We start from the raw sequence: 85,770 nt of genomic DNA, 5'->3' as shown, positions 1-85,770 counted from the left end.
TGTCGACCAAAGAGGGTTAATCGGGCATTTTTATGGTTGTTCACTCGGGCACCTCGGATGATTGGTTTGGTTGGCGCCTCCAATTCTGCGGGAATGCCCCGAGTGAACAACCTACAGAGAGATCACAGCTAGGCTCCCAGGGCCCCCCTCGCCAGTTGCAGCGCCAATCCGAGCATGATGAGACCGACCAGGGCGTCGATCACCCGCTGCACCCGCCCCCGGGCCAGCCAGGGGGAGAGCGCCGCCGCCCCCAACGCCAGGCCGTAGAACCAGACCAGGGAGGCCAGCATGGCCCCCGCGGCGAAGGCGGGACGCAGGGGTTCGGCAAACTGGCTGCCGAGGGAACCCAACAGCATCAGGGTATCCAGATAGACGTGGGGGTTGAGCAGAGTCACCCCCAGCGTCATGGCCAGCACGCTCTTGACCCCCATCAGCCGGGGAGAGTCCGCCAGGGCCGCCCCCTGGCCGCGCCAGGCACTGCCCAGGGAGCGCACCCCGAACCAGATGAGAAACAACACGCCGCCCCAGGTCAGCAGCGCCAGCCCCAGCGGGCTCGCCGCCAGCAGGTTGGCACCGCCGAACACCCCAATCCCGATCAGCACGAGATCGCACAGGCAGCAGAGGGTCGCCGTCAGCAGGTGGTGGTTGCGATGGATGCCCCGGCTCAGCACGAAGGCATTTTGGGCTCCGATTGGAATTATCATGGCAAGGCCCAACAAGAAGCCTTGTAAACTGGTCGCCATCATGGTGCGAGTTCCTCACAGAAGATGGCGGCAGTATGGGGAAGGCGAGAGATTAAGAGAAATTCATTAATTTTCTTGTTGATTCGAAAATTTAATAATTTGGGCGAACAAGGGTGACAGGGGGTCTTATGGCGCCGTCAATGGGCGACAGGGATGCGCCTGCTGCCACCTGTCCCGACGGATCTCGAGAGCGGCCTATGGGAAGGACGTCATTGCAGCTGGCGCGGGAAATTGGTGACCACCACCTCCTCCAGGTTAGGCAGCAGGATGCCGCTGCTCACCCCCTTGGCGATGGCCTGATAGCGGTTGATGGAGTCTGTCTTGCGGGTCACCTGATTGAGGTGGTAGTTCACCGTGCGTTCCGTGATCCCGAGGATGCTGGCGATCTCGCTCGAGGTCTTGCCCTCGCTGGCCCAGGAGAGGCACTCGGTCTCGCGCATCGTCAACACCTCCTGTGCCCCCTCCCGCGCGCCGATCCGCACCGTGCGCAGGGCGGCATCGAAGATATAGGTCGACATCCAGGAGAGCACGGGGGAGGACTCCAGCAGCAGGTCGCTGGAGGCCCGCTCCCGGGTGATGAAGGAGAGAATGCCGCTCTCGCCGGTCGGCCCGTGCAGGGGGAAGGAGACGCCGTTGCGCAGGCCGAATTCCGCCGCCAGCCCCATCACGTCCAGGCTGCCCGCTTGCAGGAAGCGCGCCTTCTCGTCGAGCCGGTTCCAGTAGATGGGCAGGGTCTGCTGGCGGGCGAGTTGTATGATGGGGTCCCGAGCCAGCATGTGCTGCGCCGTGTAGGCCTGCACCCAGGAGTCGGGACACTGGTTGAACAGCACCACCTTGGGGTGCTGCATCGACCTTGGCAGGATCAGGGCGAAGCGAAAGTAGTCGTATCCCATGGCGATGGCGAAGCGCCCGATCAGCCTGGACAATTGGTCCCCGTCCGTGGCCGTGGTAAACAGTTCGAGGTATTCGAGCAACTGAGTCTGTTTCATCTTGATCCCCTTCCCGAGGCCGAAATTATAGCGCCCTTCCTGACTCTGGAGTGATCCGTATGCGCATTTTCAAGGGAAAACTGAGGAAACACTGGGACAAAGGCATGGAAAATTCGCTTTATACGTTCAGAAACCGGATTTTCTTTGAAAGATTACGGTGGGATGTGGGATCAAGCCAGGGGGTGGAGCGGGACCACTTCGATGGCCCCGACACCCACTGGATCCTGATCGAGGATGATGCCGGCCTGTGTGGCTGCATCCGGCTGCTCAGCTGCGCCGCCGATTACATGCTGCCCACCTGCTTCCCCGCCGCCCTCGCCGGCGAGTCACCGCCCCGTCGCCAGGATGTCTGGGAGCTGACCCGGCTCGCCATCGACGCCGCACGCGCCCCCCGACTCGACAACGGGTTGAGCGAGCTCACCTGCGTCATCTTTCGCGAGGTCTACACCTTCGCCCGCGAACACTATATCCGCGAGATGGTCGCCGTGGTCAGCCTGCCGGTGGAGCGCATCTTTCGCCGCCTCGACCTGCCCATCGAGCGGCTCGGCCATCGTCAGGCGGTGGATCTGGGGGCCGTGCGCGGGGTCGGGATCCGCTTCGTGCTGGACGAGCGTTTCGCCGCCGCCGTGCAGCGCCCCCTGCGCGGCGAGTACCGGGCAGCGACCATAAAAAATCCCGGGAAGATCCCGGGATAAAACACTCATGCCATGTCCGATCCCACCCCACGCAGGAACGAGCGCAAAAGAGTATCACTACTAAACGCATGGCTGGCTACTGCCACTTCTGACAGGCGCTGCGCTCCGGCGCCCCTGTGGCGAGCCGCCCTTGTGCCGGATCGGCGCCAGCAGTAGAGTCGCTGCTTGAGTTGCATTGTTCATAAGGAAAGATGATGAAGGCCCTGGACTACAAGCTGCTGCTGGCGCTGGATGCCGTGATGCAGGAGCAGAACTTCGAGCGCGCCGCCCAGCGCCTGCACCTCACCCAGTCCGCCATCTCCCAGCGCATCAAGCAGCTGGAGCAGCAGTTTGCCGAGCCCCTCATCATCCGCGGCCAGCCGTTGCAGGCCACCGCCCTCGGCCAGAAGCTGCTGGCCCACTATCGTCAAGTGCGCCAGCTGGAGCTGGAGCTGGCCAACGAGCTGGCACCGGAAAGCCCTGAGGCGCCAATCCGGATCAGCATCGCCGTCAACGCCGACAGCCTGGCCACCTGGTTCCTGCCCGCCCTGGCGCCCTTGCTGGAGCGCCATCCCATAGAGCTCAATCTGCTGGTGGATGACGAGAGCCGCACCCTGGACAAGGTACGCGAAGGCCAGGCGTTCGGTGCCATCAGCCTGCATCCCCAGGCCCTGCCCGGCTGCCGCGTCGATGAGCTGGGCACCATGTGCTATGTGCTGGCCGCCAGCCCCGCCTTCATCGCCCGTCACTTCCCCCATGGCCTGACGCCCCAGGCCATGGCCAAGGCCCCCGGGGTGGCATTCGATCCCCGTGATGACATGCACATCCGCTTCCTGCGCCGCGAGTTCGGCCTCGAGCCCGGCGGCTACCCCTGCCACACGGTGCACTCCTCCGAGGCCTTCGTCGCCATGGCGGAGCAGGGACTCGCCTACTGCCTGATCCCGGAATTGCAGATCAGGCCCCAGCTCGAGGATGGGCGCCTGCGGGATCTCTGCCCGGACAGACACCTGATAGAGACCCTTTACTGGCATCGCTGGCTGCTGGAGCGGGGGCTGCACAAACAGATATCCCAGCGCCTGATCGAGCAGGGCCGCCGGGCACTGCAACCCCGCTGACGGGGCCATTCACCTTGGCTTTGGAGGGGTAAAAACGTATAGTGCTGGGCGATCCTTCATCAGGTCTCCACCCAGGTTTTCCACTTCAGGTTCCTCACTTATGTTCCAAGACAATCCGCTGCTGGCTCAGCTCAAGCAACAAATCCGCGAAAACATCCCCAAGAAAGAGGGGGTGATCCGCGCCTCCGATCGGGGCTTCGGCTTCCTGGAGGTGGATGAGAAGACCAGCTACTTCGTGCCGCCCCCCTACATGAAGAAGGTGATGCACGGCGACCGGGTGAGTGCCCTGATCCGCACCGAGAAAGAGAAGGAAGTGGCCGAGCCGGACGCCCTGCTGGAGCAGGCGGTGACCCGCTTCGTCGGCCGCGTCAAGATGTTCCGCGACCGCCTCAACGTGGTGCCCGACCACCCGCTGATCAAGGACGCCATCAAGGCTCGCGCCAAGAAGGGGTTGGACGAGAAATCCTTCAAGGAAGGGGACTGGGTGGTGGCGACCCTCAAGCGCCACGCCCTGGCGGACGGCAACTTCTCCGCCGAAATCATCGAACTCATCGCCGACAAGGACGATCACAACGTGCCCTGGTGGGTGGTGCTGGCGCGCCACAACCTGGCTCAAATCGAGCCGGCCGATCTGCCGGAGTGGAAGGTGATCGAGGAGGAGGAGCTGCCCCGCACCGACCTGACCAGCACCCCCTTCTTCACCATAGACGGCGCCAAGACCAAGGACATGGATGACGCCCTGGCCATCCGCAAGCTGGACAACGGCTGGGAGCTGCTGGTAGCCATCGCCGATCCGACCGCCTATGTGGCCGAGGGCAGCGAGCTGGACCAGGAGGCCGCCAAGCGCGCCTTCACCGTCTACATGCCGGGGCGCAACGTGCCCATGATACCGCGCACCCTCTCCGACGAGCTCTGCTCCCTGAAAGAGGGGGAGGAGCGCAACACCCTGTGCGCCCGATTGCTGATCGCCGAGGATGGCCTGCTGCTGGAAGAGACCGAGTTCTTCGCCGCCCGCATCGTCTCCCATGCCCGCCTGAACTATGACGATGTCTCCGACTGGGCCGAGCACGGCAAGGCGCTGGACATAGACGCCGGCGTCCTGGCCCAGCTGCCCCTGATGAAGGCGATGACCGAGGCGCGCATCGCGTGGCGCACCGAGCACGCCCTGGTGTTCCCCGACCGTCCCGACTACGACTTCGAGCTGGGGGAGAACGGCGCCGTGCTGGCCATCCATGTGGAGCCGCGCCGCATCGCCAACCGCATGGTGGAAGAGTCGATGATCGCCGCCAACATCTGCGCCGGCCGCGTGCTGGGCAAGCAGGTGGGCTATGGCATCTTCAACGTCCACACAGGTTTCGATGAAGAGTCCCTGGACGGTGCCATCGATCTGCTGAAGACCGCAGAAGCGCCGTTCGAGAAAGAAGAAATCGCCAGCCTGTCCGGCTTCTGCGCCCTGCGCCGCTGGATAGACAGCCTGGATACCCGCTGGCTGGACGGCAAGATCCGCCGCTTCCAGAGCTATGCGCTGATGTCTGCCGAGCCGGGTGCCCACTACGGCCTGGGGCTGGATGCCTACGCCACCTGGACCTCTCCCATCCGCAAGTACGGCGACATGGTCAACCATCGTCTGCTCAAGGCCGTCATCGCCGGCAAGACCCCGGGTGAGCGCCCAAGCCAGGAGCTGACCGAGCACCTGACGGAATGCCGTCGCCTGCACCGCAGGGTCGAGCGCGACATCGGCGACTGGCTCTATGTCCGTTACCTCCAGGCCGCCGCCGGTACCGATCAGGTGTTCAACGCCGAGATCATCGACGTGATGCGCGCCGGCCTCAAGCTGCGCCTGCAGGAGAACGGTGCAGTAGTCTTCATGCCCGCCCGCCACATCCTGGACAACAAGGACAGGCTGGAGTGCAACTGGGACAACGGCCGCGTCTATCTGGACAAGACAGAGGTGGTCTATGAGCTTGGCCAGGTCATCGAGGTGATGCTGAGCGAGGCGGTGGAAGAGACCCGCTCCCTCATCGCCAAGCCCGCCGTCGCCCTGATGCCGGGCCCGGCGCCTGAGGCGCCTGCTGCCGAGAAAGCAGAGACTGGCAGCACAGAGGCGGCGGCCAACGCGGCCCCCAAGGCGGAATAAGCCAAGCCTCCCCTGCCGATGCCAAAAGCCCGCAATCTTGCGGGCTTTTTTGATCGCGGAAAGAGCGAGTCGGTCGAGCCTGCGAGCGGAAGGATCTGCCCGCAGAGGTGGCAGGCATCTGGGGATGACAACCTGAAAGTGGGTTACAAAATCAGCCAACCTTTACTGATTCATTGGCGATTAATCACAGAAGTTTGCATATCCATCGTTGAAAGCTCGAGATCGTGACCTCCATGGCTTGTCCCATTTGAATACAAATCATGACTCTGTGATCACAATCACGTTGACACGGCGTTTGCGCAAACCATGAAAGGTGATTCAAATCACATAAAAACGCGGGGCACGATGAAAAATGGCGAAATGTAGCCGAGCTACAGCCAATGAATGTGATCTACATCACGACGAAGGGAGGGGGGTAGCCTGGGTATTTGAGAGCTGGCTCACAAGATACCCCGTTTTCAGCCCAATTCGATGGCGAACTGGTAGATTGAAGTTGCTTAGACGACAGGGATGAGGGTTCGGCAAAACCCGTTATCCCGACTACCACTTTCAATCAAACAGGCTCAAAACGGGGTGCCGTCATGTTATCACCGGATACCAAAGTCAAGATACAGAATTTTGGACGCTTCCTGTCCAATATGGTCATGCCCAACATAGGGGCATTCATCGCCTGGGGCTTCATCACAGCCCTCTTCATTCCCACCGGCTGGCTGCCCAATGAAACCCTGGCCAAGCTGGTCGGCCCCATGATCACCTATCTGCTGCCGCTGCTGATTGGCTACACAGGCGGCAAGCTGATGGGGGGTGAGCGGGGCGCCGTGGTCGGTGCCATCACCACCATGGGCGTGATCGTCGGGACCGACATCCCCATGTTCATGGGCGCCATGATGGTGGGCCCCCTGGGTGGCTGGGCCATCAAGCGCTTCGACAAGGCGATGGAGGGTCGGGTCAAGAGCGGCTTCGAGATGCTGGTCAACAACTTCTCCGCCGGCATCATCGGCATGTTGTTGGCCATCCTCGCCTTCTTCGTGATTGGTCCCTTCGTCAAGGTGCTCTCCGGCGTGCTGGCGGCCGGTGTCGGCTTCCTGGTGGACAACCACATGCTGCCGCTGACCTCCATCTTCGTCGAACCGGCCAAGATCCTGTTCCTCAACAACGCCATCAACCACGGCATCTTCTCGCCGCTCGGCATCCAGCAGGCGACCGAGCATGGCAAGTCCATCTTCTTCCTGATCGAGGCCAACCCGGGTCCGGGTCTGGGTGTGCTGCTGGCCTACATGGTGTTCGGCCGCGGCGCCGCCAAGCAATCCGCCGCCGGTGCCTCCATCATCCACTTCTTCGGTGGCATCCACGAGATCTACTTCCCCTACGTGTTGATGAACCCGCGCCTCATCCTGGCGGTGATCGCCGGCGGCATGACAGGTGTCTTCACCCTGACCCTGTTCAACGCGGGTCTGGTCTCCCCCGCCTCGCCGGGCTCCATCTTCGCCGTGCTCTTGATGACGCCCAAAGCCTCCCTCATCGGGGTATTGCTCTCCATCGTCGCCTCCGCCACCGTCTCCTTCCTGGTCGCCGCCGTGTTCGTCCGTGCCCAGCAGCCGGAAGCCGACGAGGCCGATGCCCTGGGTGAAGCCACTCGCAAGATGAAGGCCATGAAGGGTGCCAAACCCGAGACCGCGGCGGCCAAGAAACCGGGCACCGAGCTCAAGGCAATACGCAATATCGTGGTCGCCTGCGACGCTGGCATGGGCTCCAGCGCCATGGGCGCCGGCATGCTGCGCAAGCGGGTGCAGGCCGCCGGGCTCGACATCAGCGTCACCAACCGCGCCATCGATCAGCTCGACGATCAGGTGGATTGGGTCATCACCCACCAGGACCTGACCGAACGGGCCCGTCGCCATGCGCCTCACGCCCACCATATTTCGCTGACCAACTTCCTCGACAACGGCCTCTATCAGGCGCTGGTGCAGGAGCTGAGCCAGACCCGGGCCGCCAACGACGACGTGGCCCACCCCCAGCTGCTGGTGGCCGCCAACGATGACAGCTACGAGCAGCAGGAACCGGAAGTGTTCACCCTGAGCCATCATGACATTCAGCTCGGCCTCAAGGCCGACAGCAAGGAGGCCGCCATCCGTACCGCGGGCCGGCTGCTGGCGGAACGTGGCTACGTGGAACCCGACTACGTCAATGCCATGCTGGAGCGCGAGCAGCTGGTCTCCACCTACCTCGGTGAATCCATTGCCGTGCCCCACGGCACCATAGCCGCCAAGGAGAAGGTGATCCGTACCGGCATCGTCATCTGCCAGTATCCGGCCGGCGTGGCCTTTGGCGAGGCCGCCGACGAGGTGGCGCGCCTGGTGATCGGCATCGCCGCCCGCAACGACGAACACATGCAGGTGATAACCCGCCTGACCAATGCCCTGGATGAACCGGGGATCATAGACCAGCTGGCCAGCACCCTGGATCCCCAGGCATTCCTGGACCTGCTGGGCGGCGAACAGGCCGCCTGAACACTCGGCTCATCATTGGTTAAAGAGGTTGATATCATGAAAACATTGCATTTTGGCGCCGGCAACATAGGCCGTGGCTTCATCGGAAAACTGCTGGCAGACGCCGAGCACCAGGTCACCTTCGCCGACGTGAACGAGACCCTGATCGACCAGCTCAACCATCGTCAGGAGTACAAGGTGCACGTGGTGGGGGCGGATCAGAAGCTGGACGTGGTGCGCAACGTGGCCGCCGTCAGCTCCGCCGGGCACGAGGTGATCGCCCGTCTCATCACCGCCGATCTGGTGACCACGGCGGTGGGCCCCAACATACTGGACAAGATTGCCAGCACCCTGGCCAAGGGGCTGCAGGCCCGCTTCGATGCCGGCAACCTGACGCCGCTCAACGTCATCGCCTGTGAGAACATGGTGCGCGGCACCAGCCACCTCAAGCAGGAGGTACTCAAGTACCTGCCGGTCGCGTATCATGCCACCCTCGAATCCTGCGTCGGCTTCGTCGATTCGGCGGTGGATCGCATCGTGCCCCCCGCCGCGGCTAACGACGATCCCCTGGAGGTGACGGTGGAGAGCTTCAGCGAGTGGATCGTCGACCAGACCCAGTTCAAGGGGGCGCTGCCCCAGGTGGCGGGCATGGAGCCCACCGACAACCTGATGGCCTTCGTCGAGCGCAAGCTGTTTACCCTCAACACGGGACACAGCATCACCGCCTACCTCGGCAAGCTGATGGGCTATCGCACCATCCGCGAGGCGATCGAGGATCCGGTGATCCGCAGCAAGGTGCGCCGCGCCATGGAGGAGAGCGGGGCCGTGCTGGTGAAACGCTATGGCTTCGACCCGCGTCTGCACGCCGCCTATATCGAGAAGATCCTGGCCCGTTTCGCCAACCCCTATCTGGTGGACGAGGTGGACAGGGTCGGCCGCCAGCCCCTGCGCAAGCTGGGCCCTCAGGATCGCCTGATCAAGCCCCTGCTCGGCACCCTGGAATACGGGCTGCCAAACGAGGGCTTGCAGGAGGGCATCGCCGCCGCCCTGCGCTACCAGGATGACCAGGATCCCCAGGCCCGGGAGCTGCAGGCGGCCATCGAGGCCGACGGCGTGGCCGCGACCCTGGCCAGGGTATCGGGACTGGACCCGGCCCACCCCCTGGTCGCCGCCATCGCCGCCCGCTACCAGGCACTCTAACCGGACTCACAGGGAGGGCCTTGCCCTCCCTGCTCACGACTAGCTGGACCCTATCGATTTATGACCACACACCAGGAAGATGAGGTACTGGAACGGCTCAACGAGCAGGATGGCCCGCGCGGCTTCTTTCTCGAGGTCGTCACCCTCCTGGAAGAGGCGGTAGACTCCCTGATGCGACGCGCCTTCCGCCAGGAGGAGTACGCCGTCAAATACGCCATCGAACCCCTGCTCAACCAGAGCGGCCCCCTCGGCCAGATAGAGGTGCGCCTCAAGCTCATCTTCGCCCTCGGCCTGGTCTCTCTCGAGCTCTATCAGGACATAGAAGCCTACCTCAAGGCCCGGGATGCCCTGGTGCGCGACCCCAAGGATTACCGCTTCAGCGACAAACCGGTGCGCGACCTGCTCGAGCGGCTGCACGGCATCAACCGAACCGGCCTCCAGGAGCTGACCCCCCCGGCCACGGAAGAGGATTGGGCCTTCTATCAGATGCAGCTCGCCCGCCAGGATCAGATGGTGCGATCCTCTCTGATGCTCGCCGTCGCCCACTGCGTCGGCGAGCTTCACAAGGAGAGTCCCATCTGACCCGATTGCGCCGGATACTGCCGTATCATGGCGCCCCCCACCTCAGGCCCTTGTCTCATTCGAGTTAGAGTGTCAGGCTGACATCGATTCACCCTGGCATGCCCTTTCCACTCCCTTGACGAGGTACTCATGACCGCACTCTCTCTGGCGGGGATCGCACTGATCTCTCTGCTGGCCCAATGGCTGGCCTGGGCCTTGCGGGTTCCCGCCATCCTGTTCCTGCTGCTCACCGGCCTGACCCTGGGCCCCGTGACTGGCGTGCTCGACCCGGATCGGCTGCTCGGCGACCTGCTGTTCCCCCTGGTCTCGCTGTCGGTGGCCATCATTCTGTTTGAGGGGGCCCTGACCCTGCACCTGACCGAGCTCAAGGGGATCGGCAAGGTGGTGCGCAATCTCTGCTCCATCGGCATGCTGACCAGCTTCGCCGTCATCGCCGCCGCCAGCTACTGGCTGCTGGGGCTGGACTGGCGGGTCGCCATGGTGCTCGGCGCCGTGCTGGTGGTGACCGGGCCGACCGTGGTGGCCCCCATGCTCAACGTCATCCGTCCCACCCGGGAGGTGGACAAGATACTGCGCTGGGAGGGGATCGTCATCGACCCCATCGGCGCCCTGTTTGCGGTATTGGTGTTCGAGGCGGTGCGCCTCGGCAGCCAGGGCAACCTGATCAGCCACACCCTGCTGGCCCTGGCCAAGACGGTGGGGGTGGGCACCCTGATCGGGGTGGCGGCAGGCTGGATCACCACCTTGCTCATTCGCAAGGACTGGCTGCCGGTCAGCCTGCACAAGTTCGGGGTGCTGGCCCTGGTGCTGGTCACCTTCAGTCTCTCCAACTGGCTCAGCCACGAGTCCGGCCTGCTGGCGGTCACCGTGTTCGGCATCTGGCTCGCCAACCAGGACGGGCTGGATCTGGAGGAGGTGCTGGCCTTCAAGGAGGATCTCGCCGTCATCCTCATCTCCTCTCTCTTCATCCTGCTGGCGGCCCGCCTGGATCTGGCCCAGCTGTGGCAGCTCGGCCCCATGGTGCTGCTGTTGCTGTGCGTGGTGCAGTTCGTGGCGCGCCCGCTCTGCATCCTGGTCTCGACCTGGGGCTCGGATCTCTCCTGGCAGGCCCGCGCCCTGCTCGGCTGGATAGCGCCGCGAGGCATAGTGGCGGCGGCGGTCAGCGCCTCCTTCGCCATCAGCCTGGGGGAAGCCGGGATCCCGGATGCGGGCAAGCTGGTCCCCCTGGTGTTCGCCGTCATCATCTCCACCGTGGTGCTGCAGAGCCTCACCTCGGCTCCGTTGGCGGGCTTGCTGCGCATGCGCCAGCCCACCCCCAACACCTGGCTGCTGATCGGCGCCAACTCGGTGGCCCGGGCCGTCGGCAAGGCCCTGGCGGATCAGGGGGTCCCCGTCTATCTGTCGGATCCGGCCTGGGAAAACTGCAAGCTGGCCCGCATGAGCAACCTGCCCTGCTATTTCGGCAATCCGCAATCGGAACATGCCGAGCTGCACCTGCCCCTCACCAGCATCAGTACCGTGCTCGCCCTCTCCCCGAGCCGCCACAACAACGCCCTCGGGGTGCTCCATTTCGCCCACCTGTACGGGGAGGAGAAGGTCTACTCCCTGCGCTCGAGCGATCAGCACGGCAAGGCGAACCGGGAGAGCGCCACCTTCCGCGCCCGCCAGCTGCTGTTTGGCGGTGACGTCAACTTCGCCCGCCTGAGCGGCCTGCTGGCCCGCGGGGGCCAGATCAAGGCGACCCGCCTCTCGGAGACCTTCGACTGGTCGGCCTACCAGGCAGCCAACCCGGGGGCCATCCCCCTGTTCGTGCTGGATGCGAGGCAACAACCCAGGGTGGTCACCGGCCCCATCCAGCCGGGGGCGGGGGAGCTGGTCGTGGCACTGCAACCGGCCAGGGAGAGCGCACACCGGGGCGAGCCTGGCCCGGGCAAGGACTAGACTTGTCATTGAACCGCTTCGCCAGAGGAGGCAACCATGACAGTCAACGAGCTACGCCAGCTCTATCGCCAGCAGGGCATACACGAGGCAGAAATCATCCATGATGCCGTGTTGCCGGGCTGGATCGTCGAGTTTCGCGGGGAGGGGGGACGCCTGTTCGAGCTGACCGACAGCTTCGGCCTGCCCCTCAGCTTCGGCACGGTGGAAGAGGCGCGCGAGCACATCCACAAGGTGGCCGACTGCCCGATCCAGGTCGAGCACCTCTACCACTTCTTCGAACGCTGATCCCCAGCAAGCAAGACCCCGCCGAGGCGGGGTCTTTTTTTGGCCCATGCAGGCCGCCTTACTCCGGCTGGCTCGGCACCTGGGGAGGCGATTCCAGTCGGCGCACCGGTTTTTGCAGGATCAGGTTGGCCGGGTAGGTGACCAGGTCGCCGTTGTCGTCCCGCACCCTCAGATAGAAGAGGCCAATCTCGGTGATGACCCCGGTGACGGAATCATCCTTGTCGAGGATGCGGATCCGGTCGCCTATCCGGTAGGGGAAGGCGAAGAAGATGGTGATGCTGGCGGTGATGTTGGAGAGGATCGACCACTGGGCCACCATGGCGACCCCGAGCACGGCGAAGAAGGAGGAGGCGAGCACCACCAGCCGGGAGAAGTCGAGGCCCCACACCCCCGCCAGGATCAGCAGGGTGGCGCTGCCGAGCAGGAAATGGAACACATGCTCCACATAGAGCACCCGATTCTCGCTCACCTGCTTGTGGCGCCCCAGGGCCAGCAGGCTGCGCCTGATGATCCGCCTGATGATGCCATGGCCCAGCAGCACCAGCAGGGTCAGCCCGAACGATTGCCATAAAGTCATGGTCACCACCAGCGTCTGTGTTTGAGCCAGAGGGCCAGCGCCAGCGCCAGGCCACCCAGGCTGGCGCAGAACACCCAGAAGGCGACGGGGCTCTGTGCCCCTGGCATGCCCCCCAGGTTGATGCCAAACAGGCCGGTCAGGAAGCTGGCTGGCAGGAACAGCAGCGCCATCACCGACATCTGGTAGGCGCGGCGGTTGGTCGCCTCGGCCACCATGTTGTTGATCTCGTCCGCCAGCACGGCGGTGCGCGCCACGCCGGCATCCAGATCGTCCAGCCAGCGGCGCAGCCGGTCGGCGATGTCCAGCAGGCGGCGCCTGTCATCCTCGTCAAACCAGCCGATCTTCTCGCTGGCGAGGCGGGCGATGAGATCCCGCTGGGGGGAGAGGTAGCGGCGGATCATGATGAGCTGCTTGCGAATGCGCGCCAGGCGGCCCATGGTCGGCAGCTCCCGCTCCAGCACCTGCTCCTCTATGGTCAGGATCTGATCGTGCAGCTCCTCCACGAACTCCCCCGCCCTGTCGGTGAGGGCGTCGCAGATCTCCACCAGCCAGTCCGCCGGGTTGTCGGGCCCGGCCTCCAGCCGCAGCTGCTCATAGACATCTTTCTCCGACAGCAGGGGGCGACGACGACTGCTGATGATGAGATCCGGGGTGATGAAGATGCGCAGGGCCACCATCTCTTCGGGCCTGTGATCCTGGTTGTGATTGATGCCCCGCAGGATCAGCAGCACCGTCTCCCCCATGCGCACCAGCTTGGGGCGATTGCTCTGGCCGAGCAGGGCCTCCCGGGCCGCCTCCCCCAGCAGGGGGGTCTGCAACAGCCAGCGGGCCGCCTCGGGGTTGCCGTAATCCAGGTGCAGCCAGCTCGGCTGGCTCGCGGGCAGCTGCGCATCGGCCGCCAGGGGTTGCATGCCCCCCTTGCCGTCCAGACTCAGACCATAGATAAGCTCACTGGGTACCCGATCCACGCCACCTCCTTGATTGATGAGATGCCTCGGCGGGGCCGGGGCAGCAGTGGCCCAGCTTACACCAAAGCCGGGACCGTCTCAGCCCTGGCCGTGGTAAGATGCGCCCTCATCACAGCCTGGAGATACCACCATGCCCATCTGGGTCGATGCCGATGCCTGCCCCCTTCCGGTCAAGGAGATCCTCTACCGTGCCGCCCACCGCGCCCGGGTCGTCACCACGCTAGTGGCCAATCAGGGGCTGAAGGTGCCCCCCTCCCCCTTCATCAAGACCCAGCAGGTGGCGAAGGGATTCGACGTGGCGGATCACGTCATCGCCCAGCAGGTTACACCGGGCGATCTGGTGATCACCGGGGACATTCCCCTCGCCTCCTGGGTCATAGACGCCGGCGGCGAGGCCCTCAATCCCCGCGGCGAGATCTACACCCGGGAAACCATCCAGGCCAGGCTCGGCATGCGCAACTTCATGGAGGAGCTGCGCTCGGCCGGGGTGCAAACCGGCGGCCCGCCCCCCTTCAACGCCGCCGACAAGCAGCGCTTCGCCAACGCCCTCGACAAATGGTTGCTCAAGGGCAAGTTGAGCTGACCCCGAGGCTTCACGCTTCCTTGCGTCCTGACGCCTGGCCCTGCCGCCCTTCAGGGAAGCGAACAGGATGGAGGAGGCCCAGGAGATCCTCGCCACTGCCCTGAGGGGTTTACACCGCTAGCGGCTAACACCGGGCCCTGGTGATCCTGAGGCACAGGCTCATCCGCCGCGATCGGCTGCGCGCCATGGTGCGGGGTAACACGGGGGTTCATGGGGATAGAGGCGGCAGATCCCAGCCGCGAATGACAGGGTCGGCCCGATTTTTGCTGCAATGGCCCGCGACACTGGTAAGATGCGCCGCCATTTCCCCATGCCGTAACCACCATGACCGCCCAAGGGCATCTGCTGTTTGCTGTGACCTGCGCCCTGCTGGCTCACAAGCTGCCACTCACCCCAGCCCTGGCCGATGCCAATCTCGGCCAGACCGTGCTGGCCGCCCTGGCCACCTCCCTGCTGCCGGACCTCGACCATCCCAAATCGGTGCTGGGACAGAGGGTGCGCTGGATCTCTGTGCCCCTCTCCCGCCTGTTCGGCCACAGGGGGTTCACCCACAGCCTGCTGGCCGTCGCGCTCTGTGCCTGGGGGCTGGGCAGCGACGCCATGGCCGGCCTGATGCCCGCCGCGGTCAAGGATGCCCTGATCCTGGGCTACCTGAGTCACCTGCTGGGGGACTGGCTCACCCCCGCTGGCATTCCCTTGTTCTGGCCCATGAAGCGACGTTTTCGCCTGCCCGGCTGGCCCCTGCCCAGTGGCGGAGCCATGGAGACAGGTTTTTGCACCCTGAGCCTGCTGATCGCGGGTTACTGGGCCCGCTGAGAGTCAAACAAATCACTCCTCGTAACTTGACCCACCCAACCCATATCCCTTGAGCCCAATACGGCGTTGAAACGCCATCTGCATGAATAAGCAGCAGCCCGGAGCTCGTCACGAGTCGAGGCCCTCACACCTAGCATGACGATGATGAGGGGAACGGCTATTGACTTCAACACCAGTAGCAGAGCATCTCAAAAACTCTAATTTTAATTTTATCAGTAACGGTTTGAATTATGTGAAGCCCTCACCTAAACATATAAAACACATTAATGTTAGAAATATTAATATTGGTGTGATTACCAATGGCTTTCCATTTCATGATTGTCGTAGGTATGAAAAATCTTGCAAATAATAAGGTTTCATTGAGATAAACACTCACCAAAATATATATCCATATGTTTTATAAGGGGCAATAAAAAAACAACCTTCATATAAATCAGATAACTATCTGACCGCCTTTCATTACACCCTAGATGACTTAGACATATTTCAGGTCGGTGCACGTGCGCACCCAAAATTCATCAGCATGAGTTATGGCTGGCAAGGAGAAAACACCATGAGCAGGATGCTTCATATCTTACTCCCATTGCTTTTCACGCTTACCTTATATGCCTGCGGCGGCGGTGGAGGAGGAGGGGGCGACGATGCCAGCACCCCGAGCCCAGGCTCAGCCAAGACATTGAGCAGCCTCCAGATCACCGCCAGTGACACCGGAGCCAAGGCCCGTGGCGAGGTAGCCCCGGTCGTGCCCATTGGCATAGACAGCCAGTATCAAGCGATTGGTACCTACAGTGACGGTACCACAGAGGATCTCTCCACTGAGGTGAGCTGGGCCAGTTCAGACCCCTCCATCGTGACGGTCGATGAGGCGGGGCTGGCCAAGACCAAAAACGTGGGACAAGCGGTCATCTCCGCCAGCTACCAAGGCATGACGAGTAATGATTCCATGTTCAAGGTAACAGAGGCCATCGCCACCAGGATCCAGATAAGCACCTCCCCTTCCACCCTGGCCAAGGGACTCAAGCAGCAGTTCACCGCCAGGGCCACCTTCTCAGACGGCAGCGTCAAGGATGTCTCGTCCCAGGCCAGCTGGACCAGCAACAAGCCCGAGGTGCTCACGGTCGACAACAAGGGAGAGGCGACGGGCAAGGCCGTCGGTGTCGCCACCGTCACCGCCAGATTGCAGGAGGTGACCGGGCAGATCAGCATCTCGGTCACCAATGCCACCATCAGCAAGATCCAGATCCTCCCCTCGTCCCTGACCCTGGCCAAGGGCATGAATGGCCAGCTGGTCGCCATTGCCCAGCTCAGCGATCAGACCACCCAGGATGTTTCCAACCAGGTCGCCTGGCTCAGCAGCGCCACCAGCGTTGCCACCATCAATAATTTGGGGCTCGTCAGTGCGCTGACCCCCGGAGCCAGCACCCTCTCGGCCAACCTGCTGGGGGTCACGGGCAGCATCAGCCTGACCGTCACCAATGCCACCCTCAATGGCGGCGGCCTGACCATTACCACCCCTCCCCTGGCCCTGGCCGCCGGCCTGACGGCCCAGCTCGCCGCCACGGGCAACTACAGCGATGGCAGCACGGTCGACGTCACCGCCAGCGTCAGCTGGACCAGCAGTGATCACCTCGTTGCCAGCGTGAGCTTGACCGGTCTGGTCAGCGCCGTCGCCCCGGGCACCGCCACCATTACGGGCACCCTGGACGGTGAGAGCACCAGCCTCCAGGTCACAGTCACCAATGCCACCCTCAATGCGGGCGGGCTCACCATCACTGTCCCCCCGCTGATCCTGGCCGTCGGTCTGACCGGACAGCTCAGCGCCAACGGCAGCTACAGCGACGGCAGCAGCCGGGATGTCAGCGCCGACGTCAGCTGGAGCAGCGACGATCCGTCCGTCGCCACTGTCAGCGCCACCGGCCTGGTGACCGCCGTCGCCCAGGGCTCTGCCATCATCACGGGCACCCTGGGCACCGAGAGCACGACCCTGCAGGTCACCGTCACCAACGCCACCCTCAATGCGGGGAGCCTGGCCATCACCACCCCGCCCCTGACCCTGGCCACCGGCCTGACCGGGCAATTGGCGGCCACCGGCAGCTACAGCGATGGCAGCACGGTCAACGTCACTGCCAGTGTCAGCTGGTCCAGCAGCAATACCGCCGTGGCTACAGTGAGTCCCACCGGCCTGATCACTGCCGTCACCCCCGGCACCGCCACCATCACGGGCACCCTGGATGGCCAGACGGCGACCATCTTGGTCACGGTCACCAGCGCCATCCTCAACGGGGGCGGCTTGACCATTACCACCCCGCCCCTGACCCTGGCCGCCGGCCTGACGGCCCAACTCGCGGCCAGAGGCAGCTACAGTGATGGCAGCAGCCGTGATGTCACCACCAACGTCAGCTGGACCAGCAGCAATGGTGCCGTTGCCACCGTCGGCTTGCACACCGGCCTGGTCAGCGCCGTCGCCCCGGGCACCGTCACCATCACGGGGACCCTCGGCGGACAAACCGCCACCATACTGGTCACCGTCACCAATGCCACCCTGGTCAACGATGGCCTGGAACTGAGCACGACAGCCCTACTCAACACCCTGCCCGTCGGCACGACCACCCAGCTGACCGTCAGCGCTACCTTCAGCGATGGCAGCAGCCAGAACGTGACCGCCCTGTCGGCCCCCAACAGCAGCAATACGGGGGTCGCCACCGTCTCCCCCAGCGGGCTCATCACCGCCGTGGCGCCGGGAAGCGCGAGCATCACCGCCAACTACGCAGGGCAGTCTAAGGCACTGACCATCGCGGTCACGTCCACCGTGCTGACCGGTATCCAGCTCACCCCGCCCGTCATCAGCCTGATTGAAGATCTGACCCAGCCCCTGGTGGCCGTCGGTCTGTTCGATAACGGCACCACCTCGGACATCACGGATCTGGTGGCCTGGACGGTCGCCCCGGTCGATGCCGCCCTGGTGAGTGCCGACGGTCTGCTGACGGCCCTGCTGCCCACTGTGGGGGGCACGGTCAAGGCCACCCTGAACGGTATCGACAGCAACCTGGCACAGCTGGATATCGCCTCAGCCACCCTGGATCACCTCGATATCCTGGATGTCCCCGTCAACCTGGTCGCCGGGCTGCTCTCCCAGCTCAGGGTCAATGCCGTCTATAACAACGGTCTGGTGGTGGATGTCACCAGTCAGGCGAACTGGAGCAGCAGCAATCCGCTGGTGGCGACCGTGGTCAATGGTCTGGTCACCAGCCTGTTGCCCGGCTCCGTGACCCTGACGGCCGAAGTAGGGGGGATCAGCAACACTGTCACCCTCAACGTCGGCAATCCCAGCCTGGACAGCCTGACGGTACAGGGGGATCTCAGTGACCTGCCCTTCGGGATCCAGCGTCAGCTGAGGGCCTTCGCCAAATACTCCAACTCGGCGACGCCGGTCGATGTCACCGATCAGGCCCAGTGGAGCAGCAGCCACCCGAGCGTGATCGCCGTTGGCAACCTGTCGAACAAGGGGCGGATAGAGGCCAAGGCCAGCAGCGGCACGGCCACCATCAGCGCCAGCCTCAATGGCATCAACAGCCTGCCGACGGCCCCCATCACGGCGGCCCCCTCTGTGGTCAACACGATGGCCATTGCGGGCGGCAGCTCGGGCACACTGATCGTCGGCACCAGCGTGCAACTCTCCGCCCAGGCCGGCCTGAGCGGCGTGGTCACCCCGCAGGACGTGACCAACCTCACCAGCTGGGTCAGCAGCAACAGCAGCGTATTGACCGTGACCCAGCAAGGCCTGGTCACCGCCGTCGGCCCGGGCGCGGCCACCATCACGGGCACCTACTCCGGCGTCAGTGGCAGCCAGGCATTTACGGTGTCTGCCGCCTCGCTGAGCAGCCTGACGGTGACCTGCACCAAGGGGCTGGTGGTCGAGTTGCTGGGGATCCCGGTCGCCAACCTGATCAGCCTGCAGGCCACGGGTCTGTACAACAACGGCTCGAGCCAGGATCTCACCAACGTGGCGAGCTGGACCCAGGACGGCGCCCCCATCAGCGTCAACCTCGGCTCGACCAGAACCGTGCTGTTGAGCGATACCGTCACCTATGGCGCCAGCAAGGATGGCTTGAGCGGCACCGTGACCGCCCTCGCCGATTGCCTCTAGAGACGCCTAACTCCCCACTCGAAGGGCTCCGCAACGGAGCCCTTTTTCATGGCGCTGGCGCCAAAGCCGTGCCCCATTCCTCTCTTCGGTGCAAGCGTTCAAAAATCCACCGCATCCCGCACCGGGTTCTGGTACAATGCGCGCCCTTAGCGCATGACGCATCCCCGTTTTCTCCGTAAATAGAGTCCTTTTGTGAACAACAGCGAATTTAGCAGCCTCAATCTCTCCCCTGCCCTGCAAGAGAACCTCACCAGCCTGGGTTACCTGCAGATGACCCCGATCCAGGCCCAGAGCCTGCCCCTGGTACTCGAGGGCAAAGACCTGATCGCCAAAGCAAAAACCGGCAGCGGCAAGACCGCCGCCTTTGCCTTGGGTCTGCTCTCCCGCCTCAACGTCAACCGTGTCGACGTGCAGGCCCTGGTGCTCTGCCCGACTCGCGAGCTGGCGGATCAGGTGGCCCAGGAGATCCGTCGTCTGGCCCGCGCCCTGCCGAACGTCAAGCTGGTGACCCTGTGTGGCGGCACCCCGACCGCGCCGCAATCCGCCACCCTGAGCTTCGGTGCCCACATCGCCGTCGGCACCCCGGGTCGCATTCTCAAGCATCTGGAGCAGGGTACCCTGGAGCTCTCCAGCCTGGAGGCGCTAGTGCTGGATGAAGCGGATCGCATGCTGGACATGGGCTTTGGCGAAGACATCAACCGCGTCATCAGCCATGCCCCCGAGCGCCGTCAGACCCTGCTGTTCTCCGCCACCTACCCGGAAGGGATAGCCCAGATGAGCCGCGGTGTGCAGCGCAATCCGGTCGAGGTGAGCGTGGAGTCCCTGCACGAGGGCAGTGCCATCGAACAGAAGCTGTATGAAGTGCCGGCCGGTCAGCGCCTCGACGCCCTCACCTGGCTGCTGAGCCACCATCAGCCGAGCTCCTGCGTGGTGTTCTGCAACACCAAGCGCGCCTGCAACGACGTGGCCGATCACCTGGCCGCCAAGGGTTTCTCGGCCCTGGCGCTGAACGGCGATCTGGAGCAGCGGGAGCGGGATCAGGTGCTGGTGCGCTTCGCCAACGGCAGCGCCACCATACTGGTCGCGACCGACGTGGCCGCCCGGGGCCTCGACATCAAGGAACTGGGCGCCGTCATCAACTACGAGCTGACCTATGACCCTGAAGTGCATGTGCACCGCATCGGCCGTACCGGTCGTGCCGGCCAGCAGGGCCTGGCCCTGAGCCTCTATCAGCCCAACGAAGCCCAACGGGTCAACCTGATCGAGGAGTACCAGCAGGCGCCGATGCCGCTGGGGGATCTCGACACCATAGGCCGTGACATCAAGCCGATCGCACCGCAGATGGTGACCCTCTCCATCGATGCGGGTCGCAAGACCAAGGTGCGGGCCGGTGACATCCTGGGGGCCCTGACCGGCGAAGGTGGCATTGCTGGCGCCGATGTGGGCAAGATCCAGATCTCCGAGCAGTACTCCTACGTGGCGGTCAAGCGTCAGGTGGCGAGCGCCGCCCTCAAGCGGCTGCAAGAAGGCAAAATCAAGGGGCGCAGCTACCGCGCCCGCAAACTGGGCTAAGGTGCTTCACAAGCCCTTAGCCAGACCACAGGCGCCTGACAGGCGCCTGTTTCATATATTTCGATGCCGCCATGCGGCAAGACAGGCACCATGACCCAAGCAATCCAAACCGACGTGAGCTGCCAGAACTGCGAAGCCTGCTGCTGCCGCCTCGAGGTGATGCTCTTTACCGACACCGGCGTGCCGGATCGCTATGTGCTCGACCGGGAAGGGGAGATCCCCGTGATGCGCCGGCTCGACGATGGCTGGTGTGCGGCGCTCGACCGCAACACCATGATGTGCCGCATCTACGAGATGCGACCGCTGATCTGCCGTGAGTTCGAGATGGGCGAGCCAGATTGCGTCGACGAGCGGGACAAGTGGTTTATCAAGCTGGCGTGAGGCCCAGATGCCGCCATCGGCTCACCCCGTGAGGTGCGGCCACTGCATCTGCCGTGAATGCGAGATGGGCGAGCCCGATTGCGTCGACGAGCGGGACAAGTGGTTTATCAAGCTGGCGTGAGGCCCAGATGCCGCCATCGGCTCACCCCGTGAGGTGCGGCCACTGCATCTGCCGTGCATGCGAGATGGGCGAGCCCGACAGCCTCGACGAGCGGGACAAGTGGTTTATCAAGCTGGCGTGAGGCCCAGATGCCGCCATCGGCTCACCTCGTGAGGTGCGGCCACTCATCTGTCGTGAGTGCGAGATGGGTGAACCAGATTGTGTCGACGAGCGGGACAAGTGGTTTATCAAGCTGGGGTGAGGCCGCTCGACTCAGCCCCCAGCTGTTGCTCCAGCCAGCGTAATGCCTCATCGGCCCTTTGCGTGTAATGGATGGCCTTGAACGGCAAGGCACCACACACCTGCTCGGCCAGATAGCGCTTGAAATGACCCGATAGCACCACGGCCAGGTATGCGCAGCCATGGGCGGCGCACCAGGCAAACTGGTTACGAAAATGCGCCAGCACCTCGGGCCCTGCCCCCTCGAAATCGGTGGCATCTTCGAGCACGGCCCAGGCAGCACTGCCCAACCCCTGCACCCTGGCCTGAAAATCGGCCTCATAGGATCTGGCTCCGGCTAGATTGAAGGGCCCCTTCGGCCGACATATCAATATCCGCCCCACCTGTTCCATCTCGAACTGACCATGCACCTGCACCCTGCATCCCTCTCGCGGCTTGTTTCGGTCGCCATTCTGATGATTTTGACACCAAGATGCCAGCCGTGCGGTGCCCGCGCCTTTCTCATCCATCAGCGGCCCTGGCTGCCGCGCTTTGTAACATTGCAGTTAACAAAACCCTGCTGCTATGATGCGCACGCCAAACCTTCCACCAGCCATAAGGTTCATCCTCTTCCCCAGGAGTGTCGTGTGAATAATAAGGATATCAGTCGTTATCAGAGAATATGGCGTTGGCACTTCTATGCCGGTCTGTTCGTGGCCCCCTTCCTGATCCTGCTCTCCCTGACCGGGATCATCTATCTGTTTCAGCCCCAGCTCGATCGCCTCATGTATGCCGAGCTGCAGACCGTCACCCCTGGCCAGCAGCGCATGGATGCCGACTTCCTGGTCAACAAGGCTCACGGCTCCCTGCCCGGCAGCGAGATAGTGAAATACATCCCCGCCCCGGCGCCGGATCGCAGCGATCAGCTGGTGGTGCGCCATCAGGGCCAGGAGTTGACCCTCTTCATCGACCCCATCCGCGGCACCCTGCTCGGCAGCCAGGACAATCGCTACAACCTGCAGGCCATGGCGCGCGCCCTGCACGCCGACCTCATGCTGGGCACCACAGGGGATCGACTGATCGAGCTCGCCGCCGGCTGGGGCCTGGTGCTGGTCGGCACGGGTCTCTATCTGTGGTGGCCCCGCAAGGGGCCCGGCATGCAGGGGCTGCGCTGGCCGAGGCGGGATCAGAAGGGCCGCCTCTGGTGGCGCGACATGCACGCCGTGGTCGGCTTCTGGGGCGCCGGCTTCCTCATACTGCTGCTGCTGACCGGCATGACCTGGACCGGTTTTTGGGGGGACAAGTTCGCCGGGGTCTGGAACCGCTTCCCGGCCCAGATGTGGAACCAGGTCCCCACCTCCACCCCGCTCACCCGCACCCTGAATCACGCCCATGAACAGACGGTGCCCTGGGCGGTGGAAACCCTGCCCATGCCGGAATCCGCGACCCATGACCACAGTGCCATGGGCCATGCCGCCGCCCCGGCCGAACCCGGCCGCATCAGCTGGCAACAGGTGGTGGCAACCGCCTCCGGTCGCCAGGTGCAACCCGGTTACAGCATCACGCCGCCAGCGGGATCCAGAGGGGTATTCACCCTCTCTGTCTTTGCCGACGACCCGCGCAACGATGCCACCCTGCACCTGGATCAATACAGCGGCAAGGTGCTGGCCGATGTGCGCTGGCAGGATTACGGCCCGGTCGCCAAGGCGGTCGAGACCGGCGTCATGCTGCACATGGGCAAGATGTACGGCTGGCCCCATCAGCTCGCCATGCTGCTCATCTGCCTGATGATCTTGCTGAGCTCGGTCAGCGGCCTCTGGATCTGGTGGCGTCGTCGTCCGGCGGGTCGCCTCGGGGTGCCTCCCCTGCCCAGTCCGCTGCCCTCCCTGCGCGGCGCCCTGGTGCTGCTGATCCTGCTTGGCCTCGCCTTCCCCCTGGTCGGCGCTTCCATGCTGGGGATCTGGCTGCTCGACAGCCTGCTGCTCACCCGCCTGGGCGCGCCCCTGGCGCGGCTGAGGTAAACCGGCTGCCATCAAAAAGGGCCCCATTGGGGCCCTTTTTCTGTTCACAGCAAGGCTCGGCTACTCCAGCCGCAGCAGGCGCCCGGTGAGGGGCGGCAGATCTACCGTCAAGCTGCTGCCCCCCATGGCCAGGCGCTCGCCGCTCTGCAGATCCACCAAGACACTGCCGCTGCGCAGCTTGGCCAGAGGCAGGCTGTAGCTCTGGGGCGTGGTGGAGACGTTGAGCAGGTAGACGATTTGCTCGCCCGCCGTCTGCTTGATGTCGCCATAGACGCTGCCCTCGGCCACCAGCTTGACTCGCTCCCCCTGATAGAGAGCCGGGTGCTTGGCGCGCAGGGCCAGCAAGTCGCTCAGCCACTGCCTGAGTTCGGCCTGCTCGCTGCTCGGCACGAAGCCGGTGACACCGGGCACCTTGCCATCGCTGCGGGCCACGTGATCGTCGCACAGACCCTGGGCCGCACAGTCGCCGCTCACCTGGGCAGCAAAGCCCGGCACCTCGTCGCCAAACTCCTCGCCGTAGTAGAGGGTGATGGGGCCGGAGCGGGCCGCCAGGAAGCTGAAGGCCGCCTTGTGGCGCTGCCAGTAGTCCGCGGGATTGAAGTTGCCGCGCTCCAGCAGATCGCCGAAGCGCACCAGGTCGTGATTGCCCAGCATCAGGTTGGGCATGGCGTGATTGGGGTAGTTCTCCAGCTTGTTCCAGCTGGCGTCGAGCACGCCGGCCCCCTGGCCGCCCTTGCCGGACTCCTCCACCGCCAGCGCCTGCACCAGGCCATAGCGCAGCGGGAAGTCGAACGCCGAGGCGAGCGCCGGGTTGTCGCTGCTGCCATAGGCCTGGGCGCGGATCTCGTCGGCCCCCTTCCACACCTCGCCAACCAGGTAGCCGAGGGTGCCCCACTGCTGGCCGGCGGCCTTGCGCGCCGCGCTGGCCTGCTCCACCTCGGTGCGGATGGCGCGCCAGTCATCCAGCCCCAGCTGATAAGCCTGATCGAGGCGCCAGCCGTCGATGCCGACCTGCTCTATCCAGTAGCGGGCCACCTCCTTGAAGTAGGCCAGGCTCTCGGGCTGGTCGTAATCCACCAGCTGGCCCGGGTAGCCGGCGCCGCCGCTCTTGAGGGCAGGCAGCCGGCCCTCGGGGGAGGGCTTGCTCACTCCCACCCTGTTGACGTGGCCGAACACGCCGTCGAGGAAGACGTAGAGGCCGCGCTGGTGGGCCGCGTCCACCAGCTGTTTGAGCCGGGCGTTGCTGCCGAAGTGGGGGTCCACGTTGAAAAAATCGCAGGCGAAGTAGCCGGTGGCATCCAGCCTGTCGTCCCCGCCTTGCCCCGCGCAGGAGTCGAACACCGGGGTGAGCCAGATGGCATTGACGTTGAGGCTCTTGATGTGATCCAGGCTGTCGATGATCCCTTGCAGATCGCCGTTGTGCCGGGAGGGGCCGTAGCCGACGCCGTAGTCGGCGCTGCCGTCGCCATCGACGAAGGACTCCACCATCACCTGATAGGTGCGCAGGTTGCAGGCGGGCTGGTCATCGCCATGGCAGGCGCGGCTGGCGGTGGTCGGCAACGGGTTGGTGACGGGGGGCTGGGGCTCGCCGCCGGATCCCCCGCCGCCACACGCCGACAGTAACAGGGCGGCCCCGATCAGGCCGCCACGACGCAACGTTCCATGTTTCATTGTTATCTTCCCGCTGTGGTGAGATTGGCGCAAAATGCGCCACCCTGGGGCCATGATAGCGGCCTCGCCAGAGCGGGTCTGTGACTGAAAACGTTACCTGACTCAAGGCGTTAGCCTGCTACACTCAGCCTGGACTGCGATCGGGGAAGGCCTCGCGCTCGTCGATGGGCTTGATCAGGTGGTAGACCTCATGGGCCGACAGGGTGCAGCCAGAGGGCCACTCCAGCTGGTGACGGCGATTGATGAAGACCCGGGCACAGCGCCGATCCGTATCCAGCGCCGCGAACAGGGGCTGGCTGCGCCAGTGGGTGAGATCCAGCACCCCGGTGGTGCCGTCTGACAGCACCACGAACAGGCGCCCGCCCTGCACGTACTCCACATCGATGAAGACCGGCATCCTTCGGCTCCGATTGAGAAAATTCGGCGCCATTATAGGCAGGCCCCCCTCCTCGCTGTACAGGCGGGATCACAGTTTTCCCAGTCGTTTATGCTGCCCGCCATCCCTGGCCGCCAGGCGCGACAAACCGATGCTCAGGGCAAAAGATCCATTTAAATGACAAGGACACGCAACCTTTCCCCTTTCCCCATGTCTTACCAACGACAATAAAATAATGCCTGAGGAAACAGGCATATACAGACTCATATCAGGAATCCAAATGAACCAGCTCAAACGATGGCTCGGCCCTTTCTGGCCGTTTGCCTGTTTTTCCTTGCTCGCCCTCTGTCTGTTCAGTCTCTCCCGCCTCGGCCTTGCCCTCTGGCAGGCGGATCGCGTCAGCGCGGTCGATGGTTGGGGCACCATAGTGCTGCAGGGGCTCAGGGTCGACTTCGCCACCCTCTGCTGGGTGTGGGGCATTCCCGCCATGTTCACCATGCTGCTGGCCGGCCCCCACGGCGCGGGCCGGGCCTGGCTCTCCCTGATGCGAGTCTGGCTGACCCTGAGCCTCTGGCTCATGGTGTTTCTGGAGATCTCCACCCCGGCTTTCATCACCGAATACGGGGTCAGGCCCAACCGTCTCTACATCGAATACCTCATCTATCCGAAGGAGGTGCTCTCCATGCTGTGGACGGGCCGCAAGGGCGAACTGCTGCTGGCGGTCCTGGTCAGCCTGTTGACCCTCTGGGGTGGCTGGCGTCTGTCGGGGCGCCTGCTCCGCGGGCTGTCGCTGCCGCGCTGGACGCTGCGCCCGGCGTTTGCCCTCTTGATCCTGGCCATCGGTTTTCTCGGCGCCCGCTCCAGTCTGGGGCACAGGGCCCTCAACCCCGCCATGGTCGCCTTCGCCGACGATCCCCTGGTCAATGCCCTGACGGTGAACTCCTCCTACTCCCTGTTCTTTGCCATCAAGCAGCTCGGCAACGAGGAAGATGCCGCCAGCATGTATGGCACCCTGCCGGATGAGCGGGTCATCGAGATAGTCCGGGCCGAGAGCGGTCGTCCCGCGGCCGCCTTCGACTCGGTCAGCCTGCCGAGCCAGAGCTTCAACCCCGCCAGCCATCAGGGCAAGCCGAAAAATCTGGTGATCCTGCTGCAAGAGAGCCTGGGGGCCCAGTTCGTCGGCTCCCTCGGCGGCCTGCCCCTCACCCCCAACATAGATGCCCTGTCCCGGCAGGGCTGGGCGTTCGAGCGGCTCTATGCCACCGGCACCCGCTCGGTGCGCGGCATAGAGGCGGTCGTCACCGGCTTTACCCCGACCCCGGCCCAGGCCGTGGTCAAGCTTGGCAAGAGCCAGACCAACTTCTTCACCCTGGCGGACCTGCTCAAGCAGCGCGGCTACAGCACCAGCTTCATCTATGGCGGCGAGAGTCACTTCGACAACATGCGCAGCTTCTTCCTCGGCAACGGCTTCAGTCAGATAGTCGAGCAGAAGGACTTCAAGGATCCGGTGTTCGAGGGATCCTGGGGCGCCTCCGACGAGGATCTGATGGCCAAGGCCAACGACACCTTCGAGGCGCTGCACAAGGAGGGCAAACCCTTCTTCAGCCTGGTGTTCAGCTCCAGCAACCATGATCCGTTCGAGTTCCCGGATGATCGCATCGAACTGTACGAGCAGCCCAAGGCGACCCGCAACAACGCCGCCAAGTATGCCGACTATGCCATCGGCGAGTTCTTCAGGCAGGCCAAGCAATCCGAATACTGGCAAGACACCCTCTTTCTGGTCATCGCCGATCACGACAGCCGGGTCGGGGGCGCCAGCCTGGTGCCCATCCCCCGCTTCCATATCCCCGGGGTCATAGTGGGGGACGGCATAGCGCCGAAACAGGACAGGCGCATCGTCAGCCAGATCGACATGACGCCGACCCTGCTCTCCCTGATGGGCATAAGCGCCAGCTACCCCATGCTGGGCCAGGATCTGACCCGCACACCGGACGACTGGCCCGGACGCGCCATCATGCAGTACGACAAGAACTTCGCCCTGATGCGGGGCAAGGATGTGGTGATACTGCAACCCGAGCAGGCGGCCGAAGGCTTCGTCTATGACGCGACCGCCCAGACCCTGCGGCCGGCCCCCCAGTCAGATGCCATGAAGGAGCAGGCGCTGGGGCTGGCGCTGTGGGGGAGCATGGCCTACCAGCAGGGGCTCTATCGCACCGCCGACCCCGCCGATGCCGCCGCCAACCAGCAGGGGGGCCATAGCACCGCCGACCCCGCCGAGACAGCAACCAACCAGCAGGGGAATCATCGCACCGCCGACACCACAGAGACCGCCGCCAACCAGCAGGGGGGCCATCGCTCCCCAGAAGACGCCGATACCGCCGTCAGATAGTGCCCGCCATGCACCATGAAAAAACCCGCCAACAGGCGGGTTTTTTCATGGTCTTCGGGGCGGTCAGGTGGTCAGAAAACAGGGCAGGGATCGGCTGAATCTGTGCTCGAACACCAGGGAGGTCTCGAGGTGCACCACCTCCTCCCGGGAGGTGAAGTGATCGAACACGAAATTGCGCAGATGCTCGGTGTCGGCGACGCACAGATGCACCAGGAAATCATCCTTGCCCCCCATGTGGAACAGGCTGATCACCTCGGGCAGCAGCAGGATGGCATCGCGAAACTCGTCGATGATCTGGCGGCTGTGGCGCGCCAGTTGCAGCGAGACCATGGCCTGGATATGACCGCCGAGGGCCTGGTGATCGACCTCGCAGTGGGCCCCCTTGAGCACCCCATCCTGCTGCAGCTTGCGCACCCGCTCCAGGCAGGTGGAGGGCGCCACCCCGACCAGGGCCGCCAAGTCCTTGTTGGTCATCCCTGCATCACGAAACAGGTGCGCCAGGATATCCAGATCCAGCTGATCCAGGTTTCTCATCTCTACTCCTTGAACCGATCAAATTGTCCCAACTCTGCCCGACAAGCGCCGCAAACACAACGCGCAAGACGCCAGGGGCCGCGACCTGACGCCGCTGCGAGCCGGGCTGGCCGGCATCATGGCGATTGTTGTCAATAAATGTTTGCTTTTTGCCCAGGTTGCCGCCATAGTGTGCGCCGGCTAGTCAATCAACCCTGTTTATGTTTACCCTGCAATGCTTCACCTCACGATGAATCCTGTCAGTATCCGCATAACCTTCTTCTGATTTACTCGCCTTGAGAACCGTCAGGCTGTCTGCCTGCGTTGCCCGGCTCTCACGGTGCAGACCCGATCTGCCCACCCAAATTCACTATGCAACCGCATAGTCCTTGGCGCATTCCTTGAAACAGTGCAGACGCCCCTGACAGGGCTGGGTATTCCTGCGTGGATCTGACCACGCCCATTGACCTGACATTTGCAAATACAAGGAGCAAACACTTAATTTATATAGAGAAATACCATGATGAAAGCCATACAGACACACAAACCCCTGCGTCGCAGCAAACCCATCAACCTGCCCCCGCAAGAGCAGGATTCCGATGCGTTCCTGATCCAGTTCAGCACCCGCTTCAGCGGTGGCTTTGCCATCTCCTGTGATGGTATCGCCGGCGAGTTCTCCATCGAAGACCTCAACTGATCCCGCCTGCCCTTCGGCAGCGCACGATGCACAAGGGCCGCAACTCACGGCGGCCCTCCTTGTCCAACCACTCGCCTTCTACCCGCAGCCTGCCAGTGCAGCCTGTCGCCATCTGGCTCAGACCAGACTGGTTTCAGCTCCGCCAGCCTCCAGCAGCAGACACTCGTCCCCATCCTCGCTCAATTTCACCAGACGACTCTGTACCAGCCCCAGCTTGGCCAGCAGCGCCAGCGAGCGGGCATTGCCCGGGGTGACGATGGCGATGACCCGGGCGATCCCGAGCCGCTCCCGACCATCCCGCAGCGCCGCCTGCGCCGCCTCGATGGCATACCCCTGACCTCGCCAGGCGGGCAGGAAGGCGTAGCCAATGTCTTCGCAGGGCAGGCTGTCGCGCCTGATCAGGCCGCAGATCCCCAGCTTGGCGCCGTCACTGCGGCGGGCGACCAGATAGAGACCGTGGCCGTGATGGGCATAGCTGACGGCGGGCCCCTGCTGTATGTAATGCTCGGCATCGGCCAGGGTGCGCACCCCGCGATCGCCGATGTAGCGGTGGAAGTCGGCGTCGCTCAGCAGGGCGAGGATGAAGGGGGCATCGGCGCAGGTCAGCTCGCGCAGGATCAGGCGATCGGTAACAATCATGGGGTCTCTCACAGCAGGCCATGGATGGGGCCACTCCAGACTGCCCCCGGAAGGGGTCGATGGCAAGGGCCCGCACTCGGATCGGACGCTTCCCCTTGGGCAGGCTATACTGGTCGCCCTTTTCTGAGATAGCCCGAGATGATCCCATGAACGACATTCCCCATGACGATGCCAACGACACCGAATTTTTCGACGAGAAGACCCTGCTGGAGATGGTCGACAACCAGCTGCTCGACGGCCACCCGCTCCAGGTCAAGGCGACCCTGATGCGGCTGGTGATGAAGGGCACCCCGCGGGAGGAGGCGCTGCAGTACATCGCCTGCGCCCTGGGCGCCGAGCTGATGGCCATGGAGGCGGATCAGGGCCCCTTCAACGTCGAGCGTTACGCGCAATTCCTCGACACCCTGCCCGAGATGCCCTGGGCCGAGTGAACCGGGACGCCACCTCATTCAGGTAGGATCCCGCCACAACCGTTATCATTAACCCCCACCGGATTGAGGAGTATCGAACATGCGTTGGCAAAACCGTCGTGAGAGCAACAATGTCGAGGATCGCCGTCAGCAGGGCGGTGGCGGCGGGGGCCTGCCCCTGGGCGGCAAGGGGCGCCTGATCCTGCTGGTGGTGGTCATGGTCGCCGGTTACTACGGTGTGGATCTCGGCCCCCTGCTCAATGGCTCGGATCCGGGTCAGTCCATGTCGCAGCAACCGGCAGGCCAGCCGGGCAAGTCCGCCGCGGATGACGAGCTGGCGCGTTTCACCTCAGTGATGCTGGCCTCGACCGAAGACACCTGGGGCGCCATCTTCCAGAGTGCCGGCAGCCGTTACCAGCCTCCCAAGCTGGTGCTCTACCGCGGCGCGACCCGCACCGGCTGCGGCCAGGGGCAGGCAGTGATGGGTCCCTTCTACTGTCCCGCCGACCGCTCCGTCTACATAGACCTCTCCTTCTACCAGGACATGAAGACCAAGCTCAGGGCCGATGGCGACTTCGCCCAGGGTTACGTGGTCGCCCACGAGGTGGGCCATCATGTCCAGAACCTGCTCGGCATCTCCACCAAGGTGCGCCAACAGCAGCAGGGACTGAGCCAGGCGCGCCAGAACCAGCTGTCGGTCAAACTCGAATTGCAGGCGGACTGCTTCGCCGGGGTCTGGGGACACCAGATGGAACGGGAGCAGGTGCTGGAGCGCGGCGATCTGGAGGAGGCCCTCAACGCCGCCCAGGCCATCGGCGACGACCGCTTGCAACAGCAGAGCCAGGGGCGCGTGGTGCCGGACAGCTTCACCCACGGCAGCTCGGCCCAGCGCCTGGAGTGGTTCAAGCGGGGCTTTGACAGCGGGGATCCCGCCCGCTGCGACACCTTCGCCGCCCGCTGACCCCAGACAAAGGGGCCGGATCCTGGCAGGATCCGGCCCCTTTCGTCACAGTTTCCCCTCGGCGCCGAGGGATCCTCATCCGATCGCCCTCGTCAGGCGGGCGCGCAGGCCGCCCCCTCCTCCGGGTCTGCCGGCAGCAGATCGGTAAACAGGAAGTCATCCCGCAGCACGCTCTCCCCCACCCGTATCGCCAGCGGCCGCCGGAACATGGGGCCATCAAAGGCCAGGGTGTGGAATTCGCCGTTTTCACCGCAGGGATCCACGCCCGCGGGCAGGGCCGCCAGCAAGGCGTCATCGAAGGCATGACCCCCCAGGGTGGCCGGCAGCTTGCGGGGATCCAGGCAGCTGATGCGGGCCCTGAGCCCGGCGGCCATCATCTCCCGGGCGAGTTGCGCGGTATCGCTGCCCCAGAGCGGGAACAGGGGGCTGATGCCCGTCCCTTCGAGCTGTTTCTCTCGATAGGCGCGCACGTCCTCGAGGAAGAGATCGCCAAATGCCATATGGCGGACTCCACTGGCCACCACGCCCGCGATGAAGTCCCTCATGATCCGGCCATACTCCTCGTTGCTGCAGGGCCAGGGCAGATCGATGCAGTGCAGTGGCAGCCCCACGCACTCGGCCTGCTCCGTCAGCAACTGCTTGCGTACCCCGTGCATGGCCACCCGCTCGAACGCCTGGTTGAGGGTGGTAAATAGGCCCACCACCTCGATGTCCGGATCCTGGCGCAGGCGATGCAAGGCCCAGGCGCTGTCTTTGCCGCTGCTCCAGGAGAGCAGGACCCGTGTGGGGGCCACATCCCGTTGTTTCATTCGTTTCTCTCCTCATGGCACCACAGGATTGCAAGACTGTGTTGCACATTGTGCGATTTACACCCAGGGACACAAAAGCATACTCTCGAGGGTGAGCGTACCCCGGTACAAGGGGGAACAATAACGAAAAAATAATGGGGAAACATAAGGATATGACAACAGCCGCCCAATCAGATGGCCATGCCCGCCCACTCAACCGGCAGGATTACAAGACCCTGAGCCTGGCCGCCCTCGGCGGTGCCCTCGAGTTCTACGACTTCATCATCTTCGTCTTCTTCGCCGTGGTGATAGGCGAACTCTTCTTCCCCGCCGACATTCCCGAGTGGCTGCGCCAGTTCCAGACCTTCGGCATCTTCGCCGCCGGCTACCTGGCCCGCCCCCTGGGGGGCATCATCATGGCCCACTTCGGCGATCTCATCGGTCGCAAGCGCATGTTCACCCTCAGCATCATCATGATGGCGCTGCCCACCCTGCTGATCGGCCTGCTGCCCACCTATGCCGCCCTCGGCATAGCGGCGCCCCTGTTGCTGCTGCTGCTGCGGATCCTGCAAGGGGCCGCCATCGGCGGCGAAGTGCCGGGCGCCTGGGTCTTCGTGGCCGAACACGTGCCCGCCCGCCGCATCGGGGTCGCCTGCGGCACTCTCACCGCCGGGCTGACCGCCGGCATACTGCTCGGCTCCCTGGTGGCCACCGCCATCAACCGCGGCATGAGCCCGCTGGAGGTGAGCGAGTGGGGTTGGCGCCTGGCCTTCATCCTCGGCGGCGTGTTCGGCATCGTCGCCATGTACTTGCGCCGCTGGCTGCACGAGACCCCGGTGTTTGCCGAGATGCAGGCCAACAAGACCCTGGCCGAGGAGCTGCCCCTCAAGACGGTGCTGCGCGAGCACAAGGGCAGCGTCATCGTCTCCATGCTGCTGACCTGGCTGCTCTCCGCCGGCATAGTGGTGGTGATCCTGATGACCCCCACCTATCTGCAGAAGCTGCACGGGGTCAGCCCGGCCGATGCCCTGACCGCCAACTCCCTGGCCATCCTGGCCCTCACCCTGGGCTGCATCGTCTACGGCCGCCTCATCGATGCCCTTGGCAGCGGTCCCACCTTCACGCTGGGCTCACTGCTGCTGGCCGGTGCCTGTTACGCCTTCTACCACGGGCTGCAGGCCGGCACCGAGCAGCTGGTCCCCCTCTATACCCTGGCGGGTTTCGCGGTGGGGATCGTCGGCGCCGTGCCCTATGTGATGGTCAATGCCTTCCCGGCCGTGGTGCGCTTCTCCGGGTTGTCGTTCTCCTACAACGTGGCCTACGCCATCTTCGGTGGCCTCACCCCCATGCTGGTCACGCTCTGGATGAAGCACGACGTGCTGGCGCCCTCCCACTATGTGATGGCCCTGTCGGCCCTCGGCTTCCTGCTCGGCCTCTTCCTCTGGTCCCGGCAGCGCAGCCAGCGGCAGGTCGTGCCCCAGGCGGCCTGACGCACCCAGGCATGGCCCGCTGGCTGGGGCAGTGCCGGCCTCAATCCGTCCGATGACGCGCCCCGACTCCGGTCGGGGCGCGGCTATATGGCCTGTGTTCAGCATGGCCGACATAAGCTAGCCTTCCCCTGAGCCAGGCGCTGCCGGGCTGGTCCCCATTCAACTCATTCGAGGCTCAAGATGTTCTTTCAGGTCGTATTTCTCGCCTTGCTGGCGCTGCTGCCCATGGTCAACCCGCCCACCACGGCCACCCTGCTGCTGGGGCTGAGCAAGGGGATGTCCCGCGAACACCTGCGCCGCCAGATCAACCTGGCCGCCCTCTATCTGTTCGCCACCCTCTGCGTCAGCTTCTTCATCGGCTCCTCGATCCTGGATCTGTTCGGGATCTCCATCCCTGGCCTGCGCCTGGCCGGTGGTCTCATCATCGCCTTCATCGGCTTTCGCATGCTGTTCCCCGCCCCGACCCAGGGGGGAGACGCCGACATCAACCAGAGCATCGCCTTCGTGCCCCTCACCATGCCCAGCATGTGCGGCCCGGGTACCATGGCCCTGGTGATCAGCGGCGCCGCCCAGATCGCCGAGCTGCCCGCCGACGACAACCGCGTCGTCATCTACGGCGCCGTGGTCACGGCGTTCGCCCTGATGAGTCTGATCAGCTGGGGCGTGCTCAAGCTGGCGGATCCGGTCTGCAAGCTGCTCGGTGCCACCGGCATCGACGCCATGACCCGCATCATGGGTTTCCTGCTGGTGTGCATGGGCATGCAGTTCTGCATCAACGGGGTCAAGGAGGTGGCACAGGATCCCGTGTTCCACGGCGCAGCCATGACCCAGGTGGCCCCTTCTCTGCCCCAGGTTGCCGGGGCTCTCGAACAGCGGCAAGAAGCCCGCCACCCCTGACTGAAGACGGTGTCATGTCACCCCGGCAGCCATCGCCACGGGTGCGCCCGATCACATCATGGGCACGCCGCTCACTCGGCTCATTTTTCATACAGTGGCGGTTCAGGGAGCGGCTGTTAGCGTTGCACCCAGACCCCAGTCACTCCAGGAGAGAGATAAATGGAAAAGACGCTGACCGAGATTGGCAGTTACAGCCTGTTTCATGAATATCTGAATGTGGTCGGTGCTGCCAGTCCTGCCCTGACCCGGATCCAGACCAGATGGGAGTACAAGCGATCCAACCGTCTGCTGGCCCAGATCAGGGTCGATCCCCAAGGCAAGGCGCGGTTCTACATAGATGCCAAGGCCATCTCGGCCAACTAACCCGCCGTCACCCCGGCTCGTCCACCCCGGTCAACTGACCGGGTTTTTTGTTGGCTCGGCGCCGGGCAGATAGGACAACCCCGGCACCGGCCGGGGTTTGACTGCAACTGACCTTGTCGGATTCCGCTACGCGGCTGACCCAGGCTACTGGGTGCCACCCACGGTCAATTGATCCAGCTTGAGGGTGGGCTGGCCGACCCCGACCGGCACGCTCTGCCCCTCCTTGCCGCAGACCCCGACCCCGCGATCCAGGGCAAGGTCGTGACCCACCATGGAGACCTGGCTCATGGCCTCGGGCCCGTTGCCGATCAGGGTCGCCCCCTTGATGGGCGCGGTGATCCTGCCGTCTTCGATGAGGTAGGCCTCGGAGGCGGAGAAGACGAACTTGCCTGAGGTGATGTCCACCTGGCCGCCGCCGAAGTTGGGGGCATAGATCCCCTTCTTCACCGAGGCGATGATCTCCGCCGGATCGTACTGACCCGCCAGCATGTAGGTATTGGTCATGCGCGGCATCGGCAGGGCGGCGTAGGATTCGCGCCGGCCGTTGCCGGTGAGCGGCACCCCCATCAGGCGGGCGTTCTGCTTGTCCTGCAGGTAGCCCTTGAGGATGCCGTTCTCGATGAGCACGTTGTAGCCCCCCGGCGTCCCCTCGTCATCGATGGAGACGGAGCCGCGACGCCCCGGCAGGGTGCCGTCATCGACTATGGTGCAGTGTTTGGAGGCGACCTGCTCGCCGATGCGCCCCGAGAAGGCGGACGAGCCTTTGCGGTTGAAGTCCCCCTCCAGGCCGTGGCCCACCGCCTCGTGCAGCAGCACGCCGGGCCAGCCGGCGCCGAGCACCACCGGCATGGTGCCGGCCGGGGCATCGATGGCATCGAGGTTGACCAAGGCCTGGCGCACCGCTTCACGCACATAGCCAAAGGCCCGGCTCTCCAGGCCATCCAGCTCCAGGAACCAGTCGTAGCCAAAGCGGCCACCGCCACCGGCGCTGCCCCGCTCCCGCCGCCCGTCCCGCTCCGCCAGCACGGTGACCGAGAGCCGCACCAGGGGGCGCACGTCGGCGGCCAGGGTACCGTCGGTGGCGGCCACCAGTATCTCCTCGTAGACGCCATTGATGGAGGCCATCACCTGGCTCACCGCCGGGTCCAGGCTGCGGGCGAACTTGTCCATCTGCTCGAGCAGGGCGATCTTCTGGCGCTTGTCCAGGGTCTGCAGGGGATCCAGGGCCGGGTAGAGCAGGTTTGCCGAAGTTCTGGCCCACGCCTTCACCTTGCCCTCCCCCCCTGCGGCGGCGATGCCGCGGGCGGCGGTGACGGACTGGATCAGGGCCCGCAGGCTCAACTCGTCCGAGTAGGCGAAGCCGGTCTTCTCGCCGCTGACGGCGCGCACCCCCACGCCCTGATCGATGTTGTAGCTGCCATCCTTGACGATGCCGTCCTCCAGCATCCAGGACTCGTGCCAGCTGCGCTGGAAATAGAGATCACCAAACTCCACCTGATGGCTCATCAGGCTGCCGAGCAGCTGTTGCAGCCGCCCTTCGTCGAGGTCGTTCGGGGCCAACAGGGAGGCACTCACCTGGCTCAATAGACTCAATCTTCTTCTCCACTCTCGTAACGAGCTGTTTTAATCGTCTTGCCGACGGGTTGGCAACAAGCCGCACCATCACAACAAACGGGCATGGGTCAGCACCGGCATGGTGCGATGCAATTCGTCGATAAGCCCGGGCTCCATCTTCGCCAGCACCAGGCCGCAGCCGGTCGGCTGGCAAGCGAGCACCCGGCCCCAGGGGTCGATCACCATGCTGTGGCCCCAGGTCTGGCGCCCCGTCTCGTGGGTGCCCCCCTGGTTGGCGGCCACCACGTAGCACTGGTTTTCGATGGCGCGGGCCCGCAGCAGCGGCTCCCAATGGGCCTCTCCGGTCACGGCGGTGAAGGCGGCGGGTACCAGCAGCACCCGGGCACCGGCCCGGGCCAGCTGGCGATAGAGCTCGGGAAAGCGCAGATCATAACAGATAGAGAGGCCGAGGGGACCAAAGGGGGAGTCCACCAGCACAGGCGCATCCCCCGGGCTGAAGGTCTCCGACTCCCGGTAGCGACCGTGATTGTCCGCCACGTCCACGTCGAACAGGTGGATCTTGTGGTAGTGGCCCCTGAGCGCGCCATCGGGGTCGAACACCAGGGAACTGGTGTGGATATGACCAGCCCCCGGGATGCGGGTGGGCATGGCTCCGGCCAGCAGCCAGATCCCGTACTCTCGCGCCCAGGCGGCCAGTTGGGTCTGGATCGGGCCCTCCCCCAGGGCCTCTGCACCGTCCAGATAACCCTGGCGCTCGCCAAAGAGGGCGAAGTTTTCCGGCAGCAACACCAGCAAGGGTCGCTCGGGGGGCAGGGCCGCCAGCTGTTCGGCGATCCGGGCCCGGTTATCGGCCCAGCCCCTGCCAGAGACCAGCTGCATCGCACATAACCACATGACACACTCCTTGTTCGTTACCAGGATGGGGTCTCAGCGTTGGGACGGGCCATCATGCTTGGGGTTGAGCAGGAAGGGGCTCACCTCCTGACTCTCGGGCGCCAGGGTCGGCGCCACGGCGTCCACCGCCTGCTTCTGCTCCTGATTGAGCTTGATCATGGCCCGGTTGCGGCCCGCCTCGATCAGTCTTGGGGAATCGATGGGGCCAGAGACCCGAAAATCGATGCGGGTGATCACGTCCACCACGGGCTCGAGCAGCTTGGAGAGCGCCAGCACATAGAGTCCGGTGATGGGGGTCAGGGAGAAGGCCGCCACCACCGGCAGCGTGCCTCCCAGATTGGGGGAGAAGCTGAGGTCGTAATCCACATGCCAGCGCACGAAATCCAGAACCCCCTCTCCCCTGAGATTACCCGCGGCGCCCTTCATGTAGAAGTCATTGTTGCGGGCCACCCCCTGGCTGATGTCGGCGCTGGCGGACATGGACTCGAAGTAGAAGCCCTTGTCGAACACGTCGCGAAAATCGAGGCGCAGCTTGCGCAGCAAGGAGTCCAGGCTCAGCAGGGAGAGCAGGCGCGCCCCCTTGTCGTTGACCTCCCGCAGTGTGCCCCCCTCCAGCTGATAGTCGACCTTGCCGGCCAGGCTTCCGAGTTGGGGACGGTAGGGCACATCCTGCCAGCTGAGGCTCGCCTTGGCCTTGCCCGGCGCGTCGCCGATGGGGGAGGTGTAGCCGAGCCGCTTGAGCAGCAGCTCGCTGTTCTTGCTGCTCGCCTCCAGCCGCACCCGGGTCTCCATGCCGGCGGCCGTGGCGAGCCAGTCGGCGCTGCCGCCGAGGCGGCTGTTGGCCAGCGCCATCTCGAACCCCTTGAGGCTCACCTTGCCGGCGGAGGGCACCAGCTCCCCCTTGATCGCGCCCAGGGGCAGCTCGCCGAAGCGGCAATCCACGCAATTGAAGGTGAGCCAGGGCACGGCGGCCATGATGGCCCTGTCCTGGCTCGCGTCGGCCCTGGGCCGCAGATCCTGGCTGCTGCCGGACCAGTGGATGCGGGCGAACCTGGCATCCACCGGCTGCCCGTCCGCCAGGGGGATGCGCACCACCCCCATCACGTCCGGGCTGTCTATCATCACCTCGGTGGCCCCGGCCACGGGGCCGACCGTGAACTGCACCGCCTTGAGCAGGGCGCTGCCCAGCCGCGCCTGGGCGATCTGGCCATCCACCCACCACTCCTGGGGCAGGAAGGAGGGCCCCACCAGGGCGGCGGCGCCATCGGCTCGCGTCGGCAGCCAGCGACCGAGGGCGGCGAGCCAGCCCGCCACATCGGCGCCGGGCTGATTGATGGCGATCACCATGGGCTTGTCCCGCAGCACCCTATTGCCCGCCCGCCCCACGTCCAGCCGCAGCCGCCGCAGGTAGGGGCTCGCCTCGCCATAGACCAGGCTGCTCTGCAGCGTCACGTCCGACCCGAGGGCGCCGTGGATCTCGGCCACCCCCTCCTGACCGCGCACACTCACCTTGAGGGGCTGACGCGTCCCCGCCGCCTTGGCGAGGGGGGGGGGCAGGGTGAGGGCCATGCCCTGCAAGTTGCTGTCGAGGCCGAGCTGGAAGTTGAACGGCTTGCCCTCCGGCAGGTTCAGCACCAGCTTGCCATGCCAGTCGCTGCGCCCCTGCAAGATGGCAAGGTTGCGGATCTGCGCCGGCTGACGGGTGCTGTCCCAGCTTCCCTTGAGGCCGAGATCGACTCTATACCCCCCAGGCGTCTGCTTGCCCAGATAGTCCAGGGTCAGGGGCTGATCCCACAGGCTGGCCTTGAGGCCGCGAAAACGGGTCTGCTCGTTGTCATAGTCGAGCCGGCCCTGCACCCGCGTCAGGGGCAGATCCAGGGCCGCCACCCGCACCCGGTTGTTGTTGAAGTCGGCGTGGCCCTCGGCCTTCACCTCCCCCTCACCATCCAGCGGAATATCGAGCTTGATGGTCCCCTTGAGCGGACCGCGCACCTCCAGCGCGCTCAGGGCCTGTCCCACGGTTCCCTTCAGGGGAGACGCCTGCAGATAGTCGCTGATGGCCTTGCCCTCCCCGGCCACCCTGGCGTCGATCAGGAGGTGGGCCCCGGGGTAGAGATCCGGGATCCAGGCATGGACATCGTCGGAACTCGCCTTGCCAAGCCGGGTGGCACGGCTGCGCATGTCGAGGCTGGCGTTCTGGAACAGGAGGTCAATCTGCAGATCGGTGAGGGGCTGCCAGCCGGGATCGAACTGGAAACGTGCGCCCTCGAGGGGCACGGCCACCTGAAAGATGCCCTCTCCCTTGGCATAAGGGAAATCCTTGAATTCACCGTACCAGAGCAGATCCGCCCCCTTGGCCTGCCCCCCCTGGATGGCGCCGCTCAGGTAGTCCACCAGGCTCTTGTCCATCACCTGCAACGGGAAGTAGCCGTCGGCATGGGCGGCATTCTTGACGTCGATGCGCCCGGTCAGGGCGAGGAAGGGGTGCTCGAACAAGTCGAGTCGAAAGCGGCTGGCGAGGGTCAGGTCCGGGTTGTCCAGGGCGATGTCCCGGCCATAGAGCACCCAGCCCCGTGGCGCCTGCCACCAGTCGAGCCGCGCCGAGAAGTCGTCGATGGGAATGACCCGCTTGAAGTGGCGGGCCGGATCCAGCTTGTCCTTGTGCATCGCCAGCCGGGCGCTGCCGCCGCCGGGGGTGAGCCAGAACTCGCCGTTCAGATCCCTCACCCCCGGCACGTCCTGCCAGGCGGTGACCTTGAGGTGGGAGAGTTGACCGTTCAGGGAGAGCCCCTGCCAGTCCCCATCGGCCTGGAGGATGAGATCCTGCAGCTGTCCCTCGGGTCGGGTCTGCTTGAGGGTCTCGGTCAGGCGAGGATAGAGGCCGGAGACCAGCTGGCTCAGGTTGGCGATCTGCGCGAGATCCACCGAGGGCACATAGCCCTGGATCCGGTTGCCTGTCCGCTCCAGTTGCAACCGGCTGCGCAACCAGGGCCTGCCATCGAGCCTGAAGGTCATCTCGTGGCTGGCGAGCTGCCAGTCATCCCCGTCCCGGCGCAGTTGCACCTTGCCATCCTTGAGGTCGAGGCGATGGGCCCCGTCCTTGGGGTCCTGCCAGATGAGGTAGTTATCGCCAAACGCCAGCAGGGAGTCCCCCACCCGGCCGTCGGCGAACCTGCTCCACAGCTGGAAGTCGAGCTGGCCCTCCACCCTGGGTTCGCCCCGGTGAATGCGGGCCAGCAAGGGCCCCAGATTGAGCCGGTTTGCCCCCAGATAGATCTGCCCCTCCAGCCGATCGAGCCGGTGGGAGGGGGTGGTCACGTCGACGATAAGGTCCAGGGTGCTCTCCCCCACCCCCTCCACCAGGTAGGCCTTGCCCACCCCCTGATGACGACTGCCGCCGTTTTGCCAGCGCAGACTCGCCACATTGAGGGCGCGCACCGCCCCCAGCGCCGTGGTGACGCTGACGCGGGTGTCGTGCACATCGAAGGTGTCGAGCTGGGTCAGCAGGAAGCGCAGCAAAGCCCGTTGTTGATCGTCTGGCCGATCGGTGCTGGCACCGGCCGGCTGGCTCAGATCGAGGTGAATGTCCCCGTCACCGAGCTGCAACTCCCCAAACACAGGCCTGAGTCGTTGCAGGGATTGCCAGGCATCGAGGTGGGCCCACACCTTGCCGAAACGCACCGAGAAGCGCCCCGAATCCCGGGCCAGGGTGAAATCGCTCAGGGTCAGCGCCGGTCCGCGCCGGGTCCAGTCCAGCCCGACCGCGGCCACGCTGGCCTCGAGCTGGGTATCCATCAGCAGCTGATCGAGCAGGGCCTGACGATGCTGGTTGAGCAAAGGCCCCCCTACCCGCACCAGGCTGACCAGGATGGCCAGCAGTACGAAGAAGATGCCCAGGGCCAGCCAGCCCCGACTCAACCAGCGATAGATCACTACATCATCACCACATCGAATTGTTCCTGGCCGCAGAGGGGTTCACTGATGACCCGCACCTGCTTGCCGATGAAGACTTCCAGCTCCGCCAGGCTGTGGGACTCCTCGCCGCGCAGATAGTCGGACACCGCCGGGGCGGCGTAGACGGTGAACTGATCCGCGTCGTAGGCGCGGTTGACCCGGATGATCTCCCGCAGGATCTCGAAACAGACCGACTCCACCGTCTTGACCCGGCCGCGGCCCTTGCACTCGGGACACTCGGAACAGAGCACGTGCTCCAGGCTCTCCCGGGTGCGCTTGCGGGTCATCTCCACCAGGCCGAGCTGGGAGAAGCCGTTGACGTTGGTCTTGGCCCTGTCTTTGGCCAGTGCCAGTTCCAGGCTGTGGAGCACCCGGCGGCGGTGATCCTCGGACTGCATGTCGATGAAATCGATGATGATGATGCCGCCGAGGTTGCGCAGGCGCAGGTGGCGGGCGATGGCCGCCGTCGCCTCGACGTTGGTGTTGAAGATGGTCTCTTCCAGGTTGCGATGGCCGACGAAGGCGCCGGTGTTGATGTCCACCGTGGTCATGGCTTCGGTCTGGTCGATGATGAGGTAGCCGCCGGATTTCAGCTCCACCTTGCGCTCCAGGGCACGCTGGATCTCGTTCTCCACGTCGTAGAGATCGAAGATGGGGGACTCGCCCGCGTAGTAGTCCAGCTTGCCGGCGAGCTCGGGCACGTACTCCTCGGTGAAGCGCTTGAGCGCCTCGAAGCTCTGGCGTGAATCCACCCGGATCTTGTCGAGCTCGGCGCCGACGAAGTCCCGCACAACCCGAAACGCCAGGCTGGGATCCTCGTAGAGGATCTTGCAGGGGGGATACTTCTGCTTGCGCTCGAGGATCTTGCGCCACAGCCGCTTCAAGAAGGCGGCGTCCTGCTCCAGCTCCTGCTCCCCCACCCCTTCGGCGGCGGTGCGGATGATGTAGCCACCGAGATCGTCCACATAGCCGGCCACGGTGCGCTTGAGCCGCTCGCGCTCCGCCTCGGACTCGATGCGCTGGGAGACGCCGACGTGGGCGCTGCCCGGCATGAACACCAGATAGCGGGAAGGCAGGGTGATATCGGTGGTGAGGCGGGCCCCTTTGGTACCGAGCGGGTCTTTGACCACCTGCACCATGATGTCCTGGCCCTGGCGCACCAGCTCGGCGATGTTGCCCGCCTGGAACTGCTCCTTCTCCTTCACCGCCACGCACTCGGTGTGGGGCACTATGTCGGAGGCGTGCAGGAAGGCGGCCTTGTCCATGCCGATGTCGACGAAGGCGGCCTGCATGCCGGGCAGCACCCGGCTGATCTTGCCCTTGTAGATGTTGCCCACTATGCCGCGCTTGGCCTGGCGCTCCACATGCACTTCCTGCAGCAGGCCGTTTTCGACCAGGGCGACCCGGGTCTCTGAGGGGGTGACGTTCACCAGCAGTTCTACCGACATAAGTTACCTTGTCTGTTCTAGTTTGAATTCTGGGCAGCCATCCGGCGCAGGGCGGAGGAGGTAACGGGGTAGAACGCGAGGAGACTCAGCCCGCCTGTTCCAGATGTCCCTTGATCAACAGATCCGTCTCCAGCAGGGGCAGGCCGACCACGGCGCTGTAGCTCCCCTCGATGCGGCTGACGAACTTGCCCGCTATCCCTTGAATGCCATAGGCCCCGGCCTTGTCACAGGGCTCGCCGGTGCGCCAATAGGCCTCGATCTCGGCCTCGTCCAGCTTGCGAAACGCCACGTTGGTGGTGACCAGCCGCACGTCGCAGCGCTCCGGGGTGGCCAGGGCCACCGCCGTCATCACCTGATGCACCTTGCCTGAGAGTGCCTCCAGCATATCCTTGGCGTCGAATAAATCCGAGGGTTTCTCCAGCACCCGATCGCCGAGCACCACTATGGTGTCGGCACCCAGCACCGGCAGCGCGCTCGGCGCGACGGCCAGACCGGCCATCGCCTTGTCGCGGGCGAGGCGGCAGACGTAGTCCTGAGGTTTCTCCCCTTCGAGGCGCTGTTCCGGCACATCCAGCCTGAGCACCTCGAAGCGATATCCCAGCTGGGTCAGCAGCTCACGACGACGGGGCGAGCCGGAGGCGAGATAGAGTTGCAGTTCGTTGTGTTTGCTCATAATCACTTGATATTGAAGCGGCGGCGCACCTTGCGCAGCACCAGAAACACCCAGGGCCATATTAACATCGTGGAGAGGGTGGACCAAAAATAGGCAAAATTGAGGCTGGCACGACCGAACAGATGCTCGGCCCAGAAGATGGTGAGCTTACCCACCAGGGAGAGCAGCCCTATGATGAAGGCCTGCTGCCAGAGGGAGAAGTTGCGGATCTTCTGGAACTGGAAGGCGGCCAGATAGGTGGTGATGGCCATGGCCATGGCCCGCACGCCGAGGGTGCTGCCGAGCAGCACGTCCAGCAGCAGGCCCGCCACCCAGGCGGTGCCGACATTGGCCCTGTGGGGCAGCGCCAGGGCCCAGTAGATCAGCACCATGGCGAGCCAGTCCGGGCGAAACGGCTCGAATTGATGGGGCAGCGGCATGATGGAGAGGCTCAGGGCCAGCATGACCGAGAGCCAGATCCAGAACCGCCCGCTCGCGGGTTGCAGCATCAGGGGGTCGCCCCCGCGGCCGGGGCGACAGCCGTGGTCGGGGCACTCGCCTCTTCGTCATGGACCTCAGGGGTCTTGTCGGTCCACAGCAGCAGCAGGTAGCGCAGCCTGTCCAGCGCCACCAGGGGCCTGGCCTCGACCTGGGCGAAGGGCTTGCCCTCCACGTAGTCGGAGCGGGTCACGGTCGCCACCGGGTAGCCTTCCGGGAAGCGGCCGCCGAGACCCGAGGTGACCAGCAGATCGCCGACCTGAACGTCGGTGTTGCGCGGCAGGTTGCGCAGCTCCAGCTTGTCCAGCTCGCCGCTGCCGGAGGCGATGGCGCGCAAGTCGTTGCGCAGCACCCGCACCGGAATGCCGTGGCTGGCGTCGGTGATGAGCAGCACCCGGCTGGTGGTGGAGCCCACATGGAGCACCTGACCGACCACCCCCTGATCGTTGATCACCGGCTGGCCGTTGTAGACGCCGTCCAGCGCCCCCTTGTTGATCAGCACCTGATGGCTGAAGGGATCGGAATCCACCGACAGCAGCTCGGCCACCATCTTGCGGGACTCGTTATGGACGGGAGAACCGAGCAGTTCCCGCAGCCGCTGGTTCTCGTGTTCCAGATGATCCATCTTGAGCAGACGGGAGCGCAGGGTAAACAGCTGCTGCTCCTGCTGCTTGGTCTGTTCGATGAGGTCGGCACGGGTCTGCACCTGGGTCGACATGGTGTCGAGCAGGGTGCCGGGGGCGTTGGCCATGTATTGCAGCGGGCTGACCAGGGAGCTCAGATAAACGCGGACGTGGCTGAACACACCGAAGCGGGAATCCGCGACGATGGCAGCAACCGAGATGATGACGGCGAGAAACAACCGTAACTGAAGCGAAGGGCCTCTACCAAAAATGGGTTTCATGAGTCGTCAAAAAAGAGCCGGCGCTCGGCCGGCTTTGGGTCTTATTCGTAGTGGAACAGATCGCCACCGTGCATGTCGATCAGCTCCAGCGCCTTGCCGCCGCCGCGGGCGACGCAGGTGAGGGGATCCTCGGCCACGACGACCGGGATGCCGGTCTCTTCCATCAGCAGACGGTCGATGTCTTTGAGCAGGGCGCCACCACCGGTCAGCACCATGCCGCGCTCGGAGATGTCGGAGGCCAGCTCGGGCGGGGACTGCTCCAGGGCCACCATGACGGCGGAGACGATGCCGGACAGCGGCTCTTGCAGCGCTTCCAGGATCTCGTTGGAGTTCAGGGTGAAGCTGCGGGGCACGCCCTCGGCCAGGTTGCGACCACGCACTTCGATCTCGCGCACCTCTTCGCCCGGGTAGGCGGAGCCGATCTCGTGCTTGATGCGCTCGGCGGTGGCTTCCCCGATCAGGCTGCCGTAGTTGCGACGCACATAGCTGATGATGGCCTCGTCAAACTTGTCGCCACCGATGCGCACGGACTGGGAGTAGACCACGCCGTTCAGGGAGATGATGGCAACTTCCGTGGTACCGCCACCGATGTCCACCACCATGGAGCCGGTCGCTTCGGACACCGGCAGGCCGGCACCGATGGCGGCAGCCATGGGTTCATCGATGAGATAGACCTCGCGGGCGCCGGCGCCCAGGGCGGATTCCTTGATGGCGCGACGTTCCACCTGGGTGGAGCCACACGGCACGCACACCAGCACACGGGGGCTGGGGCGGAAATAGTTGTTGTCGTGAACCTGCTTGATGAAGTGCTGCAGCATCTTCTCGGTCACGTAGAAGTCGGCGATGACGCCGTCCTTCATCGGACGAATGGCGGAGATGTTGCCCGGGGTTCGACCCAGCATCTGCTTGGCGGCATGACCGACAGCCGCGACGGATTTGGCATTCCCGCGCTCTTGGCGAATGGCGACAACTGAGGGTTCGTTAAGGACGATCCCTTGATCTTTTACGTAGATCAGGGTGTTGGCAGTTCCCAAATCGATCGACAGATCGTTGGAAAAGACGCCTCTGAGCTTTTTGAACATGGCTACGGGAAATCCTAAGAATTTGGGGGAGCAGAAAACCGGCTAACTTTACCAATGCCTATCCCAATGAGCAAGGGCGCAAGGGGATGGCAAGCCCCCCTGCGCGACAATAAATGCGAGTCATCACTCACTGTTTGGCGCCGTTCCCGTCTTATCTTCCTGACCACAAAGGAGTTAGCCCCCCGGCGAGCCCGGCCTAGCGAAAGTATTCTCGCCGGTAGATGAGGCGATCGTTACCGCGGCTGTTGCCGAAGATGGCAACCCCCTCGAGTGTGTCAGGATCCGACAGCCAGAGCGGCTCGTCCGGTTGCTGCCACAGCGCCACCTTGTAGGGCACCCGCAACACCTGGTTGGGCGCCCCCAGCTGCAGATACGTCAGCCCCCCCTCGACCCTGGCGGTGCGCGATCCCGATGCCGTCTGCCCCAGACCAATGTTGATGCTGCCGCCGTTGAAGCTCAGGGCCTGGCTGGCCGCCTGATAGTCCTGACCCGGATCGGTAAACTCATAGCCGCTCAGATCCAGCTCGGTGCAGCTGTCATCCTGATTGCGCCGCCACCCCCCCTGGTAGAATTCGACCTCCTGCCTGAGGGCCAGGGGCTCGCTGCTCGCCCCCTGCTCGGTCGCCACCTTGAGCCTGCCGTAGCGCAGCTCATCCTGCCCCAGCAGCCGGGCATCGCAGTTGCCCTGTTCCCGGCAATCCCCTCGCCAGGCCGGATTCATGTCCAGGTCCGCCAGCGCCGAGACACCGCCGTCCCGATCGTCGATACGCACCCCGAACGCCAGCTCGAGCAGCGGATCTTCCGGCCCCTCGCCCCGATCGAAGCGGGTATTGAGCAGCAGCTGCTGCTCCCCTCGCTCGACCTGGTAGAGACCGGAGGCCCACTGTCCGTCCGGGCTCAGGGTCAGCCGATCGGAACGATCCACCCCATCCCTCTGGTTGGCTGCCACCAGCGAGATCTCGCCCCTGGCAAACTCATCCCGGTAGTTGTAGGTCACCCCGCCCACCTTGTTGCGAGCCGAGAGGATGAAGGCGCTGTTGAACGGCTGGCTCATGTAGATGAAGCCGGCGCACATTGGGGTGATCTCGGGCTCATTCAACGCGAAGTCCCACGGCACTATGCGCCCGACGGGGTCGCTGCGGGCAGGGGGAATGGGATAGCCAAAGTAGGCCTCCTGGGGGGTCGCGGTCAGGCGAAACACCCCCACATCATCCAGTGACTGCACCAGATCGTTGCGGCTGTCCGACGCCCGCTGGTGTTGGTAGACGGGAGTCTGCACATCGGCATTGACACCGCCGCTCGGCGCCACCACCTCGCTGTCCAGCGCGATATTGGCCATCTCGAAGTTGGGGGTGGTGCCATTGCCGTTGCAGATGTCCGCATCCTCCTCCTTCTCCCACGCCATCGCTCGCAGGGTCATGGGAAAGCTCTCCCCCGCCTTGCGAAAGAGGGGACAACTCACGTCACCGGCCTCGCACCGCCCTTGCTCGGTCGTGATGCAGAGGCCCACCGGCCGGGTAACGAATATGCCCCCCCCTCCTGACTCTCCATCTCCAGTCCGGATTCGACGCCCGTGCCCTCATAGCGGGCCGAGACCTGCATCTGGCCGGCATCGGGATAGCGCACCCTGAGGGGCGCCTCCCCCTGGTCATCAAACGCCAGGGCCAGGGTCACAGGTGCGGTCCCCACGGCTTCATCGTTGATGATGACCTGATGGCCATAGGGGTTGTCCTGGGGCGCCACATAGTGGCTCGACAACGCCACCGGCTTGGTCACATTGGCGAACCCAGGTACGCAGCGCTGGGAGACGTCGTCTTTCTTCACCGCCTTGAGCAGGCCATTGAGCGGCTCGTTGGCATAGCCGTCGGGGATGGCCACCACGAAGCCGCTGTCGGCGAAGGTCAGGGTGCAGGCATCGGCGCTCGGCTCGCCGCTCCCGGCTCGGCACAGGGTTTCGCTGTAGGGTTTGGTGGCCGGCTCCGAGCTCGCCACGCCCATGGTAAGGTCACCCGGCTTGTTGCCGCGCAGCTCGACCGTGACGCTGCCCCCGCTGAAGGTGACATCGGCCCCGCCCACCCATTGACCGGCACCGCCGTTGTCTTCCAGGCTCAGGTGGACGGTGACCGGCTCGGTGATGAGCTCGCTGCAAGCCGGGTTGGCACACGCCCTTATGGTCACCTGCTCCGGGTTACAGGTCAGCCCCTGGCCGCTGTGCACCAGCTCGAAATGATCCACCAGGGTGCCCACCGGTTCGGATGCCAGCGCACACACCTCGATATTGTCGACCTCGTGAATGTTGGTTTTATCGCCAGTCGAGCCAGTCAGGGAGAGGATGAACTGCTCCGGCAGCGGCGCCTGACCCGTCTGGCTCAGCACATCGATGGGCTCAACCAGAGTCACCATGCCATTACCCGTGTCCCGTCTGACCGAGACCAGCGCCTGGGAGGGGTCACGCGAGTCATAAGTAATCTCGTAGAGATGATTAACACTCCCATTACCATCCACGGCAGGAGATAGGCACGTTTTATCCTTAGTCGCATCGTTACATGTACCGGTCAGGTAACGGTAACCCTCCTGCTCCTTGCCGGAGCCACGCAGGGCCACCGATTGCTTGAGCTGATTACCCTGGCTGTAAGAGCCACCCTCTTTGGAGAACTTGCCGTACTCATCCAGGCCTATCCCTAGCCAGCCGCCGGCAAAACCATTGAGCTTGCTCTTCTTGTCAAAACCGTAGCCGAGGGGACCGCCGAAGGCGCCGGGAACCGGGGATATGGCGGCATCAGACAAAACGAGGGCCATACCATCAGCCCCGGTTGAGGTGCCCCCGTAGGCATAGTGGTTAAAAGTGATGGTGATCAGGTTCTCTGCCGCCGGAAAGTGCCAGAGATAGGTGCTGGAGGTGGCCTGTTTTTTAACATCCTCCGTCAGGCGCAGGCGTCCGTTGACAATCGCGGGAGTAAAGCTGCCGTTACTGACCTTGCTCACCCAGTTTTCGCTGAGGGCGCCGGAAAAATCGTCCCGATAACAGGTCAGTTCCGGCTCGGGTTCGGGTTCCGGCTCGGGATCCGGGCCACCGGTCCAGGAGGAGTCCACCTCATAAATGATCTTGCTGCCCGCCTTGAGGTTGAGGTTTCGCGCACTAATGCGACCTCGTAATATGGTCTTGTTTTCAAAGTTGGCATCCCCCTCGACATAATAGGAGCCGGCGATCTCTACCGCCGTGGTGACCGTCAGGTTGCCGCCGACATAAATATCGAGCCGCTCGCCCCCCGAAATGGTCGCCCCGCCATGCATGGAGAAGTTCCCACCGAAAAAGATCTTGATCGGTTCATCACCGATAATATTTATAGCGGCATAGGATGGGCTGTTGAAATTGCCTATATAGTAGGTCTTCCCTGCCTTGAAATTAACAACGGCATCACCTTGCAGATCCATATTCCCGATCACATAAACATCATAATCATCGGAAAAATTAACCTCACCGAACACACTCAGATTACCTATGTCCCAGCGAGTATTATCGACCTCCTTGCCATAACCGCTCTGCGTGCCCACCACCAGCTTGGGCACGGTCCAGTCGGCGATGGTGTGCTGCTGGCTGTCGGTGGTTGACAAGATATCGGGTTTGGCCAGCGGCAGGCTGGGAACACCGGTGATTTCACATTTCCCCTCGACACAGGCCTCTTCACTCATCTCCCACTGATAGCCGTTCACCTCCTTGAAACAGACCTCTCGAGCGCTATAGCCTTCAATGCGTGACTCGCCCTGCATATAGAGGGTGCCTGCCCCGTCGGGACTCTGGGCCGGCCCCGGAAAGACATAATTACAATCTATGGCCGATGCAGAGGCGGTAAAAAGCCATAGCAATAAAGAGAGAAAGATATTTTTTCGCATTCGTCAGCTATTTCCATCCAAGGCGTCGATATCCACTCGAGATGGATATCACAAAGTCCGGACAGGCCGCCATTGACCAACAATGACAACCTGTCCGTTGAAATCAGACTCCTTCCTTGGAATTCGTAGCCGTAATAGACCGCGATGCCGACTCATCCCATGGATGAATATCATGAGGCACCACTCTCTGACTCCGTGAGAAAAACGAACCGTATGAGAATATATGTATCCCTCATCTCGCCACAGGCAAAGGCCGAGATGAGGCTGTTTAACGGCGCAGTGCTATCTCCAGCCCCTCCTATTTCCGGCCCCTGGGAAAAGCGCCACCACCTTATTCAAAAAATTCGCGGCGATAGATGATGCGATCGTTGCCGCGGCTATTGCCGAAGATGCCGATCCCGTCGAGCGTGCCAGGATCCGACAGCCAGAGCGGTTGATCCGGTTGCTGCGACAAATCGACCCGATAGGGCACCCGCAATACCTGATTAGGCGCCCCCAGCTGCAGATACGTCAGCCCCCCCTCGACCCTGGCGCGGGTCGAACCCGGCGCCATCGGCCCCAGGCCAATGTCTATGCTGCCGCCGTCAAAGGTCAGGGTCTGGCCGGCCCCCTGATAGGCCTGGTTCGGGTCGGTAAACTCATAGCCCCTCAGGTCGAGGAGGGTGCAATCATCCAGCTCATTGATCCGCCATTCCCCCTGGTAGAACTCGACCTCCTGCTTGAGGGCCAGGGGGGCGCTGCTCGCCCCCTGCTCGGCCGCCACCTTGAGACGACCATAGCGCAGATCCTGCACGCCGAGCTGACGCGCATCGCAGTTGGACTGTGCAGCACAATCCCCGGCAATGCCCGCATTCATATCCGGCGCGGCGATGAGGGTATTGCCCCCGTCCAGATCATCGACCCTCACCCCGAAGGCCAGCCGAGAGAGGGGATTTTCCGGCGCATCACCGCGCTCGAAGCGAGTGTTGGGTTGCTCTTCATCGAGCAACGCCACCCCGGCAGCCCACTCGGGAGAGAGCAGCGAGGAGATCCGCGCCGAGCGGTCCACCCCATCCTGATCGTTGGCCGCCACCATGACCACCTGACCCTTGGCAAACTCGTCACGGTAGTTGAGGGTGGTCTTCTGCTGGTGGTTGCGGGCCGACAACGTATAACCGGCGGTGAAGGGCTGTCCCATATAGGTGAAGCTGTATCCCGTGTGGGTGACGGCGTAGCACGCAGGCGTGATGACCCCATTGCTCAAGGCAAAGTCCACCGGCACGAAGCGACCGATGGGCAAGCTCCTGGCCGGAGGAATGGTGTAACCGAAATAGCCAAGTGCGGGCGGTGTCGCCGTCATCTGGAACACCCCGACCTCGTCCAGCGACTGGCTGACGAGGTTGAGGTTGTCATTGTTGTCGGCCGAGTTGCTATGGTCATAGCCGGTCGTGCCGACGGCGGCCTCCACACCGGGCTTGGGCGCCACCAGTTCGCTGCCCAGCGCAATGTCGGCCAGGACGAAGTTGGGGGTCGCCAGGTTGCCACTGCACAGATCCTCGTCATCGTCGGCCTGCCAGGCCACCCCCTGGATATGCAACGGGAAGCCTTCGCCGGTCTTTTTGAATACCGGGCAGCTGGCGTAGTCAGCATTGGTGGCATTGGCGTCGCGCACGCACTCACCCTGCGGCGCCTTGATGCAGAGCCCCGCCGGGCGGGAGACAAACTGATCCGCCCCCGTCATCACCAACCCGGCGCTATCGCCGCTGCCCTCGTGGCGGGCGTTGAGCTGCATCTTGCCCGCATCCGGGTAGTTGACCGTCAGGGTCACCTCCCCCTGGGCATCGAAGGCCAGTTCAGTGGTGGCTGCCGCCGCCTGGCTAGTGGCGACGGCACTGCCATTGACCGTCACCTTGCTACCAAATGTATTGCCATTCGGGTCTATGTAGTCGCTCCAGAAGCTGACGGGCTTGCTCACATCGGCAAAGCCCGGCACGCACTGCTGGCTGGCGTCATCTTTCTTGACCGCCTTCATCAGCACCTGCTGCGGCTTGTTGGCATAGGTATCTTGCACATCGAACAGGAAGCCGCTGTCGGCAAAGTCCAGGGTGCAGTCATCGGCACTCGGCTCGCCGCCAGCGGCCCGACACAGGGTTTCATGCAAAAATGCGGGGGTCGAGCTGGAGACACCGATAGTCACGGCGCCCGCCGTGTTGTTGCGCAGTTGCGCCGAGGTCGAGCCGTCGCTGAAAGTCACCTGATTGCCGTCGCTCCAGCCATTACTGCCGGTGCTGGGAGAGACACTCAAGGTCGCGGTGACCTGCTCGGTGACGAGCTGGGAGCAGCTCTCATCGGCACAGGCCTTGATCATCACCGTTTCCGGGTTGCACGTGAGCGCCTGACCGGAGTGACTGAGCTCGAAGTGATCGACCTTGGTCCCCTCCACCTCCTCCCCACAGGTGGTTCCGCCGAGATCCACCTTGTCAACGGCATCCTGATCGAAGTAGTAGTCACCGTTCCCGCTGATATCGATGTTGCCTCCCGTCGCCAGCGCCCCTTCGAGCGTGGCGTTACCGGCCACCCTGATGTTGCCCGCCACATAGAGGACGGCATTGATCTCGTTCTGCCCTGTGATGGAGAGATCCCCCTTCACATAGATAAAGAGATTCTCGGGCGGATTATGGAGGTTGAGCCTGGCGTTGCTCAGATCGAGGTTGTTGAAGTAGAGCCGAGCCGTCACACCGGTGGCGACAATCTCGGCCTGGTTGCCGATGCTGCCCTTGTCAAAGTCATGATCCCCAGGTGCGAAGCTGTTGCTGCCATGGCCACTACAGCGGGTTCCACTCCCCTGTTTGCTGCACACCAGATCCTCAAGGGGCGACACCAGCACGCCCGTCGGGGGCGTCATACTGGCGTTTTCCGTAGGGGGGTCGGTAAAGATATCCTTGCAGCTGGAGAAGGGGCAGATATCGGGCCAATCTCCCTCGAAGGGCTCATGGATGATCTTGCTGTTATCCGTCATGGTGACATTGACCGCCGACACGGCCCCCGTCAGCTGGGCCTCCCCGCTCATGGCCAGATCACCCGCATTCACATAGAGGATGGCGTTGAGCTTGGATTGCCCGCTCATGGTCACCTCGCCGAAGTGGTAGAACATCAGGTCGTTGGCCTTGCCGCCGGCATTGACTGTCAGGCCTTGCGCCAGGGTCAGATCACTCTTGAGGTAGAGTCTGGCCTGGTCGCCACTAGGAAATACCAAGCTGGTCCCGTAACCGCTGCGGCTGAGGTCCAATGTGTCGATCCAGTGGCTGCCCCCACTAAAGTACAGGTTCGAAAGACTCCCTACATTGAACGTTTTTACATAATGCGCCGACAGGTAACCATTGATGACGGCATTGTCGGCCGTCTCCACCGTTTGATAGAGCTTGATGGCCAGATCGCTGCGACTGCCCGCCGCCGTGATCTGACCCTGACCCGCCACTGTGAGCCCATGGACGCTCAGCGTACTCTGGCCCTGGAAGGTCATGGCACTGTTGTTCTGCACCTTCAGGTTTCTGATGGACCAATCCCCCGCAGCCATGAGCGCGCTCTGGCCACTGGCCGAGACGTTCATGGTGACGTTCTCGATGTAGCGCGGCTGGAAACTGGCCGTCCCTGTGTTGCCATTGCCCGAGATCTCCAGGCTGCTGTAGACGGTGACGCTCGCACCAGATAACTTGCCGTTGCCCGTGACGATCAGCGCGTTGGCATGGAGGTTCCCCGCCCCATAGAAACCGTTGTTGTAGTCATTCTTGATCGTCAGCGTCCTGGCATAGACGGTCGCGCCATTGAGGTTGAGCACGGCCCCCTCGGAGAGAGACAGGGTATCGAACCGATAGGTCTGGCCCGATTTCAGGGTCGCCACGCACTCACTGCCACCCCAAGATGCACTCTTGTAATCCCCTGCTGCAGGCGAGATAGCGCCATCACAAGACAGATCGCCTTGTCCGCTGTAGGAGGGAAAATCCTCGGGGTTGGCCGGGAAGTCATCGGGGTCACTGATAAATGCAAGACTGTTGAGCGGGCTGGCCAATGAGCCACTGACGTTGCAGTTGGAGACCCAGGTGCCCCCGTCCCAAGAGCCGCCGCTGTTGCAGTTGGCGTTCGACTGGATGTTCTTGCTGAGAAAGGGATAGCTGGTTCCCACCGTCGAGCTGATGATCTTGCTCTCGTTGCTCATGCTCAGCACACCGGGAGTGGCGTGACTCTGCACCGGGAAGAGAAAGGCGGCTGTGCACTGATCGGCCGCCTGTACCGAGGCCGCACCCAGCAGCATGGTGAACAGCATGGGACCCCAAAGAGGCTGTTTTGACGTCATGAATGCGGGCTCCTTGCAAGGGGTCTCACGGCGTGGTGCCATCGAAGGCCTCCGCCATCACGCTGCGGCTGACCGCAAAATCGGGGGAGGCGCCGCCGCTGTCATCCCCGCACTGACCGATACCCGTCAGTCGCCACCCCTTGGTGGTACGAGCATTGTGGTCGACGATCACCTCTGTACAACCCAGGCTGGCTCGGCAACCCGCCAATCCCAGCGCATCGGCGGGGAGATCCAGGCTGAGATCGCTGCAGCTCTGCCCCTGCCAGTGGCCGTTGGGGTAGAGGCGATAGAGCCCCATTTCGACGGCGCTCTGGGCCGCCATCAGGGCCCGCACGCCGCGCACCTCCACCGTATTCTTCTCGCTGCTGTCGAGCAGGAAGCGTCCCATGGCGGCGGCGAGCAGCCCCATGATGACGATGACAAACAGGGCGACCATGATGGCACTGCCGCCCTGGGGCGCCATGACGCGCGGGGATCTAGGGGACATTGAGCTGCTCCAGCGTGTGGTTGAAGAGCACCCGCTCACCGCCGCGCTCCACCTCCAGTCGCAGCCCCACCTCGCTCTCGTTGAAGGCCCCCTCCTCCCGATAGAAGTAATAGGAGTGAGGACGGAGATGCTCCGCCATCAATACGCCCTTAGGCAGCGACTCGCCGATGGTGGTACTGGCCCGGGTCAGGGTGGTGCCCGTCACGCAGTAGCGCACCTGCTCACGGGCAAAATAGACGCGGCTGGCGGGGGAGAAACCATCCAGTCTCGGGTCGTCGTCCGGGGTGACGTAGTGGATGGTCTGCGCGCCGGATACGGGGGGGGTCATCACCTGCTTCACCTGCACGACGCAGCGGCCATAGTCGCACCCCTCCAGCAAGGGCTCAGCCGTGTTGGACACAGGCACAGGAAACACCACCAACTTGTCCCCTGTCTTGACGGCGTTCTCATCGACGCCCAGTGGGTTGGCCGCCGAGGCCGGCGTCGCCATCACCAGGGCCAGTGTCGATGTGCTGCCTGACACGGCGAGGTTAAGGGCAAGATAACGGCTGGCGGTGGCGATGGGCCAGAAGCGCAGACAGGCACCCTGTTCCAGGGCGCCGCCCCCTTCGTCCTCGATACGCAGCGAGCCGGGCACGGCGTCGCGCACCTCGCGATTGAGCCGCTCCAGGGCGAAGCGGGCATCGCTCATCAGCTGCTCACGGCGGCTGGCATCCCCGTAGATCTGGGTGCCTATGCCGATAAACTGGCTGGCGAAGGTGGCCATGACCCCGAGCAGCAGGATCACCATCACCAGCTCCACCAGGGTAAAACCGCAGGCACGAGCCGGGTTGGCACCGAGCGAGCGGGATCCAGGGGCGGCGCGATGGACGGATTTCGGTTTGCCCATCAGTAGTTCCCCCGATAGACGCTGAAGTCGAGCACGGTCTCATCCGGCAGCATCACCTGCAGATCGATCCGCTTGCCTATTGAGCAGGGCGCAGCGCAGCTCTGGAAAGTGCCATCCTGAAAATCGACGCCAGTCACCGCAATCTTCACCCGGTAGTTGCGATACTCCTCATCCCTGATCAGGTTCCCCTGCCGGGTAAATGTATTGGCCGCCACCCAGTTGCCCGCGGTATCGAAATCGTCCACGTCGTTGTAGGCATAAGGGGCGAGCCCCACCTCATCGGGATCCGGGCCATAACTGCTCGAACAAGGGGGTATGGTGACGCCCGCCATGGTCTCGCCGCAACGGTAGCGGCCGCCGTTATGATCCGAGTATTCATCGAAGGATTTTTGCAGTATCTCCCCGAGCAGCCGCTGGGCCAGCTGGGCGGCGCGCACCTGCTGCACCGGATCCACGGCGCGGGGGGCCTGGTTGATCAGCAGGCCGAGGATCCCGGTCAGCGCCACCGACAGCAGCACTATGCCGACAATCAGTTCGATCAGGGTGAAGCCCCGGGCGTGCTTAACGGAGGGCATGAACATATCCTTCCGCCTCAATGCGCAGCCGGGCGATCTCGCTGCCACCACTCACCGCAAGGTCGCAGCCGCCAGCACAATCACCCAAAGGGCGACCCGTCGACTCATCAAAGGTCAGGACCAGGGGAGATAGCTGGATACCGCCAGTGGCGGTCACGACCCGCCCCTGGCGCAGCGCGTCTGGATGCCAGCCATCGATCCCCCCCGTGGCAGCACAGTCCCCGGTCTGGGTCAGGTGAGCGAAACGGTTGGCCTCCACCACCAGCTGGGTGCAGCGACCCACCCCTTCGTGCATGTTCATGGTCTGCACCAGCCGCAGCCGGGTCACCAACTCATCCCGCAGGGTATGGGTTTCAAAGCCGCCTTTGCCCAGCCACTTGGGCACGGCAAAGGCGGCCAGAATCCCGAGCAACAGGATCACTATGACCAGTTCAATCAGGGTAAAACCTCTGTGCATCTGACTCTCTCATTGAAAAGAAAGGCGAGGCTTTTGGCCTCGCCTGACACTATCAGTTACAGCCAGCCAAAGTAGTGGAAGCGGCGGAAGTTTCTGATGCTGCGGTGTAGTTCACGGTGCACTTGGAGCTGCTGGTCGAGAAGACGTAAGCGCTGCCGGAGACTTGGCCACTCCAGGAGCCGTCAATGGTGACCGCGTTTTTGATACCCGTATCGGTTGCGGCCGGGTAGCCGTATACGACATCAATGCTGGTGCCATCGCTGCTGTCGATCGCACCGGAAGCCTCGCGCTCGATGCCTTCGAGCGCAGCCTTGCTGTAGACCAGCTGAGCCGAGCTGCTCACTGCGGCCTGTACCCCTTGGGCCGCAGCTACCTTGGCATCATCCTGCAGATTCAGGAACTTGGGTGCGGCGGTGACCGCCAGAATACCCAGGATGATGATCACGATAACCAGTTCGATCAGGGTAAAACCCGCTTGCTTCTTCATGTTTACTGCCCTCTTTGGATAATGAAATCAGTTGATATTGGTGGTCACCTGACCGGAGGCCGGTCGGTAACTGAAACTCATGTATGCGTCCGTGCTCCCTTGCGGGTCCTGGTACTGCCCATCACTGCCCTTACTCAGACTATTGACCAGGTAGTAGCGGCAGACGGAGTCGAGGCCGTTGCTGGATACGGTGGCATAGTATTTCAGGTCATTACCACTACCGCGCACCTCGCTGAAGCTGGCGGTAGCCTTGGGGGGATTTTGCAACAATCCGTCCCAAATTCGCAGACAGCGTTCAGCCGTCAGATTGGCCGGGTCGACGTCGGTCGCCCCGCTCCCCGTGTCCATGGGATAGCCGGGAGAGAGCTCCCCATTGGCTACCTGGCTGTCGGTGGGGGTGGTCAGGTAGAAGCGGGTACCGTCATAGAGCACGGTATTGCGCGCATCCTGCTTGGCACGCCCCTCGGCCTCCCACTGGGCCCGCACCAGGGAAACGGCCGTAGCATAACCGCCCGATACCCCTTCGACACTCGCTTTTTTCGCCTCGTTGGTGACATCGAGAAAGCGCGGCAAGGCGGTCGCCGCCAATATGCCCAGGATGACGATGACGATGACCAGCTCGATCAGCGAGAAGCCCGCGGCGCCTCGCGGCAGGCTCGGGCCTGTGGTGAATACTCTGGGCTTGTGATATGTCATGGCTCCTCCATCAGAAGCGATATTGTTTCATGTAAAGATAATAAAATCATGCGGTTCCATGCTAATCATCAAGCTGCCGTTAAGGTGGCGCCTCATCATGCCAGGGGCGAACCGAACCATCGGCGAAGCGATAGTGCAGCCAGTGCGTCTCGCTGCCGATGAGGCAGCCATCCACTCTTCCCCAAAATTGCAGTGGCAGACGACCCGGCTGCACCTCCCCCATGATGCCTTGCCACAACTGCTGGCAGTTGCGAGATGGCGTGGTCAGAGGCACCACGCCGAGGGGCCAGCCCCGCTCGTCAAACTGCCAGCCCAGCCCCTCGGCATGGAGCAGGTCCGGCCTGCGCTCGTCGAGCCAGCGACCATGGAGGCGCTGCACCCGTTCGGCGAACTGCTGCCCCATCAGGGTCAGCTGGGTGGCCAGCGCCTGTTCGCGCTGGTGGCCGTAACCGCCCACCAGGGTGGCAACAAGCACCAGCAAGACCAGGATGGCGGCCAGCAACCGGTAACCCGACAGCCAGCGGGCATCCTGCTCTCCCTGGCGGCTCATGGTTCGGTCCCCTGACTCACCGGCCACCCCGCAGCGCGCCCATCCTTCCCCGCCATGGCGAGAGGGTGAAGATGCCCTGTCCTACCGTGGCTCACCGGCCACCTCTTACCGCGTCCATCCTGTCCCGCCATGGTGAGAGGGTGAAGATACCCATCCCGATTGCCGCAGCCACTCACCGGCCACCCCGCAGCGCGCCCATCCTTCCCCGCCATGGCGAGAGGGTGAAGATGCCCTGTCCTGTCGTGGCTCACCGGCCACCTCGTACCGCGCTCATCATGTCCCACATGGGGGTGAATATACCCAGCGCCAGCACCAGCACCATGACCGCCACTATGCCGATCAGGATGGGTTCGATGCGGGCGGTGAGGCTCTTGAGATCGTAATCCACCTCCCGCTCGTAATACTGGGCCGCCTCGTGCAACAGCTCGTCCACCTGACCCGTCTCCTCCCCCACGGCGATCATCTGCATCACCAGGGGGGTAAACAGGGTACTGGCGCCGGCGGTGCGCTGCAGGCTCTCGCCGCGCTCTATGCCGCCGCGCATCTCGCGGATCCGCTCGCTCATGTAGGCATTGTCCACCGCCTCGGCCACCAGGGTCAGCGCCTGGTTGAGGGGAACCCCGGCCCTGAGCATCATGGAGAAGCTGCGGGCGAAACGCGCCAGCAGGGATCTATCTATGATGGATCCGACGATGGGCAGCCTCAGCTGCCATCTGTGCCAGCGCAACTGGCCGCCAGGGGTACGCACCCAGTGGCGCCAGCCCAGCGCCCCAGCCACCAGCCCGACCAGCAGCAGCCACCAGTAGTGGACGAAGAAGTGGGAGGTGGCCAGCAGGATCCGGGTGGCCAGAGGCAGTTCCACCCCAAACTTGGCGAACATGTTGGCGAAGACGGGGATCACCATGATGTTGAGGATCACCATGGCAATACCGATGGCGACCATCACGAAGAGGGGATAGCGCATGGCGGCCTTGATCCGCTTGCGGGTCTCCAGCTCCAGATCGAAGTAGTTGGCGAGCTGCAGGAAGGCCTCTTCCAGCTGACCCGTGTTCTCCCCGACGTGGATGATGGCGATAAACAGGCTGCTGAATACCTTGGGATGGTTCTGCATGGCGCTCGACAGCGGCCGACCATTGCCCAGATCCTCCCCCAGCTGGTGCAGGGCCCGCTTGAGCGCCTTGCTGTGGGCACTCTCCTCCAGCCCGGCGATGGCGCGCAGTATGGGCACACCGGCCCGGGTCAGGGCATACATCTGGCGGCTGAACACCACCAGCTCCTCCAGTTGTACCTTGGGCTCGAACAGCTGGGAGAGATTGATCTCCCCCCCGCCGGCACGCCGCTCCCGCAATTCGGTGGGCATGATGCCGCGTCGCATCAGGCTGTCGGCGGCGGCCAGCTCGCTCGCCGCCTCCAGCACACCGCTGACCGCCTTGCCGAGCTTGTCGCGGCCCTTGTATGCAAAATTCGCCATGGTTTAACCCAGATCCTCGGCCAGACGCAGCACCTCATCCACCGAGGTGATGCCACGGCGGGCATAGTCGAGGGCAGCCAGGGCCAGGGGTCGGTAGTGGGGATGCTGACGCGCCGCCCTGGCGAAGCCTTCGGCATCGTTGCGACGCAGGGCATCCATCATGGGCTGATCCAGCTCCAGCAGTTCGTAGACCCCGAGCCGGCCACGGTAGCCGGTGAAGTTGCAGCTCTGGCAACCGCGCCCCTTGTGATAGCCGTGCTGACCCGGCGCCTCGCCGGAGAGGGCGGTAAGCCAGCTCGTCTGTCCCTCGTCCGGGGCCTTGGGCTCGCTGCAGTGTTCGCACACCCGGCGCACCAGACGCTGGGCCACCACGGCGCGCAGGGCACTGGCCACCAGATAGCCGGGCGCCCCCATGTCGATGAGGCGCAAGGCACTGGTGATGGCGTCGTTGGTATGCAGCGTGGTCAGCACCAGGTGACCCGTGATGGCGCCGCGCAGGCCTATCTCCACCGTCTCGTTGTCACGCATCTCCCCCACCAGCAGGATATCCGGATCCTGACGCAGGGTGGTTCTCAGCACCTGGGAAAAGGTGAGCCCTATCTTGGGGTTGACCTGCACCTGGTTGATGCGGGGCAGTCGGTACTCTACCGGGTCTTCTACCGTGATGATCTTCTGGCTCGCCTCGTTCAGCTCCGACAGCGCCCCGTAGAGGGTAGTGGTCTTGCCGCTGCCGGTCGGGCCCGTCACCAGTATCATGCCGTGGGGCCGATGGAGCTGACGGCGAAAGCGCGCGAGGATATCGGGGGGCATCCCCGTCTCCTCGAGGGTGAGGATGCCGCCGCTCTGATCCAGCAGACGCATCACCACGGACTCCCCGTGCTGCACCGGCATGGTCGACAGTCGCACGTCCACGTCCCGGCCACGCACCTTCATGGCGAAGCGCCCATCCTGGGGCAGCCGCTTCTCGGAGATGTCGAGCCCCGCCACCAGTTTCAGGCGCAGCACCAGGGCCTGGGCGATGCGCACCTCGTTCAATATGTTCTCGTGCAGCACGCCGTCGATGCGCTGGCGGATACGCAGCACCTTCTCGTCTGGCTCTATGTGGATATCCGAGGCCCCCACCTGCACCGCGTCCTCGAACAGGGAGCGCAGCAGCTTGGCCACGGTCGCCTCCCCCTCGCTTTCGGTCGCCAGGTTGCTGGATCCCAGCTCGAAGCCGGCGTCCTGATACTCCTCGTGCAGCTGCTCGGCGAAGCTCTCTATCTCGCGGGTACGGCGATAGAGGCGATCGAAATAGTCGAGCAACTGCCCCTCCCGGGCCACGGCGAGGCGCATCTCCCGGGGGCGCAGCAGATTGGCGATGGCATCCAGGGCGCTGAGATCGGCGGGATCCGACATGGCCACCGTCACCTCGTGCTCGTTCTGGTTGACCGCCAGGGCGCGATAGCGACGGGCCTGCACCTCGGGCAGAAGGGCCACCGCCTTGCCGTCTATGGTGAGGTTGTTGAGATCGAAGAAGGGCACCCCGAGCTGGCGCGCCAGGAATTGCAGCAGCTGCACCTCGCTGATGAAGCCCAGATCGATGAGGGTGGTACCCAGCTTGTGGCCGGTCTGGCGCTGCTGTTGCAGGGCGAGTTGCAGCTGATCGTCCGAGACGATCTGCTCTTGCACCAGCAGATCGCCGAGGCGCATCTTCAATCTCGGTTGTGCCATGGAAACTCCGTGTTATGGGGTCGACGCCGTGGCGTCGTCCCGATCGAATCGGTTGTCGCGGCCCCACAGGACCGCGGTCAGGGACCCAGTTGCGCCATACGCTGGCCGAGCCACTCCTGGGAGGCATCGCCAAGAGAGATGCCCGGTGCAGCCTAGGCGCCTTGCTCAGGGACAGGGCTCAGGTTCAGGGACCCAGTTGCGCCATACGCTGGCCGAGCCACTCCTGGGAGGCATCTCCGAGAGATGCCCGGTGCAGCCTCGGCGCCTTGCTCAGGGACAGGGCTCAGGTTCAGGGACCCAGCTGCGCCATGCGCTGGCCGAGCCACTCCTGGGAGGCGTCGCCAAGGTTGCCGTGCAGCAGGGCGTTGCGATAGGCATCCTTGGCGCGCTGGCCATGGCCCTGGCCATCTTCCGCGATGCCAAGGCCGAGCCACCAGCGGCCCTGATCCGGCTGCACCCGCAGCAGCCGGACATAGAGCTCGGCCGCCTCGGCGTTGTGCCCCAGCTCCTGGCTCAAACCGGCCCAGGTCGCGTAATAGTCGAGGTTGCTGGCCAGGGGGGGCTGGGCGCCACCGAGCCAGGCGAGGGCCCCCTGCTTGTCCTCCTCGGCCAGGGCCAGACGGGCCCGCAGCAGGCGAAAATCCGCCTGGGTCGGCTGGCGGCGAATACCCTCCTCCAGCAGGGCACTCGCCTCGGCGAGGCGCCCCTGACCATAGAGCAGCCCTGCCAGTTGCTGCCGGGCCTGCTCGTTGTCCGGCGTCTGGCGAAGCAGGGCCGTGTACTGGGCCTCGGCCTCGTGCAGCTCGCCCTTGACCAGGGCCGCGTTGGCCTTGCGCTCGCTCAGGACGGCGAGCTCGGCCGGACTCAGTTCTACCGTCTCGATCTTGAGGGAGGCCCGCCGGCGCGGCGCGGCGACCGGCTCGGGCACGGTGGCCTCCTGCTCGGCGGCAAGCTCGGCATAGAGATCCGGTTGCAGTTCGGCATCGCTCGGCTCTCGCTCCTGCCACTGCGGCTCATCCATCTCTTCGCGATCCGCCGCCTCGTCTGTCTGTGCCTGCGCCAGGGGGGCTGGGCTGGCCGCCCGCACCGAGGGCACCGCCGCTGCCTGGGCCGGGGCATCAGCCGACGGGCCCGGCGCTGGCGCAGCCTCTGCCGCCTCTGCCGCCTCTGCTGGCGGGAGTGCGGCTGGCTGCGCCTGCACGGGTTCGCCGCCGGGCGATGGCGCCGGGGACAGGGCGGCCGTCGTCATCTGGACCCTCTCCTGCTGCTGTTGCCAATAGAGCCAGCTGCGCCAGCTCAGGATGCCGAGGGCCAGGCCGCAGATCAGGGTGAGCAGCAGCATCCACCAGCCCTGTCCCCTGGGGGGGGCCACATAGACGGCGGCGGCCTCGCCACTGCCCTGACGACGTTCGAGATCGGTCAGCATCTTGTTGATCACACTCACAACCTGACTCCTGCCCGTTGCATGAAAAAGAGGGTATCGCGCATCCTGTTCATGGCCAGAGCCCATAGAGCAGGGCCGCGGCCAGCATCAGGAGCAGTGGCCACCAGCGCCCTCGCCAGGGACGGCTGACATCCTCGGTATCCCGGATGGCGAGCCACACCTGGGCGGGCAGGATCCGCCGTCCCCCCTCGCCGTAGCCCACCATGAGACTCTTCTGAGCCAGCACGTTGAGGAGGCGAGGAATGCCGCGGGAGGCGCGCCACAGCAGGCGCTGGGCCGCCCTCGACAAGAGGGGGGCACCGCGATAGCCGGAGACGTGCAGCCTGTGCTCCAGATAGGCCCGCGCCTCGTCCAGCCGCAGGGGACGCAGGGCATAGGAGAAACCGATGCGCTGGCGCAGCTGCCGCAGATGAGACTTTCCTAGGCGCACATCCAGTTCCGGCTGGCCGAACAGCACCACCTGCAGCAGCTTGCTTGCCTCCGTCTCCAGGTTGCCAAACAACCGGATCGCCTCCAGGGTCTCATCCGGCAGGGCCTGGGCCTCGTCGATCAGCACCACCACTCGAAAGCCCTGCTGGTGCAGACCGATGAGGTGGCGATGGATCCGGTCCGTGATGTCCAGCTCGCTGCCCTGCGCCACCGCCAGACCCAGCTCCAGGGCCAGGGCGATGCGCAGCTCCGCCGGAGTGAGATGGGGGTTGGGCAGCCAGGCGAGTCGCACCGGCTGCTGTTCGGAGCCGAGCTCGGCGAGCAGCTTGCGGCAGAGCAGGGTCTTGCCCGTGCCCACCTCGCCGGTCACCTTGATGAAGCCCTCCCCCTGGGCCAGCGCCCAATGCAGCACCTGGAGCGCCTCCTCGTGGGGCGGCAGGCCATAGTAGAAGCCGGTGTTCGGGGTGAGGGCGAAGGGAGGCTCCCGCAAACCGAAATGGTTCAGGTACATGGTGCCTCCCCTCTGGGTCGTGACGGCGGCTGAACGCTCGGCATCACGCCTCACCGATCCTGGGACGGGTACCATTTATCCAGCAACTCGGAGGAGCGTTGCAGCTCTTTTTGCCAGGTATCCTTGTTCACCACGGTCGGCTTGAGCAGGATCACCAGCTCCACCTTGCGGGTACTCTCGCTGCGGTTGGTGAAGGCCTCGCCGACCCAGGGGATGTCGCCGAGCAGGGGTACCTTGCTCACTATCTCCTGCTGCTTGGTTTCCATCAGGCCGCCGATGACGATGATGTCGCCGTCATCGGCCTGCACCACGGTATCGGACTCGCGGATCGAGCTCTTGGCCAGGGGCAGCACCAGCGGATTGGCGGTGCCGACGCTGATGGTCTTCTGCTGCTCCTCTGTATCGATGACCGAGGGGTGTATGTGCAGCAAGACCCTGTCCTGCTCGTCGATCTGCGGCGTCACGTCCAGGGCGATGCCCGAGAAGAAGGGGGTCAGCTCCACATTCGGGTAGACCTGATCCTGGTTGCTGCTGCTGGTGATGGTGGTGGAGGCATCGGTGACGAAGTATTCGTCCGTGCCGACCTTGATCACCGCCTTCTGGTTGTTGGTGGCCGTCACCCTGGGGCTCGACAGGGTATTCACGTCCCCCTGGGTCTTGAGCAGGTTGACCGCCACGTCAAAGTTGCCGTCGGACATGGTGAAACCGGCGCCGCCGCCCAGAGCCTTGAAGATGGTGTTGGTGCTGGCGGCGACCGTGTTGCTGACCAGGCTGCCGATGCCGGTGACCCCCTTGCCGCCGCCATCCCAGGTCGCGGAGAGACCATTCCAGTCCACCCCCTGCTCGTAGCCTTCATTCAGGGAGACCTCCAGGATGCGGGCCTCCAGCACCACCTGGCGCTTGAGGTGCGATTCGGATTGGTTGAGGAATTCCCGTACCGCCTTGAGCTCCTTGGGATAGGCGCGCAGGGTGACCAGGCCCGCCTGGGGACTGGTGATCACGGCGCGACCTTCCCCCTTGCCGATCAGGGTCTGCAGGGACTCCTTGAGATCGGTCCAGTAGTCGGTGTCGGTGTCCGTCTCTATCTGGGTGCCGTTCTGGCTGTTGATGGAGGATGAGCTGCCGTTGTTGCTCGAGCCGTTCTGGCTGTTGTTGCTGAAATTGTTGTTGCTGTTGGGGTCATTGGCGGTTACCCCCCCGGTGCTGATGGCGGTACGGGACTGGCCACGGCGCGCCATCATCAGGTAATTGACCGGAATGGTCTCGGTGCGCAGCCCGGCCGGGTAGATGTGATAGACAGGCCCCTTGCGCTGCACGTCGAAGCCGTACATCTCGGCCGCCACCGACAGCACCTCGGGCAGGGTCATATCCTTGAGCTCCAGGGAGATGAGGCCGGCCACCCCGGGATGGACCGCCACGCTGTAGCGGGATCCCTTGAACAGGGAGCCGAAGAAGTCGACTGCCTCCACGTCATGGGCGGCGATGCGCAGCCGCTTCTCCGGCATGGCGCTGGGCGCGAGCGGGCGATTGAGCGCCAGCAGCTCGTTTTGCACCGAGCTTGGCACCGCCAGCGCCTGGGCCTGAGCGTTGCGCTGCTGTTCGAGGCGCGCATCGAGCAGCGCGTCCTTGGCCGAGGTAGGCTCAGGGTGGCGATAGCTGGTACAACCTGCAGCCAACAAGGCGAGGGAGAGTAAACAGAGTCGATGTGTTTTCATGAAATGATGGTGCCCTGGAATATGATTCGATGCGAGGTGGCGCACGGCGCCGACATGGTGATGGCGCGCGTCACTGCACTATGCCGCCGGCAAACAGTGGTAACCGCAGGCGCTTGCCGCCCTTGTCGAGCAGCACGGCATCGGCGTCTATGCCGACCAGCTGGTAGCCGTTGACCCGCTCGCCTATCCGGTAGCTCTGTCCGTTCAGCACGGCCCGCGCCGGGCCATTGCCCAGCATGATGCTCTGCAACTTGGGCAGGCCCCGTTCCTGGGGAGCCTTGGCGCTGCCCGCCACCCCTTCCAGGGGCAGGGTCGGATCCCGCAACACCTCAGCCTGGGCGAGCGGCGACAATAAAAAGATAAACATCAATAACTTAACCACGGATAAACTCCCTGCTCGTACTCAAGGTGTATATCTCCATCTCCACCTGTGCGCCGGGGTGAGCCTGCACCCGGTAATCGAACAGCCGCCAGTAGAAGTGACGCGGCAAGGCCTCCAGCGCCTTGAGATACTGGTACACATCGAAATAGCTCCCCTCCAGCTGAAGGCGGATGCCGTGCTTGAACAAGTTATTACTCTGCTCCCCCGCCATCAAGGGGGTGGGCGCTATGCTGGTCAGGGCCACCATGTGCAGACGGGAAGAGCCCGCCAGCAGGGTCTCCAGCACGGCAGCCATCTCGTCGGCCGGGATCAGATCCACCATCTGGGCCTTGAGATCCCCATCGAGGCGGGTCAGCTGCCGATCGACGTCGACGAGCTGATTACGTACCCCCAGGTTGGGATCCCGGTTGAGCCTGGCCTGCTTGCCCTGGTTCTCGAGCCCCATGATCTCCAGATCCCGCTGGGCGGTGACCAGGGCCTGTCTGTCTTGCAGCAAGCGGGCCTGGGCCCCTTCCAGCCAGCCGTAATAGAGGACGGCGAACACCAGGGCGAGGCCGGTCAGCAGGATCAGCACCCGCTCGCGCGGACTCAGGGCGGCGACCCGATCACCATATTGTTGCCAATGGGCTCTCATCAAGGGGTCTCCCGCGCGATACCGCTCAATTGAAATTGCAGCCGTCCCGCCGGATCACGGCTCAGGGTCAGCTCACCAAACTCTTTTCCCGCCAGGGTCGGCATCTGCTTGAACCGGTTGACCCAGGCCGGCACGTCCTGACTGCTGCGCGCCACCCCGGCCAGGTTGATGTGGCCCTCGTTGATCTCGATACGCTCCAGGGCGAGCCTGTCGCTGGCCAGACGAGCCAGATCCGACATGAGCCCGGCATAACCCTGGGATTTTTGCAAAGAGAGGCTGCCGAGCTGACGCATCAGTGCCCGCTTGGCGTTCAATTCGTCACGCTTTTCCGCCAGTTGGCGTTGCAGCGCCTCGTCGGCCTGATGACGGGCCAGGGCGGCATCGAGGCGCTTGGCCTCGCCGCGCTGCACATCCAGGGCCAGCCGCACCTGGGCCAGCTCACGGCTGACCCCCTGCTGTTGCCAGAGCGTCCAGCCCCCAAGCCCGACCAGCAACAGGGCGAGCAGACCCCAGACCAGCAGCATCTGGGGCAGGCTGGCCCACTGGCGGCGCGGGTGGAATTCGGCGCCGTAGAGGTTGAGGGTGCGTTTCATCACGGCCTGACTCATTGCTGACCTCCCAGGGCGGCGCCATAAGCAGGGAGATATTCGACCCCGGCCAGCACCGCCTTGTTGGCCATGGCGGAAACGGGCAGGGAGAAGGTCTGTTCCATGTGACGCACCAGGGTGCCGATGAAGGGGGAGGCGATGGCCAGTTGCAGAGCCCCGATCTCCGGCAGCTTGAGCTGGCCGCTCAGGTAATCGAGGGAGCGCTGGATCTCCAGCATCAGGCTGTCGAGCTGCTGGGGATCTGGCTCATGCTCGCCGGTCAGGGCAGCGAAACCGCGCAGCTGGCGAGAGAAGCAGAGTCCGCCCCGGTGGAACACCAGCAGTTGCAGATCCTGCCCCTTGGCTTGCCACAGCAGCATGCGCACCCGGCTGTCAGCCTCCTGGAGGGGGATCAGCGCCAGCTCGTCGTTCTGGATCGCCTCCAGCCTCGCCACGGCATTGATGGCCTCCGCCACCAGCTTGATCCGGCTCTTGGGCACGCAGACCACATTGATGCGCGCCTGACCGGCAGGGGGGGTCGGCAGGTCCACATAATCCATTGCCAGTTGCATTACCGGCTCGCTGACGTAATCTTTGACCGCCCAGGGCAAGGCCCCGGCCATCTCGGCCTCGGGCACGGCAGGTTTGTCTATCTGTACCTGCTGGCAGAGATTGGCGGCCAGGGCAACCCGCACCCGGGACTTGGCGAGGCCATGGCGCGCGAACAGCTCGGCAATGGCGCTCGGCCACTCCTGCTGGCTATTGATGCGGCGACTGGCGAAAATGGGGGGATCCATGAGCGCGGCCAGCATGACGCTGTCCTGAGACAGCAACAGACCGACCAGACGCCCCTTGGGCTTTGCGGAAAAAAAGGACGTCATAGCCATCGATACCTGACCGCAAGAAAGGAAATTAGTTTTAACATGAACAGCGGGTTAGCCTCTAGATAAATGACGAACGCACAAGGCAGGGTCTCCTCACCTCTGCACGCCATCAGCCATCCTTTGCTAATAAAATTCGGGGTCAGCCTCTGGTGCAAACGCGACGACTTGATCCACCCGCAGATATCGGGCAACAAGTGGCGCAAGCTCAAATACCAGTTGCTGGATGCCAAGAAGCAGGGCAAGACACGCCTCCTCTCATTTGGAGGGGCCTACTCAAATCATATTCATGCCCTGGCAGCAGCCGGGTTTCAAACCGGTCTGCGTACGGCGGGCATTATACGCAGTGAACCCTCCGCCGTCAGTAATTCAACACTGAAAAATACCCAAAAATGGGGTATGGATCTCATTTTTGTGGATCGACAGAGCTACCGTCGCCGCCAAGATCCCCACTGGCTGGCCCAGTTCCAGGCACCGGATACCCTGATCATTCCCGAGGGGGGCAGTGCCCCCCTGGCTCTGCCCGGGGTCGCCGAACTGGTGGACGAGATGCCCTTCTCGCCGGACCTCTGGGTACTGCCCTGCGCCAGCGGCGGCACCCTGGCGGGGCTCATCTCGGGCAGGCGGGAGGGCCAGCGGATCCTCGCCATCGCCGTGCTCAAGGGAGCCGGTTTCATCCGTGATGAGGTGTGCCGCCTCTATCCGGCCGCCGCCCTTGATCCTCACTGGCGCATCGCCCTCGACCACCATGATGGCGGCTACGCCAAGTTCAGCCCGGCGCTCTGGCACTGGGTGCAACAGTTCAGCGCCGAAACCGGCCTGCCGCTGGAACCCATCTACAGCGGCAAGGCGATGTGGGGCCTGTTTCGCGAACTGGCTGCCGGGCGCATCCCCAGGGGTAGCCGCATCGTCTTCCTCCACACCGGCGGCCTGCAGGGGTTGGCCGGGCTCAGGGAGCAGGGGCGGATCTGAGCGCCTCAGGGCGGGCCATGGGCTCGGGCTCGCTGAACCAGGGCCCCTGACCGCCATAGACCCCCAGGTGGCGCAGCATCTTCCACTCCTCCTGGCTCTCCACCCCCACGGCGATCACCCTGGCCTGGGTATTGGCGCAGCCCCCCACCAGGCTGCGCACCGCCATCTGGTTGACCTGGCGGCTCTGGATCTCCCGCACCAGGCTGGGGTGCAGCCGCAGGAAGTTGATCTCGAACTCCTTGATGTACTGGGTGCTGACCACGTCCTGACCCGCGTGGTCGATGGCCAACTGGCAGCCCAGCATGCGCAGCGAGCGCAGCGGCCGCTTGAGGGCCTCGTAGTGGCGGGTGACCTGGGCCTCGGAGAGCTGCAGCACCAGGCGCTCGTTGGTCCTGCGCGGCAACTGGAACAGGGCGAAGAAGAGCCAGCGCTGGAACTCGCGATTGAGCAGGCTCTGGGCGCACAGGTTGAGGGTGATGGGGGGACTCGTCTCGTCGCTCCCCCGCAGCAGCAGCAGGGTCTGCTCCGTCACCAGCCGATCCAGGGGCAGCAGCAGCCCCGTCTTCTCGGCCATGGGAATGTAGACCCCCGCCTGCAGGGGCCGCCCCTGCTCGTCCAGGATCCGGGTCACTATGTCCTGCTGGATGACGGGCGCCCCCTGATCCTGCTGCACCCCCTGGCGGTAGAAGTCGATGCCCCGCTCCTCCAGCCGGCGGCTGAGCAGGCTGCGCCAGCGCACCGTGCCCTTGCTGCTCGGCTCCAGGCTGAGGCGTTTCTCGTAGAGGAACCAGCCGCTGTGGCCCTGCAAACGGGCGCTCTTGAGGGCCAGTTCGGCCTCCTCCTGCACCTTGAGCAGGCTGTCGTTGGCCTGATAGCAGACGGCGCCGATGAACACGGCCGTCTCCGGGTTGACCCCCTGGGGCCAATGGAGCCGTTGCAGGCTCTTGAGCAGCTGACCGGCCCCGTCCACCATCTCGCTCTCGGCCATGTTGGGCAGCAGCACGGCAAAGGCCTGACCGCCGTAGCGGGCCTGCAGGGCGCCGTTGTGCTTGCGCACGAAGGTGCCGATGGAAGCGCTCGCCTCCTGCAGCAGCTCCTGCACCTGGCGGGCATCCTCCTCGGCGTCGAACTCCTCCAGGCAGGCCAGCTCGATGAGCAGCACGCCACCGCTCATCACGTTCGCCTCCATGATGGCGCTCTCCAGCCTGTTGTCGAAGAAGAGGCGGTTGCCTATGCCTATGTCCTTGTCGACAAAGGCATTGCTGCGGATGAAGTTGTCGAAGCGGCTGCGCTCCTTGCGGGCATCGGCCAGTTCGGCAATCAGCTTGTCGAGGGCGCTGCTGGCGGAGACGGGCCACTCCTCGGCCGGATCGTGGGCGAGCTTGGCCAGCTTGCCATCCAGAATGAGCTGGCCGCGCAGGGCCAGCAGCTCGGCGCCCCGCAGCTGCAACCGCAGCCAGCGAATGGAGTACCAGAGCCCGAACACCACGATGAGGATGCCAAGGGAGATGCCGGACATGGCCTGGATCGAATACTCGAACTCCTTGAAGGGGCGTTCGAGCTTGAACTCGGCCACCAGGCCGGGCTGGCGGGAGAGCTGGCGCTGATAGGGGATCAACAGGCTCTCGTCCTCCTGATACTGGACGTCGCGAAACCAGTAGATGCGCTGCTTGCCCTGATGCACCTCCAGCTCGACCACGCGGGCCGAGCGCAGCAGGGTCGGCAGCCAGCGGGTGAGATCCCTCTGGTCATCGGCCACCTCCAGCTGCTTGTCGAGCACCTCCACCAGGGAGCTGACCTTGTTCTGCTGCAACTCGAAGCCGAGCTGGCGAAAACTGAATACCCCCCCCAGCAGCACCATGGCCATGGCCGCGATCACGCACAAGGTGATGAAGGAGACGAGTTGTGTGGTGAGTTTCATGGGCCTTCCGTATGCACCAACGTCCGTGTTGACTCATGGTAACAGCCGGACCCATGGCCGCCTATGGACAAGGATCCCACTGCTGAGATTAAGGGCGCGAGCATAATCAATCGCGGTGGGAATACCAAGGCGATTGGGGATGACCGGATGGGGGGGAAGACACAAAGAAAAATGGTCCCGCAGAGGGGACCGAAACACTCATATCAAAACTAACACTCTGTGCTACTGACAAAACATACAGATACAGGAGTATTGAACACACGGTGAGTCAAACCGCACGGCTACTTTACCGAGTTCAGATAAGCTGGACAATTGTCATTTCTGACAGGTCAGCGATTGAATCTCGCACTAACCCTCAACAAAAATTACTGTTTATCAAAAGGTTATTGCATTGTGTCTAAAACACAATCAGGGGCGTTCAAATTGATACAGCTAATCTTTATGATGGTTAAATCTCAATCGAGTCACATCGATTCCCGACGGAAGGCCTCCTCCTATCAAGACAGACGCCGTGATGGATTTCCCTCGGGCTGTTCTGCGCGCTCCTGCTTCTGCTGCTCGGCCAGCCGCTGAACGGTGTCCTGACCCAGCACCCGCTCAAGGCGAAGGAGAGGAGCCTAACCCATTCGACCCCCATGACCAAGACGGCCGTGGCGGCAGAGGCGATGCGCGCCAGCGGGGCCTGGCGATCCCTGGCGCTCACTCGCAGATGAGGTTCTTGCCGAGCCCCTTGGCGCGATAGAGGGCGCCATCGCCCCGGTTGAGCAGCTGATGGGAAGCCTCCCCCGCCAGATACTCCGCCAGCCCCAGGCTCAGGGTGATGGGCAGGGGCGAGCCGAGCCCCACCTCGGCGATGTGGCCCCGGATCTTCTCCGCCACCCGGCGCGCCTCCGCCAGGTTGGTGCCGGGCAGGATCAGGATGAACTCGTCGCCACCCCAGCGGGCCAGGGTGTCTATCTCTCTCAGCTGCCCCTTGACCTGGTTCGCCAGGGCGATCAGGGTCAGATCCCCGGCGCCATGACCATACAAGTCGTTGATCTGTTTGAACTCATCTATGTCGAGGGTCACTATGCTCAGAGGCTGGTTGAAACGCTTTGCCCGCTCGCACTCGTGGCGCAGGGTCTGCTCCAACCGATAGCGATTGGCGACCTGGGTCAGGGCATCCGTCTCCGCCAGGCGGCGATTCTCCTCCACCTGATGCAGCAGCGCCTCGTTGGCATGGCGCAGCTCCTGGGTGCACTCCTCCACCAGCAGGGAGAGGGACTTGTTGGTGGACTCCAGGGTTTCGAAATAGAGCCGCTTGTCATGGATGTTGCGATGGGCCCCTATCATGCGAGCCACGCTGCCATCACGATGGCGAGCCACGATATGGCCACTGTCCTCGATCCACAGATAGTCGGCGCCGCTGGTGCGGCAACGATACTCGATGCGGTAATGGGGGCTGCGGCCGGCCAGGTAATCGTCGAAGTGGGTCATGACCCGGCCCAGATCTTCCGGGTGGATGAGGGACTCCCAGGTGAGCACGTCGTTGTCCAGACTGTGGGGCTCATACCCCAACATGCGATACCAACCGACGTTGCGATAGACGTAACCCGAATCGACGTGCCAATCCCAAATACCGTCGCTGACCAGCTCTATGATGGTTTGCACCACCTCGTCGCAGAGGTCGGGCAGCAGCGGCTCCCTCTGTCGATAGCTCTCCTCATTCATGATGCCATCCTTGCTCACACTCATGGGGGCGATTTGCTGGTATCAAGTGTAGGGGCTGACGCCATAAAAAGAGGGGAGCCAACTCGCATATTGCGCAGCCGGCATCAGGTTGTGACGCGCTTGAATCTCAAGTCTCGCGGGGGATCCAGAGGATCTGGGGGCCACTCGAGGGGCGAGGCGGGGGCCCGGTCAGGCCCCGTGGCAGAGGTCAGTCGGAGAGATAGTATTCCACCGTGGAGACCACCCGCACCTTCTTGATATAGGGGGTGCTGGAGTCGCGATTCTCCACCGTGAACTGGCCCTGGTTCGCGGTGCGGATCTTGCCGAGCCGACTGGCGGAATCCTTGGCAAACTTGTCGGCCACCTCCCGCGCCGAGCGGGTCGCCTCCTCCACCATCAGCGGCTTGAGCTCGTTGAGTTTGGTGAAGATGAACTCGGTCTGCTGATAATCCTGACCGGCGAAGGCGATCCCCTGCTGGCCCAGCTCGGCGATGCCATTCATCAGCTGGCGCACCCTGTCCACCTGGCCGGAGCGCACCGTGATGGTCTGGGCCGCCGTGTAGCGGAAGGTGCCCGTCTCGGCGCCGCCATAGGGCTGGGCCAGCTTGTCGGTGACGGCGGGCGGCGCTATCAGTATCTCCTCCTCCGCCACGCCGTTGAGCTTGAGATAGGCCAGAATGGCGGCCGCGCTCCTGCCCATCTCGCCATAGAGGCCGGGCAGCTCGTTGCTGGCGCCGGAAAAACGGATGGGCCAGACCACGACATCGGCCTGCACCTCCTTTTCAGACAACCCCTTCACCGACACCCGCCGCTCATACTCCTTGGCCTTGAGCAGGCTGTTGCCGCCGATCCAGGCCATGCCCAGCAGCCCGACCAGCAGCAGGCTGCCGAGGGCGAGGGACGATTTCACGCTCTGTTCCATAACAAACTCCCCGTCAGTTGGTGTCTTGTGACCAGCCGTTTCTTGGTTGTACCAGAAGTTGTACCAGAACCCGGGCCCCCCGCCAGCACGGGAGCCCCCTCCTTTGGAGAAAGACAAGGAAAAGTGGCGCCATACGCGACATATTGCGGCGGCAGAAAGACGGGAGGGCTTGAAGGGAATCGGCCCAGCCCTGCTGGACCGGCGGCGGCTATTACGAGAGCACCTTTCTGGATCCCGAAGGCAACCGGCTGGAGCTGACCATCTAACTCCTGAATGATCCCCTCACCCTGCCCTCTCCCAAAGGGAGAGGGTTTATACATAATCAGGGATATTCTTGTTAGGTATGAGATGGTTAATTCAGGAACATCAAGTTATGCCTCGCTAATTGAACCTAAAGAGCAATCAGTGGCTACAGGTTGAGCAACTAGTGGTGAACTACTCATATATGGAACTTTTCCTGATGGAACAATACTCGACGCGGCCTCAAGATGGACATCTTGATCATCAAAGAAAATATGTGGCTTGAATGCTTTCAACACTTTCGCCTTTCCTACTCCGCCTAGGAAAAAAGCTTCATCAACATAAATCCCCCAGCTTCTCAAAGTCTTAATGACTCGCATTTCAGAGGGGCTATTACGGGCAGTAACGATAGCAACCCGTAGCGGAGAATATTCAATCTTCATCGGGAGGCGATTACGTAACACTGCGAGTTTTCTCAGTAAGTTAGCATAAGGCCCATCTGACATAGGGATATCTTGTAAAGCATCTTCTCTTGCATGAAAGGCGGCCATCCCTTCCGTTTTATATACCAATTCACTCTCGTCAGAAAATAATACAGCATCGCCATCAAATGCAATTCTTACTTGTCCATCAGGTATCTGTGCAGCTTCTTTCGGAGGCAACTTTACAACAGCCGCAGCACACTGCCGTGAATCAATAACTTGTTGAGCATCATTAATATTTGTTGTCAGAAATAAATCGACATCAAATGCATCTAAGTAGTCAACTACAGACTCTCCCGCAGTAAATGCTGAACGCGTTATATCCAACTTCATATGCCTGATCGTATTTAATACTCTGAGGCCAGTCTCAGGGCTATTCCTAGACATAACTACAACTTCAACTAAAGGAGACTTCTCCCCAGCTTCAAGGTGAGAGTTCAGAGCAAGTAATGCTTTAACTAGAGGAAGCCCTGTGCCCGGAGATAATGGCAGATCCTCATGTGCCAACATATAGTCACGGTAACGGTCAATCGCTACATCACGATCAGTATCAAACATATTTCTAAATATCTGGTCTGACTCACTCATATCAAATAATGCGGTAGCAGATATCCCAACCACCAGTGTTTTACTCAGATCTAATGCCATAACATGTCCCTGTTTCAGTCAGATAAAAATTACAGTTCATCATTCATTGCTGTTAGTTCCCCAACCTCTGCGCCAACCCCGAATACCGCTCGGTCTTTTTCCGCACGGCCTGTGCCAGCAGGGCGCGATCGCCGTAGAGATCGAGGCGCGCCTTGGCGCGGGTGATGCCGGTATAGACCAGCTCGCGGGTCAGCAGCGGGCTGGGGCTGTCCGGCAGCACCAGCACGGTATGGGCAAACTCCGAGCCCTGGGATTTGTGGATGGTCATGGCGTAGACCGTCTCATGGGGTGGCAATCGGCTTGGCAGCAGCGCCCGCAGACTGCCGTCCGGCTGCTCGAACCAGACCTTGAGGCGGCCGCTTTCATCGGGCAGGCAGAGCCCCATATCGCCGTTGTAGAGGCCAACCCCGTGGTCGTTGCGCACCACCATCACCGGGCGACCCCCATACCAGTCGCCGTCACGCTGGATCAGCCCCGCCTTGGCGAGGGCCAGTTCGAGCCGCTCGTTGAGCCCCTCGACCCCAAAGGGGCCGCCGCGCAGGGCGCAGAGGATCTGAAAGCCGTTGAACGCCTTGAACACGGCGGCGGGATCTTCCCCCGCGCGGGCCGCCTTCAGATAGCTGCCGTAACCGGCCACCCCCTGGGCGATCAGCTCGTCGTAGGCCTCTCCCGCCCAGGGATGCAGGCTGATGTCGGCAAATCCCACACTCCAAACAGCTTCCACCGCGGCGGCATCGCCGCCGTTGCAGGCCCGCGCCAGCTGACCTATGCCGGAATGCTGATCGAAGCGCCAGCTCTTGGAGAGCAGACAGAGGCTGTCGCGCACGCTGGCCCCCGCAACAGTGCCCTGCAGGCGGTAGCCGGTCTGGCGGGAGAGCCAGTCCGCCTGCGCCGGGCTGATCCCCTGCGAGGTAAAGCTGCAGATATCCCCGAGCACGGCCCCCGCCTCCACCGAGGCGAGCTGATCCTTGTCGCCGAGCAGGATCAGGCGGGCGTGGGCGGGCAGGGCATCCAGCAGGCGCGCCATCATGGGCAGGTCGACCATGGAGGCCTCGTCCACCACCAGCAAGTCGAGGTGCAGCGGGTTGCCCGCGTGGTGGCGGAACTGGCTGCGCCCCGGGATCACCCCGAGCAGCCGGTGCAGGGTGCCCGCCTCTGTGGGGATGGCCTGGGCCCACTCCGGGGGCAAATCCAGCGCCTGCAAAGCAGAGCCAATGCTCTCGGTGAGGCGCGCCGCCGCCTTGCCGGTGGGGGCCACCAGCCGGATCGCCGGGGCCTTGCCTGCTTGCAGGCCTGTCTCCACCAGAATGGCCAGGAGCTTGGCCACAGTGGTGGTCTTGCCGGTGCCGGGGCCGCCGGAGATGACCGCGAAGGGGCGCGCCGCCGCCGTGGCCGCCGCCAGCTTCTGGCCGTTGCAGCAGAGCGCCTCGGGCACCAGGGTATCGAGCTTGCCAAGATCGCTCGCCGCCTGGGCGCTGGCCAGCAGCGCCTCTATGGCGGGCCAGTCCACGTCGTGCGGGAACACCAGGTCCAGATACTTCTCGACGAAGTGGCGGGCGGAGAAATCCGGTGCGAGGCGGGCTTTGAGCAGGGCCGCGAACACCAGGCCGTAGTCGCGGGCAAAGAGGCGCGACAGGGCCGGGGCGATCTCCGGCCATTCGGCTCGCTCACTTAACGCACGCAGGTGGCGGGCCACCCCCAGCTCGAAGTCGTGGTAGCGGGTGAGGTAGAGGCGATCGCGCCACAGCCGCAGCGGCCAGCGGGGGGCGAGCCCGTCATCCTGCTCGGTGCCCACCAGGGGGCTCTCCGCAAAGAGGGCGGGCCAGCTCGCCGGATCCGCCAGATCGGCCAGCAGATCCCGGCTCTGATCCGGATCCAGCCCGAAGGGGCGCAGGGATCCCTTGTCGTTACCGCCATGGGCGAGCATCGCCAGCGGCAGGCAGACATGACCACGTCCCAGCTCGAAGCAGGCGAGCGCGGCCCCCAGCACCAGCTCGGGGCCGCCGCCCAAATCCGCCACCAGCCTGGCAAATTGCAGATCCAGCTGGCGGATGCGGCCAGCCAGGGCCAGGGCTTTCAGCCGTTCGATCATCATTGCGCTCTTCATGCTTCTACCCCGTTATCCGAAACCTCTGCGGTGGCGCTCGCCCCCTCGCTAAACAGCCGATCCAGCCCCAGCACCAGCTCGCGGCTCGGCCGGGTATGAAACACCCCACCCTGGGGCATGCCACGCAGGAAGAGATAAAACACGCCGCCAAAGTGCTGCTCGAAGTCATACACCGGCAGGCGCAGGCTGAGCAGCCGGTGCAGCGCCAGGGAATAGAGCTGGTATTGCAGATCGTATCTGTGCTCCGCCATGGCCCGCTCCAGCGCCGGACGGCTGTAATCGGCGGGGCTCATGCCGAGGTGGTTGGATTTGTAGTCGAGCAGATACCAGCGCCCCTGCCACTCGAACACCAGATCGATAAAGCCCTTGAGCATCCCCTGCACGGTGGCAAAACCCAGGGGCTTGTTGCTCCGCGACAGGGGGTCGTGCCGCTGGCAGAGGGCGGTCAGCGCCGGTGCCGTCACCCGCCCCATGGGCAGGAAGAACTCCAGCTCTACCTGTTTGCGATCCGCGCTCAAGTCCCGCAGCCGCACCGGATCACCAAAGTCTGTATCCAGCGGGGTATCCAGCACAGCTTCGACCTGCTGTTGCAACACAGGGGCCCAGCTCTCGTCGAAGCCATCCTGGGCCAGCAGGGCGGCGATATGCTGCGCCAGCGGCTCGCCCGCGGCGCTCTGAAAATCGATGGTCTCGAACAGGCTGTGGAGCAGGGTGCCGGGGCGGGCCCCTTTCGGGAAGGTGAAGATGGAGGGGGCTGGCGCCTCCTCCACCTCGACACTGGCGGATTCGGTCACCACTTCGTCATCGAAGCCGGGGTTCGCCAAGACTCCCTTGCCGTGGCCGTTCCCCTGGGCCGCCAGCCCGGAGTAGGAGCTGATCCACCAGTCCCGCTCCAGCCGACCGGTAAAGTGGCGCACCTGCGGCTCCCCCAGCTGCTCCTCCTCTGTCGGCAGCGGGGCCGGACGGGTGAGCGAGGGCTCACCGACCACTACCCCGGGCAGCGCCTGGGCAAGCTCGGTCAGGGCGGTCGCAAGGGTAGTGGCATCCCCCTCTTCCCCCTTTTGCAGCAGGTAGCCGATGGCGGTGTGGTGCAGGTCTGTCTTCTCCGACTTGCCATTGCCCGAGCGCACCGGCGCCAACCCCAGCCAGGTGGCGTAGACGCCCCGGGTCAACGCCACGTAGAGCAGTCGCAAGTCTTCGGCCAGGCGCTCCTTGTCAGCTTCCGCCAGGGAATCCTCGGCACCGGTGAGATCGAGAATGGTGCGATTGCCCGCCTCGCCCGCCTCGTGATAGAGCGGAGTCTCGGCGGTTCTGTGGCTGCAGATAAAGGGCAGGAACACCAATGGGTACTCCAGCCCCTTGGACTTGTGGATGGTGACTATCTGCACCAATTTGCGCTCGGATTCGAGCCGCAGTACCTGCTCGGCATCCTGGCCGCCCGGGCGACTCACCGCCTCCCCCAGCCAGCGCAGCAGGGCATATTCCCCGTCCAGCTCGCCGCTCGCCTGTTGCAGCAGCTCGCCGAGATGAAGGAAGTTGGTCAGCCGCCGCTCGCCGTAGGGGCTCGCCAGCAGGGAGGAGGCGAGATTGCGCCTGTGCAGCAGGGCCCGCAGCATGGCCAGCACGCCGCGGCGATGCCAGATCTGGCGGTACTCCATAAACTCCTGCACCGCGCTCTCCCAGGCCCGCTCGTCCGAGGCCAGCGCGTCGAGCGCTTTGGCATCCAGATCGAACAGGCCGGTCGCCAGCGCCGCCCGCAGGCTTCGCTCCTCACTCGGGTTCTGGCAGGCGTGCAAAATCAGCAGTATCTCCCGCGCCTCCACCTGCTCCAGCACGCTCTCGCGGTTCGACAGATAAACGGAGGCGATGGCGAGGCGCGCCAGCTCCTGCTGCACCAGCTTGCCCTCGGCGCCGGTGCGCACCAGCACGGCGATATCCCCGGCCTTGACCGGCTCGCTGCCGATCTGCGCCTTGCCCTCCCGGGCCAGGGTCAGCAGGCGGTGGATCTCGGCGGCGGTGGCGCGGGCCATCTTGCTCTGGTAATCCCCCCGATTGAAGGTGGGCTGGCCGCTCAGCTGCCAGCAGTGCAGCACGGGGGCGGTGGTGCCCTCCAGCAGCAGCGCCTTGCTCTTGCCCTGCGCCTCCACCGGCAGAAAGGGGATGTCAGATTCGTAGATAAAGGGATCTTTCGCCCGCTCGAACAGGCCGTTGACCGCTCCCACCAGGGCACTGCTGGAGCGCCAGTTGCGCCCCAGGGTGTAGTGGGCGCTCACATTTCGCCGCGCCTGAATGTAGGTAAAGATGTCGGCGCCGCGAAAGCCGTAGATGGCCTGCTTGGGGTCACCGATCATCAAGAGCGCCGTGTCTGTGTGGCCGCCACTCTCTTGTGAACCATAGAGGCGATGGAAGATGCGGTACTGCTGGGGGTCGGTATCCTGGAATTCATCGATCATCGCGACTCTATAGGTGGCGCGAATGCGCTCGCACAGCCGCTCCCCCAGGCTTGAGCCAAGCGCCCCGTCGAGATCCTTGAGCAGGTCATCGAAGGAGAGCTGATGGGCCTGGCGCTTGCTCGCCTGCATCCGGCTGCGCACCACCTTGGCCGCCCGTTGCAAGATGAGATCCCGAATACCGGGACGACTTTCCAGCAGCTGGTCTATCTGGCCAAACAGCGGCAGGGTGGGCACCGCCTTGCCCTTGCTCAGCTTGGCCTCCAGCATTGTCTGGCCGAAACGTTCGAGATCCTTGGGCAGGGTATAACCGCTGGTCGGATCCTGTGCCCAGCCGCCTATCTTGGCGAGCCAGCCTTCATAATTTTTACCGGTATAGAGCTTGATTTGCCCCTCTGTCTGGCGGCGGATCTCGTCCATCTGCGCCAGCCAGGCATCTTTCACCGCCCCGATGCGGGCCATGGCCGCCTGATGGCGGGCGGCGAGGGTCTCATCCCCCAGGGCGGGGTGGATCTCCAGCTCGCTATTGTCGAGCCAGCCGTTCATCTCCCGCAGCAGGGCGGCGGGGCTGGGCCAGAGCGCGCGCACGGCGCTGGCCAGGGGCTTGTCCACCGGATAGAACTCGGCGCGCCAGTAGTCGCTCACCGCCTGCAACCTGAGCTGGCTGTCGTCGGTGAGAAATTCGGTTTCAAACAGGGCACCCGACTCGAAGGCGTTTTGCTTGAGCATCCGCTGGCAGAAGCCGTGGATGGTGAAGACCGCCGCCTCGTCCATCTGCCGCTCGGCGGCCAGCAGGCGGCGGGCCGCCAGTTCGTGATCCTCCACCTCAATCAGCAACTGGGCCAGCAAGTCATCCTTGCTTTCACCGCGCATAAAGGCGAGGCGCGCCTCGTGGATGCGGGCGCGGATCCTTCCGCGCAGCTCGGCGGTGGCCGCCTCGGTAAAGGTCACCACCAGGATCTCGGTCACCGACAGCGGCCGCTCGTGGGCGCTCGGCTGACCGGCATCGGCCCCCTCCTCAATGAGCGGGCCGTGACCCAGCAGCAGGCGCAGGTAGAGACCGGCGATGGTGTAGGTCTTGCCGGTACCGGCGGAGGCTTCGATCAGTCGCTCGCCATGGAGGGGAAAACGCAGGGTATTGAGCGGGTTGGCCATTATTTCAGCTCCTCCAGGGTGTTGAATAGCGGCGTCAGGTGTTCACGGGCCAGGGCCTGCAACTGGCCCAGCACGGCGTCATCCAGTTCGGGGAAGCAGCGGGCAACATAAGGGTCTTGCCCCTCCCCCGTCACCATGTAGCCGCCGTTGAAGCGGGTGAGGGCCGCCTTGTCGGCCGCCTCCGGCTTGTCGGGATCCTTCTCCATCGCCTTGAGCCAATCCCAGGCGGTGCTCGGGAAAAACGGCAACGGCCGCTTCATCCCCTGGGCCCAGAGCGCCACCAGGGCCGCCAGCCTGGGGCGCGCCTCGTCGGCAGGCAGCTTGGCTAACCGCAGACTCTGCTTGGCATCGAACAGCAGGGTGTCGCCGGGGGCGCTGCTCAGACTGAGGCAGAGGTGCTGAACCCAACCCAGCAGCAGATCCTTGCCGTTGAAGCTGCCGGGTTTGACCACCAGCAAGCGCCCCTTCTGGGTGTCTATCCACCCTTGCAGCTGGCCCTGAGTGAGGGAGATATCGATCTCCACCGCCTGCCTTTCACTGACCCAGGGTCTCAGTCGCTCCGCCAGCTTGCCCATCTCGGCGTCGAGATCCTCCAGCAGCAGGCTGCCGAACCACCCTTGCGGCAGCAGGCCGCTGAGCTGCAACCGCTCGCGCCGTATTTCACTGTCCCCCTCGGCCAGATGGGCGTCCAGCAGCAGGGCCTTGAGCTGGTAGTGCTGCAAGCCATCCAGCTCGAACGGCTCGCTGTCCTCGATGTTGGCTTCGCTGCGCTCGAACCACACCTTGAGACGGCGGTTGAGGAAATACTTGGCGGGCTGGCGATAGAAACGCAGCAGCTCCGCCAGCTCCAGCCCCTGCTCTCTCCCCCATTCGGGCGGCAACGGCAGCTCGCCACTCTGGAAGTTCGCGGCACCACGCACCGGATGGAGGGCGGGCAGCCAGTCGGCGCCATAGGTAAAGAGGCGGGACTCTGCTTCCGGGTAGAAGTAGTGGCGGCTGTAGGGGGTGAGCGGGTGCTCGACCACCAGGTGCTGAAGCAGCCGCTTGCCGGAAGTTTCGTCATCGATCGCCTCATCCCCCGCCAGCACGAAGCCCTGGCGCACATAGTCGATGAGCTCCGCCAGCAGCACCGAGGGCACCTTGTCGCTGTTGTCCTGGGCGCTGAAGCCCTGATAGCTGATGTAGAGCCCCTGCTGGGCACTGAGCAGCGCCTCGAGGAAGAGGTAGCGGTCATCATCGCGCCGGGATCTGTCCCCGCGCCGAGACGCCACCGCCATCAGATCGAAGCCCATGGGGGCGAGCGTGCGCGGGTAGACGCCGTCGTTCATGCCGAGCAGGCAGACCTGCCTGAAGGGGATGGAGCGCATCGGCATCAGGGTGCAGAAGTTGACCTGACCGGCGAGGAAACGCTGGCTGGAGCGAGATTCCCCCAGCACGCTGCCGAGGTAATCCTGCAACAAATCGGCGGTGATGGGCTGATCGAAGCGGGCTTCGCCGAGCTGGGTTTGCCAGTCGGTGAGCTGGCTGCGAATAAGCTGCAGCTGACGCTCTTCCTCCTCGTCTCCCAGATAGAAACGCTCCAGCAGTTCATTGAGGCAGGCGTGCCACTCGGGCAGCGGCTGCGCCTGTTGCAAGCGGGGCAGAAATTCGGCGAGCGAATCGATAAACCAGGCGAGCTTGCCAAGCGCCAGCCCCTGCTGACCCTCGATCTCTGGGTAGGGCAAGATGCTGGCCAAGGATCCCTGCTGCCCCCCCATGCTATCTGGGTAGGGCAAGATGCTGGCCAAGGATCCCTGCTGCCCCCCCATGCTATCTGGGTAGGGCAAGAGGCTGGCCAAGGGTCCCTGCTGCCCCTCGATCTCGGCATAGGGCAATATGCTGGCCACAGCGCCCTGCTGCCCTGCACCAGGATCGGCGCAGAACGACATGCCCGCCACCGGCTCCCCATCCCCCATGGCAAAGCCCAGCAGCATGCGGCGCAGGCCGAACAGCCAGCTGTTGCCGGACAGGGGCGGCAGATCGAAACGGACGGGGTAGCCGTCGTCCAGCCCCCAGCGGATGCCGGTCTCCTGCACCCAGACCCGCAGCTGGTTGAACTCGTCGTCATCCAGCTCGAAGCGGCGCAGCACGGCGGGCACCTCGAGGATGGCCAGCAGCTCGCCGGCCCCGAGGCGGGCATTGGGCAATTTCAGCAGGGCGAGGAAGCTTTGCAGCAGCGGGCTCTCCTGGCTCGCCGCCCGATCCGAGACCGCGAAGGGGATCTGGCCGCGGGCCCCACTCTTCTCTTTACCAAAGACCGCCTGAATGTAAGGGCCGTAGCTGTTCACATCCGGCATCATCACCACCACGTCTTTCGGGGTGAGGGAGGGATCCGCCTCGAACAGCGCCAGCAGGCGATCGTGCAGCACCTCTAGTTCCCGCATGGGGCTGTGGCAGGCGTGGATCTGCAGGGATCCATCCGCCGGGCTGATGGGGCTCTTGTGGTGGCTGGCATCGAGACTGAACTGACCGCCCCCCCGCTCTGCCAGCTCCAGCACATCCTTCTGGATGGCGCGCAGCAGGCTGACATTGCCCTGCTCATCGCGCTCGTCGATGTCGACGAAGGCCTCGATCTGCGGCACCTCCAGCTCCATCAGCTGATGCAGGTAGTCGCGCCCCAGCTTGCCCATGGAGGCGAGCAGCGGGTTGGCGGGCCCTTGCAGGGTCTCGATGTCGGTGCCGGGCTTGAGCTTGCTCTCCAGCCGGGCCAGGGTTTTGCGATCGAGCAGATCTCCCCAGTAGTAGCGGCAGGGGTTGGTGACAAACAGATGCACCTCCACCTCGGGTCGGCTGCCCAGCGCCAGCAGGGCCTCCACATAGCGCGGTGGCAGCGCCGAGATGCCGAACACGAAGACCCGCTGGGGCAGCTTGCCCGGCAATTCACGGGTGCGCGCCAGCTCGTGGATAAACTCCTCGTAGAGGTTGGCTCTGTGGTAGCCGCTGGGCGCGAGGGCCAGGGTGCGGGCCACCAGCTCGCGCCACAGCTCGGGCTGCCAATCCTGACCGCTCACCCCGGCCAGCTCCTGGCTGCCTGTGCCCACCAGCCCCTCCCCCTGTTCCCAGCGGGCTATCCAGTCCGGCCGGTAGACCAGATACTGGTCGAACAAGTCCGCCACCTTCTGGCAGAGCTGCCACAGCCTGACTTGCTCCGGATCCTGGGCTGGATCCTCTTCATCTCCCCCGCCCAGATAGGCGGCCAGCGGCGCGAAGGCGGGGCGCTCCAGCAGGGCGGGCAGAGTGGTCATCAGCTGCCAGCTCATGGCGCCCTTGTTGTAGGGGCTTATGCGTGGCACGTCCGCCAGCACCCGGGTGAACATCTCCCAGATGAAGCTGGCGGGCAGGGGAAAATCAATATTGGCGGCGATGCCGAAGGCCTTGGCCAGCTCCAGCTTGAGCCACTGGGCCATGCCGGGACTCTGCACCAGGATCTGCTCGTGCTCGAAGGGGTGAGAGAGGGGCGCCTGCCGGATGCGGCTCACCAGCAGCTCCTTGAGCAGATCCAGCTGATTGGAGTGGTAGAGGGTAAACATGGACGACTCCCGCCAATTTCATGAAGAGGGGTGCGCGCCGGAAAAGGCGAGCCATTTCCGTCACTTCACACGAAATGGGATTGTCGGGGATCGGGGGGGAAGATGCAAAAGGCGCTTGCCGCCGCCAGGGGGGTCTCGTCACAGTACCGGCATTGACCCCCTGGCGGGCACAAAAAAGCCGGTGCTGCTGCACCGGCCAAAGGCTTGGAAAACTTGAACTATCAGGGGATTACCAGCACTTGCCGAGGCGGGCATCCAGGCTGAAGGCACCAGGTCCGGCCGCCGCCAGGGCCAGGAAACCACCAGCCACCGAGAGGTTCTTCATGAACATCAGCATCTGCATCTGTTCGGCAGGCTGATAGTGGAACAGGAAGGCGGCCATCAGGGTGAAACCGGCCAGCAGCACCGAGAGGCTGCGGGTAAACAGGCCCAGCACGATGGCGAGACCGCCACCCAGCTCCAGCAGGATCACCAGGGGCAACAGGGCACCTGGCACGCCCATGGCTTCCATATAACCCTGGGTACCGGCGTAACCACCGATCTTGCCCCAGCCCGCCGCCACAAACATCAGCGCCAGCAGAATACGACCAACCAGCAGTGCCACATCTTTCATCTTGTCCATCTCAAGGTTCCTTTTAATACCCATATACGGAAGTTAACAGTGTACGACTAAATGACTAACTGTTTCATTTCAACAGAGATTTTAATTTCAGGGCAGATCGAACAGCAGGGCTTCGCTCGCCATGGCGGCACTCATTGTCCAGCTCTGTTCATCGCGACTAAGTACCCCGTCGCCGGGTCGGGCGGCCAGACCGTTGGCGGTCAGCTCCCCGGAAATCATGTGCAGGTAACCATGGCGCCCCTGCAATGCCCATTCGAGGCTTTCACCCGCGGCCAGTTGCAGTCGCCATACGCGAGCCTGCTGACGGATGCTGAAGGATCCCGCCTCCCCGGTGGGGGATGCAACCAGCGTCATGCCAGGCTGGTTCACTATCTGTTTTTGCTGATAACCGGGGGGCGTGCCGAACTCGTTCGGCTCGATCCAGATCTGCAACAGTCGCAGGGGCTCGTCCTGGGACGGGTTGTATTCGCTGTGGCGAATGCCGGACCCTGCGCTCATCAGCTGAAAATCCCCTGCCGGGATCTGCTCGGCATGGCCGAGGCTGTCCCTGTGCTCTATGGTGCCGTTCAGCACGCAGGTGAGGATCTCCATGTTGGCGTGAGGGTGGGTGGCAAATCCGCCACCCGGCGCCACCAGGTCGTCATTGATGACCCGCAGGGCCGAGTGCCCCATCCACTTCGGGTCGTAGTAGTGACCGAAGGAAAAACTGTGGTGGGTATCGAGCCAACCAAAGTTGGCATGACCTCGATCCGCGGCGGCTCTCAATTGCATCATGGTGTGCTCCTTACGCTACAACTTGCTCGACAAAATGAGGGGACTATTGGCGACCCGTACCCAAACCGAAGGGGATGCGGTACTCGCTGGATTCACTGCCCAGGCTGACGGTCAGCGTGCCCTGGGTCCGGCTTGGCAGTTGCACATGCTGGGTGCCCACCAGGTTGGCGTGGACGGAAGCCAGCAGATCGCCGAACTCATCGCGCACCTCCAGCATGGGGTTGGCCTTGCCATCGATGGCGGCGCTGGCCTGCCAGTTCACGAACAGCACACCTGGGGCGGCATTGAAGTCGGCGGGTACGGAAGCCTGGGCAACCCCGGCG

The 85,770-nt window shown here is 63.8% G+C and carries 69 protein-coding genes and 3 pseudogenes; 25 read left to right on the top strand and 47 right to left on the bottom strand.

Annotation, left to right across the window (positions count from 1 at the left end; all coding sequences use genetic code 11):
- Positions 1-128: 128 nt before the first annotated feature.
- Positions 129-746: an L-lysine exporter gene (lysE, locus tag ACLHZ1_RS13320; protein WP_427262476.1), complete on the bottom strand. Its 618-nt coding sequence runs from the start codon at positions 744-746 to the stop codon at positions 129-131.
- Between the two features lie 206 nt (positions 747-952).
- Complete coding sequence (locus tag ACLHZ1_RS13315) at positions 953-1,732, bottom strand: LuxR family transcriptional regulator (RefSeq protein ID WP_427262475.1); 780 nt, start codon at positions 1,730-1,732, stop codon at positions 953-955.
- A 59-nt stretch (positions 1,733-1,791) separates the two neighbouring features.
- Here ACLHZ1_RS13315 and ACLHZ1_RS13310 point away from each other — a divergent pair, with 59 nt between their 5' ends.
- From ACLHZ1_RS13310 to ACLHZ1_RS13275, 8 genes are all read left to right on the top strand, one after another.
- Positions 1,792-2,427, top strand: coding sequence for an acyl-homoserine-lactone synthase (locus tag ACLHZ1_RS13310; RefSeq protein WP_427262474.1), 636 nt, complete (start codon positions 1,792-1,794; stop codon positions 2,425-2,427).
- 194 nt (positions 2,428-2,621) lie between these two features.
- A complete protein-coding gene (locus ACLHZ1_RS13305) occupies positions 2,622-3,521 on the top strand; it encodes a LysR family transcriptional regulator ArgP (RefSeq protein WP_427262482.1) in 900 nt (299 codons plus the stop codon).
- A gap of 100 nt (positions 3,522-3,621) precedes the next feature.
- Positions 3,622-5,658, top strand: a complete 2,037-nt coding sequence (locus ACLHZ1_RS13300; protein ID WP_427262473.1) for an exoribonuclease II — start codon at positions 3,622-3,624, stop codon at positions 5,656-5,658.
- Positions 5,659-6,239: 581 nt separating this feature from the next.
- Positions 6,240-8,168, top strand: coding sequence for a PTS mannitol transporter subunit IICBA (locus ACLHZ1_RS13295; protein WP_427262472.1), 1,929 nt, complete (start codon positions 6,240-6,242; stop codon positions 8,166-8,168).
- Between the two features lie 36 nt (positions 8,169-8,204).
- Complete coding sequence (locus ACLHZ1_RS13290; protein ID WP_427262471.1) at positions 8,205-9,347, top strand: mannitol-1-phosphate 5-dehydrogenase; 1,143 nt, start codon at positions 8,205-8,207, stop codon at positions 9,345-9,347.
- Between the two features lie 60 nt (positions 9,348-9,407).
- Entirely contained in the window at positions 9,408-9,929 is a 522-nt protein-coding gene (locus ACLHZ1_RS13285) for an MltR family transcriptional regulator (RefSeq protein ID WP_427262470.1), read from the top strand.
- Between the two features lie 129 nt (positions 9,930-10,058).
- Positions 10,059-11,870, top strand: coding sequence for a cation:proton antiporter (locus tag ACLHZ1_RS13280; protein ID WP_427262469.1), 1,812 nt, complete (start codon positions 10,059-10,061; stop codon positions 11,868-11,870).
- Between the two features lie 36 nt (positions 11,871-11,906).
- Positions 11,907-12,155 (top strand): hypothetical protein, encoded by a 249-nt coding sequence (locus tag ACLHZ1_RS13275; protein ID WP_427262468.1) that lies wholly within the window; start codon positions 11,907-11,909, stop codon positions 12,153-12,155.
- Positions 12,156-12,213: 58 nt separating this feature from the next.
- Here ACLHZ1_RS13275 and ACLHZ1_RS13270 read toward each other — a convergent pair whose 3' ends face one another.
- A complete protein-coding gene (locus ACLHZ1_RS13270; RefSeq protein WP_042001105.1) occupies positions 12,214-12,732 on the bottom strand; it encodes a mechanosensitive ion channel domain-containing protein in 519 nt (172 codons plus the stop codon).
- A 2-nt stretch (positions 12,733-12,734) separates the two neighbouring features.
- The gene (zntB, locus tag ACLHZ1_RS13265; protein WP_427262467.1) at positions 12,735-13,700 is read right to left on the bottom strand and encodes a zinc transporter ZntB; all 966 of its coding nucleotides are present in this window, start codon (positions 13,698-13,700) and stop codon (positions 12,735-12,737) included.
- Between the two features lie 130 nt (positions 13,701-13,830).
- On the opposite strand from zntB, the gene ACLHZ1_RS13260 reads away from it, so the two are divergent.
- The 6 genes and pseudogenes from ACLHZ1_RS13260 to ACLHZ1_RS13235 form a co-directional block, all read left to right on the top strand.
- Positions 13,831-14,283 (top strand): YaiI/YqxD family protein, encoded by a 453-nt coding sequence (locus ACLHZ1_RS13260; RefSeq protein WP_427262466.1) that lies wholly within the window; start codon positions 13,831-13,833, stop codon positions 14,281-14,283.
- Between the two features lie 324 nt (positions 14,284-14,607).
- Positions 14,608-15,099, top strand: a complete 492-nt coding sequence (locus ACLHZ1_RS13255) for a metal-dependent hydrolase (protein ID WP_427262465.1) — start codon at positions 14,608-14,610, stop codon at positions 15,097-15,099.
- Positions 15,100-15,775: 676 nt separating this feature from the next.
- Positions 15,776-19,246 (top strand): beta strand repeat-containing protein, encoded by a 3,471-nt coding sequence (locus tag ACLHZ1_RS13250; protein WP_427262464.1) that lies wholly within the window; start codon positions 15,776-15,778, stop codon positions 19,244-19,246.
- Between the two features lie 192 nt (positions 19,247-19,438).
- Entirely contained in the window at positions 19,439-20,818 is a 1,380-nt protein-coding gene (gene dbpA / locus ACLHZ1_RS13245; RefSeq protein ID WP_427262463.1) for an ATP-dependent RNA helicase DbpA, read from the top strand.
- 90 nt (positions 20,819-20,908) lie between these two features.
- A complete protein-coding gene (locus ACLHZ1_RS13240; protein ID WP_427262462.1) occupies positions 20,909-21,199 on the top strand; it encodes a YkgJ family cysteine cluster protein in 291 nt (96 codons plus the stop codon).
- Positions 21,200-21,471: 272 nt separating this feature from the next.
- Positions 21,472-21,561, top strand: a pseudogene (locus ACLHZ1_RS13235) (YkgJ family cysteine cluster protein); the annotation flags it as partial.
- Here the strand turns inward: ACLHZ1_RS13235 and ACLHZ1_RS13230 are convergent.
- Positions 21,548-21,931: a hypothetical protein gene (locus tag ACLHZ1_RS13230; protein ID WP_427262481.1), complete on the bottom strand. Its 384-nt coding sequence runs from the start codon at positions 21,929-21,931 to the stop codon at positions 21,548-21,550. The pseudogene ACLHZ1_RS13235 and the gene ACLHZ1_RS13230 sit on opposite strands and share 14 nt — an antisense overlap.
- Positions 21,932-22,165: 234 nt before the next feature.
- Between ACLHZ1_RS13230 and ACLHZ1_RS13225 the strand changes: the two genes are divergently transcribed.
- On the top strand, positions 22,166-23,539 hold the full coding sequence (locus ACLHZ1_RS13225) for a PepSY-associated TM helix domain-containing protein (protein WP_427262461.1): 1,374 nt from the start codon (positions 22,166-22,168) through the stop codon (positions 23,537-23,539).
- Between the two features lie 60 nt (positions 23,540-23,599).
- Here the strand turns inward: ACLHZ1_RS13225 and ACLHZ1_RS13220 are convergent, their stop codons facing one another.
- Both ACLHZ1_RS13220 and ACLHZ1_RS13215 read right to left on the bottom strand, forming a co-directional pair.
- On the bottom strand, positions 23,600-25,210 hold the full coding sequence (locus tag ACLHZ1_RS13220; RefSeq protein WP_427262460.1) for an alpha-amylase family glycosyl hydrolase: 1,611 nt from the start codon (positions 25,208-25,210) through the stop codon (positions 23,600-23,602).
- A 124-nt stretch (positions 25,211-25,334) separates the two neighbouring features.
- Complete coding sequence (locus ACLHZ1_RS13215; protein ID WP_427262459.1) at positions 25,335-25,607, bottom strand: DUF2442 domain-containing protein; 273 nt, start codon at positions 25,605-25,607, stop codon at positions 25,335-25,337.
- Between the two features lie 259 nt (positions 25,608-25,866).
- Between ACLHZ1_RS13215 and ACLHZ1_RS13210 the strand changes: the two are divergent.
- A pseudogene (locus tag ACLHZ1_RS13210) lies at positions 25,867-27,828 on the top strand (LTA synthase family protein); the annotation flags it as partial.
- Between the two features lie 210 nt (positions 27,829-28,038).
- Here ACLHZ1_RS13210 and ACLHZ1_RS13205 read toward each other — a convergent pair.
- Positions 28,039-28,509, bottom strand: a complete 471-nt coding sequence (locus ACLHZ1_RS13205; protein WP_042001133.1) for an Lrp/AsnC family transcriptional regulator — start codon at positions 28,507-28,509, stop codon at positions 28,039-28,041.
- Positions 28,510-29,008: 499 nt separating this feature from the next.
- On the opposite strand from ACLHZ1_RS13205, the gene ACLHZ1_RS13200 reads away from it, so the two are divergent.
- Positions 29,009-29,185: a hypothetical protein gene (locus ACLHZ1_RS13200; RefSeq protein WP_084205547.1), complete on the top strand. Its 177-nt coding sequence runs from the start codon at positions 29,009-29,011 to the stop codon at positions 29,183-29,185.
- Between the two features lie 117 nt (positions 29,186-29,302).
- Here the strand turns inward: ACLHZ1_RS13200 and ACLHZ1_RS13195 are convergent, their stop codons facing one another.
- Positions 29,303-29,824, bottom strand: a complete 522-nt coding sequence (locus ACLHZ1_RS13195) for a GNAT family N-acetyltransferase (protein ID WP_427262458.1) — start codon at positions 29,822-29,824, stop codon at positions 29,303-29,305.
- Between the two features lie 146 nt (positions 29,825-29,970).
- On the opposite strand from ACLHZ1_RS13195, the gene ACLHZ1_RS13190 reads away from it, so the two are divergent.
- Together ACLHZ1_RS13190 and ypfJ are read left to right on the top strand one after the other, a co-directional pair.
- Positions 29,971-30,255, top strand: a complete 285-nt coding sequence (locus ACLHZ1_RS13190) for a hypothetical protein (RefSeq protein ID WP_427262457.1) — start codon at positions 29,971-29,973, stop codon at positions 30,253-30,255.
- A 79-nt stretch (positions 30,256-30,334) separates the two neighbouring features.
- The gene (gene ypfJ / locus ACLHZ1_RS13185; protein WP_427262456.1) at positions 30,335-31,195 is read left to right on the top strand and encodes a KPN_02809 family neutral zinc metallopeptidase; all 861 of its coding nucleotides are present in this window, start codon (positions 30,335-30,337) and stop codon (positions 31,193-31,195) included.
- 92 nt (positions 31,196-31,287) lie between these two features.
- Here ypfJ and ACLHZ1_RS13180 read toward each other — a convergent pair whose 3' ends face one another.
- Positions 31,288-31,989 (bottom strand): ATP-binding protein, encoded by a 702-nt coding sequence (locus ACLHZ1_RS13180; protein ID WP_427262480.1) that lies wholly within the window; start codon positions 31,987-31,989, stop codon positions 31,288-31,290.
- Between the two features lie 167 nt (positions 31,990-32,156).
- Here ACLHZ1_RS13180 and ACLHZ1_RS13175 point away from each other — a divergent pair, with 167 nt between their 5' ends.
- From ACLHZ1_RS13175 to ACLHZ1_RS13165, 3 genes are all read left to right on the top strand, one after another.
- Positions 32,157-33,473 carry an MFS transporter gene (locus ACLHZ1_RS13175; protein ID WP_427262455.1) on the top strand — a complete coding sequence of 439 codons (1,317 nt, stop codon included), beginning with the start codon at positions 32,157-32,159 and terminating at the stop codon, positions 33,471-33,473.
- A 180-nt stretch (positions 33,474-33,653) separates the two neighbouring features.
- A complete protein-coding gene (locus ACLHZ1_RS13170) occupies positions 33,654-34,370 on the top strand; it encodes a MarC family NAAT transporter (protein ID WP_427262454.1) in 717 nt (238 codons plus the stop codon).
- A gap of 159 nt (positions 34,371-34,529) precedes the next feature.
- Positions 34,530-34,733, top strand: a complete 204-nt coding sequence (locus ACLHZ1_RS13165; protein WP_427262453.1) for a hypothetical protein — start codon at positions 34,530-34,532, stop codon at positions 34,731-34,733.
- Positions 34,734-34,877: 144 nt separating this feature from the next.
- On the opposite strand, the gene tldD is transcribed toward ACLHZ1_RS13165, so the two are convergent.
- The 10 genes from tldD to ACLHZ1_RS13115 form a co-directional block, all read right to left on the bottom strand.
- Complete coding sequence (tldD, locus tag ACLHZ1_RS13160; RefSeq protein ID WP_427262452.1) at positions 34,878-36,326, bottom strand: metalloprotease TldD; 1,449 nt, start codon at positions 36,324-36,326, stop codon at positions 34,878-34,880.
- 69 nt (positions 36,327-36,395) lie between these two features.
- Complete coding sequence (locus ACLHZ1_RS13155; protein WP_427262451.1) at positions 36,396-37,202, bottom strand: carbon-nitrogen hydrolase family protein; 807 nt, start codon at positions 37,200-37,202, stop codon at positions 36,396-36,398.
- A 33-nt stretch (positions 37,203-37,235) separates the two neighbouring features.
- Complete coding sequence (locus ACLHZ1_RS13150) at positions 37,236-41,135, bottom strand: YhdP family protein (RefSeq protein WP_427262450.1); 3,900 nt, start codon at positions 41,133-41,135, stop codon at positions 37,236-37,238.
- Positions 41,135-42,604: a ribonuclease G gene (gene rng, locus ACLHZ1_RS13145; protein WP_042001162.1), complete on the bottom strand. Its 1,470-nt coding sequence runs from the start codon at positions 42,602-42,604 to the stop codon at positions 41,135-41,137. The genes ACLHZ1_RS13150 and rng overlap by 1 nt, the downstream gene beginning before the upstream one ends.
- A gap of 85 nt (positions 42,605-42,689) precedes the next feature.
- Positions 42,690-43,277, bottom strand: a complete 588-nt coding sequence (locus ACLHZ1_RS13140) for a Maf family protein (protein WP_427262449.1) — start codon at positions 43,275-43,277, stop codon at positions 42,690-42,692.
- A 2-nt stretch (positions 43,278-43,279) separates the two neighbouring features.
- Entirely contained in the window at positions 43,280-43,765 is a 486-nt protein-coding gene (gene mreD, locus ACLHZ1_RS13135; RefSeq protein WP_427262448.1) for a rod shape-determining protein MreD, read from the bottom strand.
- Positions 43,765-44,658 carry a rod shape-determining protein MreC gene (gene mreC / locus ACLHZ1_RS13130; protein ID WP_427262447.1) on the bottom strand — a complete coding sequence of 298 codons (894 nt, stop codon included), beginning with the start codon at positions 44,656-44,658 and terminating at the stop codon, positions 43,765-43,767. The genes mreD and mreC overlap by 1 nt, the downstream gene beginning before the upstream one ends.
- A 41-nt stretch (positions 44,659-44,699) precedes the next feature.
- Positions 44,700-45,740, bottom strand: coding sequence for a rod shape-determining protein (locus tag ACLHZ1_RS13125; RefSeq protein ID WP_005308111.1), 1,041 nt, complete (start codon positions 45,738-45,740; stop codon positions 44,700-44,702).
- Between the two features lie 196 nt (positions 45,741-45,936).
- A complete protein-coding gene (locus ACLHZ1_RS13120; protein ID WP_427262446.1) occupies positions 45,937-47,250 on the bottom strand; it encodes a DUF6701 domain-containing protein in 1,314 nt (437 codons plus the stop codon).
- A complete protein-coding gene (locus ACLHZ1_RS13115) occupies positions 47,199-49,034 on the bottom strand; it encodes a DUF6701 domain-containing protein (protein WP_427262445.1) in 1,836 nt (611 codons plus the stop codon). The genes ACLHZ1_RS13120 and ACLHZ1_RS13115 overlap by 52 nt, the downstream gene beginning before the upstream one ends.
- On the opposite strand from ACLHZ1_RS13115, the gene ACLHZ1_RS13110 reads away from it, so the two are divergent.
- A complete protein-coding gene (locus ACLHZ1_RS13110; protein WP_427262444.1) occupies positions 49,029-49,352 on the top strand; it encodes a hypothetical protein in 324 nt (107 codons plus the stop codon). The genes ACLHZ1_RS13115 and ACLHZ1_RS13110 overlap by 6 nt on opposite strands.
- 613 nt (positions 49,353-49,965) lie before the next feature.
- Here ACLHZ1_RS13110 and ACLHZ1_RS13105 read toward each other — a convergent pair.
- From ACLHZ1_RS13105 to ACLHZ1_RS13025, 17 genes are all read right to left on the bottom strand, one after another.
- Positions 49,966-53,967: a DUF6701 domain-containing protein gene (locus ACLHZ1_RS13105; protein ID WP_427262443.1), complete on the bottom strand. Its 4,002-nt coding sequence runs from the start codon at positions 53,965-53,967 to the stop codon at positions 49,966-49,968.
- Between the two features lie 25 nt (positions 53,968-53,992).
- A complete protein-coding gene (locus ACLHZ1_RS13100) occupies positions 53,993-54,454 on the bottom strand; it encodes an MSHA biogenesis protein MshP (RefSeq protein ID WP_427262442.1) in 462 nt (153 codons plus the stop codon).
- Positions 54,444-55,343, bottom strand: a complete 900-nt coding sequence (locus ACLHZ1_RS13095) for a PilW family protein (protein WP_427262441.1) — start codon at positions 55,341-55,343, stop codon at positions 54,444-54,446. The genes ACLHZ1_RS13100 and ACLHZ1_RS13095 overlap by 11 nt, the downstream gene beginning before the upstream one ends.
- Entirely contained in the window at positions 55,343-55,918 is a 576-nt protein-coding gene (locus ACLHZ1_RS13090; protein WP_427262440.1) for a type IV pilus modification PilV family protein, read from the bottom strand. Before ACLHZ1_RS13090 ends, ACLHZ1_RS13095 begins: the two co-directional genes overlap by 1 nt.
- The gene (locus ACLHZ1_RS13085; RefSeq protein WP_427262439.1) at positions 55,905-56,375 is read right to left on the bottom strand and encodes a pilus assembly FimT family protein; all 471 of its coding nucleotides are present in this window, start codon (positions 56,373-56,375) and stop codon (positions 55,905-55,907) included. The genes ACLHZ1_RS13090 and ACLHZ1_RS13085 overlap by 14 nt, the downstream gene beginning before the upstream one ends.
- A gap of 52 nt (positions 56,376-56,427) precedes the next feature.
- Complete coding sequence (locus tag ACLHZ1_RS13080) at positions 56,428-56,862, bottom strand: prepilin-type N-terminal cleavage/methylation domain-containing protein (protein WP_427262438.1); 435 nt, start codon at positions 56,860-56,862, stop codon at positions 56,428-56,430.
- A gap of 27 nt (positions 56,863-56,889) precedes the next feature.
- Positions 56,890-57,558 (bottom strand): type II secretion system protein, encoded by a 669-nt coding sequence (locus tag ACLHZ1_RS13075; RefSeq protein ID WP_427262437.1) that lies wholly within the window; start codon positions 57,556-57,558, stop codon positions 56,890-56,892.
- Positions 57,559-57,637: 79 nt separating this feature from the next.
- A complete protein-coding gene (locus ACLHZ1_RS13070) occupies positions 57,638-58,108 on the bottom strand; it encodes a hypothetical protein (protein WP_427262436.1) in 471 nt (156 codons plus the stop codon).
- Between the two features lie 247 nt (positions 58,109-58,355).
- A complete protein-coding gene (locus ACLHZ1_RS13065) occupies positions 58,356-59,579 on the bottom strand; it encodes a type II secretion system F family protein (RefSeq protein ID WP_427262435.1) in 1,224 nt (407 codons plus the stop codon).
- 3 nt (positions 59,580-59,582) lie between these two features.
- Positions 59,583-61,292 carry an MSHA fimbrial ATPase MshE gene (gene mshE / locus ACLHZ1_RS13060; RefSeq protein ID WP_427262434.1) on the bottom strand — a complete coding sequence of 570 codons (1,710 nt, stop codon included), beginning with the start codon at positions 61,290-61,292 and terminating at the stop codon, positions 59,583-59,585.
- Positions 61,293-61,581: 289 nt separating this feature from the next.
- Positions 61,582-62,736 (bottom strand): tetratricopeptide repeat protein, encoded by a 1,155-nt coding sequence (locus ACLHZ1_RS13055; RefSeq protein WP_427262433.1) that lies wholly within the window; start codon positions 62,734-62,736, stop codon positions 61,582-61,584.
- Positions 62,737-62,785: 49 nt separating this feature from the next.
- Positions 62,786-63,676, bottom strand: a complete 891-nt coding sequence (locus ACLHZ1_RS13050) for an ExeA family protein (RefSeq protein WP_427262432.1) — start codon at positions 63,674-63,676, stop codon at positions 62,786-62,788.
- A 50-nt stretch (positions 63,677-63,726) separates the two neighbouring features.
- Positions 63,727-65,391, bottom strand: coding sequence for a pilus (MSHA type) biogenesis protein MshL (gene mshL, locus ACLHZ1_RS13045; protein WP_427262431.1), 1,665 nt, complete (start codon positions 65,389-65,391; stop codon positions 63,727-63,729).
- Between the two features lie 70 nt (positions 65,392-65,461).
- The gene (locus ACLHZ1_RS13040) at positions 65,462-65,758 is read right to left on the bottom strand and encodes a SctD/MshK family protein (RefSeq protein WP_427262479.1); all 297 of its coding nucleotides are present in this window, start codon (positions 65,756-65,758) and stop codon (positions 65,462-65,464) included.
- Between the two features lie 7 nt (positions 65,759-65,765).
- Positions 65,766-66,407 carry an MSHA biogenesis protein MshJ gene (locus ACLHZ1_RS13035; protein WP_427262478.1) on the bottom strand — a complete coding sequence of 214 codons (642 nt, stop codon included), beginning with the start codon at positions 66,405-66,407 and terminating at the stop codon, positions 65,766-65,768.
- Positions 66,407-67,000, bottom strand: coding sequence for a PilN domain-containing protein (locus tag ACLHZ1_RS13030; RefSeq protein WP_427262477.1), 594 nt, complete (start codon positions 66,998-67,000; stop codon positions 66,407-66,409). Before ACLHZ1_RS13030 ends, ACLHZ1_RS13035 begins: the two co-directional genes overlap by 1 nt.
- 11 nt (positions 67,001-67,011) lie before the next feature.
- A complete protein-coding gene (locus ACLHZ1_RS13025; RefSeq protein ID WP_427262430.1) occupies positions 67,012-67,875 on the bottom strand; it encodes an MSHA biogenesis protein MshI in 864 nt (287 codons plus the stop codon).
- A gap of 69 nt (positions 67,876-67,944) precedes the next feature.
- Here ACLHZ1_RS13025 and ACLHZ1_RS13020 point away from each other — a divergent pair, with 69 nt between their 5' ends.
- Positions 67,945-68,847 (top strand): 1-aminocyclopropane-1-carboxylate deaminase/D-cysteine desulfhydrase, encoded by a 903-nt coding sequence (locus ACLHZ1_RS13020; RefSeq protein ID WP_427262429.1) that lies wholly within the window; start codon positions 67,945-67,947, stop codon positions 68,845-68,847.
- On the opposite strand, the gene ACLHZ1_RS13015 is transcribed toward ACLHZ1_RS13020, so the two are convergent.
- The 3 genes from ACLHZ1_RS13015 to ACLHZ1_RS13005 form a co-directional block, all read right to left on the bottom strand.
- Positions 68,825-70,768 (bottom strand): EAL domain-containing protein, encoded by a 1,944-nt coding sequence (locus ACLHZ1_RS13015; protein WP_427262428.1) that lies wholly within the window; start codon positions 70,766-70,768, stop codon positions 68,825-68,827. The genes ACLHZ1_RS13020 and ACLHZ1_RS13015 overlap by 23 nt on opposite strands.
- A 699-nt stretch (positions 70,769-71,467) precedes the next feature.
- Complete coding sequence (locus tag ACLHZ1_RS13010) at positions 71,468-72,478, bottom strand: sensor domain-containing diguanylate cyclase (protein ID WP_427262427.1); 1,011 nt, start codon at positions 72,476-72,478, stop codon at positions 71,468-71,470.
- Between the two features lie 208 nt (positions 72,479-72,686).
- Positions 72,687-73,400 (bottom strand): SIMPL domain-containing protein, encoded by a 714-nt coding sequence (locus tag ACLHZ1_RS13005; protein WP_408793415.1) that lies wholly within the window; start codon positions 73,398-73,400, stop codon positions 72,687-72,689.
- Positions 73,401-73,588: 188 nt separating this feature from the next.
- On the opposite strand from ACLHZ1_RS13005, the pseudogene ACLHZ1_RS13000 reads away from it, so the two are divergent.
- Positions 73,589-73,666, top strand: a pseudogene (locus tag ACLHZ1_RS13000) (VOC family protein); the annotation flags it as partial.
- A gap of 105 nt (positions 73,667-73,771) precedes the next feature.
- Here ACLHZ1_RS13000 and ACLHZ1_RS12995 read toward each other — a convergent pair.
- The 7 genes from ACLHZ1_RS12995 to ACLHZ1_RS12965 form a co-directional block, all read right to left on the bottom strand.
- On the bottom strand, positions 73,772-74,770 hold the full coding sequence (locus ACLHZ1_RS12995; protein ID WP_427262426.1) for a 5'-nucleotidase: 999 nt from the start codon (positions 74,768-74,770) through the stop codon (positions 73,772-73,774).
- Between the two features lie 52 nt (positions 74,771-74,822).
- The gene (gene recD, locus ACLHZ1_RS12990; protein WP_427262425.1) at positions 74,823-76,877 is read right to left on the bottom strand and encodes an exodeoxyribonuclease V subunit alpha; all 2,055 of its coding nucleotides are present in this window, start codon (positions 76,875-76,877) and stop codon (positions 74,823-74,825) included.
- Positions 76,874-80,482 (bottom strand): exodeoxyribonuclease V subunit beta, encoded by a 3,609-nt coding sequence (gene recB / locus ACLHZ1_RS12985; RefSeq protein ID WP_427262424.1) that lies wholly within the window; start codon positions 80,480-80,482, stop codon positions 76,874-76,876. The genes recD and recB overlap by 4 nt, the downstream gene beginning before the upstream one ends.
- The gene (recC, locus tag ACLHZ1_RS12980) at positions 80,482-84,051 is read right to left on the bottom strand and encodes an exodeoxyribonuclease V subunit gamma (protein WP_427262423.1); all 3,570 of its coding nucleotides are present in this window, start codon (positions 84,049-84,051) and stop codon (positions 80,482-80,484) included. Before recC ends, recB begins: the two co-directional genes overlap by 1 nt.
- Before the next feature lie 229 nt (positions 84,052-84,280).
- The gene (locus ACLHZ1_RS12975) at positions 84,281-84,697 is read right to left on the bottom strand and encodes a DoxX family protein (RefSeq protein WP_427262422.1); all 417 of its coding nucleotides are present in this window, start codon (positions 84,695-84,697) and stop codon (positions 84,281-84,283) included.
- A 63-nt stretch (positions 84,698-84,760) separates the two neighbouring features.
- Entirely contained in the window at positions 84,761-85,447 is a 687-nt protein-coding gene (locus ACLHZ1_RS12970) for a pirin family protein (RefSeq protein WP_427262421.1), read from the bottom strand.
- Between the two features lie 43 nt (positions 85,448-85,490).
- Positions 85,491-85,770 (bottom strand): hypothetical protein (locus ACLHZ1_RS12965; protein ID WP_427262420.1); only part of this gene is annotated, 280 nt, incomplete at its 5' end.

The organism is Aeromonas sobria, from assembly GCF_050266975.1.
In the GTDB taxonomy this organism is placed as follows: Bacteria; Pseudomonadota; Gammaproteobacteria; order Enterobacterales; family Aeromonadaceae; genus Aeromonas; species Aeromonas sobria_B.
This window is presented reverse-complemented; position numbering and strand designations above follow the sequence as displayed.

Coding starts and splice junctions, on each gene's coding strand:
- ACLHZ1_RS13065 (WP_427262435.1), bottom strand. CDS start 59,579: ATGGCGAATTTTGCATACAAGGGCCGCGACAAGCTCGGCAAGGCGGTC.
- ACLHZ1_RS13215 (WP_427262459.1), bottom strand. CDS start 25,607: ATGCCGGTCTTCATCGATGTGGAGTACGTGCAGGGCGGGCGCCTGTTC.
- ACLHZ1_RS13080 (WP_427262438.1), bottom strand. CDS start 56,862: ATGAAGAAGCAAGCGGGTTTTACCCTGATCGAACTGGTTATCGTGATC.
- ypfJ (WP_427262456.1), top strand. CDS start 30,335: ATGCGTTGGCAAAACCGTCGTGAGAGCAACAATGTCGAGGATCGCCGT.
- ACLHZ1_RS13125 (WP_005308111.1), bottom strand. CDS start 45,740: ATGTTCAAAAAGCTCAGAGGCGTCTTTTCCAACGATCTGTCGATCGAT.
- ACLHZ1_RS13165 (WP_427262453.1), top strand. CDS start 34,530: ATGGAAAAGACGCTGACCGAGATTGGCAGTTACAGCCTGTTTCATGAA.
- ACLHZ1_RS12970 (WP_427262421.1), bottom strand. CDS start 85,447: ATGATGCAATTGAGAGCCGCCGCGGATCGAGGTCATGCCAACTTTGGT.
- ACLHZ1_RS13240 (WP_427262462.1), top strand. CDS start 20,909: ATGACCCAAGCAATCCAAACCGACGTGAGCTGCCAGAACTGCGAAGCC.
- ACLHZ1_RS13275 (WP_427262468.1), top strand. CDS start 11,907: ATGACAGTCAACGAGCTACGCCAGCTCTATCGCCAGCAGGGCATACAC.
- ACLHZ1_RS13195 (WP_427262458.1), bottom strand. CDS start 29,824: ATGATTGTTACCGATCGCCTGATCCTGCGCGAGCTGACCTGCGCCGAT.
- ACLHZ1_RS13140 (WP_427262449.1), bottom strand. CDS start 43,277: ATGAGCAAACACAACGAACTGCAACTCTATCTCGCCTCCGGCTCGCCC.
- ACLHZ1_RS13050 (WP_427262432.1), bottom strand. CDS start 63,676: ATGTACCTGAACCATTTCGGTTTGCGGGAGCCTCCCTTCGCCCTCACC.
- ACLHZ1_RS13020 (WP_427262429.1), top strand. CDS start 67,945: ATGACGAACGCACAAGGCAGGGTCTCCTCACCTCTGCACGCCATCAGC.
- ACLHZ1_RS13115 (WP_427262445.1), bottom strand. CDS start 49,034: ATGCATGGCGGGGCGACCATTTCGGGGGGCGAGCGGCTCGATATTTAT.
- ACLHZ1_RS13175 (WP_427262455.1), top strand. CDS start 32,157: ATGACAACAGCCGCCCAATCAGATGGCCATGCCCGCCCACTCAACCGG.
- ACLHZ1_RS13260 (WP_427262466.1), top strand. CDS start 13,831: ATGCCCATCTGGGTCGATGCCGATGCCTGCCCCCTTCCGGTCAAGGAG.
- ACLHZ1_RS13090 (WP_427262440.1), bottom strand. CDS start 55,918: ATGCCCTCCGTTAAGCACGCCCGGGGCTTCACCCTGATCGAACTGATT.
- ACLHZ1_RS13255 (WP_427262465.1), top strand. CDS start 14,608: ATGACCGCCCAAGGGCATCTGCTGTTTGCTGTGACCTGCGCCCTGCTG.
- ACLHZ1_RS13155 (WP_427262451.1), bottom strand. CDS start 37,202: ATGTGGTTATGTGCGATGCAGCTGGTCTCTGGCAGGGGCTGGGCCGAT.
- ACLHZ1_RS13270 (WP_042001105.1), bottom strand. CDS start 12,732: ATGACTTTATGGCAATCGTTCGGGCTGACCCTGCTGGTGCTGCTGGGC.
- ACLHZ1_RS13295 (WP_427262472.1), top strand. CDS start 6,240: ATGTTATCACCGGATACCAAAGTCAAGATACAGAATTTTGGACGCTTC.
- ACLHZ1_RS13305 (WP_427262482.1), top strand. CDS start 2,622: ATGAAGGCCCTGGACTACAAGCTGCTGCTGGCGCTGGATGCCGTGATG.
- ACLHZ1_RS13025 (WP_427262430.1), bottom strand. CDS start 67,875: ATGACGTCCTTTTTTTCCGCAAAGCCCAAGGGGCGTCTGGTCGGTCTG.
- ACLHZ1_RS13285 (WP_427262470.1), top strand. CDS start 9,408: ATGACCACACACCAGGAAGATGAGGTACTGGAACGGCTCAACGAGCAG.
- recB (WP_427262424.1), bottom strand. CDS start 80,482: ATGGCCAACCCGCTCAATACCCTGCGTTTTCCCCTCCATGGCGAGCGA.
- recC (WP_427262423.1), bottom strand. CDS start 84,051: ATGTTTACCCTCTACCACTCCAATCAGCTGGATCTGCTCAAGGAGCTG.
- ACLHZ1_RS13100 (WP_427262442.1), bottom strand. CDS start 54,454: ATGTCCCCTAGATCCCCGCGCGTCATGGCGCCCCAGGGCGGCAGTGCC.
- mshE (WP_427262434.1), bottom strand. CDS start 61,292: ATGGCACAACCGAGATTGAAGATGCGCCTCGGCGATCTGCTGGTGCAA.
- ACLHZ1_RS13075 (WP_427262437.1), bottom strand. CDS start 57,558: ATGACATATCACAAGCCCAGAGTATTCACCACAGGCCCGAGCCTGCCG.
- ACLHZ1_RS13035 (WP_427262478.1), bottom strand. CDS start 66,407: ATGAGAGCCCATTGGCAACAATATGGTGATCGGGTCGCCGCCCTGAGT.
- ACLHZ1_RS13230 (WP_427262481.1), bottom strand. CDS start 21,931: ATGGAACAGGTGGGGCGGATATTGATATGTCGGCCGAAGGGGCCCTTC.
- ACLHZ1_RS13190 (WP_427262457.1), top strand. CDS start 29,971: ATGAACGACATTCCCCATGACGATGCCAACGACACCGAATTTTTCGAC.
- ACLHZ1_RS13300 (WP_427262473.1), top strand. CDS start 3,622: ATGTTCCAAGACAATCCGCTGCTGGCTCAGCTCAAGCAACAAATCCGC.
- mshL (WP_427262431.1), bottom strand. CDS start 65,391: ATGAAAACACATCGACTCTGTTTACTCTCCCTCGCCTTGTTGGCTGCA.
- ACLHZ1_RS12995 (WP_427262426.1), bottom strand. CDS start 74,770: ATGGCATTAGATCTGAGTAAAACACTGGTGGTTGGGATATCTGCTACC.
- lysE (WP_427262476.1), bottom strand. CDS start 746: ATGATGGCGACCAGTTTACAAGGCTTCTTGTTGGGCCTTGCCATGATA.
- ACLHZ1_RS13200 (WP_084205547.1), top strand. CDS start 29,009: ATGATGAAAGCCATACAGACACACAAACCCCTGCGTCGCAGCAAACCC.
- ACLHZ1_RS13085 (WP_427262439.1), bottom strand. CDS start 56,375: ATGCACAGAGGTTTTACCCTGATTGAACTGGTCATAGTGATCCTGTTG.
- ACLHZ1_RS13205 (WP_042001133.1), bottom strand. CDS start 28,509: ATGAGAAACCTGGATCAGCTGGATCTGGATATCCTGGCGCACCTGTTT.
- ACLHZ1_RS13040 (WP_427262479.1), bottom strand. CDS start 65,758: ATGTTTATCTTTTTATTGTCGCCGCTCGCCCAGGCTGAGGTGTTGCGG.
- ACLHZ1_RS13220 (WP_427262460.1), bottom strand. CDS start 25,210: ATGAAACATGGAACGTTGCGTCGTGGCGGCCTGATCGGGGCCGCCCTG.
- rng (WP_042001162.1), bottom strand. CDS start 42,604: ATGTCGGTAGAACTGCTGGTGAACGTCACCCCCTCAGAGACCCGGGTC.
- ACLHZ1_RS13105 (WP_427262443.1), bottom strand. CDS start 53,967: ATGACGTCAAAACAGCCTCTTTGGGGTCCCATGCTGTTCACCATGCTG.
- ACLHZ1_RS13280 (WP_427262469.1), top strand. CDS start 10,059: ATGACCGCACTCTCTCTGGCGGGGATCGCACTGATCTCTCTGCTGGCC.
- ACLHZ1_RS13015 (WP_427262428.1), bottom strand. CDS start 70,768: ATGAAACTCACCACACAACTCGTCTCCTTCATCACCTTGTGCGTGATC.
- ACLHZ1_RS13030 (WP_427262477.1), bottom strand. CDS start 67,000: ATGAAACGCACCCTCAACCTCTACGGCGCCGAATTCCACCCGCGCCGC.
- ACLHZ1_RS13070 (WP_427262436.1), bottom strand. CDS start 58,108: ATGAGCCGCCAGGGAGAGCAGGATGCCCGCTGGCTGTCGGGTTACCGG.
- ACLHZ1_RS12975 (WP_427262422.1), bottom strand. CDS start 84,697: ATGGGTATTAAAAGGAACCTTGAGATGGACAAGATGAAAGATGTGGCA.
- ACLHZ1_RS13310 (WP_427262474.1), top strand. CDS start 1,792: ATGCGCATTTTCAAGGGAAAACTGAGGAAACACTGGGACAAAGGCATG.
- mreC (WP_427262447.1), bottom strand. CDS start 44,658: ATGAAACCCATTTTTGGTAGAGGCCCTTCGCTTCAGTTACGGTTGTTT.
- ACLHZ1_RS13010 (WP_427262427.1), bottom strand. CDS start 72,478: ATGAATGAGGAGAGCTATCGACAGAGGGAGCCGCTGCTGCCCGACCTC.
- recD (WP_427262425.1), bottom strand. CDS start 76,877: ATGAAGAGCGCAATGATGATCGAACGGCTGAAAGCCCTGGCCCTGGCT.
- ACLHZ1_RS13095 (WP_427262441.1), bottom strand. CDS start 55,343: ATGGGCAAACCGAAATCCGTCCATCGCGCCGCCCCTGGATCCCGCTCG.
- ACLHZ1_RS13315 (WP_427262475.1), bottom strand. CDS start 1,732: ATGAAACAGACTCAGTTGCTCGAATACCTCGAACTGTTTACCACGGCC.
- ACLHZ1_RS13290 (WP_427262471.1), top strand. CDS start 8,205: ATGAAAACATTGCATTTTGGCGCCGGCAACATAGGCCGTGGCTTCATC.
- ACLHZ1_RS13110 (WP_427262444.1), top strand. CDS start 49,029: ATGCATGGAGAAGTTCCCACCGAAAAAGATCTTGATCGGTTCATCACC.
- mreD (WP_427262448.1), bottom strand. CDS start 43,765: ATGCTGCAACCCGCGAGCGGGCGGTTCTGGATCTGGCTCTCGGTCATG.
- ACLHZ1_RS13170 (WP_427262454.1), top strand. CDS start 33,654: ATGTTCTTTCAGGTCGTATTTCTCGCCTTGCTGGCGCTGCTGCCCATG.
- ACLHZ1_RS13005 (WP_408793415.1), bottom strand. CDS start 73,400: ATGGAACAGAGCGTGAAATCGTCCCTCGCCCTCGGCAGCCTGCTGCTG.